Source organism: Butyrivibrio sp. LC3010 (assembly GCF_000424385.1).
Taxonomy (GTDB): Bacteria; Bacillota; Clostridia; order Lachnospirales; family Lachnospiraceae; genus Butyrivibrio.
On sequence record NZ_AUJU01000026.1, the window covers coordinates 1 to 89,168 of the forward strand.

Below are 89,168 nucleotides of genomic sequence, written 5' to 3' on the forward strand. Positions count from 1 at the left end.
CATCTGAATACATCGTATTTCAGATGGTGGACGGCTTTCCTGTCTTTTGACGTTAGCGAAGTTTCTTAGAATTGAAGTCTATGTTTTGCTTTTCTAAAGCAAAGATAACTCGTATAAGTTTCTTTGCAACATGGGTTATAGCTACCCGATGAGGTTTTCCTTCATGACGCTTTTTGGCATAGTAAGTTGCAAAAGTCATATCGAAGCGAATTAAAGGAAGACAGCAGTTTAGCAAGACATATCGCAATGGAGATGATCCGTGCCTTACCATCTTTCCACCATGAGATTCAGTACCTGAATCATTTACACTTGGTTCAATTCCAGCAAAAGCAAGCATCTGTGCTGGAGATGAAAAGTTGGAAATATCTCCGTATTCTGCGTAGATTACTGCAGCAGAAATAGGACCAATTCCTGGAATGGTCATGAAGTGAGGATGGACTTCGTTTATGAGCCTGATAATCTCACCCTCAAGTGTATTGATTTCTTTGGCCAAGGATTTGTAAAGGGACAGTAAACTTTCAAGTTCGACATCAAATATAGAATTATTGATGCCAACAGTATCAGTAGCTAAACGTTTCAATTCAAGGAACTGTTGAGGAGAAAACTTACCATGAGATATGCGACGTATTTCATTATAGTCAGTTTCGTTCATGGCAGACATGTTCTCAGCAGAGCCGTAGTTTTCTAACAGATATAGAGCTGTTTTAGAAAAACGTTCATTAAAGAATGGCTTGAACTCCGGAAATGTATGATCAAGAACATTTGTGAGTTTAACAAGATATAAGGATCTTTGACGAACAAGCCTGTCACGGAGACGAGTTAATGACTTTAAGGAATAAGCGTGATAAAATCCTTTTGAATGGGGTTTGTACTCAACAGTCATTAACCATCGAGCAATGGATTCACAGTCAACAGAATCGGTTTTTGTACGCCTTAGAGTGGTCGATTTTTTATATTCCGATATCAAGACTGGATTTACTTCCATGAACGTTAGCGAGGCGTTTTCAAGGAAAAGCTCAAGATTCAGGGCATAATGAGATGTTGATTCAAACCCTATTCTTATGTCCTCAGGTGAGGATAAAGAGTTAATAGTTGTGAGTAGTTGATCAAATCCTTCTTTATTGTTTTTAAAAGTGAATTTAGCAACTACAGATTGATCGGCTGCAGCTATAATGCAGCAATCATGTTTGTACTTGGAAATATCAATTCCAGCAAAGTACATAGACATTAGATAAAACCTCCTGATTATTATAGTTGGCACTGTTGTCTACCACAGAGAGATCGACTGTGTAATCACGTAAATCTAAACGTCAAGCGTTAACAAACTAATTACCAGTATTAGACGAAAAGCTGTGGTCTGAGTCACCTCGTACCAGTCAAAGCTGTAATAATATAGAAACAGATCCACAGTGCCTAGATAAATATATCAGAAAAGGATTAGAAGTAGCCCAGAGAACCTGGGAGAAAGGAAGAATCCAATCACTTTTCTAACATGATTGGATTATACGTGACAATATGATTAATATAAACCATTTATCTCAGGAGGTAATTATCAATGAATAAAAAATCTGCTTTTGAAGTATACCTGTCTGCGGTTTTTAAATGGGGTATTACTGCACTGGTATCGGCCTGTATGTTTGCTACAGCAATGTTCATAGTAGAAAAGACAATTGGCTTTTATCAGGTTATCCCTTGGATCGCAGTAATAATTTTCGGTATCATGGATGTGTGTTTCTTTATTACAGGAATGCTGATTCTTAAGTCTTCATTTGATGAAGATGGATATTTAAAAGATGGAAAACTTCAAATAGGAAAGAGTTTCTGCTCAGTTGTTCTTATCCTTCAGTGGAACTACATTATTTACATGGTTCCGACCAGAACATTCTGGGGATTTTTATGTTTCTTCCTGATACTTATCGGATTCTTTATGGATATTAAGCTACTGTCCGTTACCGGCAGTATTTGTATTGTTTCTATGTTTATTGCATGGTTTGTCAGAGGCACAGCTCTTTTGCCAGTAAAAGACGAACTCTTTATTACAGATGTAATCATGTGTGTTGTAGGCCTTGTGCTTTCGTTGGCCGGCCTTGTAATGTTCTTATTCTTTGTTTCACACTTTTTGATTACTGCCAAAAAGGATGAGCTTGAAGAGAACAACAGGCGTGTTACAGGTGTTATGGATGCTGTTCGTTCAATATCTTCCAAGATGGTAACTGCAGGAACAACTCTTTTGGATATCTCATCAAGTGAGAGCGCTTCAGCAGAAGAGCTATCAGCAACAAGTGATGAGCTTGTTAAAAACAGTAATATTCTTGGTAATAAAGCAGATGAGAGTATGGCAAACTTGTCAGAGCTTAATGATTGCGCAAGCATTGTAGAAGAAAATGTTGAGACTGTTGAGAAGACATCTGACAACCTTCTTAAGAAGTCAAAAGAAAATGAGAAATCATTAAATGATCTTCAGGGAATAAATTCTGAAGTTTCTGATTCTATGGCAGTTACAACAGATATTGCAGACAGACTTCTAAAGGCAGTAGAAGAAATTGGAACAACGCTTGAACTTATTCAGGGAATTTCGTCATCAACAAGCCTTCTTGCTCTTAATGCTTCAATTGAGGCCGCAAGAGCGGGTGATGCTGGAAAGGGATTTGCTGTTGTAGCAACTGAAGTTGGTAAGCTTGCAGAAAACACGCAGAGCTCACTTAAGGACGTTGGTGCAATAATTGAAAGAGTTCAGAAGAACGTAGAAGAGATTACAGGACAGGTTGAGATAAATGCCAATAAGCTTGCTGAACAGAATGAACAGTTTAAGACAGTATTTGGCGACATAAGTGAAATGACTACAATGCTGAATGATTCGGTTAACGCAATTGAAGAGATGAATGAGGCACATAAACGCCAGTCAGAAATCATCAAAAAAACTGTTGAGATTAACCAGAATATCGCAGAGAGTATCAGAAGTGAGAACGAGCAGTTTGTGGCTATCAGTACCATGGCTGGAAATAATGCTACAAATACTGAGCATGTTGCACAGCAGGCTAGTGCAATCAATGACATGGTTGATGAGATTAATCGTCTTCTAAATAATTAAAAAGATGTGAGTGTCAAAAGACTGTGCCTTCTAAAAAAGAGGGCACAGTCTTTTTTAATTTAATACGAGGAAATTGCGCCTTGTCGGCGCAACCTTGAATTAAAGGCCGGACAAGACCGGGCCATGCAAAGCGGAGGTATGCAGAGTATTATTATCAGTCTACCTCATCAAAGAATTCATCATCTTCGTGCATAAAGTAAGAAATTTTTCACTGACATTTTTAAAATTCATCCCGTATAATTTAGGATGAGTTATTTAACTTATACTTAGTAAATTCGCCGGAGGAACGAGATTCATGAAATTTGCTATGTTACTGTGGAGTTTTGGATTTTTTGAATAACTGACATATCTTTTAAATAACAGAATCAATGTAGCAAAGGAGATTATAGATATGGAATTTAATAAAGTTATTCAGAAGAGAGAGTCTGTTCGTAAGTACAGCGATACAAAGCCAACAGAAGATCAAGTGAAATATATTCTAGAAGCGGGGCGCTTAGCACCAACAGCTTTTAATAAACAACCACAACGAGTGTATATAATAAAAAGTGGAGAAGCTCTTCAGAGGATGGACAGTGTTCATCCATGCCGTTATGGAGCACCGATGGTAATTCTAGTATGTTCCGATAAAAATGCTGCAAGTAATTTTCAGGGTGGAAATAGCTATTTGACAGATGGTGTTATTGCAGCAACACATATGATGCTGGCAGCAACAGATATAGGATTGGATACATGTTGGGCTGGAGTGAATGATGTTCTTAAAACACAGAAGGTTTTTGACCTGCCAGAAAACATCTATCCTATTTGTTTCCTGGATTTGGGATTTCGCGCTAGCGATTTCAAAGGTGTATCTAGCGATAAAAAAAGGAATCCAATTGATTCAATGGTAACTATTTTATAAAAAATTGCGGCGTAGCCTTAGGGTGATTGTAAAGCAGGAGTCATAACCTGCCGCCGTATTTACTCCTGAAGAGGAGTATAGCGGAAAATTCCGCGTTAATTAATGCAGCGCTGTGCCGGAAAAGTCACTGCATGTTTTTACAAATCCGTCCTGACATGGTAATATATATTCGCTGTGTCAGGTCTATTTTTATGTCATAATAGATAAATGGTGCCCGGCGTGGTACTCGGTATAACAGGCTGAGATAACAAATGGCTTAAATAAAGCATTTTTAGAAGGAGATATATAAAAGATGAAACTAGGAATCGTGGGACTTCCGAACGTCGGAAAAAGTACCCTTTTTAATTCACTTACAAATGCAGGAGCACTTGCTGCAAATTATCCTTTCGCAACAATTGATCCTAATGTGGGAATCGTTGCAGTTCCGGACAAGAGACTTCAGCTTCTTGGGGACTTGTATCATTCCAAGAAGGTAACGCCTGCTACAATTGAGTTCGTAGATATTGCCGGACTCGTTAAGGGTGCTTCAAAAGGTGAAGGCCTTGGAAACCAGTTCCTTGCCAACATTCGTGAGACAGATGCAATTGTGCATGTAGTCAGATGTTTCGATGATCCCAATGTTGTTCACGTGGATGGATCAGTTGATCCGGCCAGAGATATAGAGACAATTAATCTTGAACTTGTTTTTGCTGATCTTGAAGTCCTTGAGAGAAGAATTGCCAAGACCACCAAGGCTGCAAGAATGGACAAGACAGCAGCTAAGGAACTTGAGCTTCTCAATAAGATTAAGGCAGTTCTTGAAAATGGCAAGATGGCAAGAGAACTTGAGCTTGAGGACGATGATGAGAAGGCACTTATGAATACTTATGACCTTCTTACCTGGAAGCCTGTTATTTATGCAGCTAACGTTTTAGAAGATGATCTCGCCGACGATGGAGCTTCTAATAAATATGTTGCAGCTGTTCGCGAGCTTGCTTCAAAATCCGGAAGTGAAGTATTTGTGATCAGTGCTCAGATTGAAGCTGAGATTTCTGAGCTTGAGGCAGATGAGAAGGCAGAGTTCCTTGAGAGCCTTGGCCTTACAGAGTCAGGTCTTGATAAGCTCATTGCAGCCAGCTACAGAACTCTTGGACTTATGAGTTTTCTTACATCAGGTGAGGATGAGACCAGAGCCTGGACTATAAAAATTGGCACAAAGGCACCTCAGGCAGCAGGAAAGATTCATACAGACTTTGAGAGAGGATTCATCAAAGCTGAGGTTATTAATTACGAAGATCTTCTCCGCGAGGGTTCACTTGCCGCAGCAAGAGAAAAAGGACTTGTCCGCATGGAAGGCAAAGAATATGTTGTCCAGGACGGAGATGTTATTTTATTCAGATTCAACGTGTGATACTGCAAAGCATCGCAGCAAAATAAAAAAGGACACCAATGCAAGCTTGCTTGCTAATTGGTGTCCTTTTTTATTTTGGTATGAGGCGCGCAGCGCCTCAGCGAGGAATCGCTTGCGATTACGAGCCTGCGATGCTTTGCAGTATCACAGAAAACTATATTAAAAACAACAGCGCAGCGCCTCAGCGAGGAATCGCTTGCGATTACGAGCCTGCGATGCTTTGCAGTATCATTTTTTATTTTGCCAAATTAGCAGTTTACTTTTGAAATACATATGATATCATTATGATATCAAATAGATAATGTTAATTAAGCGATGGCTCTTACAGGCGCAATGTTAATACTACCTTACTGGGCTTTCACAAAATTAACACCCAAAGAAAGAGGTATGTTATGAACGAGACTAAGTACACAGACACAAATTTAAGTAAATACCTTAGATGGGTATTTATTATAGCCTGGGTTATGCAGGTTGCGATTTGGATGCTTTACCAGAACGGAGGAGTAGCTCCGGGGCAGCTCCTTATGATAACCATGATGTGGGTTCCTTTTCTTGCAGTTTTGCTTTCAGGAGAAAAGCTTCGTGGCATGGGCTGGAAACCAAAGTTTAAAGGCAACATTTTAGCGCTTCTGTTTTCCTGGTTTGGGCCTGCAATTCTGACACTTATAGGAGCAGCTGTTTATTTTGCAATTTTCCGTGATCAGCTTGATTTTGGCGGCGAATCTTTAATGGCTGCTGCGGGAGAAAACGGAGCGGCAGCACTTGAATCCTTGAAGGCTCAGGGCCTTAGCTATTCGCAGTACATTTTGATTTCTACTGCAAGTGCTATTATTTATGCTCCGCTTCTTAATATGTTTGCTGCGATTGGCGAGGAAGTCGGATGGCGAGGCTATTTATATCCGGTGCTCAAGGAAAAATATGGAAGGGGCAAAGGCCTTTTAATAGGTGGAATAATCTGGGGTATATGGCACTGGCCTCTGATCGGATTTATTGGATATGAGTATGGTTCAGACTACATAGGATTTCCGATTACAGGTATGCTTGTGTTCTGCATATTTACTATAGCATTAGGAATCTTTTGTGATGTTGTTTATGAAAAGAGTGGATGCATTTGGTTCCCGGCGATTTTACATGGTTCCATAAATGCAGCAGCCACAATTCCAATTGCGATATGTAAACCGGATGTAGGATCATTCAGACTTCTTGGTCCTGTTCCAAACGGACTGATTGCAGGACTTCCGTTTATTATAGTGGCTATATTGTTTTTAATAAAGAAGAGTAATGTTGAAAAGTGAAGGAGACATGTATTATGAGCGAAAATGTACAGGAAAAAATCATTAGAGGTAACAAAAATGGAATGGCAATGATGTGTATCATCTTGCTGGCTTATGCAGCTGCAATAGCACTGCTTGTGATCACTGCAATAGGCCTTGATGGAGAAGCAGTTCTTATCGCAGGAGCAACATCGGCAGGATTTAATCTGTTTCTGTTTGTATTAAGTTGTGTATATGTTGCAATTGGCTGGTTTCCCTTCCTTGGACTTAAGGTGCTTAAGCCCGGAGAAGCTTTGGTGCTTACGTTGTTTGGAAAATATATCGGAACATTAAAGGAAGACGGTTTTTATTATGTCAATCCTTTCTGCACAGCATTTAATCCTGCTGCTGATACCAAGCTTGGTCAGAGTGGAGATATTGCAGATAATAAGAAAATTGCGGGGATAACACTTTCTGGCACAGATATGCAGTTTACCGGAAGCAACACATCCAAGAAAATTTCCCTTAAGGTTATGACTCTTAGTAATTCCAAGCAGAAGGTAAATGATTTCCTTGGAAATCCTGTTGAAATTGCTGTAGCAGTTATGTGGAAGGTTACAGATACAGCAAAAGCAGTTTTTGCAGTTGATAACTACAAGGAGTATCTGTCACTTCAGAGTGATACTGCTGTAAGAAATGTAGTAAAGCTTTATCCTTATGATATTACTGAGAATGTGGATACTACAGGTGATGGAAAAGCTGATGACGGAAGTCTTCGTGGTTCCACAGAACTTGTTGCCAAGCGTATTAAGGATGAGATTCAGGAGAAGGTCGCAGATGCAGGCATAGAGATAGTAGATGCCAGAATTACATATCTTGCATATGCCCCTGAAATTGCAGCAGCTATGCTTCAGAGACAGCAGGCTGCAGCTGTTGTAGATGCCCGTAAGCTTATTGTTGACGGCGCAGTTGGTATGGTTGAACTTGCTTTGGAGAGACTTAACGAAAAGGAACTTGTTGATCTTGATGAAGAGAGGAAGGCAGCCATGGTATCCAATCTTCTTGTTGTGCTTTGCGGCAATCACGATCCGCAGCCTGTGGTTAACTCAGGTAGTCTTTACTAATGGCTGAGAAAAAACAGGTTCCGCTTCGACTGAGTGCAAAGCTATATGATGCCATAGCTGCCTGGGCTGAAGATGACTTTCGCTCAGTGAACGGGCAGATTGAATATCTGCTGACTGAATGTGTAAAGCAGAGAAAAAAGGACGGGAAATACGTATCCGAGCATTTGGATGAATCACCGGAATTTGATATTAAATAATGAAAATTACCCACACTGAGTGTGAATTCTCGGTGTGGGTTTTGCTATTAATCTTAAAAGAACGAAATCTTAGCTAAATTTAACACTTTTATTATTTATATTTCATTTTTACATAATATAAAAATATGCTTTTTTTCGGTAAAATATAATTGTAATTGGGAGAATATGATTAGCTGTATGTTCATTTTTAACGCTTTATAACTGCCTGAACTGCTTATTATATTTGGGAATTTTTATGGTAGTGTCAAATCAATTATGAAAAATTGGACTGACCTAAGGAATCCGCCGCAAGCGATACCCCTTAGGTCGAAGGATGAGGATAAAAAATGGGAATCAAGAAAAAGCCATTAAGCAGAAGTATTACAATAGGGTGTTCTTTATTCATAGTACTTTTGTGTGTAGTTCTTGGTATCATGAATTATTTAGGCTACAAAGAAGCTTTATATAACAGATATGAAGCTTATATAACAAATATCCTGAATTATACTGAAAGCTTTATTGATAACGATGACCTTAAAAATTGCGTTGATACTGGTGAAGAGAGTGAAAAGTTTTATGAACTTAGAGATGCAATGGACAGAGAGATGGAGAAATTTGACATTCACTATCTTTATGCCGTTAAACCGCTAAATACTGATCCTACCAAAAATGTCATGAGTGTTATTTCTGCTGAAAATTATAAAGACAGAAATAGTGGGGATGATGATTTATTATGGCTTGGATGGATATCGGATGATGAATTTGATGTAAGGACTGTAGAGAAGTTCTTTGAAATAATGAATAGTGAAGGCATAACGTTTTTTGAAGAAAAAACGGAGTGGGGGATTGATTATACGGGAGCCACAGCGCTTCGCACATCATCAGGAGAACCTTATGCTGTGCTTGCTGTTGATGTGGATATAAATGAAATAAATAAGGTAATCATTTCTCATGTTATTAAGAATTCTGTTGTAATCCTTGTTATCGGCGTTCTTTTTATGGTGGGGTTCCTGGTTTGGGCCCAGACAAATGTTACGGAGCCTATTACCAAGCTTGAAAACAGCGTTGTCAAATTTGCAAGTAACAGCCACGGACAAAGAGATATAAACGCCCTTAATTTCGTGGATCCGGATATCCATACCCACAATGAAGTCGAAACGTTGTCCAATGCTGTCCGCAGCATGACTGAGGATATGAAGGATTATGTAAAGGGCATTGCAACGGCTGAGGAAATAGCTGCGGATATGCAGATTCAGGCAAATTATATGAATGAGCTGGCAAATAAGGATATCCTTACGGGAATCAGAAATAAGAATGCATACGAGCAGGAAATAGCAGGACTCAATGAGCTTGTAGAAAGCGGCAAGGCCAGATTCGGAATAGCGATGATAGATCTGAATTTCCTTAAAACAATCAACGATAATTATGGACATGAAAAAGGAGATAATGCGATAAAGAGGCTTTCCGCAATTGTATGTGATGTATTTTCACATTCACCTGTATTCAGAATAGGCGGAGACGAATTTGCGATTATTTTGATGGGAAATGATTATGAAAATATAGAGATGCTTATGGACCTCTTCAAAGAGAAGATGATAATGATTGAAAATGATGATGACCTTAATGAATGGGACAAAATATCCGCCGCAATAGGATATGCTATATATGACAAAAATATTGATGAGAATGTAAATTCTGTTTTCAGGCGCGCAGATGAAAATATGTATAAAAATAAGAAGATGATGAAAGCAGTAAGGGAGTAATGGTTACTGTTCAGACAGCTCTGCGCACATGCTGCGCTGAGCGTGAGAATGTTCTACGTCTTGAATATAGGATTTGCCCCTTTGCCGAAGGCAACTGGAATGGGCAAATCCAGTTGCTGTGAGCACCGTAAGGTGTGAACAGTAACGAGTAATGTCCTATGATTTCTTGTGGGCAAAAGCGGAAATAGCCAGCAAGAATCCTGCGTAAGAATTTCTAAAAAGTAATGAAAATAATTTAAATAAATTTAATTAAAATTTTATCATTCAAATAATCAAATACTTCGACAATATATTGTAATGCGTCGGATGAGTGCACTATATATTGTGTTATCAAAGCCTCCCACCGGAATGTGGGAGGCTTTTTATAGTGAAATCAATGGTTTTGAGCCTTTTTGTACGGTTGTGAAAAATAAAAAAATGGTTTATTATACATATAGGTGGTAGAAAGTGTCACAAAATGGTAAAAAAGTGGTGACAAGTGGTAGAAATCTATGGGAAAGGCGTACAAGGGCGAATACAGCCATTCAATTGATGCAAAAGGACGACTTATTATCCCGGCCAAGTTTCGTGATCTGCTGGGAGACCAGTTTGTTGTAACGAAGGGCTTTGACGGGTGTCTTTTTGTGTTCGATCAAGAGGGTTGGGATGCCTTTGAAGAGAAGCTTAGAGCTTTACCTATGGATATACCGGAAGCCAGACAGCTCGGACGATTCTTTATGGCAGGAGCCGATGATGTAGAGCTGGATAAACAGGGAAGAATACTACTGAAATCAAACTGGCTTAGCCATGCTGCTATTGATAAAGAAGCAGTTGTTGCAGGTGTTGGAAACCGCGTTGAAATCTGGAGCAAGGAGAAGTGGGAGAAAGCAACAAGCTTTGATGATATAGACAGCATTGCAGAGAAAATGAGCAACTACGGACTTAGTATTTAAATTTAAAATACATATATTTACTACCTACAACCACTTAAGAAACATAAATCTGATAATTTTAAAAAGAGGGAACAATGGAATTTAAACATTACTCAGTGCTCCTTAACGAGGTAATTGAAAATCTGAATATCGACCCCGATGGGATTTATGTTGATGGAACATTGGGTGGCGCCGGACATTCAAGTCATATAGCAGAAAAACTTTCTGATAAGGGCAGATTGTACGGAATAGATCAGGATGAGGATGCTATAAAAGCTGCATCTGAGCGCCTTAAACCTTTTGGGGACAGAGCGGTGATCATCCGTGATAATTATGAAAATGCAGTAAACAGGCTAAAAGAGCTTGGAGTGGAGAGCGCAAACGGTATTTTGCTTGACCTTGGAGTGTCATCCTTTCAGTTGGACAATGAGGAGAGAGGATTTACATACAGGTTTGATACACCACTTGATATGAGAATGGACAGAAGGCAGGAACTTACTGCCGGGATAATAGTTAATGAATTTTCCGAGATGGATATCTTCCATATAATAAAAAATTACGGAGAAGATAAATTCGCCAAGAATATTGCAAAGCATATCGTGGCCAGAAGAAAAGAAAAGCCTATAGAGACAACTTTTGAACTTAATGAAATAATCAAGGCTGCAATACCTGCGAGAATGAGGGAAAAGGGAGGACATCCTTCTAAAAGAACCTATCAGGCGCTTAGAATTGCCTGCAACAGAGAATTGGATGTTCTTGAGAATTCTCTGGACGGAATGATAGATTTTCTGGCACCGGGAGGAAGGATATGTGTAATAACGTTCCACTCCCTTGAGGATAGGATCGTCAAGAATAATTTCAGGAAAAATGAGAATCCCTGCACCTGTCCTCCTGAAATTCCAATCTGTGTATGTGGGAAGAAGTCAAAGGGAAAGGTTATTACAAGAAAGCCTATTTTACCGTCTGAAAAAGAACTTGAAGAAAACTCAAGAAGCGCAAGCGCAAAGCTTAGAGTATTTGAAAAAATATCTGAATGAAATGAAAAAAGTTTAACGTAAATCAGAAACGTTAACAGGTTTTAAATGATTACTCATATTTTGTGTGAAGCAAAGTGTGAAAATAGTGAATTGTCCTAAGGTGTTACCTTAAGACCTTTTACGGGGGAATATTATGGAAAAGAATTATGTTTACGGAAATACAGCGAGAAAATTAAATGATCCTGCAAGGCAGAGACGTGAAAATATGCCACTCCATCTGCAGCAGAGAGCACAGGCCAAAAGAAGGGCTCATAGAATGAGTTTTGGATATTTGGCATTTTTATCACTTGCAGTTTTGACTACAGGTATTATACTGACATGGTATATAACTTTACAGGCAGATATCACTGCCAGCGTTAAATCTGTTTCTACACTTGAGGCTCAGCTCAATACATTGAAGCAGGATAACGATGAAGCTTATAACAAGGCAATCAGTAACCTTGATCTGGAGGAGATAAAACGTATTGCAATAGGTGAGTATGGAATGACCTATGCAACGGAGGGGCAGATTATCACATATTCCGACGGTGGCGGAAATGATTATGTTAGACAGCTGGCTCCAATACCGGACGGAAATTAAAGCTATGAGTAGAAAAAGAAGTAAAGCACAAAAATTTACAATAGGAATGAAAAAGAAGCTGGCAGTGCTATTTATAGTGGTACTGACAGCTTTTGTTGGTTTGAGTATCAGGCTTATTCTGATAACAAGAGACAATGGAGAGGCTTATGAAAAGCAGGTTCTCTCCCAGCAAAAATACGATTCTACAACAATTCCCTACAGAAGAGGGGAGATACTTGATGCAAACGGCACGGTTCTTGCTTACAGTGAGAAGGTATATAATGTAATACTTGATGCCAAGCTCGTATTATCAGATGAGAAATTCCTTGAACCTACGGTTTCAGCCCTTGTCAGATGCTTTGGATTTGATGAAGGAGAAATCAGAAACTATATCTCAGAGCATCCCGATTCCCAGTACTACACACTTGCCAAGCAGCTTACTTATGACCAGATCAGTGAGTTTCAGGGGCTTATAACTATTGGTGGCGAGAATCAGGATGAAAATGTCCAGGGTGTATGGTTTGAAGAAAACTATGTAAGAAAATATCCAAATGGCTCAATGGCCTGTGATGTTGTGGGATTTACCACAAGTGATAACAATGGTCTTTTTGGACTTGAAGAGTATTACAATGATGTTCTTAGCGGAAGCAACGGACGAATCTATGGTTATCTTGATGAAGATTCAAATCTTGAGAGAACTACAATTCCAGCAACAGACGGCAACAGTATAGTTACTACAATTGACGGCAATCTTCAGTCAATCGTCGAGAAGTATCTTCAGGAATTTAATGATACATACAAGGATGCCTATCGTGAGGGCAACGGTGCTAACAACATTGGATGCGTTATCATGGATGTTAATAACGGCGATGTTCTTGCTATGGGCAGTTATCCTAAGTTTGACTTAAATGATACGAAGAATCCTGAGAACCTGATAGGCATGCCAAGGGTAGATGAGAGAGGTCTTAAAATTGCCGGCGAGAGCGTATATGATTCAGGTGTTTACATAAATCAGGCGATGCTTGATGGAATGTCTGATGAAGAAAAAATGTGGAATTTTAACGCATTATGGAGAAATTTTTGTATTTCAGATACGTATGAGCCCGGTTCTGTTGCAAAACCTTTTACGGTAGCAACAGGAATTGAGTCCGGAATGATTACCGGAAATGAAGTCTATGACTGTGGCGGATATCTTGAGTTTGGCGGACATAGAATATATTGCCATAACAGATATGGAGATGGTGCTGTATCAGTTGCAAGAGGTATAGAAATATCCTGTAACGTTGCCATGATGAAAATCGGTCAGGTAATAGGCCCTGATATTTTCGCCCAGTTCCAGAAAAACTTTGGATTTGGACTTAAGACAAATATAGATCTTGCAGGTGAGGCAAGAACGGCAGGCCTTACTTACAGTGCGGAGGATATGGGATCATCTGAGCTTGCCACAGGTACTTTTGGTCAGGGCTTTAACGTTGATATGATAGAGATGATCACTGCTTTCAGCTCCCTTGTAAATGGCGGAAAGTACTATGAGCCCCATGTTGTAAGAAAAATCCTTAATTCATCAGGTGCTACGGTTAAAAGTATAGAACCCAGAGTGCTTAGACAGACAATTTCTGAGTCAACATCTGATAAGATTATTGAGTATTGTAATCTGGTTGTGGCAGGTGACGAAGGAACAGGTAAAACTGCAAGACCTGCAGGATATATGATAGGTGGAAAAACCGGTACTGCAGAAACTGTACCGCGTAGAAATCGTCAATATGTGGTATCATTTATGGGATATGCTCCCGCAGATGATCCTCAGATTGCAATATATGTTGTTGTAGACAGACCGAACGCTATGGATCAGGCAGATGCCAAGTTTGCCACCAGAGTTGTCAGAAAGGTATTAACAGAGGCACTTCCTTATCTCAATATACCCATGACAGAACCTGTTACTGAAGAAGAGCAGGCAGAGCTTGATGAACTCAGAGAAAAGGAAATCATGATGGCTGCTTCCAAACAGACAGGAGTAGAATATGTGCTTGATGAAAACGGCGATCCGGTTCTTGATGAGGATGGAAACCCTATTCCTGTTGATGCAGAAAGCTCAGGAGAAGCAGCAGAAAGCGAAGAGCAGGAAGGCGAAGGAAAAGCTGCAAATCAGGGTGATGATACTGGAGCCGCTTCTGAAGGTCAGGCTGCTGAAGGTGATGCAGAGGGCGATGGTATTTGGGAAAAGATACCTGAGGATGAAAATGCAGAGCCGGTATGGAAGTCCTTTGAAATTGATGAAGCTACAGGATACTACATTGATCCCGAAAGCGGTGACCTGATAAATCCTGAAGATGGACATTCTATAGGCGGAGAAGGTCTTCCTGATTATGAACCTGATGAAGAAGGCGCCACTGAGGGCAATTAAGCTGTAATATATGCAAATGATGTAAAAATGGATTGGAAAAACCATGTAATGCCGGGAAGAGGTCATAGAGAGCATTACCATTTAAGAAATCAGACAGAAGGAAAGATATGAAAGCAGAGAATTTAATAGGAAAAAAAGTACTTGTTATAGGAACCGGAATATCCGGAATAGGTAGCGCCAGGCTGCTTGGAAAAGTCGGTGCAGAGCCGGTGATTTTTGATGAAAATACAAAGGTGACAGAAGAAGCCGTAAAAGCAAAGCTTGAAGGCTATGAAGGAAAAGAACCTATGATAATCATAGGGGAGCTTTCATCTGAAATGATAAAGGAGCTTGTACTTGTGGTGCCAAGCCCTGCAGTGCCTCTTGATTCTCCTTTGATCCTGCGACTTAAGGAAGCAGGACTTCCAATATGGAGTGAGATAGAGCTTGCCTTTAATTTTGCAAAGGGACAGATGGTTGCCATAACAGGAACCAACGGTAAGACTACCACAACAACCCTTGTTGGAGAAATAATGAAGGCGCATTTTTCATCGACCTATGTTGTTGGAAATATAGGCTATTCCTATGCGGAGAGAGCATTGGAAATGACTGATGATACAGTGTCAATTGGAGAAATCAGCAGCTTCCAGCTTGAGGCTGTTGAGAATTTTCATGCTAAGGTGTCCGCAATCCTGAATATAACACCGGATCATCTGAACAGGCACCACACAATGGAATGCTATGCTTCAATGAAGGAGAATATTACAAATAATCAGACTAAGGATGATATATGTGTCCTTAACTATGATAATGAATATACCAGGGATTTTGCAGCAAGATGCCCTGCAACAGTAGTGTTTTTCTCATCAAAGGAAAAACTTGAAGACGGCTTTTTCCTTGACGGAGAGGATATATGCCTTGCTAAATCCGGTACATCCGAAAAGGTAATGAATGTACACGAGATGAATCTTGTGGGAACCTGTAATTATGAAAATGTAATGGCTGCCATAGCTATGGGGCTTGCCATGGGTGTTCCTATGGATACTATCCTTAACGTGGTTCGTTCATTTAAGGCAGTGGAGCACCGTATCGAATTTGTAGCTACAAAGAACGGTGTTGACTATTATAATGATTCAAAGGGCACAAACCCTGATGCTGCCATTCAGGGCATCAAGGCAATGAGCAAGCCTACTTATCTGATCGGAGGCGGTTATGATAAGGGAAGCGAATATGACGAATGGATAGAAGCTTTTGATGGTAAGGTTAAAAAGCTTGTCCTTATTGGTGTTACAAAGCAGAAGATTGCTGACTGTGCTAAAAAGCATGGTTTTAATGATTATGTATTTATGGAAACCTATGAAGAAGCACTGAAATATTGCAGTGATAATGCAGTTTCGGGTGAGGCGGTTCTTCTTTCGCCTGCCTGCGCAAGCTGGGATATGTTTCCAAGTTATGAAGTAAGAGGGCAGCAGTTCAAAGATTATGTAAACAGTCTTAAATAATGAGAAACTGGTTATGAGAACTTCGAACTGTTATTAAGGGGGGATTTTATGGCAACTGCAAGAATGGCGAGAACAGCAGGCAGATCCGGAACAAGGCGGCAGGGAAGCGTTGCTACTGCTGCACGTGGACGGAATGAAATGGCTGGAGCGTACAACTTGCGAAGTACTGACAATAGGAAAATAAATCGCAAGGTTAAAAAAGAGGTGTATGTAGATTACAGTATGATCTTTGTTGTACTGTTTCTGCTTGTATTTGGCCTTGTAATGCTGTATTCGACCAGCTCATATGATGGAAGACTTAAGTATGAGGATTCGGCATATTATTTAAAGCATCAGCTTATGCCGACATGCCTTGGTGTGGGAGTTATGATGCTTGTATCAAGGATTCCCTATCATTTTTACAGTAAGCTTTCATCGCTTGCCTATGTGATGGCTATAACTTTGATTTTGCTGGTAAAAACACCTCTTGGTATGGAAATTAACAAGGCGAGACGCTGGATCAAAATATTCGGGGTCTCAGTTCAGCCGGCAGAAGCTGCAAAGCTTGCAATGATAATTGTGCTGGCGACTTTTATAAGTAAACTGGGGAAAGGGATTACGCAGCCAAAAGCATTCTGGGTGGTACTTGGAGTTCCGGTTCCCGTATCTCTTCTGGTTTGGAAAGTAACAAGTAACCTTAGCTCTGCAATCATAATTTTTGGAATTGCTTTTCTGATGCTCTTTGTATCCACTCCGGGATACAGAAAGTTTATTGCCATAACCGCGGCCGGAGTAGCTGCAGCGGCAGGAGTGGTAGCTCTGGTTGTGAGAGCGGGATACCACAGTGAGATGAACTATCGATTTGGCCGTATTCTTGCATGGCTCGATCCTGAAGCTTATGTAAATGATAAGGGATATCAGACTCTTCAGTCTCTTTATGCAATAGGCTCAGGCGGAATATTTGGAAAAGGTCTCGGAGAGAGTATGCAGAAGCTTGGCTTTATTCCTGAGGCACAAAATGATATGATTTTTTCAATCATTTGCGAAGAACTTGGAATAGTCGGTGCTATTGCTGTTATGATCATGTTTGTCATACTCATTTACAGAATGATGATAATTGCGCAGAATGCACCTGATATGTACGGGGCACTTCTGGTTATAGGAGTTATGGCACATATATCAATTCAGGTTATTCTTAATATTGCGGTTGTAACCAATACTATTCCAAATACAGGAATAACACTTCCTTTTATCAGCTATGGTGGCACGGCCGTTCTTTTCCTTCTGACAGAGATGGGAATAGTATTTAATGTGGCCAGACATATTGAAGTGTAAAGGGCTGGTATGATGGCAAATAAAAGTCGAAGAGTAAAAAGAAAGACAGAACATGCTCCCCGAAAGGGTTTTGGGGAGCTGTTTTTTCTACATAAGAGCCTGTTTTTCATCGGCGCATTTGTTTTGATATTGTTGATTGGCGTGATGTCTGCGCTATTATACATATCGAATAATTACACTATTACAAATGTTTATGTAGATGGAAACATTCACTATACGGATGAAGAAGTAATGAACATGGTTATGACGGATAAGCTCGATAAAAACTCGCTATATCTGTCACTGAAGTATAGGAATAAGGAGATAACGGGGATTCCTTTTATCGAAAAGATGGATGTGGAGATCCTGGCTCCTGATACTGTAAGAATTAATGTTTATGAAAAAGCCATAGCAGGGTATGTGAAATATCTTGACAGGTACATATATTTTGACAGAGACGGAATAGTGGTTGAGACATCCGGCGAGCCGTCAAGTGATGTTCCACTGGTGCTTGGACTTAATTTTGATTATATTGTGCTTCATGAAAAGCTGCCTGTTGAAAATGATAATGTATTTTCAGAAATTCTGGACATAACACAATTATTGAATAAATATGACCTGAATGCTGATAAAATCTTTTTTGACAGTGATTTCCATTTATATGTTTATTTTGAAAATGTAGAAGTTAGTCTAGGAACTAATGACAACATAGATGAAAAAGTGATACAATTACAATATATTTTACCTGAGCTTCAAGGCAAAAGCGGCATCCTGGAAATGTCAGAATACGACTCAAATACTCAAAACATTACGTTTGAAGAGAAAAAATGAAATTCTAGGTTGTAAATTATATAAAAAAATTATAAAATGGCTTGTAGGAGTTTTAGGTTATGAAGGAGGAGCACTATCTTGCTTGAACTTAAGTCGAATGAAGCTGAATCCGGTGCCAAGATAATAGTCGTTGGGGTAGGTGGCGCAGGAAATAATGCTGTAAATAGAATGGTAGAAGAAAGTATTTCCGGTGTTGAATTCATCGGAATTAATACGGATAAGCAGGCTCTGCAGCTCTGCAAAGCACCAAAGCTTTTGCAGATCGGTGAGAAGCTGACCAAGGGACTTGGCGCAGGAGCTAAGCCTGAGATCGGTCAGAAGGCAGCCGAGGAGAGTCAGGAAGAGATCACTAATGCACTTAAGGGTGCTGATATGGTCTTTGTCACCTGTGGTATGGGTGGCGGTACCGGTACTGGTGCTGCTCCTGTTGTTGCTAAGATAGCAAAGGATATGGGGATACTTACTGTTGGTGTTGTTACCAAGCCTTTTGCTTTCGAAGCTCGTGTTCGTATGCAGAATGCACTTCAGGGCATTAATACTATAAAGAATAATGTTGATACACTTATCGTTATTCCTAATGATAAGCTTCTTCAGATTGTTGACAGACGTACAACAATGCCTGATGCACTTAAAAAGGCAGATGAGGTACTTCAGCAGGCTGTTCAGGGAATTACAGATCTTATTAATGTTCCCGCAGTTATCAACCTCGACTTTGCTGATGTACAGACAGTCATGAAGGAAAAAGGAATCGCACATATCGGTATTGGATTTGGTAAGGGTGATGACAAGGCTGCCGATGCAGTTAAGATGGCTGTTGAGTCTCCTCTTCTTGAGACTAAGATTGATGGTGCATCAAATGTCATTATCAATGTATCCGGTGACATTACACTTATGGATGCTTCAGTTGCATCAGATTATATTAGAAATCTTGCCGGCGATGATGTTAATATCATCTTTGGTGCTATGTATGATGAGAGTATGGCTGATACCTGCAATATTACTGTTATTGCTACAGGTATCGATGATAAGAACAACGTTTTACCGGCAGCGAAGCCTGTCGCAAAACCTGTTCAGCAGCCCACTGCACCTCAGGTTACACCTACAGTAACTCCTCAGGTACAGGTTCAGTCTAATCAGATAATGCCGGAGCCTACAATTGATACACTCACAGCGCGTAGTGCACAGCCGGTTCAACCCGCAAGACCGATAACTCCTCAGCCGACACCCAGACCGCAAGCAGGTCTTAATCGTGCTCCGGAGGTTAGAAGCTCCGTAGAAGCTAAGAGTCTTAAGATTCCGGATTTCTTGCAGAAAAAATAATTATATATGACTATTGTAAAGAGCAATCATTTTGTGGTTGCTCTTTATTTATGTTTGTAATGCTGCATTTTCCTTTGAGATGTCACTTTTTTGTTCGTATTATCGCTTTTTTATGCGCATTATTGCTTTTTTGTGTGGAAAATTACGTTTAGTAATGTTACAATAATTTGTGTGGGTTAATAATTCATACACCAAATATTGATTTTCTATGTGCAAGGTGCACAGAAAGGTTAATGCTATGAAGTGTCCTTTTTGCGGTAAAGACAACACTCGTGTAATTGATTCAAGACCTGCTGATGATAATACGTCAATAAGACGCAGACGTGTATGCGACTCCTGTGGCAAGAGGTTTACAACCTATGAGAAGGTAGAGACTATCCCGCTGATTGTTATCAAGAAGGATAATAATCGTGAGCCTTATAACCGCGCTAAGATTGAGGCTGGTGTACTTAGAGCCTGCCATAAGAGACCTGTTAGTGCTCAGCAGATTACAAGCATTGTTGATGCTGTTGAGACTGAGGTATTTAATCTTGAGCAAAAGGAGATACCAAGCCGTATTATCGGTGAGCTCTGCATGGAGAAAATGAAGAATCTTGATCCGGTTGCATATGTGAGATTTGCTTCTGTTTATCGTGAATTCAAGGACGTTAATACATTTATGGATGAATTAAAGATTGTTCTTGAGAAGGAAGAGGAGGGCGTTATAACCGATTCAACAGATAAGAGCACTCCGCTTTTGAAAAAAGAATAACTTTTTTAATCCGATTCTTGGGTTTTGAAGAGATTCAATATTCTTTAACTTTATATTGACATCCCGTTCTTCTTTACGTATAGTTGATTAGGTTAAAAAACTTAATACGGAAGGAAGGATTGTAACATGATGAAGAAAAGTATTGGAAGGAGAAGCCTTTCCACTCTTTTGGTTGTGTTAACGACACTGACTCTTACATTGAGCGGATGCTCAAGTAAAAAGGCAGAGGAATCTACGGCAGATGCAACAGAAGCTACCGAGACCACCAGTTCAACGAACAGTGAAACGGAGGAAGCTGAGAGCACTGCGACAGAAGATGATCTTTCAAAGATTACCATTGGTATTCCCCAGGATATCGACAGTTTGGACCCGCACATGGCTACTTCGGCGGGATCTAGAGAGATACTGTTCAATATCTATGAAGGACTTGTTAAGCCAGATCAGGACGGTAATCTTAAGCCTGCTATAGCCAGTGACTACACAATTTCTGATGATGGAAAGGTTTACACATTCACACTGAGAGATGGAGTTAAGTTCCACGACGGTCAGACGGTTACGGCAGAGGATGTTAAATATTCTATAGAGCGTAACGCCGGTACCGATGGAACAGATCCGTTGATATCGGCTTTTTCTAATATTGAAAGTGTCGAGGTTCAGGATGACTCAACTATAGTGATGACACTGAAGGAAGCAAATACAGAGTTTTTGGCATATATGACAGTTGCCATTATACCTGCTGCTAATGAAGATCCTGAAGCTAATCCTATAGGAACAGGCCCCTACAAATTTGTTTCACGCTCTCCACAGGAGAATGTAGTTCTTACAAAGTTTGATGAATATTGGGGCGAGCCCGCATATATTCAGGATGTAGTGCTTAAGATTGAGGCAAACAGCGATGCTATTGTTATGGATCTTGAAGGCGGTTCAATAGATTTATTTGCCCGCGTAACATCAGCTCAGGTTTCACAGCTCTCAGATAAGTTTGATATATATGAGGGAACAATGAACCTTGTGCAGGCATTATATCTTAACAATGCAAAAGCTCCATTTGATAACGAGAAGGTTCGTCAGGCACTTTGCTATGCTATCGATCCTCAGACAATAATGGATTTTGTATCAGATGGTAAGGGAACAGAGCTTGGAAGTAGTATGTATCCTTCATTTGCAAAGTACTTTGATGCAAGTCTTAATGACACATACAACCAGGACATCGATAAGGCAAAGGAACTTCTTGCTGAGGCAGGATATGCTGATGGCTTTGATTTCACAATCACAGTTCCTTCAAACTACACACAGCATGTAGATACAGCACAGGTAATTGTTGAGGAGCTTAAGGAAATCGGTGTAAACGCAACAATACAGGAAGTTGAATGGAATTCATGGCTTGAGGATGTTTACACAAATCGTAATTTTGAATCAACAGTCGTAGGTGTTGATGCTTCAACTCTTACAGCTTATGCAATGCTTAGCAGATTTGAATCTGATGCCCACAATAATTTCATTAACTACAGTAATGCAGATTATGATAAGGCGTTGGAAGCAGCAATTGCAGCAGTTGATGATAATGAAAAAACTAAGTACTACAAGGAATGTGAGAAGATTCTTTCTGAGACAGCAGCAAATGTATATATACAGGATCTTCCGGAATTTGTAGCAGTTAATAAGAAGTTTACAGGATATACATTCTATCCGTTATATGCGCAGGATTTTTCTAAGATCAAACCTGCACAGTAATTTTTTAAAAATTATAATTTGAAATACGAGGAACACGCATATGAGATATATATTGAAAAAAGCTTTGAGCATGGCGCTTACTTTGATCGTTGTATCTTTCTGCGTGTTCCTTGCTTTTAGTTTAATACCCGGAGACCCCGTTACAAGAATGTTCGGAACGGAAGCCACTCCGGAACTTTTAGCACAATACAGAGAAAAAATGGGGCTGAATGCTCCGCTTATTGTCAGATATTTTCGTTGGGCCAGCGCCTTTGTACAAGGAGATCTTGGTACATCATACAATTATAAGATCCCGGTTGCGGGAATGATTGCAGAAAAAATACCGATAACACTTACTTTGGCTATCATGTCTTTTGTTATTATGGTAGTCGTTTCGATTCCTCTTGGAATTTATACAGCAAAATATGAAAACGGATTGATTGATCATATTGTTTCATCTCTTAATCAGATTATTATGGCTATACCGCCATTTTTCTCAGGAATATTATTGACCTTCTTTTTTGGAGTAGTAATAAAAATCTTTACTCCGGGAGGTTTTGTATCATATACGAAGGATGTAAGTGAATTTTTAAAATATCTAATTTTACCAGCTTTTGCTATAGCGCTTCCAAAGGCAGCTATGGCTACGAAACTTCTTCGAGGCTCGGTTATCGAGGAAGCAGGAAAGGATTATACTAGAACCGCTTATAGCAGAGGAAATACCACTAATGCAGTTTTATATCTGCATGTTCTTAAAAATGCAATGATCCCGGTAGTTACTTTTATGGGAATGGCTCTTGCAGACATGGTTGCAGGAAGCATTGTAATAGAGCAGGTTTTTGGAATACCCGGTATAAGCAGAATACTACTGACATCGATAAATAATCGTGACTATCCTGTTGTGGAAGCAATAATTATGGGGATAGCGATTATGGTTCTGGTAGTAAATTTCTTAGTGGATATTATATATAGAATCATTGATCCAAGAATTGAGGCAGGAAAGTAATGAAGAGATTTTTAGCTCTTTTTAAAAAGAATACAGCCACCGGTAGAAGAAATACCTATCTTATTCTTGGTATGGCAATTACCGGTGTTGTGCTTTTGATGGTAATAATTGGCATTTTTTATACACCATACAGTCCCACTAAGATGGACTCATCTGCAAAGCTTCAGGGGATGTCGTTAAAACATCTCATGGGTACGGATAATATGGGGAGGGATGTGTTTAGCAGGGTGCTTTATGGAAGCAGGATAACTCTTGCTATTGCCACATTTACAATACTTCTCGGAGCGGGCGTTGGAACAGTGATTGGAGCGCTTACAGGTTATTTTGGAGGTATCGCTGATGAAATAACGATGCGTATCGTGGATGCGATGCTTGCGTTTCCCAGCATTTTGCTTTCACTTGTATTTGTAAGCCTTTTTGGAACAGGTACATATCAGGTAGCTGTTGCACTTGGAATTTCCTTCGTTCCCAGTTTTGCAAGAATAGTACGAAGTGAGTTTCTAAGGTGCAAAAATATGGATTATGTGGAAGTTGCAAAGCTTCAGGGAGTATCTTCGCTAAGAATTATTTTTGTGCACATTCTTCCAAATACCGTTGAGGTATTACTTTCTTCAGTGATGATAGGTTTTAATAATGCTGTTCTGGCTGAGGCAGGACTTAGCTTTTTGGGAATTGGCGCTCAGCCGCCATATGCCAGCCTTGGAAATATGTTGTCTGACGCTCAGGGCTATCTTTTTAATAAACCCAGCTATGTAATCAGCATAGGTGTGGTGATAGTGCTTATGGTTCTTGGATTCTCATTCCTCGGTGAAGGAATAAAGAGAATTTCATCATGAAAGAATAGTGTTATTGTTGGAGTTATATGAGCTATTTTATGTTTCTGATGTAATTTTTTTATGAAACAAAATTTTGGAGACTCCGGAACTGTAACAAGCGACATTTATATTACATATCAAATGGGAAATACAATGAATAATAACGTGATTCTTGATGTAACAGATCTTCATATAGAATTTCATGATCATGATAAGCCTGAAACAGTAGTAGAGGATTTTGATCTTATGCTTGAAGCCGGAGAAATCGTCGGTATTGTCGGAGAGTCAGGCTCCGGGAAAAGCATGAGCGCTCTGGCGATTGCAGGACTCCTGAAAAGACATGCACTTACCAAAAAAGGTAAGATAATGTTTGATGGAACAGATCTTCTTACCTGTGACAGAAAAACATTGAGGTCATATCAGGGTGATGAGATTTCTATGATTTTCCAGGAGCCTATGACTTCGCTTAATCCGGTTAAGAAGATTGGCTGGCAGGTTGAGGAGTCGCTTAGAATCCATCACAAAGAAATGGATAAAGCTGAGAGAAAACGCCGGGCGTTAAAGATGCTTGAAGCGGTGGGATTAAATGACCTTGAAAGACCTTATGATAAATATCCGCATCAGCTTTCCGGTGGACAGAGACAGCGTGTGATGATAGCAGCAGCAATGATTGCTGAGCCAAGGATACTTATTGCAGATGAACCTACAACGGCATTGGATGTTACTATTCAGGCACAGATAGTTGAGTTGCTTCGTAAGATGAACAGAGAAAAGGGAACAGCAATAATCTTTATCTCTCATGATTTATCACTGATAAGACAGATCTGCAGCAGAGTTATTGTTATGCAGAACGGAAACATAGTTGAGACTGGAAATGTTGAGGAAATTTTCAAGCGACCTTCAATGAATTATACAAGGAAATTGATCGCTGCAATTCCACAAATAGACCTGGATTAATTGGGAATTAATATGGAACAGGAAAAGGTTATTCAGATTAAAGATCTGAAGGTTTACTATAAAAAGAATAACTCATATCTTAGAGGAAAAAACAGACACATGGTAATAAAGGGGATTTCTCTTGATGTGTATGAAGGTGAGATTCTTGGCATTGCCGGTGAATCAGGATGTGGGAAATCTACACTTGCAAAGGCAATTGTAGGTATGAATAAAGAAATAGATGGAGAAATCATTCAGAAGTACTCTGATGCACAGATGGTTTTTCAAGATCCCTATTCTTCACTTAATCCGAAGAAAAAGATTGGGTGGTTATTGAAGGAACCATTAAAGGTAGATCGTTATAAAAAGTGGACTTCAGAAGAGATGGAACAAAGAGCTAAGGAAATAATGCAGGCGATAGGGCTTCCCCTGGAACTGCTTGACAGATATCCTTCACAGCTCTCAGGAGGTCAAAGGCAGCGTGTAAGTATAGGTGTTGCGCTGATGAGATCACCTAAGGTACTCATTGCAGATGAGCCGGTATCTGCTTTGGACGTTACAATTCAGGCTCAGATCCTGGAGCTTTTACGAACGCTTCATAAGGAAATGGGAATAACCATTCTTTTCATATCCCATGACCTGAGGGTTATATACCAGCTGTGCGATCATGTTGCCGTAATGAACGGGGGTATTATCAAGGAATATGGTGTTCCGAAGGAAATATACAGACGTCCAAAGAGTGAATACACTATGGAACTTCTAAAGGCTGCAGGAATTAGGTAATCAGATAAAAAATTCAATATGGACTAAAGTTATTGAAAAAATATGCCGAATAATTATGCAGAGTGAGTTGATAAGACATAATTATACTAATGTGACTGTATGTTTGCTATGTTTTGAGCTGTTTTATACTATACCGAATTCCTTCAGATATGCGGTATACGAAATTGATAAGGCTCCTTTGAGGATAATAAACTAAAAAACGTGCAAATAGTCATGAATTAGCAAGCACAATGCAAAAAATGAAACTTTGTTGATTTAACCCATTTTTTCATGTATTATTAAATATGTGTGAAGAAAGGAGGGGGCATATGAGAATCGATGGCTATGATGATTCATATTTGAAGAAAATCTATCCTGATAATGTCTCTGTGCCTGACAAAACTGGTGGAGAAAAAAAGCATGAAGTTGCTTCTTTGGAAGGACAGGTTTCTGACAGCTCTGAAGTGGCATCTTCAAAGGATACGCTTGTAAAGACTCCAAGAAAGAATACTACAGTTGGGGATGTGAAGATCTCATTGGGAAATCGGGATAATTCACTTGTAGGACTTTCCAATCTTGGGCTTGCGCAGTCTAGTCTTATGCGTAAGGCTGTATCCGACATGCAGAAGGATTCAATACTTCATGAATATCAGTATTTTGTTGGTAACGGAGTAGATAAAACTGATACTTTAGGTGATTCATCTAAAGTGATACTTAATGATGAAGACGGAATTGTAATTCAAAAATAAGATTGCTTCTTTTTGGCAGAACTCTTAAGGGTTCTGTCTTTTTTTGAGAGGAATACCTAGTGTAGCTGTTTCATATTAACTCGACTATATATTTGCTAAAATCTGAATTTACTGCGTTGTCATCAGTCGCCGATGGTTAGTGAGGAATTTCCGGTCAGGAACTCATATATTTAATAGGTATGATTCGATTTCCGGGTTTCCTGAGGGAATTAAAAAAACATCGTGTTAAACTGTATTGATATGTGTTATAGTTTTCTCTATGAGACATTTACTTTATCCGAGCGAGACCTCGGAATCAACTTATTTAATTCCATTTGATAAATTTTATGATGAAGGCTACAGAGGTGTTATCTTTGACATAGATAATACTCTTGTTCCGCATGGTGATCCGGCTGATGATAGGGCAGTAGAGCTTTTTGAAAGGCTTCATGAGCTTGGCTACAAGACGATGCTTCTTTCTAATAATAAAGAGCCAAGAGTCAGTCCGTTTGCTAAGGCTGTTGAATCAGAGTATATATATAAAGCTGATAAGCCTCTTTTGAAAGGATATCTAAAGGCAATGGAACGTATGGGGACAAGGCCTGAAAATACTCTTTTTGTAGGAGATCAGATTTTTACTGATGTCTGGGGAGCAAACAGAGCAGGAATCCATACAATTCTTGTTGATCAGATTGACAGCAGGGAAGAGATACAGATTATCCTTAAAAGAAGACTTGAAGCTATTGTCCTTTTCTTCTATAGAAGACATCTTAAAAAGAATAATGATCGGTAATGGGCAAATCCCGTTGTTGTGAGCAATGTAATGTGTGAGCAGTAACAATATGTGATTTACGTGATTGCTTTACTGGTATAAGGTTACTAAAGCATATCGGAGGATTTCTATGAAAAAAGATATAAAGGGAACGACCAGGGTTTGTGGACTTATTGGGAATCCTGTTCATCATACTCTTTCACCGGCAATCCACAATACTTTAAATGAGATAAAGAATATAGATATGGTCTATGTTCCGTTTGAAGTACAGGATGCTGATGTGGAAGCTGCCATAAAAGGAGCGCTTGCGCTGGATATTCTCGGACTTAACGTGACGGTTCCTCATAAAAGTGCTGTGATACCATATCTAAATGAGATTGATGAGGTTGCCGGCAGAATTGGCGCCGTAAATACTCTTGTAAGAACTGAGGACAAAAGAGGCTTCAAGGGATATAACACAGATTATTTAGGAATACTTCGGTCTCTTAAGGAAAAGAATGTAAATCTTAATGATGAGAGAGTGATAATTCTGGGAGCCGGAGGAGCGGCAAGGCCTGCAGCCTTTCTTGCAGTAAAAGAGGGTGCGTCTGATATATATATTCTTAACAGAACCTATGAGAAAGCATTAAAGCTCTGTGAGGAAGTCAATTCTTTTGCAGGTAAGGAGATTGCCAAAGCATTAGCAATCAGTGATTATAAAAAAGTACCGGGAGACAGGAAATGCATCTGTTTTCAGATGACCAGGGTTGGGCTTTATCCGGAGGTATCCTGTGCGCCAATTGAGGATGAGGATTTTTATAAGCTGATCAAAATCGGATTTGATGCAGTATACAAACCTTTTAAGACGAAATTTATAAGGCTGTGCGAAAATGCCGGAGCACTTTGTATTTCAGGCCTTAAGATGCTTTTATATCAGGGTATAGAAGCGTATGAGCTCTGGAATAACGTCAGTGTAAGTGACGCGGAATGCAAGGTAATATATGGCAGGCTTTTACGCGAGCTTTTGCAAAATAAAAATATTGTGCTTACCGGATTTATGGGAAGTGGAAAAAGTTCAGTTGCAAAGTGCATCTGTAAGCTTCTTGACTACGAGTTTATTGATACCGATGAACTCATAGTGAAAAAGCAAAAGAAATCCATTAACGATATTTTTGCAGAACAGGGAGAAGCTGCTTTCCGCGATATGGAGACAGATTATTTAAATAATCTGTGCAAGAGTAAAAAGCATGGAATTGTGCTTTCCGTTGGAGGCGGTCTTCCGATAAGGGAAGAGAACAGAGAAAATATGAAAAAAATCGGGACTGTCTTTTTCCTTAGCGCCAGTCCTGAAACTGTTTATAAGAGAGTAAAATATGATAATTCAAGGCCGCTCCTTAAATCAGATAATGTCCTTCAGAAGATAAAAGAGCTTCAGGATGAGCGAAGGGATATTTATAATATGGCCTGTGACCTTGAAATTGCGACTGATGAGTTTTCTGTTGAACAGGTGGCAAATACAATAGTGGAAGCTATGTTGTGAGGATATATATTATGAAGATACTTGTTATAAATGGTCCAAATCTTAATTTCCTCGGGATTAGAGAGAAAAATATTTATGGTAATGAAGACTATGATTACCTTTTGAAAATCATTGATGAAAAGGCAAAGGAATCCGGCTCTGATATCACAGTATTTCAGTCAAATCATGAAGGGGCTATCATTGACAGGCTTCAGGAAGCCTACAGTGACGGGACTGAAGGCATCGTCATAAATCCCGGAGCATACACCCATTACAGTTATGCAATCCATGATGCATTAAAAAGTCTGGAGAATATCATAAAGGTGGAGGTTCACATATCCAATATTAAGGAACGTGAGAGCTTCAGGGCTAATTCCGTTACAGCACCGGCATGTCATGAGCAGATTTACGGACATGGACTTCAGGGTTATATTGAAGCTATTGACTATTGTATTGCTAAAAGAAAATAAACGATTTAAAATGGGTATTGAAAAAAAGTAAACATTAGTATAATATAATCTAGTTGTTTGATTTGTATATATTAGGAGGATTTTTATGATTTCTGCAAGTGATTTCAGAAACGGTATGACCATCGAAATTGATGGTAATGTATGTCAGATAATAGAATTCCAGCATGTTAAACCCGGTAAGGGCGCAGCATTTGTAAGAACAAAGCTCAAGGATATCATCAATGGTGGTGTTAAGGAAACAACTTTCCGTCCTACTGAGAAATTCCCTGCAGCACGTATTGATCGTAAAGATATGCAGTATCTCTATGCTGATGGTGATCTTTACAACTTCATGGATAACGAATCTTATGAGCAGATCTCTCTTACAAAGGAGCAGGTTGGCGATTCTATGAAGTATGTTAAGGAGAATGAGACAGTTCAGGTTAACTCATACAATGGCAATGTATTTGCTATTGAGCCTCCGCTTTTTGTAGAGCTCGCTATTTCTGAGACAGAGCCTGGCTTCAAGGGTGATACAGCTACTGGTGCTACAAAGCCTGCTACTGTTGAGACAGGTGCTGTTGTACAGGTTCCGCTTTTCGTTAACGAAGGCGATGTTATCAAGATTGACACAAGATCAGGAGAATACCTCTCCAGAGTTTAATTAATTACCGTTTTTTCTGAAAATTGTATTTATAGACTTGTAAGACAATGAAAGTTATTTGAGCTTTCATTGTCTTTTTTTATTCAATAGGAAATTCCTTCGGATTTCCTATTGAATAAAAAGCGCTCCGCTATGGATGCGACTGGTGCGCAGATGAATTTTGCAAGCTAAAGCTTGCGCGCACCAGCGCGCAAAGAGTCGCGAGCGACTCTTTGTTCTCATAAAGGAAAATCCGTTGGATTTCCTCTACGACAAAAAACGCTCCGCGGGGATGCGCACTCGCGCGAGAGGAATATAGTTGCTAAAGCAACCGCGCTTAGCGCAAAAGGAATATAGTTGCAAAGCAACCGTGCTTGTCGCGAGAATTTCGCAAGCGAAATTCTTATAGCTTAAAATCGGAAAATGAAGCAAATAAAGCCTATACAGGTCTATGCGAATAACAGAAAAAAGGAGAAAATTATTGGAAAAGGAATTATTTTATAATGAAATAAAGAACAGAGTGGAAGATTTTTATGGAGACAGAGCGAAGGTAACAACGCATGTTGTTACTAAGAATAATGGTCTTTTAAAGAGAGCATTGTGTGTTAAAATTAATGAAAGCAATTGCAGTCCCACGATTTATATGGATGATTTTTATCATGATTATAAGGATGGGAAAAAGAGCGTTAATGACGTATCAGAAGAAGTAATTGGGACTTTTGAAAAGTATATTATTACCGATAATGTTGATATGTCATTTTTTGAAAATTATGACTCCATATCACATGAAATATGTTTTAAAATAATTAATAGGGATAAAAATAGAGACAGACTGGAAAACATGCCCCACAGAGTCATTGAAGATCTGGCAGTGACATATTTTGTATCGCTTAATACCAGGGGACTTGATGGCTCAATTCAGATAAAGGATGATTACCTGAAGGTCTGGGGTGTCTGTGAGGAAGATTTATTTGAGGCTGCAATAGAGAATACGCCAAGACTTTTTCCTTCCGATATAATATCCATGAAAGAGTTTCTGCTAAGGAAATCCGAAGATACATTTCTGGCAAATCTGTTGCCGGAGAATGGTATGTTTGTAGTAAGTAATGTCAGGTATACCAATGGAGCATCCGTTATGCTTTACCCGGGAATTCTTAAGAAGATGGGAGAGGTATTTGGCTCAAATTATTATATAATACCATCTTCTGTGCACGAGCTGATTTTTGTTAAGGAGCTTAGTGTGGATAAAGATGCCGGAGAGCTTCTGAAAATGGTAAAATGTGTAAATTCTACTTGCGTAAAGTCTGAAGATATATTGGCGGATAGTTTGTATTATTATGACAGAACTATTGAAAATAGTGTGAAAAAGGTTGAATAGGTCAAAGATACTATGTTATGATAGTCGGGTACGTAATAAATCTGTAACAATTTGCACCCGTAGTCTAATGGATAGAACGGAGGCCTCCGACGCCTTTAATGCAGGTTCGATTCCTGTCGGGTGCATCTTTTGTCACAGAAAGGAAACAAAACGATGAATTTTAAGGGAATGAATTTTAATAAGAAGGACAAGACACCGGAGAATCCGTTCGCTGTACAGGATAGAAGGAATTTCTGGGAGTTTATTACTGATAATAAAAAACTTGTTATGCCTATTATCCTGGTAGTCGCAGTAGGAATTACCATAGTAATCGCACTTAATGCTAATAATAGAACTACACCGACAATAACAGAAGATGCTCAGGTTACTATTGATGAAAACGGAAGCTATATAGTTCCTGAGGTCGATCTTGAAAAAAATGCTTACGAAGATGTCAATGCTCTTATGAGCACATATTATACAGCTTATTCAGCAGGAGACATGGATACTATCAAGTCAATTTATACAGGACTTGAATCTACAGAGGAACTCAGACTTAAAGAAGTATCAAAGTATATAGTTGATGTACCTACAGTTGATGTTTATACCAAGCCTGGTCCGATTGATGGAAGTTATGTTGCTTACGTATATACAGAAGTCCTTTTTGAAGGATATGATACACCTCTTCCGGGAATGCAGACTATGTATGTTTGTACAGATGAAAATGGCAAATTATACATAAATGGTGATGTTGTTGATGAAAAAGTGACTGAATATATCAGTAATATTTCACTTCAGGCAGATGTTGTTGATCTGAATAACCAGGTTGCTGCGAATTATAATGACATCATTGCTGCCAATGAGGAACTTGCCAAGTTCCTTTCTGACATGAGCGCAAGTATACAGGTTTCTGTCGGAGAAGCTCTTGCTGCAATTGAATCAGGAGAACCGGCCGTGCCGGAAGCTACAGCTGAAAACGGAGAAGCTGTTGATAACGGCGAGAATGCTGAAGGCGCACCTGAGGGTGAAGCTAGCACAGAGACAGGTGAAGCTACAGAGAACCCTGAGGGTGAAAATGCAGAAGCTCAGGAACAGCCTGCTGAGGAGCCTCAGCCTGTAGTTGCAACCAAGATTAAGGCTACAGATGTCATAAACATCAGAAGTTCTGATTCTGAGAATGCTGATATTCTTGGTAAAACTGAAAAAGATCAGGTATTTGAGAGAATTGAATCCCGTGAAAATGGATGGAGTAAGATCAAGTACAATGATGGAGAGGCCTTTGTAAAGACTGAGTACTTCACAGAAATCAATGAAGATCAGGCTGATGCAGGGGATGCTGCTGCAGAAGAGACTACGACGGAAGAGACTACGACGGAAGAGAGTACAACAGAAGAGACTGTTACTGAAGAGAATACTACAACAGAAACTACCGAAGAGAAGCCGGAAGAAACTACAGATGATAATTCCTCTAAGGTTAGTGTTTATGCTAAGGGCAAAATGAAGGTTTCTGAGGCAGTACGACTTCGTAAGGGACAGAGTACTGATTCTGAAATAGTTGGCAACATTTACAAAGGTGATATTGTTGAAGTTATAGAACAGTATGCTAGTGGATGGGCAAAAGTTAAATTTAACGGAGATACAGGATATATCAAATCTGAGTTTCTTACTAATGAGGATTGATGATTTATGCGCGCAGCAGGGGAACCGCTGCGCGTAAATTGTTTGTGCAGAAAACTTGGCGAGGATGCCGGAAATTGTAAAGAGGTTGGAATGGTTTAGGCCGATAGGTCAGGATTACTAAGTAATCGTGCCAATACTAATTTAGAAAGGACTTGTTATGTTTGAAAAGAAAAAAGTAGGTATTATGGGAACCGGTGACATTGCTCGTATGATGGCTAAAACTCTTTCAGGAATGAAGGGGGTAGTATGTCATGCGGTTGCATCAAGAACCATTGAGAAGGCAGAGAGCTTTGCAGGGGAATTTAAAATAAAAAATTACTATGGTTCATATGAGGAACTTTGCAAGGATCCAAAGATTGAGCTTATTTATGTCGCAACTCCTCATTCTGCCCACTATGATAACGTTAAACTTGCGCTTGAAAATGGGAAGAATGTACTTTGCGAGAAAGCATTTACCCTGAACGAACAGCAGGCAAAAGAATTGTTTGAGATTGCTGCTAAAAATAATGTGCTTCTCACAGAAGCAATGTGGACAAGATTTTTACCTCTTGCTTCAAAGCTTAAGGAAGTAGTAGCAGGAAACATAATAGGTGATATATCTATGGTTACTGCTGATCTTAGCTTTAATATTGCATGGAAACAAAGGATTCAGGATCCTGCTCTTGGTGGTGGCGCACTCCTTGATATAGGTGTCTATGGATTAACCTTTGCGTCTCTTGTTCTTGGAGATGATATTACTGATATTCAGTCGCAGGCTGTTCTTAATGACCGGGGGATGGATACTCAGGACATAATAAGCTTAAAATACAGGAATGGACAGATGGCAGTTGTGACCTGTTTCGCTACATCCTTTGGCCCTTGCAAGGGAATTATTTATGGTGCAAATGGACATATTGAGGTGCAGGATATCAATAACTTTGCGGATATAACAGTGTATAACAATGCAGGAGAGAAGATATCTTATTATAAGAGGGAAAGACAGATAACCGGATATGAATATGAGGTATCAGCAGCCTTCAAGGCACTTGATGAGGGATGGAAGGAGTGCCCTGAGATGACTCACGCACAGACTCTTAAGATCATGAATATCATGGACTTTGTGAGAGGGCAGACCGGAGTTAAATTCCCACAGGAAGTTGCAGCTGAGGAAGATAAAAAGGAAGAATAAAAATAAAAGATTTTTTCAGTTTAACGTAATAAAGTGCTTGACGTTTTAGAACCATTGTGAAATAATACTTTTCGGACAGTGGTGTCTGCGCAATGGAGCGTAAAGACCTATGAAGCTTTACGCTCTTTTTTTGTACACTTTTTCAGAGCAGGGCCAGAGGTTTGATACGCTAGATTTTTTAATCATAGGAGGATATTAAAAATGTCATACGTTGATGAAGTCTACAATTATGTTGTTGAGAAGAATCCAGCACAGCCGGAATTCCATCAGGCTGTAAAGGAAGTACTTGATTCCTTAAGAGTTGTTATTGATGCAAATGAGGAAGAGTACAGAAAGGATGCACTCCTTGAGAGACTTTGCACTCCTGAAAGACAGATTCTTTTCAGAGTTCCGTGGGTAGATGATAAAGGACAGGTTCAGGTAAACAATGGTTTCCGTATTCAGTTCAATTCAGCAATCGGACCTTATAAGGGAGGACTTCGTTTCCATCCTTCAGTAAATCTTGGTATCATCAAGTTCCTTGGTTTTGAGCAGATTTTCAAGAACTCTCTTACAGGACTTCCTATCGGTGGTGGCAAGGGTGGTTCTGACTTTGATCCTAAGGGTAAGTCAGACAGAGAAATTATGGCATTCTGCCAGAGCTTTATGACAGAGCTTTTCAGACATATCGGTGCTGATACTGATGTTCCTGCAGGTGATATCGGTGTAGGCGGACGTGAGATTGGTTACATGTACGGTCAGTACAAGAGAATCCGTGACACATATGAAGGTGTTCTTACAGGTAAGGGACTTACATATGGTGGATCACTTGCACGTACACAGGCTACAGGTTATGGTCTTCTTTATCTTACTGAAGAATTACTTAAGTGCAATGGTTCTGACATCTCTGGTAAGACAGTAGTTGTTTCAGGTGCAGGTAACGTTGCTATCTATGCTATTGAGAAGGCTCAGCAGCTTGGTGCCAAGGTTGTTACATGTTCTGATTCTACAGGCTGGATTTATGATTCTGAAGGAATTGATGTTGAGCTTCTTAAGGAAGTTAAGGAAGTTAAGAGAGCACGCCTTACAGAGTACGCTGCTGCAAGAAAGTCAGCTGAGTATCATGAGGGCAGAGGCGTATGGAGCATCAAGTGTGATGTGGCTCTTCCTTGCGCTACACAGAATGAACTTCAGCTTGAGGATGCTAAGCAGCTCGTTGCTAATGGTGTTCAGGCAGTATGTGAAGGTGCTAACATGCCTACAACAATCGAAGCTACAGAATACTTACAGCAGAACAAGGTTATGTTCGTAGGCGGTAAGGCTGCAAACGCAGGTGGTGTTGCTACATCAGCTCTTGAGATGAGCCAGAACTCTGAGAGACTTCACTGGACATTTGAGGAAGTTGATGCAAAGCTTAAGCAGATCATGGTTAATATTTATCATAATATCGATGATGCTGCTAAGAAGTACGGCATGGAAGGCAACTACGTTGCAGGAGCTAACATTGCAGGTTTCCTTAAGGTTGCAGAGGCTATGAAGGCTCAGGGTATTGTTTAATACCTTATATCAGATATTTTTAAACGATGATTAGATGATTCTCTTCATATAAAATTTAATCTTCAGGATATAATAAGTTAAAAAAAGCCTTCTTCCAAATGGGAGAAGGCTTTATAATATAAGTAATAAGGAGGAGAGCGTATGTTTGTAGATAGTTTTTGGGCACTGGTTCCGACAATCATTGCAATTGTTTTAGCGTTGATTACCAAAGAGGTTTATTCTTCTCTTTTCATAGGGATTATCGTGGGTGGTCTTCTCTACACAAATTTTAATTTAGCAGCCACTATGCATCACATTTTTGTCGACGGTATGCTGGGGCAATTATCAGACAGCTGGAATGTGGGAATATTAGTTTTCCTTGTCTTTCTTGGAACTATGGTAATGATTATGAACAGGGCAGGTGGTTCCGCAGCGTTTGGAAAATGGACAATTAAGCATGTAAAGACTAAGATTGGTGCGCAGCTTGCCACGATAGCTCTTGGATGTCTTATTTTTATAGACGATTATTTCAACTGCCTTACAGTAGGTTCAGTTATGAAGCCTGTTACAGATAAGCATAAAATTTCAAGAGAAAAACTCGCATATCTTATCGATGCAACTGCTGCACCGGTCTGCATTATAGCTCCTATTTCATCCTGGGCTGCTGCTGTAACCGGATTTGTTGATGGAGCAAATGGTCTTTCACTTTTTATCAGGGCTATCCCTTACAATTTTTATGCCATTTTGACACTGATTATGTTATTGACTCTGTCTATTACAGGATTTGATTATGGCCCGATGAAGAGAGCAGAAGAAAATCATTTAGCTAATGATTCTGCTGGTAATGAGCATACAGTTCCAAGTATTACCGGAGCTGAAGATCAGCCTGAACCGCCTGTTTCAACAAAGGGTAGAGTTATTCATCTGGTTGTGCCAATAGTAGCACTTATTTTCTTTAGTGTTATCGGCATGATTGCCACAGGTGGATTCTTTGAAGGTGCAAACATTGTTGATGCTTTTGCCAATTCAGATGCTTCTGTAGGACTTGTTTATGGCTCTGCCACAGCTTTTATTTTCACTGTAATATTTATGAGAGTTACAAAGGTATTGTCATTTACTGAATGTATGAATGCGATTCCTGAAGGCTTTAAGAGCATGGTTCCTGCAGTGCTTATTCTTACACTGGCATGGACACTTAAGTCAATGACGGATTCACTTGGAGCAGCAAATTATATCTCCGGAATAGTTGAAACAATAGCAGACAAGGATGCGTTAATGAGTATTCTTCCGGCTATAGTATTTATAATCGGTGCACTTATGGCATTTGCAACCGGAACATCATGGGGAACTTTTGGTATTCTGATTCCTATTGTTGCACACGTATTTGGTTCTGATATAAGTAATGAGCTGCTTATCATCTCTATTTCAGCATGTATGGCAGGTGCTGTTTGCGGTGATCACTGCTCACCTATTTCCGATACGACTATAATGGCAAGTGCAGGTGCAAACTGTAAGCACATAAGGCACGTAAATACCCAGCTTCCATATGCGATTACAGCAGCGATAGTATCTTGTCTGACATTCCTTATTTCAGGATTTATTCGCAAGTGGTTCATATGCATGCCTATAGGTATCGTACTGATGATTGTTACAATTCTTGGGATTAAATCATATAATGAAAATAGAGCAAAATAATTTTCGTGATTTTTCACAAAGGTTGTAATTAAATTTTAAGAATTTCTTAAGCTTTTGTTTCTTGTAACAATACACGCTATGCTTTATCATAAACCTTGCATCTGAAAATATTGATGTCTTGATCTGGGGGGAGAAGGACGTGAGTAGGATTCAGAATCTGATGGTGGGGGCCTTCAGATTAGCAAGGAGAGCAGAGTATGGAATGGAAAAAAGCGTTTGATCGTATCATGGATCAGTTGTACAATCACCCAGAAGAAATGAGATGCAGATTGCTTGGGAAGTATGACAACACAACAGGAACAGTTGCTACGGAGGATCGTAGAACCGCAATTGAAATGTTGCAGAGCATGCAGAATGCATGATTAGAATATTTTAAACACCGCACAATCGTGCGGTGTTTTTTATTTTTGTGGCAATATTTGATTTTATCGGTATAATTATATATGGGGGTTCTTATTTTTTTCCATGGTTAACAATAATTTGACAGATACTTAAGTCGTAAAAGAAATTGATATTCCTGCATTTCTTATCCAGGGATAATTGTAATATGAATGTTGCAGCTTATTGAGAGGGAGTCAATCAGTGAAAACTATTAGAGGGGTAAAGACTTTTGTTGTTGCAATGGCATGTTCAGGGTTGTGTGCCTGTGGGTTTAGCGGAAATACTGATATTTCCGGTGATAATACTGGCATAAGGATTTCAGCTAACTCAGAACCAATATATTTTGAAACTCCTATACTTGGAAAGCCAGGATTGGAGATGAATGAAGCTTTAGAGGGCGATGAAGTTATAGAGGGCGATGAAGCTTCAGTTGAAATGATAACTTCGGAAAGTGATAAATCTGAACCGGAAATGGCTAAAGGCAGCGGAGCTGATGAAATAAAGTCGTCAGGAACCAATGAGGATATCTCTGAAGCTCAGGAGACAAATGAAGTTACCAATGAGCAGAATCTTGCAAGTGATCTTCCGGCTGCCTCTGGGGCTTCATCCGGGAATATAGATTTGTCCTGCGATCTGCAGACACTTGAAAACATGCATTATTCGGATGAGCAGATGCAGCAAATTATTGCTTTTTATGAGAATACGGTATTTGCCGGGGATTCAGTGTTATTGGGATTTAGGAATTACTCAGCAAAAAGCACGGATCCCATGTTAAAACAGCTTCAGTTTTTAGCTGCAGGTTCACTGTCTTTGCATAATTCATTCTGGCCAGTCAGTGAAAAAAGTGTGCATCCTTTATATCAGGGAGCACAACATCCTATATGGGAATCAATTCAGATGATGGGGGCGAAAAGAGCATTTCTTTTCTTTGGAATTAATGATGTCAGTTCAAATATGGATGAATCGGTTTCACTTTATCCGCAACTGATTGAAAAAATCAAAGAGCTTTCGCCTGATATAGAAATAAACATCATAAGCGCGACCTATACTCTTAAAGATAAGGGCAAGGGTAAGCTTAATAATGAAAATCTTGCTACATTTAACAGCAGAGTCCGTGAGCTTGCCTCAGAATATGGATGGGGATACATAGACATGGCAAATGTGCTCTCAGACGGTGCAGGGAATCTTGCTGAGCAATATTGTAGTGATGGTTTTTTGCATGAGTCCTATAAGGCGTATGATGTGTGGAAAATGATGCTTATAAGATTTGCTGCCAACCGCCTGGGACTTGAGGAAAAGCAGGGATAACCTACAGTAACCACTACACTAAATAGTAGGGGAGCTGGCTACCGTTAGCGTACTTATTTTGGCGCGTATGGTAAGCGTATCCGACAGGACTTGGTAAGAAATAAAAAACATTTATGGAGGAGGGGCTGATTTCGGATATCGAAGTTAGATACAAGTATGAAAAAGAGAGTTGTAATTACATTAGGACTGGTTTTGGCTACAATGATGATAGGAGCTTCAGGATGTGGAGGCTCGTCAGGTCAGGGCGGGAATGCGCAAACCGCGGAAAATGCGTCTGCAGAGTCTTCTGCTGATAATGCCGGGGTACAAAAGACTGCGCTTAAGCCCGGTGAAATCTATGAAAAGATAAAGGCGACATATACACTTCCGGAGATGTATGAAGCTGATGCAGACTGGCTGATGAATTATTATGGCATAGATGCCGGGATGCTTTCAGATTACGTATTTGCTGAGGCAGATGAAGTGCATGCAGACAGAGTGATCATATTAAATGTGGCAGATTCCGGAAACGTAGCAGAAGTAAAAGAAAAACTTGAAGCTGTTTTGGGACAACTCTCATCTCAGGAAATGCTTGATTATTTGCCGGATCAGGCTGACATCATTACTTCTGCCAGAATTAAGCAAGAGGGGAATACCTTGTATCTTGTTATTTCGCCTGATGCAGAGGGAATAGAAGAAATAATTAAGAGTGGTCTTTTGGGGGAATAAAGAGTAGTGGTATTTAGTAGTCTTGCGTTTTTGTTCTTTTTTTTACCGGCATTTTTGATTCTATATTATGTATTTCCCGGCAGGGCGAAAAATTTCGTCCTGCTTGCATTTAGTCTTATATTTTATGCCTGGGGTGAGCCTATATACATTCTGCTCATGCTGTTATCATCATTTGTGGATTATGTAGACGGACTGCTTCAGGAAAAATTCCAATCATCTGTTACAAAGAAGAGACTGTCTCTCTCTTTGGCTCTGATCATCAATTTTTCACTTCTTGGATATTTTAAATATGCAGACTTTTCTGTAAGTATCTGGAACAGTCTGACCGGCCTTGATGTTAAGCTGCCGGGAGTCGCACTTCCGGTGGGAATCAGTTTTTATACCTTTCAGACAGTCAGCTATTCGATTGATGTGTACAAAGGAAGGATAAAAGCGGAGCATAATTATCTGGATTATCTGACTTATGTGTCGATGTTTCCACAATTGATAGCTGGACCAATCGTGAGATTTGTGTCAGTACAGAAGGAACTTCATAAAAGAGAGATTAATGAGAGAAACTTCGTATCCGGCATTAAAAGATTTATTCTGGGACTTCTTCGTAAAGTCCTTATTGCCAATCAGATTGGTGCACTTTGGGATACGATTCGTGTAGATGATGATATTTCAGTTGTTACGGCATGGCTTGGACTACTGTGCTTTACTCTGCAGCTTTATTATGACTTTAGTGCCTACAGCGATATGGCAATCGGACTTGGAAAAATGCTTGGATTCCATTTTCCGGAAAACTTTATGTATCCCCTTAGCGCTGTATCAATAACAGATTTTTGGCGTCGCTGGCATATATCACTCTCAACATGGTTCAGAGACTATGTGTATATCCCTCTGGGCGGAAACAGAGTGGGAAAACTGAAGCATTTGAGGAATATATTCGTTGTATGGTTTCTGACCGGTTTATGGCATGGAGCATCCTGGAATTTTGTTTTGTGGGGACTATATCACGGAGTGCTGCTTACCCTGGAAAAATATATTTGGGGAAAAGGTCTTAAAAAGCTACCTGAGCTATTACAGCACGTGTATACAGTAATAATTGTAGTATTTGGCTTTGGAATATTTACTTTTGATGATCTTGGCGAGATGGGGCACTATTTTATAAAGCTTGTAGGAATACCTCATAATCCCCTTTATAGTAGTGAATTTTTATGGTATTCGGGCAATTATATGATTGTGCTGGTGATAGCAATTATACTGGCATTCCCTGTATACCCCCGGCTCTTGGAAAAGCTATCAGGCAAAAAGACCCTTACAGTAAGCATTGCGAAGGCTACTTTTGCAGTAGTAATAATCGCGTTGTTTATACTGGCAGTTTCAAGCCTGGTAAGAGATACTTATAATCCTTTTTTGTACTTTAGGTTTTGATGTAACTATAAGGAGCAAATTTATAACTGATCATGACTAAAAGAGACTTTGAAGAGAAAAATTCAGATGCATATAAAAACGAAAAAGTAACATGGCAGGATAGAGTATTGTCATATATCATCTGTGCCATAATGCTTTGTTTTATAATCTGCTTTTTCTGTTTTGAAAAAAGAGATTTTTCAGTAAATGAAAACCGACCCCTTTCCAAGTTTCCTGTTTTGAAATTCGAGAATGTAAAGAGTGGACAGTTTACTGAAGGACTGGAAAAATATGCCGCAGATCATTTTCCTTTTCGTGATACACTCATGGCTTTAATGGCTGAAACACAGAGAATTAGCGGAAGGAAGGAGATTAACGGAGTATATCTGGCAAATGATGGATCATTAATTGAGAAATATGATGAACCACGCAATACCGGAAAACAGATTGAGCAGTTTTCAAAGCTTGCAGAGAATGTGGAGAATGCTGATGTTATGCTCATGCTTGTGCCAACTGCCATAGAAGTGTGTTCCGATAAGCTTCCGGCAAACGTTCCTCAAAATCAGAAAGATGCGCAGCAGCAGGTTATTGGCAGGATTTATGATGCAGTTCCGGAAAAACTGCAGACAATTGATGCATTGGCAACATTAAAAAATGCCTATGAAAAAACTGTTAAGGGAACCGGGGATATATTATCGGCTATACCCCAAAAAGCAAATGAGGAGTCATTTAGTGGCACTGATGGTAATCAGGGACTATTTTACCGGACTGACCACCACTGGACCGTCTATGGGGCGTATGCGGGATATAAAGCCTATTGCTCTGCGAAAGGAATAGCAGAAGTACCTATTGATGAATATGATCTTAAAATCGTGTCAGACAGCTTTAAAGGAACCATATTCTCAAAGCTAAACGACAACTATTTTGGAAACGATATTATTACTTCTGTTAATCATCCTGCATGGAAATTGAAGGTGGAATATTCTGATACAGGCGAAGTGACTGACACAATATACAATGAAGAATACCTTAAGGAGAAGGATCAGTATTCGTACTTTTTGAACAATATTCATCCCATGGTGACAATAACTAATGATGCGGTAGAAAGCGGTGCACTGGCCCTTGTTAAGGACAGCTATGCTAACAGTATGGTGCCTTATCTTTTGGCTCACTATCACAAAATATTCATTTTTGATACGCGATACTACAAAGGCGGGCCATCAAAATTTATCAATGAGCATGATGATATTACAGACGTTTTGATTCTCTATAACATGAATACAATAGACAATGACACCGGAATTGGTGGAATTTATTAAAAATAAATCCCTCACGCCGCAACATTACGTGCAGCGTGAGGGATTATTAGATTAAGATCTTTGTTTGCAAAGGGCAGAAATCGTAAGACGAATTTATTCTTTTGCAGCTGCTTTAAGAGCGGCTACAATCTCAGATTCTGTGGCCATTCCCATTACCTTCTCAGCGAGGGCATCAGCTTCTGCTTTTGACCACTTGGAAATAATGCAGCGTGCTGTAAGAACAAGAACAGGATTTACGCTGTACTCATCAAGTCCAAAGGACATAAGAAGCGGAATCATTAGCGGATCTGCAGCAGCTTCTCCGCACATTCCAACAGGGATACCTGCCTTTTTACCACACTCAATAATATTCTTGATGGAGCGCAGTACTGATGGCTGGAATGAGGAATACAGATAAGCAACCTTGGGATTACCTCTGTCAACGCTCATGGTGTATTGTGTAAGATCGTTTGTTCCGATTGAGAAGAAGTCAGCTTCTTTAGCAAGAAGATCAGCAATGAGAGAGGCGGAGGCAGTTTCTATCATGCATCCTACTTCAATATTCTTATCAAAATCTATACCTTCTGAAGATAGGTCATTTTTGATTTCTTCTACAAGCGTTTTAACACTTCTGACTTCATCAACAGTTGTTACAAGCGGAACCATGATCTTTACTTTTCCGAAAGCACTTGCTCTGACTATGGCACGAAGCTGTGTCTTGTACATATCAGTGTTTGCAAGGCAGTAGCGCACGGCTCTGTATCCGAGGAAAGGATTTTCCTCTTTTTCAAGTCCAAGGTATGGAATATCCTTGTCGCCACCGATATCAAGTGTACGAATAATAACGCAGCGACCATCCATAGTCTGGACAGCTTCCTTATATGCTTCAAATTGTTCTTCTTCTGTAGGAAGATGAGTGTTGTCCATGAAAAGGAATTCGGAACGGAAAAGGCCAACGCCTTCGCCATCACATTCCATGGCTTTTTTTGCATCCTTAGGAGTTCCGATGTTGCAGAAGAGTTCAAGCTTTGTGCCGTCGGCATTGACGGTTTCTTTTCCTATGAAAGTTTTAAGCTCTGCCTGTTTACGTATGAATTCTTCACGCTTAAGCATGTATTTTGAAAGAACATCGCCGTCTGCATTGATATAGACGTCACCCTCGGTTCCGTCAATAATAGCGGTATCTTTGTCTTTTACCTCATCAACAATTCCGGGAACGGAGAGGACAGCAGGAATTTCAAGGGCTCTTGCAAGGATAGCAGAGTGGGAGGTTTTTCCTCCAATCTCTGTGATAATACCTGTGACATTCTCTTTTACAATCTGAGATGTCATGGAAGGTGTGAGATCCTTGCAGACAAGTACTGTGCCAGGTGCTACCTTGCTGATATCAACATCCTTGATTCCAAGAAGCTTTTTAAGGACACTTACCTTTACATCTGCGATATCAGAAGCTCTCTGACGCATCATGTCATCATCCATTTTGGAAAACATTCCAATGAACATGTCGCATACAGCTGTGAGAGCAGCCTCGGCACACTGTCCTGAATCTATCATTTTGTCCATTTCACCTGACATGGCAGGGTCAGAGATCATAACTGCATGTCCCTGAAGAATTTCAGCTTCCTTGGGACCTATACGTTTACGTACATCCTCTGCCATAGCATTTGTCTCGTCCACGAAATCAGAGATGGCTTTGTGAAAACGCTCTTTTTCAGCAGCGGGATCAGTGATCTTTTTTGCTTCAAAAGAAAGATCCTGTTCAACTATGCGACAAATACTTCCAATTCCGATTCCTCTTGATGCAGCTATTCCTTTGTACATTAAAATTAGCCTCCTTTGTCGTGGTATCCTGACTGCAAATAAATGTGAGCATATGAAAAAGCTACCAATTGCAGACGGAATAATAGAAAACAGCTCCCCGACACAGTAGTGCCGGAGAGCATTTATTCAAGCAATAATAATTAGTCACCCATACCGGACTCGATGAACTCAGAAAGCTCAGCAAGAGCTTTTTCTTCATCAGGACCTTCACACTGAAGCACAATATCAGAACCGCATTTAATGCAAGCGCTCATAAGGAACATAACGCTTTTGCAGTCATAGCTGTTTCCGTTGAACAGAATTTTTACATCACTGTCAAAAGGAGTAGCCTTCTGTGACAGGAGACTGGCCGGACGCATGTGCATGCCCTGTTCGTTCTTTACTGTAATATTTTTTGATACCATTTAATTACCTCAACTTTCTAGTACATATCATCCGGTGCCTTCCCTTTGATAGGGAAGGGGGATGAGTGGTTATTATTTTCTATATTATTACTCGTTTACATTCTTTTTAAGAATTCCGAGCATTATAGCACCGATAACGGATCCAATAAGAAGTGATACAAGATACATAGCTACGTTTCCAACTACAGGGAATACGAAGATTCCGCCGTGAGGAGCCATGAGTGTGCACTTAAATGCCATTGAAAGAGCACCAGCTACGCCTGAACCTACCATAAGGGAAGGAATAACGTGAAGCGGATCAGCTGCTGCAAACGGGATAGCACCCTCTGTGATGAAGCAAAGACCCATGATGAAGTTAACAGGACCTGACTTTCTCTCGCCTTCTGTGAACTTATTCTTGAAGAAGATAGTTGCAAGTGCGATAGCAATAGGAGGAACCATACCACCAACCATAACTGCTGCCATGATCATGTAACCTGTTTCGTTCTGGTTTGCAAGTGCTGCTGTACCGAATACGTAAGCTGCCTTGTTGAGCGGGCCACCCATATCTGTAGCCATCATAGCGCCGAGAAGTATTCCGAGTACTACGATTGAACCACTGCTCATGCCTGTAAGGACATTTGAAATCCATGTATTAAGGGCACCAACAATAGGATTGATAGCGCACATAACAAGACCGATGACAAGGATACCACACAGAGGATAGATTAGTACGGGCTTAATTCCTTCAAGTGCTGCCGGAAGACCATCTGTAAGCTTTCTAATGCAAAGTACAATGTAACCTGAAGCAAAACCTGCAACAAGAGCACCAAGGAAAGCAGAGGGGATGTCACCACCGGGATTAGCAAATGTAGCGCCGGATGCTGCAAGGGCACCGCCTACGAAACCAACTGCAAGACCGGGTCTGTCAGCAATACTCTGAGCAATGAATCCTGCAAGTATAGGAAGCATGAATCCAAATGCTGTACCACCGATTGACTTAAACCATGCAGCAACAGGAGTATTGGAACCGAAGTTGCTGGGATCGATTGAGTAGTCATCAAGCAGGAATGCAATTGCTATAAGAATACCACCGCCGATAACGAATGGAAGCATGTGGGAAACACCGTTCATAAGGTGCTTGTATGCTTTTCTTCCTGCGCTTTCATTATCCATGGAAGAGCTGCTCTTTGAGATTGTGCCTGAATGCTGGTATACAGGAACATCTCCTGAAACCGCTCTGTCAATAAGGTCTTTTGAGTGATGAATTGCATCAGCTGTAGAAGCTTTGATAACCTTCTTGCCGTTAAAGCGGGACATCTCTACATTTTTATCTGCTGCGATGATGATGACATCAGCTGCAGCTATTTCGGAGTCTGTAAGAACGTTCTTGGCTCCGCCTGAACCATCAGTCTCTACCTTGATTGAGTGACCCTGGTCCTTTGCACACTGCTCAAGAGCTTCAGCTGCCATATATGTATGTGCAATACCTGTAGGGCATGCTGTTACACCGAGAAGCTTAAGACCTGTCTTTGAGGGAGCAGGAGATACGGATGCATCAGCATTGTTTTTCTTATCGCGTGCATCTTCCTGTTTGTCGATGAGGTCGATGAACTCTTCGGGAGTCTTAGCCTCAATAAGTGACTTTGTAAATGTCTGATCCATCAGCATTGTCATAAGCTTTGACAATACTTCAAGATGTGTATCAGCAGCACCGTCTGGAGCTGCGATCATGAATAAAAGTTTGCTGGGCTGATTATCAAGTGATTTGTAATCAACACCTGAAGGAACAGTGATGGCAACGAGACCTGCCTTCTTAACAGCTGCTGTTTTTGCGTGCGGAACAGCAATCCCCATACCTACAGCTGTTGAGCCTTTTGCTTCTCTTGCCTCAATTGCAGCTTTAAAATCTGCCTTGTTATTAAGGTTTCCCACCTTGTCATGGAGCGCTACCATTAAATCAATTGCTGCACCCTGATCTGCTGCGGTCTGATTTAAGCTAACCCCATCTTTGCTTAAAAGATCTTTGATTTTCATTTTTCTCCCTTTCTATGCTTAAAGCATGATACTGGGGTAAACCCCAATACATTTGTCCTTATATTGACGAAACATTTTTTATGATATTTATAATGTTTCGTAAATACTGTTTATAAGCTCGCCTGTTGCGAGATCATCTGAAAAAGCAGTAGCACTTCCTGCAGCAGTACCCATATTTAATGCTACCTGATAATCTTTTGTTTTCATGTAGCCTGCAACGAAGCCTGCAACCATTGAATCACCGGCGCCTACGGAATTCTTGACCGTACCCTTGGGAACTCCCACACGGAAGCGCTTGCCATCCTCCGTTATAAGCATTGCACCGTCTCCTGCCATGGAGATAAGAACGTTTCTTGCACCCATTTCCTGAAGCTTTTTCGCATGAGCCTCGATTTCATCATCTGTCTTAAGAACAGTGTTGAACATCTCACCCAGTTCATGATTATTGGGCTTTATAAGGAAAGGATGATATTTAAGAACATTCATCAAAAGGTCCTTGGTGGCATCAACCACAAAGATAACACCTTTATCCTTTAATCTGTCCAAAATGATTTCATATACATTACTTGGAAGAGTGCTGGGAATACTTCCTGCAAGTATCAGCATATCTCCGTCCTTTAAGGTGTCGAGCTTCTGAAGAAGCTGCTCATATGCTGCATCGCTGATCTTCGGTCCCTGAGCATTAATTTCTGTTTCCTGTTCAGACTTGATTTTTACATTGATTCTTGAAATACCTTCATCAAGCATTATGAAGTCAGCCAGAATACCCTTCCTTTTTACATCTCTGACAATCGCTTCGCCTGTAAAACCTGCTGCGAAGCCTAAAGCGGTATTTTCAATACCGAGGTTTTTCAGGATGGTTGAGACGTTGATCCCTTTTCCTCCGAAAAAGCAGTCCTCTGAAACTGAGCGGTTGGTCATGCCTGTATCAAGAGGCTTATCCATGCGGACTATGTAGTCGATTGCAGGATTAAAAGTAACAGTGTATATCATAATATTCTCCCTTCAATAATGAAGTTATAAGGTTCATCTTGTAGAAAAGAACGTCCGGCAAAGCTTTATAGAACGAAGATTATCTACAATACGTAAATGCACATTATGTAAAAAAATCATTGTGCATCGGGATTTCCTAAAACAGCCTTTATTATTGTCTGGTCATTATATTTTTTTGCAGGTTCTTCATCGGTGATTATGCAGCAGCTCCTGAGTTCTGAAAAAGTAACTGAGCTGACAACACCAAATTTCGTATGATCTGCAAGGATATAGGAAAGGTAGGTGTGTTTTATGGCTTCCGCCTTGACCAGTGCTTCATCTACATCAGGGGTGGTAAAACCTGCCTGAACAGATACGCCGTTGGTTCCCATGAAGGCCTTGGTAAAATGAAACTTACTTAATGCCTCGACACAATCAGGACCGATCACTGCTTCCGTTACGGGCTTGATACGGCCTCCGATGATCATTGTAGATAATCCACGCTCCAAAAGTCTTTTTGCATGTACGATACCGTTGGTTATGTACTTTGCATTCTGATTGGTTATGTGATCAATAAGATGGAGGGTGGTAGTTCCTGAATCAATGTAAACAAAATCATTGTCCTGGATAAGTGAAGCGGCATATTCGGAAATTATGTCTTTTTCTTCAGTATTGCGCTGCGCTTTCTCAGCAACTGAGGGTTCAATGGTATTGACATCTCTGGAACTTAAAGAGGTTGCACCTCCGAACACCTTGAGTATTCTGTGCTCGGCATGTAAGGCATTTAAATCTCTTCGTATAGTTGCTGCAGAGGAATCCAATGCATCAACAAGTTCCTGAACCGTAACAACTTTATGTTCTTCAATATAAGAAACGATAGCTGACCGTCTTTCTTCAGTTAACATACGAATTCTCCCCAAAAGTCTTGATGGCGCATAAACAGACATCTTTCGTCGCCTTCTGAAAAAAGGATAACATCACAAATAATCAAAGTCAATCACAGATAATCATTTTAAGAAAAGATTAATAAACAAAAATAATCACAAATAATTGTAAAAAATCACAATTTGTATATTAATTTAATCAAGGAAGTTTAATATCATTATGTAAGTAGTTTAAAAGCAGTGAATTGTAATAAGTAATTTGTTATTTGGAGAGCGGAAACATATGGAAGTAAAAGCAGTTTTATTTGATCTTGATGGAACTCTGATAGACACCGAGAAATACTATCAGATAGTCTGGCCAAAGGCCGTTGAGCACTTTGGGTTTTCCATGACAAGAGAGCAGGCCCTGCAGCTAAGAAGCCTGGGGAGACCATTTGCTCCATTGCGTTTTAAGGAGTGGTATGGAGAAAGCTTTGATTATAATGAGGTAAGAAATTACAGGAAAAAGCTTTTTGAAGAAATTGTGGCAAAGGAAGGGATTGGCATAAAGAAGGGCGCCAAAGAAATCCTCCAGTGGCTTAAAGACAGAGGAATACTGATATCAACCGCTACAGCTACCGATGAAGAGAGAACGACAAGATATCTGGAAAAAGTGGGACTTCTTCAATATTTTGACAAGATATGCTGTGCAACTATGGTCAGGGAAGGAAAACCGCAGCCGGATATTTATTTGTATGCTGCTGAGCAGATTGGCGTTCCAAAGGAGAACTGCATTGCGGTAGAGGATGCACCAAATGGAGTAAAATCTGCTTCTATGGCAGGAATTAAGACGATTTTCATTCCTGATCAGAATGATGATGAAGAAGAGGTAAAGGGACTATACTATAAAAAAATAAATTCATTATTAGAACTCAGAAATATTATAGAAAATTAAGAAATCCCAAATACAATCTTTCTTTACACCTCAGAGCTAATGGCATAAAATAGTAGTATATACGTGATGTCTAGCGATATATATTACTGATTATACAAGGAGCGAGGGGTTCTTATGGATCAGGTACTTACAAACGAACAGATTGACATTTTAGGAGAAATTGCCAACATCAGCATGGGTAATTCCGCAACAACACTCAGTATGATGGTTAACAGGAAGGTTGATATAACCACTCCCAATGTGAATGTCATCAAGAGGAGCGAATCACTAGATGACTATGAGAATACCTGTATATTTGTTCAGATACATTATGTAAAAGGACTTACAGGTAACAACGTGCTAATTCTCAAGGAGAATGATGTAAAGGTCATGACAGATCTTATGATGGGCGGGGATGGAACCAATACCAATTGTGAGATTTCAGATCTTCATTTATCTGCTGCTTCAGAGGCTATGAACCAGATGATGGGAGCAGCTGCTACATCTCTTTCCATGATGCTTGGGGTTCCTACAGATATTAGTACACCTGTTGTCAACAGGATTGATGTCGATAGTATCAAGATTTTTGAGAAGAGTTTTGAAACGGATTATGATAATTTCGTTAAGATTGCTTTCAAGATGACTATTTCAGGTCTTATAGATTCAGTAATGGTCCAGCTCTATCCTGTTCAGTTTGCTCGCGAGATGTGCGATAAATTTATGGCAAAGGAATAAAGATAAGCTAAATGAATAAAGCAGAAGTATTAGAAATAAGGAAACAGTTTACACCCGACAGATGTACGATAGATCACATCTGCGGGTGTTATGTTGATGGGGAAAAGAACAAGAAACTTGTTTTTAAAAAGGCCTTTGGCAGTATTCCTGAGGAAGAAATGTTCAAATATCTGGACATCTTCAAACACACTCTTTCAGGAGTTTTCGGTAAAAGTCTTATTAATTTGGAATTTCCACTTGATCAGGAAGGTGAGGGAGGAACACAGGAGTTTTTGCTGCGCCTTCGTGATTCCCATTTAGAGGATGATGCTCTGATAGATGAATTCTATGACAAAATAATAGCTAATTATTTTGCTGAAGAGAATTATTTCATTATCCTTGTTCATGCGATCTATGATATTCCGGGAATGACACGTGATGGAATAGAGATGGAGGACGCTTCAGAGAATATCTATGATTATATGCTATGCAGTATCTGCCCCGTTAAGCTTTCCAAGGCAGGTCTTGGATATAATGAGAAGACAAATGATATAGAGGACAGATACCGTGACTGGGTTGTGGACGGACCGGCAAAGGGATTTTTATTCCCTGCATTCATAGAACGAAATGCGGATATCCATAATATGCTGTATTTCACAAAAAAGCCTGATGACCTGCAGCCTGAGTTTGTAGAGGCGCTTTTTGGTGGAAGAGCACCCATGTCAGCACCGGATCAGAAGACTCTATTCCAGGCCCTTGTGGAGAACACCATAGGAGAGGAAGCTGACTATGATGTTATGAGGAATATTCATGAGAATCTGAATACAATGCTGGAGGATCATGAAGAGGATGAAGTTACCTTTGAGTTATCAAAGGAGGATGTAAAACATCTATTATCTGACAGCGGTGTTCCTGAGGAGAGAATGAATTATTTTGATCATAATTATCAGGAAATAGTAGGTGAGGTTGAGCAGCCTCTCCTTGCGATGAATATTGCAAATACAAGGAAGTTTGATATTGAAGCACCCAATGTGGTGATTAAGGTTAAGCCTGACAGGGCAGATCTTGTTGAGTCAAGAATCATTGATGGTCGTCAGTGTCTTGTGATTGAAGTGGATGATCATATCGAAGTAAATGGAGTTAATGTTCGTACTTTTATTAAAGAATAATTGATTCATACTTAACAAATTGAACACAATTTATATATATAATATAGGTACAGATAATTAACAAATTGAACACAATTTTTATATATAATATAGGTACAGATAACAGAACCGAATATCGGTTCTGTTTTTCGGTAAAAAAATAAGGAAGGTGAGTAAATGGTTAAGAAAATTCTTGGGGAGTTACATGAATTCAAGCTTCCAAGTATTCTTACTCCCGTGTGTATGATCGGAGAGGTTATCGCTGAGATGATCATCCCGATACTGATGGGACGTATAGTTGATCTTGGTATAAGCGGCGCAGACATGAATTACATAATCCGGACAGGTCTTATGATGATTGTTGTTGCGCTTTTTGGTTTGGCAGCGGGAGTAGGAGGTGCTGTTTTTGGTTCGAAAGCATCTACCGGTCTTGCAAGAAATCTTCGTAAGCGTATGTTTGATAATATTCAGACATTTTCATTTTCTAATATCGATAAGTTCTCTTCAGCAGGACTTGTAACGAGACTTACAACAGACGTTACAAATATCCAGAACTCATATCAGATGATTCTTCGAATGGCTATGAGAGCACCGGCTTCCATGATAATAGCCATGGTTATGTCATTTATTATAAGTCCCAGGCTGGCATCCATCTATCTTATCGCGGTTTTATGCCTCGCTGTTATTATTGTCATAATGTTGAATAAGGCTACCAGATATTTCAAGGAAGTATTTGAAAAATACGATAAGCTCAATGAGAGCGTACAGGAAAATGTCTCAGCCATCAGAGTTGTTAAAGCATATGTCCGTGAGGAATATGAAAAGAGCAAATTCAGAACAGCAGCACTGAATATCTATGAAATGTTTGTAAGAGCAGAAAAAATAGTTACTCTTAACGGACCTGTTATGACTGGTACTGTTTATATCTGTATTATTCTCATAAGCTGGATTGGAGCACATATGATCGTATCAGGAGAGCTTACAACAGGAGCGATGATGAGTCTTCTGACCTATTGTATGAATATTCTGATGAGTCTTATGATGCTTTCAATGATATTTGTTATGATCACCATGTCTCAGGCAAGTGCCAAACGTATCATAGAAGTAATCGATGAAAAGACAAGCATAGATAATCCTGAAAAGCCAATAACAGAGGTAAAGGATGGAAGTATTGCCTTCGAGCATGTCAATTTTTCCTATAATGTGGAAAGCGAGGAGCCTGTTCTTAAGGATGTAAATCTTGAGATTAAGTCCGGAGAGACCATCGGTATAATAGGTGGAACCGGTTCTTCCAAATCAACACTGGTCAATCTTATCAGCAGACTTTATGACGTGAACGAAGGAAGAGTCCTCGTCGGAGGTGTTGATGTTAAAAAGTATGACATGGAAACTCTGAGAAATCAGGTATCTGTTGTACTTCAGAAGAATGTTCTTTTCAGTGGAACAATTTATGAAAACATTCGTTGGGGTGATAAAAATGCAACGGACGAGGAGGTAAGAAAAGCCTGCTGTCTGGCCTGTGCCGATGAATTTATTGAAAAAATGCCAAATGGTTACGATACCTTTATCGAACAGGGCGGAGCTAATGTATCAGGCGGCCAGAGACAGAGATTATGTATAGCCAGAGCACTTCTTAAAAAGCCCAAGGTTTTAATTCTTGACGATTCAACAAGTGCTGTAGATACTGCAACCGATGCCAAAATAAGAAAAGCTTTTGCAGAAGAGATACCTAATACTACAAAGCTTATCATTGCACAGAGAATATCAAGTATTCAGGGATGTGACCGTATTATTGTTATGGATGACGGGCGCATTGATGGTTTTGATACTCACGAGAATCTGCTTGAAAACAATACCATTTACCGTGAGGTTTATGATTCTCAGGTTGGCAGTAGTGGCGATGCGGATTTTGATGAGAAGGTATAACGGAGGGAAGACAGATGGCAGAAGAAAAAATTAAAGAAGTACGCGGTCCGGGACAACGTCCCGGCAGAGGCGCGCCAAGACCTGATATAGAAAATCCCGGTGCCTTGTTTAAGCGGATTATGGGATATGTTTTGAAGGATTATACGCTTCATCTGGTGATTGTGATAGCCTGTATTATACTTACCGTAGTAGCAAGCGTTCAGGGTACTCTTTTTACAAAGACACTTATAGACAGCTATATTACACCGCTTATAGGTCAGGCTAATCCTGATTATGGCCCTTTGGCCAATGCTATAGGACGAGTTGTAATGTTTTATGCGCTGGGTGTTGTTGCGTCCTTCATTCAGGCAAGGCTTATGATTTTTGTAGGCCAGGGAACTCTGAGAAATCTTCGAATAGAGCTGTTTGAGCATATGGAATCATTACCTATTAAGTATTTTGATACTCATGCTCATGGTGATATCATGTCAATTTACACGAATGATATCGATACCTTAAGACAGATGATTTCAATGAGTTTACCCCAGCTTTTAAACAGTGCGATCACTATTGTAAGCGTTTTTGTATCAATGCTGGTACTGAGCATTCCTCTTACAATTGTGACGATTGCAATGGTCGGTGTAACTCTTTTTGTTACAGCTAAAACCACAAAGGTTTCCGGTAAGAACTTCGTTGATCAGCAGAGAAATATAGGAACACTTAACGGTTATATAGAAGAAATAATGACCGGACAAAAAGTTGTTAAGGTGTTCTGTCATGAAGATGAAGTTATAAATAAGTTTGATGAGCTGAACGAAGAACTCTACCAGAGTGCATATAAGGCTAACGCTTTTGCCAACATTCTTATGCCGATTGTTGCTCAGATTGGTAACCTAAGCTATGTTATCTGCGCTATTATCGGTGGTGCTATAGCACTGAACCAGTATTTAGGATTTACCGTTGGCGGACTTGCAAGTTTCCTGACATTTAATAAGAGCTTCTCTATGCCAATCAACCAGGTATCAATGCAGTTTAACAGTATTATCATGGCTCTTGCCGGAGCGGAGAGAATATTTAAGCTCATTGATGAGAAGCCTGAAACTGATGATGGCTATGTAATGCTTGTAAATGCAAAGGAAGAAAATGGACAGATAGTTGAGTCAGAAGAATTCACAGGACATTGGGCATGGAAGCATTATCATAAAGCTGAGGGAACAACTACCTATCAGCCCATGGAAGGTGATGTTACTTTCAATGATGTTGACTTTGGATATACTGATGAAAAGATGGTTCTTCACAATATTCTTCTTCATGCAAAACCGGGACAGAAGGTTGCTCTTGTTGGTTCAACCGGTGCAGGTAAGACCACGATTACCAATCTGATCAATCGTTTCTACGATATTCAGGATGGTAAGATCAGATACGATAATATCAATATCAATAAGATTAAGAAGGCTGATCTTAGAAAATCACTGGGAATGGTTCTGCAGGATACACATCTGTTTACCGGAACAGTAGCTGATAATATCCGTTATGGCAAACTGGATGCAACGGATGAAGAGGTCAAGGCAGCAGCCAAGCTTGCCAATGCCCATGGCTTCATCAAGCGTCTTCCTGAGGGATATAACACGATGCTTACAGGTGATGGAGCTAATCTTTCCCAGGGTCAGAGACAGCTTCTTGCAATTGCAAGAGCAGCTATTGCAAATCCGCCGGTTCTTATTCTGGATGAGGCTACAAGCTCCATTGACACCAGAACAGAGAAGATTGTTCAGGATGGTATGGATAAGCTGATGCATGGACGTACAACCTTTGTAATTGCCCACAGACTTTCAACAGTTAAGAACTCTGACTGTATTGTGGTTCTTGAACAGGGCAGAATCGTTGAAATGGGAACACACGAAGAATTACTTGAACTGAAGCAAAGATACTATCAGCTCTATACAGGTAATAAACCTGATATGGTATCTGCGTAAATAGAAACTTAATTAAAAAACCTTGCTGTTTTATTTGCAGCGAGGTTTTATTTTTTGTATAATAATTTACGCAAAATTAAAATTTTATGGAGGGAAAAATGAAAAAAAGTTTTGTTAAAGCAAAAGCCTTGTTTGCTTTTGCGGTCATGTTTACCATGATGGTTGTTTTGGGGAGTTTCAAGTTGTCAGTATCTGCAGGCAGTAATGAGAAGTTTTTTAATCTGGCGACAAATAATCAGTTTGTGGAAGGTAAATTTACATCTACAAATTCAGCGCAATATCATTATTATACTATTACACTTCCTTCAGATGGATACCTATCTGTTATATGTAAGAACAAAGACATAAATGGACACTGGGGAAGATACATTGAGGTTGAACTTTTTAATAAGGATGCGACCGGCGACTATTTCTTTAGAATGGATCCCGAGAGGGGGAATTCCGCAGAAGAAAGATCAGTAGCGCTTGTCAAGGGACAGTATACATTAAAAATCACTGATGAAGAAGGAAAGGATGGCTCATACATAGTAAAGGCAAAATTCAATGCTGCAGGCAATAATGAGAAAGAGCCTAATAACATTTTTGATCAAGCAATGCAGTTACCGGAAAATACTGAGATTACAGGTTTTTTATGTGCGAATGATGATAAGGATTATTACAAAATAAATCTTACTACAGAAAGAACTATCAGATTATATTTTTCCGGCACCGACAATCAGCATTATTATATCAATGATAACAATTATCTGGAGAAATGGTCTTACAGCTGGGCAAGTGGAGAACATTATACAGATCAGACTCTTCCTGCAGGAACTAATTATATTGTTGTAAAAAGAGCATCTGATACTACATATAAGCTTAAATGGGGGGCAGCACCCATATTCGCAACAGATGTATCTATAGCAGGATCTGAGGAAGTTGCTGTTGGAGGCACAACCGGTCTTAGTGCTGTTATCACTCCTTCTAATGCAACAGACAAGAGAGTGGAGTGGACATCCTATGATACAAGAGTTGCAACTGTAGATGCCAATGGTATTGTAAGAGGTGTGAGCGTTGGTACTACAAGAATCTCAGCAAAAACACTTGATGAAAGTAATAAATATGCAGAATTCGATATCGTAGTTAAGCCCGGTGCAATAGAAAAAGTTAAGGCTAAGGCTAAAAAGAATAAAAACGTTAAGTTATCCTGGAAGAGCCAGAATAATGTTAGTGTTTATCAGTATCAGTATTGTAAGAATAAGAACTTTAACAAAAAGGTTAAGAGTAAGAAAATAAATGGCTACAATCTGAGAACATCAACTGTCAGATTTGCCAAGAAGGGTACATTCTATGTACGTATGAGAGGCCTCTATGATGCTAATGGTAAGACATATTACGGCGATTGGAGCCAGCCTGTAAAAGTAAAAGTGAAATAAAGTATGAAAAAAGCGCAGACAACACAAAATGTGGTGCCTGCGCTTATTTTTTTGAGCACTTACTTTCTCATCAGTTCTTTTGCGAAATCCATGTAATCCAGGCAGGTATTGCATTTAGGAGCATAATCTATAAGCAGTTTTTTTGCCTCCTGGGCTTCTTTTGTCTTAACACATTCTCTTATGATTGTCTTAAAGAGCTTTGTGCCCATCTGCTTTGCAATCTTCTCGATATTGTCTCTGGTTTCGCGCTCTAAGTTAGAGCGACCTGAATATCTGACAAGCAGAAGCCCTGCAATGGAGAGTTCACGATTTTGTCTCTTTTTGACTGACATGATGGTATCATAGAGCTGCTGAATACCCTGCATTGCGTATGAATCTGCAGTTACGGGGATTATTACCCTGTCAGCTGCGATAAGGCAATTGTAAAGGATGACATTCAGAGAAGGAGCAGTATCAATAACTATGTAGTCATATCCCTCAAGCTCATCCAGAGCATCCTTAAGTCTGTAGAATCCCTCAAGATCTCCGTCAAGCATCTTTTCGGCTTTTACAAGAAGAGGGTCGGATGCAACTATATCGCCGTTTTCTGTGTGCTGAATTGCTTCAGAAATTGGAAGCTTATCAGAATCGATGATAACATCATAAAGAGTTGCAACATCCTCTATCTTAGCGTCGTAGGTGCTGCTACTGTTTCCCTGCGGATCAGCGTCAATAAGAAGAGTCTTTTTCTTTTTCCCCAGAATTCCGGCAAGATTGGTTGCCGTAGTACTTTTTCCAATACCGCCCTTTTGATTGGCGACTACAAATATTGTTGCCATAATATGCCTCCCCCTTAGAAGTCAATGCTTCCGTTTATATCATCATTTACCACGTAGAAAACCTTATGATCTTCAGGCTTGATGTAAACATCAACCTTGACTATATCAGATTCATTCACACCTTTGCCTAGAACATCCTCTCTGATTCCGGAAAGGATATCATCTGTTCTGTGATCTGCATTCTCATACTGAACTACAATGTTCTTATGAGCGGTAGAGAAACCACCGGTTGCTTTAACTGCACGTTCTACGCTACTTTTTCTTGCCATCTTTCATAACCTCCCTCGAAATAATACGATTATTGTTTTTTTTGATGGAAAACAACAATCCATTGCTATTGTACCAAATTGTAGGAATAAAAACTATTGGAATTGACTACTCAATTGTATCATTTGTAGCATCATGATATGATAATTTATATAATTTACGAAAAATAATATTTCTATAGTCTTTATTTTATGAATAGAGACACTTGTATTGGCAGGATTTTATGACGTCGTAGATTTATTCAGATTCAAACAATTTGGTAATTATGAATTTAACAGTACACTAATTACATAATGCTTATGGGGGATAAATAAGAACATTATGAAGCTTTCAATAATAGTGCCTGCTTACAATTGCAGTGATTATCTGGAGGAGTGTCTTGATTCAATCCTTGATCAGTTACGGATGATGGCGAGCTGATAATTGTTGATGACGGATCAGATGATGATACTGTACAGATGATTATGAGATATAAAAATGATTCCAGAGTGAAGATTCTGCTTCGGAGTCATGAGGGAGTTTCCGGTGCCAGAAATGCAGGCATAGATGTAGCTGAGGGCGATTATATAGGCTTTGTCGATTGTGACGATTATTTGGAGAAAGATTTCCTTAAAAAAGCTAAAGAACTTATGAATAAAGAGCCGGATTTAATAATATTCGGATTTGAGCGTTGTTTTTTGAATGGAGATTCGCGTTTATCGACAGTTGAGGATCATTTTTATCCTGATATTTCATCCTTTGCGGATGAGTATATAAGGAAAAGAATTATGCTTATATATTCTGCCTGCAATAAATTTTACAATAAAAAAATAATCGATAAGTATCATTTACGATTTGAGACCGGTTTGAAATTCGGTGAGGATCGTATCTTTAACTATGCTTATCTGATGCGGGCACAGACAATTGTCACCTCAAAGCTTATCATGTTCAAATATATGCAAAGAGCATCAGGGTCCATGTCTACATGGTACGTTCCTGATTATTTCAAGCTGGCATACCATTTGCATGAGGAGAAAATGAAATGCTTCCTGACTCTGTCAAAGGGGACAAATCGGACCGAACGCGAGGACTTTGTAAACTACAATTTGCGCAATGTAATAATATATGTGATCAATAGATTTGAAGATAACCCTGAAGAAATGAAGGAAAACCTTCCGCTGATACTGGAAATGGTTTATGGAAAGTCCATCTTGCAGGAAGTACCACCGGAATCATCCTGGGTACATAAGCCCTGTGATAATGAGATAGTATCAAAACTGCTATAGTAAGCGTAAGAATAATTTGCCACTGATTTACGGAATTTTAATATAAATATCACCTCTTTGAAATATGAATTAATATTATAATTTTTATAAGAGACTATGCATAATGGTGCTTGCTCTAAGAAGGAGTTTTATAATGCTTCGATTTTTCATTCCTGAAAATGCTACTGCTATAAATGAAATGATTGATGCTATAAACGGTCAGATAGAAGACTTTTTGAAAATGGAGCCCTTGCAGGATTTACTTGGAATTCTGGAGGTGGACATAGATACTATAGGACAGGTTTGCAACGGAAGACTTAAAGCAAATGGAAAAGTGGTAGAGACGCAGGAACTGGCTTTACCCAAAAAACTGGAAGGTAAGAGAGAGGTTTTATATCCGGTTATTCGGGAACTGGGTTTTTTTGATATCAATAAACCGTTAAGAAAGAAAAACAATCGCATTATTATCCTTGGAGGAAGCCTCACGGCATGCAAAGAGAGGACGGAATATGCGAAAAAATGGATAGATGATTCTACATGTTTTATTGATGGGCTTGCCTGTTATAGACCCATAAATCCTGTAGAGCGAAGTCCTTTGGCAGATTTTAAATGTGACACGGAATTTGGAGCTATGTCTGAGAGCTTTATCCATGTATTCAATCTTGATAAAGCCGAAGTAACAGAAGAATTCAAAGGTGACAGGAATCTCAATAGTATCTCGTGCATAAAAAAATACAGTAAAGATGGAGATTCTTTGGCCTACAGGATTTTTGCCGCGCCATCTACTGAGCCACAGATTAGAAGAGCTGACACTGGAGATACAATTAAGTTCTATATCAGGAACAGTGATAAGAGAAATGCTGAAGATTCATTTTTGTTTGTGACTAATAACAGATATTGTAATCGCCAGTTTATGCAGATTGCTTATTCGATGAAAGAAGAAAAGTATCCAATACATTTTGATGTAATAGGGTGCACTCCTGATGAACGTATAATCCCTGTGGAAAGATATGATCCTTTTCAATTCATACAGGATCTTATAGGCGTAATCGATTGGGCTTATCGTTTCAGAGAAAAAAACTTGAGGGGCGAAAATAATGAAGAATATTCTGGCGAAGTTACAAAGATTTGGAGGCGATGAAGCTAATTCTGAGGTAGAGAAGAAATATCCATTGGACGAAATGTTTACTTTTGCAAAACTCCTGGAATATTTACCTCCACTTATTGTTACAAATATATCTACGCTGCTGCTTGTGACTGTAGACGGAATTGTTGCGGGTAATTTCGTAGGAGACGATGCGCTTTCTGCTATAAGTATTTTTGCCCCGATTGAAACACTTATCGGAGCAATAACTGTAGTCCTTTCAACCGGGGCTTCGGCTGTTCTTAGCAATAGAATCGGTGAAGTTGATGCGGATAGAATTATGCAGGCAAAAAAGACAGTTAAATATCTGTCAGTTCTTTTTGCACTGTTTCTTTCAATAATTCAAATTCCGATAGTGTTTTTCCTGATTGCATCATATCATCTGACAGATGATATGTATGAACTGACAAGAGCCTATGCAACAGGAATCATGATTTCAACTCCGTTTGGCCTTATCTCAACGATTGCTGTCTATCAAATGCAGATCATGGGCAAGATGAAAGCACTTATGAAGCTGGCTTTGATGGAGGGAATTCTTAATCTTATTTTGGATATATTTTTTACAGGCGTGCTTCACCTGGGTGTTGCCGGAACAGGTTATGGAACAGCATTGGCATGTGCAATCAGGTGCATTGTGACAATGGCTTATCTCTACATAGGAACTGATATTTTTAAAACAGGAAATGCCAGGATAAGTCTTGAAGACGCATGGGAGATTATTACAAAGGGATTACCTGATGCTTCATCCATGCTGGTTACCGTTTTGCAGAATTATATTATGGTCAGGATACTGCTAAGCAGCTTTGGTCCGGATGGAGGTGTGATCAAAGGAGTATGCAGCTTCTGCTATACTTTGACCAATGTACTGATGAGTTCTGTTCAGGGTGCGGTTAGACCCATAATAGGTCTTTTTAACGGTGCTGAAAACAGAAAGGGTGTACGTGGACTTATGAGGTGGGCATAATTCTGGTGGTGATTTTATCAGGCACTATGATCGTCTTTTTTGAGATATTCCCCGCAGTTATATTTAATCTTCATGGTGTGGATGAAATTCCGGATGGAGGCTTAACATCTTTACGCATGTATGCATTATGCATTGGAGTATTGGGAGTAAATGCACTTTTCAGATTATACTTTTCGACAAGGGGATTGCAGCATTTTTCAACAGTGCTGACTCTTGCAGGAAACTCCACGATGCCTGTATTTGCTTATATATATAGTATTCTTTTCCCGGCACCCTATATATGGCTGTCATATTTTTCTGCGGCAGTTATTATTCTTATTGTAAATGTTGTTAGATCCATTATCCTTATGAAAATTGATAAAGAAAATGAAAAGGCAGATCAGAAAAGAATTTATCTGTCTGTGGATTCTTCTGATGCTATAAATGCATCCAAGATGGTACAAAATTTTGCCATTACCAACGGATATTCTCTTATGATGGCAAACAGAGCAAGGCTTTGCATGGAAGAGATGGTGGCTTATTCTGTAAACTCATCTAAAAGAAATAATGTCAGAAACCAGATAATGTTTTCTTTTTCGGATGAGGAAGTTCTTTTTACCATGCTGGATGATGGCGCCTGCATCGTGTTTGATGAGGATAAGGAAAAGCAGACGATGATCACGAATAATTATGCATTATTGAAAGCAATAGCAAAATCGATGCAATATCAATATGTGCTTGGACTAAATCATACAGTGCTGAAATTCCGGGAAGAAAGTGCATAAAAAGGTAATTAGCAAAAAGGAAACGATTGGAAGAATCAGTATGAGAAAATCAATCACTTTATTGTCTGTTTGTTTTATGACTGCCATGTCCCTCGCGGGATGTGGCAGTACAAATGCTCCTACGGATGCAGCAACACAGGAAAATGGCGAGGAGAAATCCGACAAAACAAGCGAAGAGAAAACTGTAGAGAAGCCTGCTTCAGAGGCAGCGGAAGAAGTATCTGAAGCAGGTAGTTCCGAAAGCGAAACAGATACTGCCAAGGATGCTGAGGATGAAGAGAATCCTTATGACGGAGGCCCTGACTGGGTAACACTGGCTGATGAGTTTGTTCTTCCCACAAGCCAGATGTGCATAGAGGATGCGGTGTCAAAGTATGCCATTACACTTTTTGACGGTGGTCAGTATCACGATTATGAAGGGGATATCGGGGAGATAATCCCGCAGTACAAGGACAAGGACCTTGACGGCGATCATAAGCCGGATGTGATTAAGCGCGAAGGACAGCACTATGTCTTTGAGCTTACACGTAAAGGAACCTTTAAGACGGATGATTATTCATCAAGCCCCAATGAGGGTGAAGTTATCCAGTTTGCTGATCTTGCCTACAGAAATTTTGATGAGATAGAGATAGTTCACTACACATTCGGAACAGGCGGTTCCAGTGTCTGGGATACAGCAATTTATTCCTGGCAGGACGAAGAGTGGAGAAAATTCCCTATCATTGATAAAGATGGCGTCATCGATTCACATCAGCTTCAGAGGCTTATTGCCAAGGAGACGGGAAAATCTTATGAACCCGGATGCGTAAGAGTTGCAGATATACACATGCAATACATGCTTCTTGATCTGGGAAGCAAAGACGGCGCCGAGCAGACGTATGATTATAGAACGACATACCTGTATATGAATTTCTTTCCGGAATATCTTAGGACTAGCGATTATGAATGTTCCGGGTTAAACGTTGACATGGGACTTATCAACTCATGGCCGTATGAGCTTTCTGGTGATCCGGTAGATCTTACAGGGGATCTTGGTCGCAAGCTAAATATCTATTTGTCCAATTTTTCGGAACAAGGCTATGAAGATAAAGAATGGCCATACACTTATGCTCATTTTGTACTTGAGTGGTGCAGGATAAATGATCCTTCAAGTGTTAAGTTTTCTAATGACAGATATGGTGTTGACAGGGAAAAAATGTTTGAGATTCTCAACAGGTTCTTTGGGACCAATTTTGAAGAGGGAGATTATTACGACCTTACTGTCAATAATCCTTATAACGGAACAGTTGAATATGACGGTAATACTGACTGGTATTATGAGCCGGCTGCGGACGGAGAGATGTTTAGGAATAACGCATTTTCTGTAGTGTCGGATGCTCAGGAGATCAAGGGACAGTATAACCAAAAATTCCTGCGTCTGCCCTTTAAAGTATACAGAATTCCGGCGGAAGAGTATGAACTGCAAGGTATCGATAAGAAGTATTATTCGCTAAGTGCGGACGAAGCAGAAAAACTTGACAGGGAAGGTACACTGTACTATGCAGCAAATGGACTTGCCTTTCTTGAGGAAGTAGAGGATGGATATTGGCTTATCAGCTATAGTGTTTTTGAATAAAAAATTGTATTGATGGGGGCATATGATGAGAAGAAAACTAATATCTCTAATACTAATGTCTACAATTACCTGCTGTCTTTTTTCTGGCTGTGGCAAAACCGATAATGGTGGAGCGCAAACTGAGCAAAAGGAGAGCAGTGTATCTGAAGCTGCGCCTGAAACTTCTACCCCCAAAGACAATTCTGATGAAAAAGAACTGACTGAAAACGAGCCTGCTAAGACTAGCGAGGGGGCACCGGCTCTTTTGCTAAATAGGGCTAGCAGAATTGAATGGAATGATGAGAACAAGCCAATAATTTATCATTATTACAGTTATCTTACCCTTGAAAAAGAATATGCTGCTTCTCACAGTCTGCTTGCAGATAATCTTGATAAGGCAAGAGCTGATATTGAAGCCCGCGAGTACGACAACTATATGATTTCCCTTGAAGAGGCAAAGGAATTTGAGGGCTCTGCATTTGAGTGCAGCTGGTATACGTACCTTCGAAGGTGCGACGACCGATATATAAGCTTTGTAAATGAGTGCCGCAACAGTGGAACTTTTGATTTTGATGCCATTTCTTATTTGGCTCGCACATATAGTGTTGACAGCGGAAAAGAGATAGAGCTTTCCGACATCGTATCTGATGAAGATGCCTTCTTTGACCTCCTTGCAGCAAAGTTAAAAGAAAAGGTTGACGAGGACATGAATGATTACATGGGAGAGCCCTCAAACCTTGATCTTGATGGATTTAAAGACAGAATCAAAAAGAGCCTGGATTTCGAAGATGGCTCATGGACGCTTGATCCCCAGGGAATATCTTTCTGGTTTGACTCAAATGTCTTTTCACTGTTTTCAGCCTCGGCTACTGTATTCTTCTCGGAAGATAAGGATGGGAAAATTTTTAAAGAAGAGCTTGTAAAAGACATTCCGGATGAATGGATAATGCAGATGCCGGATGCAGATATAACCTATTTCGACGAGGACGACGATGGTGGCGTGAATGAAGTAATGGCATTTGAGACAAATGATTTTGATGCGGATGGCGAACACTTTTATATTAGCGGATTTGGGATCAACTATGAAGACGAATCGCCCAGGTATAAGCAGGAAGAAGTAGGCACCTATGACTTTTTCCTTATGCACAAAGATCACAAGAATCTCATTTTAGAAAGCCATTATGAGTATGAAGACGGACTCATAAGCACATATCTGCTTGAAAATGGAAAAGTAAAAGACGGCGAGAAGATATGGGCAGCACTTGAATACAGCTGGGATGAGGCAGGAGCAGCGCAGGAGTATGCTCCATGCTATCTCCCTACAAATATGGATAATATCAGAGTGCTCATCGATGAAGGAACTGAGGCTCATGATATGACATCTGATATCCTCAGTGTTTCCATTGATGGAAAAATGAAACTTGCCAGTGGCAGAACTGATGCCCTTGGGACGGGCGGAGATTCAAGCGCTTCGGCAAATACCCCTGATCCATTAAAGGGCCTGGTATCAGATGACATCCTTAATGCTTTTCGTGCTTCGAACAATGTAAAATCCATATCAATCTATGAAGAAGGCAAAAACCTTGGAAGCTGGATTCAAAAGACCATTGGGAGAGACGTCGGTGAAGATATTCAAAATGAAGGTGATAATATTGGACGCAGTTATGAGTTCTGGTTTGGAACAGATGTAGGCAACAATTTTGAAAGCAACTTCCCAATAATCTATGGAACTTACTATTCTCTGAAGGATTACTACGAGTCTAACGGAATGAGAAGCGTAGAATTCTATGAGGGGATTCAAGAAGAAAACGAGTTTCTTGGCAGTGGTAACCCGGATAATATCACTAATATGTTTTACGATCTGAGGAACTTCGTTACAGACTGTAATAACGTCGTTCGTGATAAAGAAGGAATTGAAGATGTAGGAGCAGATATAGACTATGAAGTAAGCTATGCACCTGTCCTTAACGAGGTGCATAAGGTTGTTACTTCCGGCTATGATTATGATAAGAAATACAAATACATATCTGACGGCCTGATGGAAAAATGCATGTATCCCGGAGATGGTGATCTGTCCGAGGCAGTGGGATATGTACTTGATGATATAAGCGGCGACGGTATCCCAGAGCTTATTATTGGATGCGATGAAGAATATGGCGATTTTCCAAAGCAAAGCTATATTTATAGCGTTTTCTCACTACAGAATGATAAGCCCATCAAGGTATTTGATGGCTGGGCAAGAAGCAGCTATCGCTGGATAGGAGATGACCATTTCTATTATTGCGGCTCAGGCGGAGCAGCGATCACTCTCTTTGGCGAAAACCATCTGAGCAAAGACGGCTTGGAAATCGTCTGGGATGACTTTTATTTCTCGGATGAAAAGGTCGGCGGAGATATTGGACTATATCACAACACTACCGGTATCTTTGATGCAAATGAGTCAGAAGAACTTAATATTTCAGACGGCAAGTTCTGGGCCATGATGGATGATTATGAAAAACAATGCAAACTCCTTTCATGGACTCCTATCGGGAAATATGTTAGTAAGGCAAGCAGTGCAAGTGCCGAGATAACCGCATATGCGAAATTCCTTTCAACTTACATGGAGCATCCTGCAATGTCAAAAACTCTGTCGGAAGAATTTGGAGAAGAGGATAAACCTGAGAGTTTAGACGGAGTGTCTTTTACACTAATTTATGTGGATGATGATGAGATTCCGGAGCTTGCGGTAGCTAATGGAGATGCACCATGGAATCCTGTTCATGTTTTTTCTTATAAGGATGGTGAAGTCAAAGAAAACGGTGAATACTCCATGTATGGGAAGATGTATTATTCTCCGAAAAAAAGATACATTCTTCCTATGTACTACATTCCTGCAGAAAATGCTGAAATAGAAATTTATGGAAGTGATAAAACAATCCCCTTTAATCTTGACAGGGATTCCAAGAACTTCATTTCTCCAAGTGATTACAACAGCATGTTCCTTTCAGATGCAAAAGACATGGAAGATGAGCTCACACGGATGAAAGAGGCTGCGCCACTTGGTCTTACTGCCCTTGGAGCACCAATAATAGATGATTCTTATCTGACAGAGGGTGATATTTTTTTTGAAGGCAAGCACGCTGAGCAGATTCCTGGTATCTGGTATCTAAATACCGAAGATGCTGATGCGCCCACCTGGATAGAGTTTGATACAAATGGAACATTTACAACCCATTATGATGAGCTGGCAGGCGCCACAGTTGGTTATATTGAATATGAGAAGAAGTCACCTCTTCTTGAGGATGGCGGGATTTATTATCTGTATTACTCTGACGGTACAGAATATGATGCGTTTGAAATTGGCCCCGATAAGGAACATGGTTATATAATGAACTTCTTTGGCAGAGTCTATTATAAAAATCAGGAGTGAAAAAATGAAAAGAAAGACGATTTCATCGGCTATGTGTTTGACTGTGGCAGCAGCAATGGCGCTTAATATGTCGGCATGTGGACAGAGCGCTGAGTCAGCAGGTTGCAGTGAAACTGTGACAGAAGAGGCACCATCTGAAAAGCAGAGCGACAAGGATGAAAAAAATAAGGAAGAGGCCAAAGAAGCAAAAGAACCAGTAGCTGAAAAAGCAGATGATGCTCAAAGCGCAGAAGATTTTGACCTATACAGTGCACTGGCAGGAGAGGATTTTGAACTCTCTTCTGTAAATACTTATGATAGCAATTACCGCACATGGATAAAATTTAAGGAGGATGGCTCTTTTAGCGGATCCTTTATCAAAGATTATTATGTGGAATCAGCAGATGGGCAGGCAGACGGGCAGGCCGATGGAAGCTTTACCGGAAAACTAGGAAAGTGCACACAGGTTGATCAGTATACCTGGAAAGCTGATATAGAAGAGCTTACCTATGACGTATCTGCGGATGTCCCGAAGGAGTATTCAAGTGCAAGCGGCCTTGAAGGCTATGATAACGGCTCTACCGAAATGACTTTTCATCTTCCGGGAAAAGATGTAGAGGCGCTTCCGGGGGATGTAAGCTCATGGCTTTTTGGCAATGACTTTGGAGCATATGTGGGCTATGACATGGACTGGGTATTAGATACGCCTTTAGATCTCCCGTTTTATGTTGTATCCACAAAGGATGGCTGCTTCTCGGGAAGAAATGTGTCCGGGAAGAACGAACTGTGCATCATAAACAAGGCTAAACTCCCTGGATTTATAAATCAGGAGCTTACAATAAATCCGGATGGTACCTATACCTGCATTGATGCAGATGAGAATGGAAACATCAAATTCACAAATACCTGCTTCGAATATAACGGATTTGATGTTGACGTAGAGGAGTGCATTAAAAAGATATATGGCAACATAGATTATGAATATATCTCCATATATGGCAATGGCGGCGAAAACGACGAAGATGAGTGGATATACAAGCCTGACTGGAAGTGGCTCAATGGCATGAAGTCCAAGTATGCATTCTGGAGTGTTGGGGAAAATGATAACTATGTCTTCTATCAGGGCAGATTTGTAAGTCCCTATATAGATGATGGCAGGTATGTATTTGCTTACATATTGGAATATCATGGCGCCGGAAAGGCTGTAGATGCGGAGACTGCATCTATGGCATTGGGGTCTCTGTCTTTTTCCGGAAGGAAGGATGAGCTTTCATGTGCCGGAGTAACAGCGGGACAGCCTTACACTGAACTTCTGATAGAATGCATAAAGGGACAGGGACGGAGCATCCTTGGCGACGAAGTAGAGTTTGTACACGAGGGTGAGACTGAAAAGATAGAAAAGTATGGTCTTGACCCTAACGCGTTTTATGATGATTACCAGATTGGCGGCTATGATGGAAAGTTCGAAGAATTCGAACTTGCAAATCAGTGTCCTATCTATACTCAGTATGCACCTGACGGTCTGCACAGGCTTCTTACCCTTGAGGAATTCAATTCTTATGTGCCTGCAAATGATCAGGATGGTAGCAGGCTTATGAATATAGTTCTTGATAAGGATGGAAAAGTAATACTGATCAGTGAACCGTATACGCCATAAAGAGGCAGATAAGCATCCGGAGCTTGAGAAAGTGTATCCAGGCTATGCTGTTGTAAGAGTTGAAGGATCGGCATATAAGCTTGAGCATATTGACATAAAAGGGGAAATAAAATGAATATTTATAAGGAAAGAGAAGGAAGTATATTAAAGGTAAAAATAAAAGGGAGCGTGGATGCAGTTACAGCGCCGGAGCTTGATAAAGCTATTGAAAATGAAATTCCTGATATAACAGATGTTTTAATGGATTGTAAAGATATGGATTATATCTCTTCTGCAGGATTAAGAGTGATTTTGAAAACATATCAGTCTCTTTTGGGCAAAGGGGGTAAAGTAGTAATTGAGCATGTAAAGAGCGAGCTTATGTATATTTTTGAGGATACCGGTTTCATTAAGTTTATTGAGATAAGATGAAGGTATAAACAGGATGAAAAGAATAGTTACAGAAGGTGGACTTAGTAAAAAAATACTGAAGCTAAGTGTTTTTTTAGTATCAACTGTTCTTGTTGCTTGTACAGTGGGAGCGATAAAGAACCAGGAATATATGGATGATAGTTTTATTATGAATGCCAAAGATGTACTGTTTGTTTATACCGATGGACTTAATGAAGCCAAAAACACCAATGACGAGATGCTGGGACAGGATAGAATGCTTAAGGCACTTAATTTGGCAGATGATGATCCGCAGGAACTTATTGTCTCCATGAAAAAGGCGGTAAACGATTTTGCAAATGGAGCACAACAATTTGATGACCTTACAATGCTGGCCATTAGATATAATGGGATTTGAACAGAGCATTTTGTGATGTTCTTTACAAGCTAATTATTTATGGCGGAAAGAAGCGCCCCCTTGTTCAGAAGACTTCATAACTGGAAGGGTCTCATCAAAATTGGCTTTTTCATCATGTGTCACAACGCACCATTCTGTTATTTTAAAAGAAAGGCTGTCAGTCGAGTCTGCTCCTGAAGCCTTAAAACTCACATCAAGAGTCTGGAAGTCGCTTAGAGGGATGCTTTTTTTTAGCTCTGTATCTTTATCCATGGAATAAAAAGAAGGATCATTTTCTGCTATAAAACCATTTGCTTCATGGCAGGCTTCAAAATAGGAGATAGACCTTTCAAACATCTTTTTGCTAAGGATATAATCCGCCCTTGAATTGACCAGCGCCAAAGCTGCAAAGGATATCAGACTAAGCACCAGAAAAATGAGCAGAATCGATGCCGCTCCGATATGGGTACTGTAGATAGGTCTACGCTTCATCTGTGCTATCCTCCATTGTTCCTATATAGAAATCAACGTATCTGTCAGAAATAACCCGTGAATCATTGTCTTTTGGAATCTGATCAATGATCGTGGAATCCTCCATTTTTAATATGGCAATTTCTCCAAGCAGTGCATTCCCTTTCATGCGGGAGGTATCTGCGGAAGTGTCAGAATAAACCTCTGACGAGGGCAACTCCGAGATACATAAAAGGAGTTCGTATTTTGCATTATCCAAAGCTCCATTACCTGCGGGATAGCTTATAAGCTCAAAATCTTCATCAAAAAACATTACCAGAGTACCTACTTCCGGATTGTTTTCGTAGGAAACAAGTACGATGGAACTGTCCAGGAAGAAGTCGGATATTTCCTTCAGGCTCCCATATTTTCCGTAAAAAACTTCAGAGATGTTTTGCGTCCAAAGTATTGAATTGTTCATCTCGACTGAAGCTTCTGACAGGCTGTGTGACTGCACAAAAAGCTGGACACAGATTGCCCCTGAAATCGAAAAGAACAGGATGGCTATGATGAGCTCCATAAGGAATAGGCTCGTTTTGCTGTGCATTTCTTTATTCATTAATCTTCTTGTGCTCCTGATCTTCTGGTGGTTATAAAGGTAAGCTCCTCACCATCTGTTAGTATTATTGTTATGAGAAGTATGTTTTCACCCTTAGGAGTAAGGACCATATCATCTATATCCATGATCTTCTGGCCGGATTCCGGTGGAAGATCTCCCGCATCGGCCCTGGCGAACAGTTCCATAAGCGCACCCTCATATTCATAGAGGTAAGTGACATAGTTCTCTGAGTCTATGGTGGTGTCTATTCGAAGGGCGCCGGATTTATTGAATGTGGAAGAACTGATATTGCCCGCTCTGTCACATTGTCTTAGCTTTTCTGTGATGTAGGCATAAGCCGTACGTCTGTCATAGTTTTTGGAAAGGGTATCAACACCTCTTTTATATATGCTCGATCCAAGGGCAATAAGCATCAGGGCTCCCATCGCAAACAGGAACAGGAGAGCTATAACAAAGAGCATATCTATGGTATGTCTGCTTTCGAATTTCTTCTTCATCGATCTATACCTAATCCCTGTTTTCCAACGTATAAAATGGTCACGTCGGGATAAATGTTAGCTGCAATCGGACGGTAATCTACGAAAAACATGTTTTTGTCATAGACAAGTCCGTAGTGAACCTCCAGATAGTTAAGGCTTGGCGGATAGATGCCTTCAATGGAGTAGCACTGTACTATATCGCGCTCAATAGCCATGTGAAGGGCATTTTCCTGCTTTTCAATGGTGCTGGTGCTTATCTGCTTTACGCCAAAGTAGAAAATAACAATTAGTAAAATAATTGTGGCAGTAGGTAACACAAATCCTAAAAGTCCAAGTATGAAATTATTCTTTTTCTTTAAAGAAATTTCTTCCATGTTTTTATCCTATTGATGACATTATTCCCATTAGCGGCAGTATAACTGACAAAAGAATCAGTCCTACTATAAGAGAGAGAATGATAACAAGCGTGGGTTCAAGGATCGAAATAAAGTTATACATTTTTCTCTGGGTCTCGTCTGAATATTTCCTTGCAATCTGCTGCATTACTGTTTCCATTGAACCTGACTGAAATCCTATGGCAACCATACGGGAATAAAATCTGTTTAAAATGCCTGCTTTCAAAAGAGCTTCGGGAAAGTTGTCGCCATCTGCAATAAGTGCTCTGCAGGTATCGATTTTGGCTGACATTTCATCATATTCAACGAGCTTGCTGACAAGGCGAAGACCCTCATAGGTATCCATTCCGCTTGAAAGAGTCAGAACCATGCCGTTGGCAAATCTGGCAGTGGATATTTCGCTGAAAATCTTTCTGATGGGAGGTATGTGCATGCCAATGGAGCGAAAGGCGGCACGACCTCCTTTTGTTTTTACAAAAAATATGCAGACCCCGGCAAATATCACCATTAGAATTACAAAGACTATGGAATAGTTGTTTAAAACGCTTCCGATTGTCATAAGGGATCTTGAAAATGCATTCATACTGGTTCCAAGCTGTGCAAATACCTGGCTGAAGATCGGCAATACCTGGGTTATAAGGACAAGTATTACGACTATCATCATGCCAATCATGATAAGAGGGTAGGATATGGCGCTGCTGATATTATTTCTGATGGTGTCCTCCTGCTCGTAGTAATCTGCCAGAGATTCCATTACCAGATCCAGATTTCCTGATTCTTCGCCAATGGTGACCATATGAATTACATAGCCCGGGAAAACACCTGTCATCTGAAGTGCAATATGGAATTTCTCACCTGAACTCAGAATCTGGGAGATAGTCATTAGTGTGGAATCATCCCCATCAAGCTTAAAGTCCTGCAGCATTATTTCTATTCCCTCAAGCGGGGCTATTCCTGCTTTTATCAAAAGGGCCATCTGTCTGCAAAAAACTGAAATTTCATAATCGGATAGAGCTTTGGCTGTCCGCTTTTCCATTTTGTTTTCTCCTTAATACACTAAGCTTTTTAGTAAATGTATTTCGTTTTATAGTTCTCACCATCACCAATGAAATTTGCCAGTTTTTCCTTTTCGGTGGTTGATGCAAAAGTCGGATCCATTAACGACCATTCTTTTCCGTCGAATCTTATCATTCCGTTGATCCAGCCAATATCAGTTATATAAGTGCTTATCCAGGCGTGGTAAGCAGTTCCCGCGTATCCAACCTCCATTCTGGTAGGAATTTTCTGGGATCGGAGCATGGCGGTCATGAGAACGGCGTAGTCAAGGCATATACCTTTTCCTGTTGTAATTACTTCATCAATATCAGGTATATATCCGCTTTGTACGCTTTCAGCTTCTTCATAATCATAGCTGAGGCTGCTGATAATGGCGTTATAGACGGAAGATACAACGTCAAGATCATGGTTTGCAGTGTATGATAGATATTCACTGTAAGCTATGGCCTGATTGCCCTCATCAAAATTTACATACTGATTCGGATATAGGAAGGGCAGGAATTCGTCGTTTATGTTCACGTCAATTTTTTGAGAAAAAGCTGTGACATATTGGGTTGCAACCAGGTTTTCATATACGCATACAAGATATGTTCCGTTACCTGCCTGAAGAGGAAATACCTCATTCTTACCTCCGCCTGTTGCGAGATTGTAGGTGTATACAATTTCGTCAGGACCTGTGATGCGAAGCTTGACCTTGTTTGAATCTCCTGTGTAGCGAATGACCAGGTATCCATCTGAAGCATTTGTGGCATCTACGATGGCAAGATCATTTTTATAAACAACTTTACCGCCTGCCAGGGGGTGCAGGCACACCGGAGTATTGTCACGCAGCCCTTTTGTGAGTGTTGTTACGTCATAGGAAGCCCTGTTTGCCATTGCCTTAGCTGCGCGTTCCTTATCAGGATCAATCACGGGACCGCTTGGAAGCGCAAACAAAAAGACAGGGAAAAATATGACGATCACCAGCAGTGCTATTGAAATGAGAATGCTTACCGTGTAGTGATCAGGCCTTCTTTTTGCGCAGAGCATCTTGCCGGCATTTTCATCTGAAAGAAAGCAAGCACCCTTTCCTGCAGAGTGAAGCACGTCAAAAAGGATTGAAGTGGCATCAGTGTCCGCTATATGAAATTTATTCTTCCTGCTTTTGATAAAATTCATATCTTAAATTCTCTGTAGTGTTCGCAGTTTTGTCATGTGTTCTCTGGCAGAAGTCAGTATTTCAAGTACAAATTTATTTCTGATATGCAAAGCATTTGCGATTTCTTTTTCTGAAAGTCCTACAAAATCATGAAGGAAAAAAATTTCCCGCTCTAAAAATGATAGAGATAATAGTTCCTCCGGGTGCAGGAGAGAATACAGATCCATTCTGGCGTCCTCGATAGCTTTCTCGTAACAAACATCAAAGGCTATGCGTCTTAACCACGCAATAAATAAAGAAGGGTCCTTAAGCTTTATGATGTTTTTTAGCGCAACGGAGTATATCTCGGTCACAGCCTGCCTGCTCTTTTTATCATCACTAAGAATAAGCCTGCAAAAGTTGTAGGTATCATCTACGGTTAGCTGATATAGCTTTACAAAACATTCCGAATCATCATTCCATAGACCAACAACAAGTTTTTGAATTGTATTTGTGTCAGCTTTATTAAACATAGGCCTTACTCCGGATACGATAAAATCTTTACATTAGACTGAAATTCCATGTAGGCGCTGGTAATAAGCGTATAAAAATGGTCTGCTTTAATGTCACTTTCCAAAACGGCAGAGTAGGAAAGCTCTATAGGAAGCTCCGGAGTGATGATGTTGTGATTATGGATGCGTCTGCCAAGTTCATCCAGAAAATATGAGAGTGCAGTATCATCACAGTTTTCTATTACAACCAGAAACTCGTTCCCACTGTTTCTTCCTATCAGCCCATACTGGGTGCCAACAGATTCCAAAAGTGCACAAAAATCGGAAATAACCCTGTCACCACCGGTGCGTCCGCTCTTTTCATTTATCTGTTTTATGTTGTTAAGAACAAGAAGAATCAGTCCCAGGCCTTCGATTTTCTCGGGAGAGTCGTATTTTTGCGAAATCCTGTCTATGCTATATCTGTTCGGAAGACCGGTAAGCTTATCGAGATACGACAAATCATTTAATTCCCTGACCACTTCTGAATTCTTCTTTAGTAAGATCAGATCAAATAAAATAGAAAGTAAGCTAATGATCAGGCATAGCCAGGTCACTACGAACGAAATAGTAAAGAATATGTTTTTTAAAATCTGACTGCGGAAATCCTGATCAATAATAAGAATGAAAAGGTAAACAAAAACAAGTACCACGAGAATAGCCAAAAATATGGACTTTGTTTTGCGAATTTTCCTTACAAGCTTTGGTCTGTAGGTCATCAAAATCCCCCTTTGATGGCATAAAATGCACATTTTCTTGAATTAATTATAAGGATAGGTTCTTTAAAAAAAATGCATTAACCATAAACTAAGAATAAAGTTAGGGTAAAATCTTAGGAAATTAAAACAAGGACAAAATGTGATTTAGTATAATGAAAAAGAGGTGAAAGAAATGCTGATCTTGACTTTTATAATTCTGGTGATAGTGATTTTAATAACACTCGTGGCATATCTGTATATAAATGATTGCATGAGGCTTCAAAGACGCCTTTTAAAGCTGGGAGTCTCTAAAAGTGAGCTTTTGTCTTTTAGAGACCGTTTTTCTGTCATCCATCTAAAGGAACTTTTATACGAAAAAGAGACCGAACTTGCTGAGGAGTGCTTTTTGACGGTCGAGAAGGATATTTAGATTCCTGAATCTCCCTGGAAATTCAGGAATTTAAAGCTTTATGTATTTTGGATCCCTTTGACTAAAGGTGGTGTAGTACTTAAAACCGCAGGATTTTACGAGTTCTACTGCTGTGTCAAATCCCAGGGCCACATGCTCGGGCTTATGGGCATCGGAGCCAAAAGTCAGTATTTCACCGCCCAGCTCATGGAAACGGAGCAGAACATCCCTGGAGGGATTTGTATCACCTAAAGATGGCTCAGAATAAAGGGACTTGGAGTTTACATCAAGTCCTTTTCCTTTGTCTATCAGTGTCTTTAGAATCTCATCGATTAGATCGCTATAGGTTTTGTAATTGTAATTGCGATTCAGAGAAGGAGCGTAACGGACAATATAATCCAGATGTCCTAACACATCGAAATCGTCAAATAGCTGAATGTTCTCCAGTGTTGATTCAAAAAACTCAGTAAAAGCCTCTTTTTCACTGCGATTTTCATAATAATCGGAATAGTAAGGATCCTTGCCGTGACAAAGGTGGTTTGATCCTATCACAAAATCAAAAGGATACTTTTTTACATATTGTTCATTTTGAAAAACAATTTGAGGCTGTAAGCCAAGCTCAACGCCAAAACCAATATTGATGAGTCCTGCATATTTGTCCTGAAATACTCTGATTTCTGACATGTAGCTTTCCGTATCAAGGTCGTATGTGCCCTCGGGAATATCCTCGGTTACAGGATAATCCATGTCCATATGCTCTGTTATACATATGGAAGAGAGGCTTTTTTGCAGGGCTTTTTCTATCATCATCTCCATGGGAGCATCAGAATCACCTGAGTGATGGGTGTGCATATGAAAATCTGCTGGTAAAGTTTTTGACATAATTATCTCCGGCTGAACGCTTTTTCTTTTTGGGCGCTCGTAAATTGTGTGATTAAAATAACGGTAACTTCAAATTTTTGAATTATTTTATCACAAAAATATGTATTTGTTGGACTTTTGTTGGACAGGGATTTATATAATAAAAAAGAATTTAAAACCTCCCATTTAAAACCTTTTTTCTTCATTCAAAAGCGGCAGGACCCGGATAATCCGGATTCTGCCGCACCTTTTTTATCCTAAAGGAAATGCCGTTGGATTTCTATGAAATAAAAAATATGCAGCATTTTTTCTGATATTGCAGAGAGGGCACTCCAAATTCAGAGGACTCCGAGAGAGTAATTATTTTTTCCCCTTTGCAGATGTATCCTGAGGAAGTTCAACCCTGAAGTATTTAACATTGGTGGTGAGTTCTTCAGCAATCTTCTGAAGGTCTTTTGCCTGATTCACAACGGATTCCATGTTGTTATCAAGCTGCATCAGTGAAGCACTGGTTTCCTGAGTGGAAGCAGCATTTTCTTCTGAGATGCTTGATAGTGATTCAACAGAATTAAGAATGTTTTCCTTATCTGAGTTCATTGTTTCAACAAGCTCAACTATCTGTTTATTTCCTTCTTCAGTTTCGCGTAAGAGACTAAGCATCTGATCGAAGGATTCACTCATTTCTTCTAGAGCGATTGCTTCATTACTTATAGCTGCCTGGATGCTTTCTGTCAGTTCCCTGTTCGTATTTGAGTATCCAGTGATTGTTGATAGCATATTGGTAATCTCTCCTGCAAGGCTGTTGGTATTACCGGCCAGGTCTTTGATGTTGTCAGCAACAACTGCAAAGCCCTTTCCTGCTTCACCGGCTCTGGCAGCTTCAATAGAGGCATTGAGAGCAAGGAGGTTTGTCTGGCTGGCTATGGAAATAATGGATTCAGCAGCAGTCGAAATCTGTGCGACAACATTTGCTGTTTCATTAACAGAATTAGCAACCTGCGTTGCCATCTCATCATTTTTCTGATCCTGAAGCTTGATTTGCTCAAGCTGTTCCTTGACCTTTGTCGATTCCTCATAAACTTTGTTTCCTCTGTCAAGATTGGCAGATGCAGATTCAAGGACATTATCAACGGAAGAACCTATATTAATAGTGATGGTTGATGTGCTCTGTACGTCTTCAGCCATGGCAGTTGCGCCGGTTGCAAGATCATTAACTGCAGAACTGATATCGTTAGTGGTCTTCTGTGAATTGGTAATTGAGTCTTTTGCAATCTCAGCCTTGGTATTCACGGAATCAGCATGATTTATAACTCTGACAAGAGCATTTCTTAAGTCGTGACGCATTGATTCAAGACTGGATGTTATATCGTTGAATTCCTTAATAAAACTATCCGGTTTCATATGGGTTACAAAGTCACCACTGGAGATATTTGTAACATCCGCAGATATTTTTCTGACACTTTTCAGCATATTAATAATTGTATAAATTGTAAGGAGCATAAGAATAACAGCAATCACGCCAAAAATAATGGATGAAATAAGGATCTTTTTATTAATATCAGAAGTGTTGCTGGCTTCTTCCTGGACAGCCCATACTTCCACGAGGTCAGTCATTTTGCTCAGGTAATCTCTGGAACTGTTAAAATGGACAGCCCATTGTTCAATGTCGCCCTGACCACTTGCTGCATCATAGTCTGATTTCCACGCATTAAAGTCCTGATAGAAAAGATCATGATACTCAGAGAATGTCTTACCGGAATCATCCTTCAATATGGACCATAGATAAGTGTTACTCCTGGCTATGGCTGCTGCGGAATCAACTCTTTCTTGTACCTGGGAGGTATTGTCTTTGATGTCACTTATATATGAAGCTATCTGATCTTCACTTACATAGGTAGAGAAAGCAAGAACATTAGTGCCTGCCAGCATCGCCTGATAAAAATCTCTGTCTGCATTTATCAGTGTTGTACTGATGGTGTAGAGATTGTCATAATACATATCCTTGTCTGTTTCAGCAACACTGTGCATTTGAAGCCCGTAATAAATAACGGAAGCAACAAGAGCTATGATCAGTGGAAGAGTGACAATTAATAATACAGCAACAACGCTTAAATTCACTTTTTTGTCTTTCATTGTACATTACCTCCTTTAGTGTAATTATATAGCGTGAATTTAGATGGTACTTGATAATTCACTAAATTTCATATTAATTTAATTTTTATATAAAATATCATATGATGATTTTATTTCTTTGGCCTGATTTTTTTATCTGCCTTTTATATGGAAGAGGATTTTGTTTTTTGAATATTTTATGTTTTTGACTAAAGATTACTTGAAAAAATCCAAGAAGTTAGATAAAATGTATTTGCTGTCAAATTTTTGACAATCACTTTGTAAAGAATTAGTAACAGCAAATATAATATTTTTAATCATTTTAGGAGGACTTAAAATGGCAGTAAAGGTAGCAATTAATGGTTTTGGCCGTATCGGTCGTCTTGCATTCAGACAGATGTTTGAGCACGAAGGAACAGAGATCGTAGCAATCAACGATCTTACAGATCCTAAGATGCTTGCACACCTTCTTAAGTATGACTCTTCACAGGGTAAGTACAAGTATGCAGATTCAGTTTCTTACGGTGATGATTCAATCACAGTTAACGGTAAGAAGATCACAATCTACAAGGAAGCAGATGCTAAGAATCTTCCTTGGGGTGAGATCGGCGTAGACGTTGTACTTGAGTGCACAGGTTTCTATACATCAAAGGCTAAGGCACAGGCTCATATCGATGCCGGCGCTAAGAAGGTTGTTATTTCTGCACCTGCTGGAAATGATCTTCCTACAATCGTATATAACGTTAACCACGAGACACTTACAGCTGATGATAACATCATCTCTGCAGCTTCTTGCACAACAAACTGCCTTGCACCTATGGCTAAGGCTCTTAACGATTTCGCACCTATCCAGTCTGGTATCATGGCAACAATCCATGCTTACACAGGTGATCAGATGATCCTTGACGGACCTCAGAGAAAGGGTGACCTTAGAAGAGCTCGTGCAGGCGCTGTTAACATCGTTCCTAACAGCACAGGTGCTGCAAAGGCTATCGGCCTTGTTATTCCTGAACTCAATGGCAAGCTCATCGGCGCTGCTCAGAGAGTACCGGTTCCGACAGGTTCTACAACACTTCTTTTTGCTGTAGTTAAGAGCAGCACAGAAGTTACTAAGGAAGCTATCAATGAGGCTATGAAGAAGGCTTCTGATCCTGAGACATTTGGTTACAACGAAGATGAGATCGTATCTTCTGATATCGTTGGTATGACATTTGGTTCACTCTTCGATGCAACTCAGACAATGGTTAACAAGATTGGTGACGACCTCTATGAAGTTCAGGTTGTTTCATGGTATGACAACGAGAACTCTTACACATCTCAGATGGTTCGTACAATCAAGTACTTCGAGAAGTTCGTTAAATAATTATTCTGCGAGTTTTTCGAGAGCACATAGTGCTCAGATGGTTGATTGAACGCATAATGCGTAAGATGAACTTTCTTAATAATAACCAGAGTATGTATATTTAAGAGGGTCCGGTCCGTTTGGACCTGGCCCTCATTTTTTTAGTAAATTCGCAAGCGAAATTCTTATTTTATTTAAGGAGGAATAATATAATGGCACTTAATAAGAAATCTGTAGATGATTTCAATGCAAAGGGCAGAAGAGTACTTGTTCGTTGCGATTTCAACGTACCTCTTAAGAACGGTGAGATCACAGACGAGACTCGTATCAATGCTGCACTTCCTACAATCAAAAAGCTTATTGCTGATGGCGGCAAGGTAATTCTTTGCTCACATCTTGGTAAAGTTAAGAATGGCCCCAATGAGGGTGAATCTCTTGCTCCTGTAGCAAAGAGCCTTTCTGAGAAGCTTGGTAAGAATGTTAAGTTTGTAGCTGACTACAATGTAACAGGTGCTGATGCAACTGCTGCTGTAGAGGCTATGGGTGAGGGTGATGTAGTTCTCCTTCAGAATACACGTTTCCGTGGCAAAGAAGAGACAAAGCCTTCAGATGCAGGCGAAGCTTTCGCTAAGGAACTCGCAGATCTTTGCGATGATTATGTATGTGATGCTTTTGGTTCAGCTCACAGAGCACATGCTTCTGTAGCAGTTGTTACAAAGTATGTTCGTGAGAAGGGTGGCAACTGTGCAGTTGGTTACCTTATGCAGAAGGAAATCGACTTCCTTGGAAACGCAGTTGAGAATCCGGTACGTCCTTTCGTAGCTATTCTTGGTGGCGCTAAGGTTGCTGATAAGCTTAATGTTATCAATAACCTTCTTGAGAAGTGCGATACACTTATCATCGGTGGTGGTATGGCTTACACATTCCTTAAGGCTAAGGGATATGAAGTTGGTCTTTCACTGGTAGATAATGAAAAGATTGATTATTGTAAGGAAATGATGGAAAAGGCTGAGAAGAATGGCAAGAAGCTTCTTCTTCCTATCGATACAGTTGTATCTGCAGGTTTCCCGGATCCTATCGACAATCCTGACATCGAGACAGCAATCGTTGAGTCAAGCTCAATTCCTGCTGATAAGGAAGGTCTTGATATCGGTGTTAAGACACGTGAGCTCTTCGCAGACGCTGTAAAGAGTGCTAAGACCGTTGTTTGGAACGGACCTATGGGTGTATTTGAGAACCCTGTACTTGCAGAAGGTACAAAGGCTGTTGCTAAGGCTCTTGCTGAGACAGATGCTACAACAATCATCGGTGGTGGTGATAGTGCTGCTGCAGTTAACCAGCTTGGTTTTGCTGACAAGATGAGCCACATCTCTACAGGTGGCGGTGCTTCTCTTGAATTCCTTGAAGGTAAGGAACTTCCCGGAGTTGTTGCAGCAGATGATAAGTAATTACCTGGCGAGGTATTTCGCGCCTGGTGTACTACTTAGTTCTCTCTAGCGCTAGCGAGAGCAGAACTTAAACAATATATTTAGGAGGCATATAATGTCAAGAAGACGTATTATTGCCGGCAACTGGAAGATGAACATGACACCTTCTGAAGCTGTAAAGCTTGTTGCTGAGCTTAAGGATTTAGTTAAAAATGATGATGTGGATGTAGTTTATTGCGTACCTGCAATCGACATCGTTCCTGTAGTAGAGGCTGTTAAGGGATCAAATGTTAACGTTGGTGCTGAGAACTTCTACATTGAAGATAAGGGAGCATTTACAGGTGAGATTTCTGCACCTATGCTCGTTGATGCAGGTGTTAAGTATGTTATCATGGGACATTCTGAGAGAAGAGATATCTTCGGTGAGAATGACATCCTTATCAATGCAAAGGTTAAAAAGGCATTTGCTGCAGGTCTTACACCTATCCTTTGCTGTGGAGAGTCTCTTGCACTTCGTAAGGCTGGTACTTACAAGGAGTGGATTGAGAGACAGATCACATGGGATCTGTCAGGCGTAACAGCTGACCAGGTTAAGAAGCTTGTTATCGCTTACGAGCCTATCTGGGCTATCGGAACAGGCGAGACAGCAACAGCTGATCAGGCTGAAGAAGTTTGTGCTTTCATCCGTGAGCTTATTGCTAAGCTTTATGATCAGGCTACAGCTGATGAAGTACGTATTCAGTATGGCGGATCAATGAATGCAGGCAATGCAGCTGAGCTTCTTTCAAAGCCCAACATTGATGGTGGACTTATCGGTGGAGCATCACTTAAGCCTGATTTTGGTAAGATCGTTAATGCTTAATTGAGAATCTAAGCATATTTTGAAGAGCCAGTGTCTGGATAAACGGACATTGGCTTTTCTGATTTAAGCAGAGCACTTAGCGAGATTTTTGGCTTCGTGTGAGCTTGATGTTATTAAGAGGAGTATGAAAATGTCTAGAAAAAGAATTGTTGCAGGCAACTGGAAGATGAATATGACGCCTGCAGAAACAGTTGGTTTTATAAGTAAGTTAAAGCCTCTTGTTGAAGATGCGGAAGCAGATGTTGTTGTTTGCGTCCCGGCAATAGATATCGTGACTGCAATCACCGCTACCAGAGGCACAAATATCATGATCGGCGCCCAAAATATGCATTTTGAAGAAAGCGGTGCCTACACCGGAGAAATCTCTCCTGCAATGCTTGAAAGTGCAGGGGTTAAGTTTGTAATACTTGGTCATTCTGAGAGGCGTGAATATAATAATGAGACAGATGCAGAGATTAATAAGAAAGTTATTAAGGCATTTGAGCATGGTATAACACCAATTCTTTGCTGCGGAGAGACACTTAAGCAAAGAGAACTTGATCTGACAGAAGACTTTATCAGAATGCAGATAAAATCAGCACTTGCAGGTGTATCTAAAATAGATGTACAAAATATGATCATTGCATATGAGCCAATCTGGGCAATCGGAACAGGAGAGACTGCTTCATCTGAGCAGGCTGAGGAAGTATGTAAGACAATTCGTAAGTGCATAGAGGAAATGTATGATGAGAATACTTCTGATGCAGTACGTATTTTGTATGGCGGATCCGTTAATGCCTCCAATGCAGCAGAGCTTTTTTCACAGCCCGATATAGATGGCGGACTTGTGGGAGGCGCATCACTTAAACCTGATTTCGGTAAAATCGTTAATGCTTAGATTTCTGTTTTTCATCAGGAAAACGGGAATCGTATTGGATCAGGTTCTTGCAAAGCAAGGATTCCTTATGAATTGTTTAAAGGATTGATTCATAGATGCTTTTCCTTTTTTGGGTGAAATTAATACTTACTTTTAAGAGAGGCTTTTCCACCTCTCTTTTTTGTGATATATTTTGTATGGCTTGTGCAAAAACCAAAAGTACAAGTATATGTTTATATTTTGGAGGAACAAAAACATGTTGGAAAAAGTTTTTAGGATCACCAAACATAATTCCACGGTGAGAACGGAAATTATTGCAGGTATTACAACATTTATGACAATGGCGTATATCCTTGCTGTTAATCCGGCAATCCTGTCAGATTCAGGAATGGAATTTGGCAAGGTATTTGCTGCTACTGCAATAGCATCAGCAATAGCATCCTTTGTTATGGGATTTACGGCAAATCTTCCGTTTGCTCTTTCTGCAGGAATGGGACTTAATGCCGTGTTTTCCTATACCGTATGTATTGGCATGGGATATTCATATCAGTGGGCATTGTCAGCAGTATTCTGCGAAGGTCTTGTGTTTATAATCCTTACTGTTACAAATATCAGAGAAGCAATCGTTACCAGTATTCCTGATAACCTGAAAAAAGCTATAGGTTCCGGTGTCGGTCTTTTTATTGCATACATCGGTTTGAAAAACTCAGGTATTATTATTGCGGATCCCAGCAATCTTACAGCACTCAATCCTGAGTGGTATAAGGGCGCTCCGGTAGTTGCTATTATCGGTATCATTATCACAGGATTCCTTCTTGCAATCAATGTAAGAGGAGCACTTCTCATTGGTATGCTGATTACTACTTTAATCGGTATTCCTTTTGGTGTGACAACTTATGCAGGTGGAAGCTTTACTCCTCCGGCACCTTACTTCTGTGAGTTTGCTTTTGCTGAAATTTTCTCAAACCAGAAGACACTACTCGATTTTATAACAGTAGTATTTACATTCCTTTACTTTGATATGTTTGATACAGTTGGTACACTTATTGCATGTGCAGGTAAATCAAACATCATAAGAGAGGATGGATCAATTCCTAACGCAAAGAAAGCACTTTTGGCTGATGCTATAGGCACAACTGTTGGATCAATACTTGGAACATCTACCGTTACAACATTCGTAGAGAGTTCAGCAGGTGTTGCAGAAGGCGGACGTACAGGACTTACTGCAGTAGTTACAGGAATTATGTTCGTTATTTCACTGTTTCTTGCACCCTTGTTTGGATCAATCCCTAGTGCAGCTACAGCTCCTGCTCTTATCATAGTAGGTGTTATGATGATATCTCCTATAAAGAGCATTGATTTTGATGATTTAACAGAGGCTATTCCGGCATTTATCACCATCATTTTCATGATATGTGCTTCAAGTATTTCTGACGGAATCATGTTTGGTGTACTGTTCTATGTAATCATCAAGATGCTTTCAGGAAAGTTCAGAGAGCTTCACTTCACAACATATATTGTTGCAGCTCTGTTTATCCTTAAACTGGTAGTTGATGTTATAGCATGACTTTTTGTGGGCAAAAGCGGAAATCGCCCACAAAAATCCTGCCTTCGGCAGGACACGCCCCTCGCTTCGCGAGGACCTGGTCCAATACGATTCCCGTTTTTCTGAGGAAAAACAGGAATCTATAACTTATTGAATTTTGCCTCCGGTAATTCGAAGATCACTTTGCAAGGTATTGTTAGTGAAGCTTCGAATTACCGGAGGCTTTTTATTTTGTAATTGACATAAACTGTCTGAAACACTAAAATAATAACGCATGATACGAAAAAGCATTTAAACGGAGGTTAAGTATATGTCCAGAAAAGCCACTATTACACAGGAAGAAATTGTAAATGCGGCATTTAAGATAACAAAAAAGGAAGGCTTTGATCAGATTACTTCAAGAAGACTTGCGGCTGCTGCAGGCTGCTCTACACAGCCTATTTTCAGAATCTATGATAATATGGATCAGCTGAAAAAAGATGTAATTACCAAAGCGGTCGGAACATTTGAAGAGTATTGCAGAAAAATTGAGAAGACTCATGATACCCCTTTTGTTGATCTTGGACTTGGGTATATTACTTTTGCTCAGAAGAATCCTAACCTGTTTAAACTGCTGTTTATTTCAACTGATGCCAATGAAGGCGTTAGTATGTATGACATAGTTAACGGAACGGACGAGAATGTGGTCCGTGAGGTTTCAAGAGCCAGGGATCAGGGGGTGCCTGATGCTGAGCAGCTCTTTATGAAGATGTGGATATTTATTCACGGCGCTGGTTGTATGGCTGTAACAGGTGACTACGACCTGGAAGAAGCAGATTCAGTTGCCATGCTCGAATCAGCTTATGAAGCCTTCAGACTTTCTTGAGGGAGATTTTTTTAATGAAGCAGATTGCTGTAATTGGCTGCGGAGCAGCCGGTATGATGGCGGCTATTTCCGCGAGCCTTAGCGGAGCAGCCGTCACTATTTTTGAAAAAAATGAAAAGCCCGGGAAAAAAATATATATTACAGGTAAGGGCAGATGCAACGTGACCAATGCCTGCGATATATCAGAATATTTTGATAAGATACCCCATGGCTCTAAATTTCTTTACAGTGCATTATACGGGTTTGATAATACGCAGGTTATGAGCCTGTTTGAAGAAAATGGATGCAAATTAAAGACTGAGCGTGGAGACAGAGTATTTCCGGTTTCCGATCATTCATCGGATATTATAAGTACGCTGGTAAGGCTTCTTAAGAAGAATAAAGTTGAGATAAGATATCAGGATGAAGTCAGATGGATTCAGGTGTCTGAGGATGGACGAATAAAGGGCGTGGTTACTGAAGACTCCGGAATCTGTGAATTTGATTCTGTAATAGTTTGTACCGGAGGATTATCATATCCTTCCACCGGATCAACCGGAGACGGTCTTAGATTTGCAAAAGAATTAGGACATAAGGTTACCAGGACAACACCGTCCCTTGTTCCTTTTGAGGTCAAAGAAGACTGGTGTAAACTTCTGCAGGGGCTTTCACTAAAAAATGTAAATGTGAAGCTTGAGCAGATACCGGCAGATGGTCAGGGTAAGAAAAAGAAGTATGTATATGACGGCTTTGGAGAAATGCTGTTTACGCATTTTGGAGTGAGTGGACCACTTATACTTACTTCAAGTTGCTACTATGAAGAAGCAGATAAAAAGGGAAATAAATATTCCTATGTTATACATCTTGATCTAAAACCGGCACTTACGGAAGAACAGCTTGATAAGAGATTACAAAGAGAGTTTGAGAATGGGAAGAACAGGCAGTTTAAAAACTGTCTTAATTCACTGTTCCCATCCAAAATGATACCTGTTATGGTAGAATTATCCGGAATTGATCCGGATAAGCAGGTAAATGCAGTTACTAAAAAGGAAAGACTTGAATTTGTTTCTCTTATAAAGAATTTAAAGTTAAATGTGGCAGGCCTTAGAGGTTTTCCTGAGGCCATTATCACAAGAGGTGGTGTTTCCACAAGTGATATCAATCCTTCCACGATGGAGTCCAAAAAGATAAAGGGGCTTTATTTTGCAGGCGAAGTGATAGATGTTGATGCTCAGACCGGAGGATTTAATCTGCAGATTGCCTGGTCAACAGGTCATCTTGCAGGAGAGCACGCTGCGTTGGATGAATAAGCATATATACTTTGTTTATCAAACGCAGGATATGCCTTTTACCATGCGGTGGCATGGTGCAATAGACGAATTTTTGAAGAAATTCAATAATATTTAGGAGTTAATTATGGGAAACAGTATAGCTATAGACGGACCTGCAGGAGCAGGCAAAAGCACAATAGCAAAAATAGTATCTGCAAAGCTTGGTTTTATTTATATTGATACCGGGGCAATGTATCGCGCCATGGCTGTTCATATGATAAGAAATGGAGTGTCTGGTGATGATAATGCTGCCATAGAGAAAAATATTGATACGGCAGATATAACAATCGGTTACGAGAATGGTGAGCAGGTTGTATACTTAAATGGTGAAAACGTTAATTCACAGCTTAGAACGGAGCAGGTTAGCGCTATGGCTTCCATAACCAGCGCCAATGCTAAGGTCAGGGAAAAACTCGTAGAGCTTCAGAGAAAGCAGGCCAAAACAACCAATGTTGTTATGGATGGCAGAGATATCGGTACTGTGGTACTTCCTGATTCTGAGCTTAAAATATATCTGACAGCAGGTACAAGAGTTCGTGCTGAGAGAAGATATAAAGAGCTTGTTGAAAAGGGCGTAAGCTGCAATCTTGATGAGATAGAAGAGGATATTAAAGACAGGGATCACAGAGATATGACAAGAGAGAATTCTCCTCTTAAAAAGGCTGATGATGCCGTGGAAATAGATTCTTCATATATGACTATCGAAGAAGTTGCTGATAAAATTATTTCACTATATAAAGAAAAGTAAAGAAACTGTCGAAATATAGAAAGGACTATGCAATATGGATGTAATACTTGCAGAGCATGCCGGTTTTTGTTTTGGCGTAACCAGGGCAGTAGATGAGGTTTACGATCAGATCAGGAAAAATAATGGAAAGAAAATCTATACATACGGTCCGATAATACACAATGAGACAGTTGTAGCAGATCTTGAAAAACAGGGAGTAAGCGTAATTGAAGGACCGGATGAACTTGATAAGCTTACTGATGGTATAATTGTAATAAGATCACACGGTATTCGGAAAGAAATCTATGATATGATAGAACAGCGCGGTCTTGAAGTTATAGATGCAACTTGTCCTTTTGTAAAGAGAATTCACAAGATTGTTGCAAAGGAAAGTTCCGAAGGAAAGACAATTGTGGTTGTCGGAAGTGCAAAACATCCGGAAGTTGATGGAATTGTGAGTTATGCAAAAGGGCCTTATTTTGTGGTTGAGAGCCCTGAAGAAGCTCAAAATCTTGATATTCCGGAGGGAACTAATCTGTGTATAGTTTCCCAAACAACATTTAACACAAATAAATTTCAAGAAACCGTTGATAAATTTTCTAATTCGCGCTACAATGTTACTGTTGTGAACACTATTTGTAGTGCAACAGAAGAAAGACAGGCTGAAGCAGAGAAAATTGCCGGTCAGGTTGACGCTATGATAGTGATTGGCGGAGCGCACAGTTCTAATTCAAGGAAACTGTATGAGATATGCAGTAAGAAATGTGCAAATACATATTTTATTCAAACACTGGATGACTTGCATTTGGATCTTCCTAAAGCGGTTAGACTAGTGGGAATAACCGCCGGGGCGTCCACCCCAAAGAACATTATCGAGGAGGTTCAGAATCATGTCAGAACAATCTTTTGAACAAATGCTCAATGAGTCGTTCAAAACAATTCATACGGGGGAGGTCGTTGAAGGCACTGTTATATCTGTGAAGCCTGATGAGATTATTCTTAACATTGGCTATAAATCAGATGGCGTACTTACAAAGAGCGAGTACAGCAATGATAACAGTATCGATCTGACTCAGGTAGTTAAGGAAGGTGACACAATGGATGTCAAAGTCCTTAAGACCAATGACGCAGACGGTCAGGTTATCCTGTCATATAAGCGCCTTGCCCTCGACAGAGGTAATAAGCGCATTGAAGAAGCTTATAACAATCAGGAAGTACTTACAGCTAAGGTTGTACAGGTACTTGATGGTGGTCTTACAGTAGTTGTAGATGAGGTTCGCATCTTTATCCCTGCAAGCCTTGTTTCAGACACCTACGAGAAGGATCTTTCTAAGTACGAAGGTCAGGAGATCCAGTTCGTTGTAACAGAATATAATCCGAAGCGTAGAAGATACATCGGTAATCGCAAGATGCTCATCACAGCTGAGAAGGCTGAGCAGGCTAAGAAGCTGTTTGAGACAATCGGTGTTGGCGACGTTGTAGAAGGCGTTGTAAAGAATGTGACAGACTTTGGTGCATTCATTGATCTTGGTGGAGCAGACGGACTTCTTCACATCTCTGAGATGTCATGGGGCCGTGTAGAGAATCCTAAGAAGACTTTCAAGGTTGGCGATAAAGTTAAAGTTCAGATCAAGGCTATTGATGGCAGTAAGATCGCTCTTTCAAGAAAATTTGATGATGAGAATCCTTGGAAGGATGCTGACTCAAAATATGCTGTTGGCAATGAAGTTACCGGTAAGGTTGCAAGAATGACCGACTTTGGTGCATTCATCGAGCTTGAGCCCGGAATTGATGCTCTTCTTCATGTATCACAGATCGCAAGAGAGCATATTGAGAAGCCTTCAGATGTACTTAGCATCGGCCAGGAAGTAACAGCTAAGATTGTTGACTTCAACGAAGCAGATCGTAAGATCAGCCTTAGCATCAAGGCTCTTACTGCTCCTGAGAAGGAAGTTGAAGAGGATGGCGATGTTGTTTCTGTAGACATCGATAAAGCTATTGCTGAGCAGGAATAATTTAATAACTATAAAGCAGTCGTACTTTATGTGCGGCTGCTTTTTTTATTTAATAGGAAATTTCGCCTTGGCGGCGAAACCTTGAATTAAAAGGCCCGGCAAGACCGGGCCACGCAAAGCGGAGGTATGTTGGTTTTGAATTACCAATCTACCTCATCAAAGAATTCATCATCTTCATGCATAAAGTAATCCATGTCGAGAAGGTCTTCATCATCCATCTCGCGGATTTCATTCGCCGACATGCCTTCCGGCGGGTTTTGGATGTATTTCTCTCTAAGCTTTGCTATTAGTTCTTTACTGGCCATGGCTGTTCCTCCTAGCATGATTTTATCATGCGCAGGAATACGAGGGAACACTACTGATTTTTGAGGATGGAGCTCTGCTTTTGGGACGGCATTTTCCCATTGCCTTTTCATATAAGTCTTCGAGAGAAACACGTTTGTGGTTAAAGCGCAATTCGAGAAATTTCATGGTGCTGCTGCACTTTGGACAACTCAATGGGTCATATCCGAATGCTGTCAGGATGCCTGAACGCCATTGAAGGAATGATTTAAAGAATGGTTTTTTGGAAGGGTGAATCAGCCG

Annotated in this window: 82 protein-coding genes and 1 tRNA gene; 64 read left to right on the forward strand and 19 right to left on the reverse strand. The window is 40.0% G+C overall.

What is annotated here, in order from left to right:
* Positions 1-52: 52 nt before the first annotated feature.
* Positions 53-1,228 carry an IS110 family transposase gene (locus G622_RS0115605; RefSeq protein WP_026511476.1) on the reverse strand — a complete coding sequence of 392 codons (1,176 nt, stop codon included), beginning with the start codon at positions 1,226-1,228 and terminating at the stop codon, positions 53-55.
* Positions 1,229-1,555: 327 nt separating this feature from the next.
* Between G622_RS0115605 and G622_RS0115610 the strand changes: the two genes are divergently transcribed.
* The 37 genes from G622_RS0115610 (at position 1,556) to G622_RS0115800 (ending at position 42,130) form a co-directional block, all read left to right on the forward strand.
* On the forward strand, positions 1,556-3,091 hold the full coding sequence (locus G622_RS0115610) for a methyl-accepting chemotaxis protein (RefSeq protein ID WP_026511477.1): 1,536 nt from the start codon (positions 1,556-1,558) through the stop codon (positions 3,089-3,091).
* A gap of 391 nt (positions 3,092-3,482) precedes the next feature.
* Entirely contained in the window at positions 3,483-3,989 is a 507-nt protein-coding gene (locus tag G622_RS0115615) for a nitroreductase family protein (RefSeq protein ID WP_026511478.1), read from the forward strand.
* A gap of 292 nt (positions 3,990-4,281) precedes the next feature.
* Positions 4,282-5,379 (forward strand): redox-regulated ATPase YchF, encoded by a 1,098-nt coding sequence (gene ychF / locus G622_RS0115620; RefSeq protein ID WP_026511479.1) that lies wholly within the window; start codon positions 4,282-4,284, stop codon positions 5,377-5,379.
* Positions 5,380-5,771: 392 nt separating this feature from the next.
* Positions 5,772-6,674: a CPBP family intramembrane glutamic endopeptidase gene (locus G622_RS23190; RefSeq protein ID WP_044957867.1), complete on the forward strand. Its 903-nt coding sequence runs from the start codon at positions 5,772-5,774 to the stop codon at positions 6,672-6,674.
* Positions 6,675-6,688: 14 nt separating this feature from the next.
* On the forward strand, positions 6,689-7,756 hold the full coding sequence (locus G622_RS0115635; protein WP_044957869.1) for an SPFH domain-containing protein: 1,068 nt from the start codon (positions 6,689-6,691) through the stop codon (positions 7,754-7,756).
* Positions 7,756-7,953 carry a PTS ascorbate transporter subunit IIC gene (locus G622_RS0115640; RefSeq protein ID WP_026511482.1) on the forward strand — a complete coding sequence of 66 codons (198 nt, stop codon included), beginning with the start codon at positions 7,756-7,758 and terminating at the stop codon, positions 7,951-7,953. The genes G622_RS0115635 and G622_RS0115640 overlap by 1 nt, the downstream gene beginning before the upstream one ends.
* A 326-nt stretch (positions 7,954-8,279) precedes the next feature.
* The gene (locus tag G622_RS24795; RefSeq protein ID WP_026511483.1) at positions 8,280-9,695 is read left to right on the forward strand and encodes a GGDEF domain-containing protein; all 1,416 of its coding nucleotides are present in this window, start codon (positions 8,280-8,282) and stop codon (positions 9,693-9,695) included.
* 491 nt (positions 9,696-10,186) lie between these two features.
* Positions 10,187-10,627 carry a division/cell wall cluster transcriptional repressor MraZ gene (gene mraZ, locus G622_RS0115650; RefSeq protein ID WP_026511484.1) on the forward strand — a complete coding sequence of 147 codons (441 nt, stop codon included), beginning with the start codon at positions 10,187-10,189 and terminating at the stop codon, positions 10,625-10,627.
* A 74-nt stretch (positions 10,628-10,701) separates the two neighbouring features.
* Positions 10,702-11,643: a 16S rRNA (cytosine(1402)-N(4))-methyltransferase RsmH gene (gene rsmH, locus G622_RS0115655; protein ID WP_026511485.1), complete on the forward strand. Its 942-nt coding sequence runs from the start codon at positions 10,702-10,704 to the stop codon at positions 11,641-11,643.
* Positions 11,644-11,776: 133 nt separating this feature from the next.
* Positions 11,777-12,223 (forward strand): hypothetical protein, encoded by a 447-nt coding sequence (locus tag G622_RS0115660; RefSeq protein WP_026511486.1) that lies wholly within the window; start codon positions 11,777-11,779, stop codon positions 12,221-12,223.
* Positions 12,224-12,227: 4 nt separating this feature from the next.
* The gene (locus G622_RS0115665; RefSeq protein ID WP_026511487.1) at positions 12,228-14,606 is read left to right on the forward strand and encodes a peptidoglycan D,D-transpeptidase FtsI family protein; all 2,379 of its coding nucleotides are present in this window, start codon (positions 12,228-12,230) and stop codon (positions 14,604-14,606) included.
* A gap of 107 nt (positions 14,607-14,713) precedes the next feature.
* Positions 14,714-16,087, forward strand: coding sequence for a UDP-N-acetylmuramoyl-L-alanine--D-glutamate ligase (gene murD, locus G622_RS0115670; protein WP_026511488.1), 1,374 nt, complete (start codon positions 14,714-14,716; stop codon positions 16,085-16,087).
* A 48-nt stretch (positions 16,088-16,135) separates the two neighbouring features.
* Positions 16,136-17,401, forward strand: coding sequence for an FtsW/RodA/SpoVE family cell cycle protein (locus G622_RS0115675; RefSeq protein ID WP_242833015.1), 1,266 nt, complete (start codon positions 16,136-16,138; stop codon positions 17,399-17,401).
* Positions 17,402-17,410: 9 nt separating this feature from the next.
* Positions 17,411-18,211, forward strand: coding sequence for a cell division protein FtsQ/DivIB (locus tag G622_RS0115680; RefSeq protein ID WP_049945900.1), 801 nt, complete (start codon positions 17,411-17,413; stop codon positions 18,209-18,211).
* A gap of 78 nt (positions 18,212-18,289) precedes the next feature.
* The gene (ftsZ, locus tag G622_RS0115685) at positions 18,290-19,531 is read left to right on the forward strand and encodes a cell division protein FtsZ (protein WP_026511491.1); all 1,242 of its coding nucleotides are present in this window, start codon (positions 18,290-18,292) and stop codon (positions 19,529-19,531) included.
* Positions 19,532-19,769: 238 nt separating this feature from the next.
* The gene (gene nrdR, locus G622_RS23200; RefSeq protein ID WP_044913389.1) at positions 19,770-20,282 is read left to right on the forward strand and encodes a transcriptional regulator NrdR; all 513 of its coding nucleotides are present in this window, start codon (positions 19,770-19,772) and stop codon (positions 20,280-20,282) included.
* Between the two features lie 126 nt (positions 20,283-20,408).
* Positions 20,409-22,016: an ABC transporter substrate-binding protein gene (locus tag G622_RS0115695; protein ID WP_196814228.1), complete on the forward strand. Its 1,608-nt coding sequence runs from the start codon at positions 20,409-20,411 to the stop codon at positions 22,014-22,016.
* A gap of 40 nt (positions 22,017-22,056) precedes the next feature.
* A complete protein-coding gene (locus G622_RS0115700) occupies positions 22,057-23,001 on the forward strand; it encodes an ABC transporter permease (RefSeq protein ID WP_026511493.1) in 945 nt (314 codons plus the stop codon).
* Positions 23,001-23,837, forward strand: coding sequence for an ABC transporter permease (locus G622_RS0115705; RefSeq protein WP_026511494.1), 837 nt, complete (start codon positions 23,001-23,003; stop codon positions 23,835-23,837). The genes G622_RS0115700 and G622_RS0115705 overlap by 1 nt, the downstream gene beginning before the upstream one ends.
* A 132-nt stretch (positions 23,838-23,969) precedes the next feature.
* On the forward strand, positions 23,970-24,773 hold the full coding sequence (locus tag G622_RS23205; protein WP_155831522.1) for an ABC transporter ATP-binding protein: 804 nt from the start codon (positions 23,970-23,972) through the stop codon (positions 24,771-24,773).
* Positions 24,774-24,785: 12 nt separating this feature from the next.
* Positions 24,786-25,535, forward strand: a complete 750-nt coding sequence (locus G622_RS0115715; RefSeq protein WP_026511495.1) for an ABC transporter ATP-binding protein — start codon at positions 24,786-24,788, stop codon at positions 25,533-25,535.
* A gap of 308 nt (positions 25,536-25,843) precedes the next feature.
* On the forward strand, positions 25,844-26,263 hold the full coding sequence (locus tag G622_RS0115720; RefSeq protein WP_026511496.1) for a hypothetical protein: 420 nt from the start codon (positions 25,844-25,846) through the stop codon (positions 26,261-26,263).
* Positions 26,264-26,522: 259 nt separating this feature from the next.
* Positions 26,523-27,035, forward strand: coding sequence for a YqeG family HAD IIIA-type phosphatase (locus tag G622_RS0115725; protein ID WP_026511497.1), 513 nt, complete (start codon positions 26,523-26,525; stop codon positions 27,033-27,035).
* 109 nt (positions 27,036-27,144) lie between these two features.
* Positions 27,145-28,533 (forward strand): shikimate dehydrogenase, encoded by a 1,389-nt coding sequence (gene aroE, locus G622_RS26215; RefSeq protein ID WP_196814229.1) that lies wholly within the window; start codon positions 27,145-27,147, stop codon positions 28,531-28,533.
* 11 nt (positions 28,534-28,544) lie between these two features.
* The gene (locus G622_RS0115735; protein WP_026511499.1) at positions 28,545-28,982 is read left to right on the forward strand and encodes a type II 3-dehydroquinate dehydratase; all 438 of its coding nucleotides are present in this window, start codon (positions 28,545-28,547) and stop codon (positions 28,980-28,982) included.
* Between the two features lie 85 nt (positions 28,983-29,067).
* Positions 29,068-29,625, forward strand: coding sequence for an elongation factor P (gene efp / locus G622_RS0115740; protein ID WP_026511500.1), 558 nt, complete (start codon positions 29,068-29,070; stop codon positions 29,623-29,625).
* 460 nt (positions 29,626-30,085) lie between these two features.
* Positions 30,086-30,982 (forward strand): DUF5688 family protein, encoded by an 897-nt coding sequence (locus G622_RS0115745; RefSeq protein WP_026511501.1) that lies wholly within the window; start codon positions 30,086-30,088, stop codon positions 30,980-30,982.
* A gap of 53 nt (positions 30,983-31,035) precedes the next feature.
* A tRNA-Arg gene (locus G622_RS0115750) sits at positions 31,036-31,107 on the forward strand.
* Between the two features lie 28 nt (positions 31,108-31,135).
* Positions 31,136-32,641, forward strand: coding sequence for an SH3 domain-containing protein (locus G622_RS0115755; protein WP_026511502.1), 1,506 nt, complete (start codon positions 31,136-31,138; stop codon positions 32,639-32,641).
* 157 nt (positions 32,642-32,798) lie between these two features.
* Positions 32,799-33,809: a Gfo/Idh/MocA family protein gene (locus G622_RS23210; protein ID WP_044957872.1), complete on the forward strand. Its 1,011-nt coding sequence runs from the start codon at positions 32,799-32,801 to the stop codon at positions 33,807-33,809.
* 201 nt (positions 33,810-34,010) lie between these two features.
* Positions 34,011-35,345: an NADP-specific glutamate dehydrogenase gene (gene gdhA, locus G622_RS0115770; RefSeq protein WP_026511503.1), complete on the forward strand. Its 1,335-nt coding sequence runs from the start codon at positions 34,011-34,013 to the stop codon at positions 35,343-35,345.
* Positions 35,346-35,486: 141 nt separating this feature from the next.
* Complete coding sequence (locus G622_RS23215; RefSeq protein ID WP_044913397.1) at positions 35,487-37,019, forward strand: Na+/H+ antiporter NhaC family protein; 1,533 nt, start codon at positions 35,487-35,489, stop codon at positions 37,017-37,019.
* A gap of 197 nt (positions 37,020-37,216) precedes the next feature.
* Positions 37,217-37,381, forward strand: coding sequence for a hypothetical protein (locus G622_RS25895; RefSeq protein ID WP_155831523.1), 165 nt, complete (start codon positions 37,217-37,219; stop codon positions 37,379-37,381).
* Between the two features lie 220 nt (positions 37,382-37,601).
* A complete protein-coding gene (locus tag G622_RS24805) occupies positions 37,602-38,708 on the forward strand; it encodes a GDSL-type esterase/lipase family protein (protein WP_049945902.1) in 1,107 nt (368 codons plus the stop codon).
* A gap of 156 nt (positions 38,709-38,864) precedes the next feature.
* On the forward strand, positions 38,865-39,416 hold the full coding sequence (locus tag G622_RS0115790; RefSeq protein WP_026511504.1) for a DUF4358 domain-containing protein: 552 nt from the start codon (positions 38,865-38,867) through the stop codon (positions 39,414-39,416).
* A gap of 6 nt (positions 39,417-39,422) precedes the next feature.
* Positions 39,423-40,832 carry an MBOAT family O-acyltransferase gene (locus tag G622_RS0115795; protein ID WP_026511505.1) on the forward strand — a complete coding sequence of 470 codons (1,410 nt, stop codon included), beginning with the start codon at positions 39,423-39,425 and terminating at the stop codon, positions 40,830-40,832.
* Positions 40,833-40,864: 32 nt separating this feature from the next.
* Positions 40,865-42,130 (forward strand): DHHW family protein, encoded by a 1,266-nt coding sequence (locus G622_RS0115800; RefSeq protein ID WP_049945903.1) that lies wholly within the window; start codon positions 40,865-40,867, stop codon positions 42,128-42,130.
* 93 nt (positions 42,131-42,223) lie between these two features.
* Here G622_RS0115800 and ptsP read toward each other — a convergent pair whose 3' ends face one another.
* From ptsP to G622_RS0115825, 5 genes are all read right to left on the reverse strand, one after another.
* Entirely contained in the window at positions 42,224-43,930 is a 1,707-nt protein-coding gene (gene ptsP, locus G622_RS0115805) for a phosphoenolpyruvate--protein phosphotransferase (protein WP_026511507.1), read from the reverse strand.
* A gap of 140 nt (positions 43,931-44,070) precedes the next feature.
* The gene (locus G622_RS0115810; RefSeq protein WP_026511508.1) at positions 44,071-44,334 is read right to left on the reverse strand and encodes an HPr family phosphocarrier protein; all 264 of its coding nucleotides are present in this window, start codon (positions 44,332-44,334) and stop codon (positions 44,071-44,073) included.
* An 87-nt stretch (positions 44,335-44,421) separates the two neighbouring features.
* A complete protein-coding gene (locus G622_RS0115815; protein ID WP_026511509.1) occupies positions 44,422-46,350 on the reverse strand; it encodes a PTS fructose transporter subunit IIABC in 1,929 nt (642 codons plus the stop codon).
* 87 nt (positions 46,351-46,437) lie between these two features.
* The gene (gene pfkB / locus G622_RS0115820; RefSeq protein ID WP_026511510.1) at positions 46,438-47,343 is read right to left on the reverse strand and encodes a 1-phosphofructokinase; all 906 of its coding nucleotides are present in this window, start codon (positions 47,341-47,343) and stop codon (positions 46,438-46,440) included.
* Between the two features lie 116 nt (positions 47,344-47,459).
* On the reverse strand, positions 47,460-48,227 hold the full coding sequence (locus tag G622_RS0115825) for a DeoR/GlpR family DNA-binding transcription regulator (RefSeq protein ID WP_026511511.1): 768 nt from the start codon (positions 48,225-48,227) through the stop codon (positions 47,460-47,462).
* Between the two features lie 262 nt (positions 48,228-48,489).
* Here G622_RS0115825 and G622_RS0115830 point away from each other — a divergent pair, with 262 nt between their 5' ends.
* The 6 genes from G622_RS0115830 (at position 48,490) to G622_RS24810 (ending at position 56,277) form a co-directional block, all read left to right on the forward strand.
* The gene (locus tag G622_RS0115830; protein ID WP_044957875.1) at positions 48,490-49,140 is read left to right on the forward strand and encodes an HAD family hydrolase; all 651 of its coding nucleotides are present in this window, start codon (positions 48,490-48,492) and stop codon (positions 49,138-49,140) included.
* 114 nt (positions 49,141-49,254) lie between these two features.
* A complete protein-coding gene (gene fliY / locus G622_RS0115835; RefSeq protein WP_026511513.1) occupies positions 49,255-49,854 on the forward strand; it encodes a flagellar motor switch phosphatase FliY in 600 nt (199 codons plus the stop codon).
* A gap of 11 nt (positions 49,855-49,865) precedes the next feature.
* Positions 49,866-51,002 carry a DUF4317 domain-containing protein gene (locus G622_RS0115840; protein WP_026511514.1) on the forward strand — a complete coding sequence of 379 codons (1,137 nt, stop codon included), beginning with the start codon at positions 49,866-49,868 and terminating at the stop codon, positions 51,000-51,002.
* A 156-nt stretch (positions 51,003-51,158) separates the two neighbouring features.
* Positions 51,159-52,907, forward strand: coding sequence for an ABC transporter ATP-binding protein (locus G622_RS0115845; RefSeq protein WP_026511515.1), 1,749 nt, complete (start codon positions 51,159-51,161; stop codon positions 52,905-52,907).
* Between the two features lie 14 nt (positions 52,908-52,921).
* Positions 52,922-54,862, forward strand: a complete 1,941-nt coding sequence (locus G622_RS0115850; RefSeq protein ID WP_026511516.1) for an ABC transporter ATP-binding protein — start codon at positions 52,922-52,924, stop codon at positions 54,860-54,862.
* 98 nt (positions 54,863-54,960) lie between these two features.
* Entirely contained in the window at positions 54,961-56,277 is a 1,317-nt protein-coding gene (locus G622_RS24810) for an Ig-like domain-containing protein (RefSeq protein WP_026511517.1), read from the forward strand.
* A gap of 59 nt (positions 56,278-56,336) precedes the next feature.
* On the opposite strand, the gene G622_RS0115860 is transcribed toward G622_RS24810, so the two are convergent.
* A complete protein-coding gene (locus G622_RS0115860; RefSeq protein WP_026511518.1) occupies positions 56,337-57,095 on the reverse strand; it encodes a ParA family protein in 759 nt (252 codons plus the stop codon).
* A 14-nt stretch (positions 57,096-57,109) separates the two neighbouring features.
* The gene (locus tag G622_RS0115865; RefSeq protein WP_026511519.1) at positions 57,110-57,364 is read right to left on the reverse strand and encodes a DUF6465 family protein; all 255 of its coding nucleotides are present in this window, start codon (positions 57,362-57,364) and stop codon (positions 57,110-57,112) included.
* A 319-nt stretch (positions 57,365-57,683) separates the two neighbouring features.
* Between G622_RS0115865 and G622_RS26715 the strand changes: the two genes are divergently transcribed.
* From G622_RS26715 to G622_RS0115920, 10 genes are all read left to right on the forward strand, one after another.
* On the forward strand, positions 57,684-57,782 hold the full coding sequence (locus G622_RS26715) for a glycosyltransferase (RefSeq protein WP_155831524.1): 99 nt from the start codon (positions 57,684-57,686) through the stop codon (positions 57,780-57,782).
* A gap of 44 nt (positions 57,783-57,826) precedes the next feature.
* Positions 57,827-58,627 carry a glycosyltransferase family 2 protein gene (locus G622_RS24815; protein ID WP_256374526.1) on the forward strand — a complete coding sequence of 267 codons (801 nt, stop codon included), beginning with the start codon at positions 57,827-57,829 and terminating at the stop codon, positions 58,625-58,627.
* Positions 58,628-58,760: 133 nt separating this feature from the next.
* A complete protein-coding gene (locus tag G622_RS0115880; RefSeq protein WP_026511521.1) occupies positions 58,761-59,747 on the forward strand; it encodes a hypothetical protein in 987 nt (328 codons plus the stop codon).
* Positions 59,704-60,714 carry an MATE family efflux transporter gene (locus G622_RS0115885; protein ID WP_026511522.1) on the forward strand — a complete coding sequence of 337 codons (1,011 nt, stop codon included), beginning with the start codon at positions 59,704-59,706 and terminating at the stop codon, positions 60,712-60,714. Before G622_RS0115880 ends, G622_RS0115885 begins: the two co-directional genes overlap by 44 nt.
* 5 nt (positions 60,715-60,719) lie before the next feature.
* A complete protein-coding gene (locus G622_RS0115890; RefSeq protein ID WP_155831525.1) occupies positions 60,720-61,478 on the forward strand; it encodes a hypothetical protein in 759 nt (252 codons plus the stop codon).
* A gap of 40 nt (positions 61,479-61,518) precedes the next feature.
* Positions 61,519-63,093, forward strand: a complete 1,575-nt coding sequence (locus G622_RS0115895) for a hypothetical protein (protein WP_026511524.1) — start codon at positions 61,519-61,521, stop codon at positions 63,091-63,093.
* 22 nt (positions 63,094-63,115) lie between these two features.
* Positions 63,116-66,484 carry a hypothetical protein gene (locus G622_RS0115900; protein ID WP_155831526.1) on the forward strand — a complete coding sequence of 1,123 codons (3,369 nt, stop codon included), beginning with the start codon at positions 63,116-63,118 and terminating at the stop codon, positions 66,482-66,484.
* A 4-nt stretch (positions 66,485-66,488) separates the two neighbouring features.
* A complete protein-coding gene (locus G622_RS0115905) occupies positions 66,489-68,120 on the forward strand; it encodes a hypothetical protein (protein ID WP_026511526.1) in 1,632 nt (543 codons plus the stop codon).
* Positions 68,121-68,231: 111 nt separating this feature from the next.
* On the forward strand, positions 68,232-68,531 hold the full coding sequence (locus tag G622_RS0115915) for an STAS domain-containing protein (RefSeq protein WP_026511527.1): 300 nt from the start codon (positions 68,232-68,234) through the stop codon (positions 68,529-68,531).
* Between the two features lie 13 nt (positions 68,532-68,544).
* Entirely contained in the window at positions 68,545-68,907 is a 363-nt protein-coding gene (locus G622_RS0115920) for a PP2C family protein-serine/threonine phosphatase (protein ID WP_026511528.1), read from the forward strand.
* Between the two features lie 33 nt (positions 68,908-68,940).
* Here G622_RS0115920 and G622_RS24820 read toward each other — a convergent pair whose 3' ends face one another.
* Genes G622_RS24820 through G622_RS0115960 form a run of 8 tightly spaced genes read right to left on the reverse strand, consistent with a single transcriptional unit; the run spans position 68,941 to position 74,272 of the window.
* Entirely contained in the window at positions 68,941-69,378 is a 438-nt protein-coding gene (locus tag G622_RS24820) for a hypothetical protein (RefSeq protein ID WP_026511529.1), read from the reverse strand.
* Positions 69,368-69,955 (reverse strand): hypothetical protein, encoded by a 588-nt coding sequence (locus G622_RS24825; RefSeq protein WP_049945904.1) that lies wholly within the window; start codon positions 69,953-69,955, stop codon positions 69,368-69,370. Before G622_RS24825 ends, G622_RS24820 begins: the two co-directional genes overlap by 11 nt.
* Positions 69,955-70,452, reverse strand: coding sequence for a DUF4860 domain-containing protein (locus G622_RS0115935; protein ID WP_026511530.1), 498 nt, complete (start codon positions 70,450-70,452; stop codon positions 69,955-69,957). Before G622_RS0115935 ends, G622_RS24825 begins: the two co-directional genes overlap by 1 nt.
* The gene (locus G622_RS0115940) at positions 70,449-70,808 is read right to left on the reverse strand and encodes a hypothetical protein (protein ID WP_026511531.1); all 360 of its coding nucleotides are present in this window, start codon (positions 70,806-70,808) and stop codon (positions 70,449-70,451) included. Before G622_RS0115940 ends, G622_RS0115935 begins: the two co-directional genes overlap by 4 nt.
* A 4-nt stretch (positions 70,809-70,812) precedes the next feature.
* Positions 70,813-71,865 (reverse strand): type II secretion system F family protein, encoded by a 1,053-nt coding sequence (locus G622_RS0115945; RefSeq protein WP_026511532.1) that lies wholly within the window; start codon positions 71,863-71,865, stop codon positions 70,813-70,815.
* A 29-nt stretch (positions 71,866-71,894) separates the two neighbouring features.
* Entirely contained in the window at positions 71,895-73,043 is a 1,149-nt protein-coding gene (locus tag G622_RS23245; RefSeq protein WP_049945905.1) for a transglutaminase-like domain-containing protein, read from the reverse strand.
* Positions 73,044-73,046: 3 nt separating this feature from the next.
* Positions 73,047-73,535: an RNA polymerase sigma factor gene (locus G622_RS24830; RefSeq protein ID WP_026511533.1), complete on the reverse strand. Its 489-nt coding sequence runs from the start codon at positions 73,533-73,535 to the stop codon at positions 73,047-73,049.
* 5 nt (positions 73,536-73,540) lie between these two features.
* Positions 73,541-74,272, reverse strand: coding sequence for a GGDEF domain-containing protein (locus G622_RS0115960; protein ID WP_026511534.1), 732 nt, complete (start codon positions 74,270-74,272; stop codon positions 73,541-73,543).
* A 172-nt stretch (positions 74,273-74,444) separates the two neighbouring features.
* Between G622_RS0115960 and G622_RS0115965 the strand changes: the two genes are divergently transcribed.
* Positions 74,445-74,681: a hypothetical protein gene (locus G622_RS0115965; protein ID WP_026511535.1), complete on the forward strand. Its 237-nt coding sequence runs from the start codon at positions 74,445-74,447 to the stop codon at positions 74,679-74,681.
* Positions 74,682-74,711: 30 nt separating this feature from the next.
* Here the strand turns inward: G622_RS0115965 and G622_RS0115970 are convergent, their stop codons facing one another.
* Positions 74,712-75,542 carry a histidinol-phosphatase HisJ family protein gene (locus tag G622_RS0115970; protein ID WP_026511536.1) on the reverse strand — a complete coding sequence of 277 codons (831 nt, stop codon included), beginning with the start codon at positions 75,540-75,542 and terminating at the stop codon, positions 74,712-74,714.
* 339 nt (positions 75,543-75,881) lie between these two features.
* Entirely contained in the window at positions 75,882-77,654 is a 1,773-nt protein-coding gene (locus G622_RS0115975) for a methyl-accepting chemotaxis protein (protein WP_026511537.1), read from the reverse strand.
* A 316-nt stretch (positions 77,655-77,970) separates the two neighbouring features.
* On the opposite strand from G622_RS0115975, the gene gap reads away from it, so the two are divergent.
* From gap to rpsA, 10 genes are all read left to right on the forward strand, one after another.
* Positions 77,971-78,996: a type I glyceraldehyde-3-phosphate dehydrogenase gene (gene gap, locus G622_RS0115980; RefSeq protein ID WP_026511538.1), complete on the forward strand. Its 1,026-nt coding sequence runs from the start codon at positions 77,971-77,973 to the stop codon at positions 78,994-78,996.
* Positions 78,997-79,187: 191 nt separating this feature from the next.
* Positions 79,188-80,423, forward strand: a complete 1,236-nt coding sequence (locus tag G622_RS0115985) for a phosphoglycerate kinase (protein WP_026511539.1) — start codon at positions 79,188-79,190, stop codon at positions 80,421-80,423.
* Positions 80,424-80,517: 94 nt separating this feature from the next.
* Entirely contained in the window at positions 80,518-81,264 is a 747-nt protein-coding gene (gene tpiA, locus G622_RS0115990) for a triose-phosphate isomerase (protein WP_026511540.1), read from the forward strand.
* Between the two features lie 130 nt (positions 81,265-81,394).
* The gene (tpiA, locus tag G622_RS0115995) at positions 81,395-82,141 is read left to right on the forward strand and encodes a triose-phosphate isomerase (RefSeq protein ID WP_026511541.1); all 747 of its coding nucleotides are present in this window, start codon (positions 81,395-81,397) and stop codon (positions 82,139-82,141) included.
* Positions 82,142-82,376: 235 nt separating this feature from the next.
* Entirely contained in the window at positions 82,377-83,687 is a 1,311-nt protein-coding gene (locus G622_RS0116000; RefSeq protein ID WP_330363626.1) for an NCS2 family permease, read from the forward strand.
* A 289-nt stretch (positions 83,688-83,976) separates the two neighbouring features.
* Positions 83,977-84,531 carry a TetR/AcrR family transcriptional regulator gene (locus G622_RS0116005; RefSeq protein WP_026511543.1) on the forward strand — a complete coding sequence of 185 codons (555 nt, stop codon included), beginning with the start codon at positions 83,977-83,979 and terminating at the stop codon, positions 84,529-84,531.
* Positions 84,532-84,545: 14 nt separating this feature from the next.
* Positions 84,546-85,820 carry an NAD(P)/FAD-dependent oxidoreductase gene (locus G622_RS0116010; protein ID WP_026511544.1) on the forward strand — a complete coding sequence of 425 codons (1,275 nt, stop codon included), beginning with the start codon at positions 84,546-84,548 and terminating at the stop codon, positions 85,818-85,820.
* Between the two features lie 106 nt (positions 85,821-85,926).
* Positions 85,927-86,589 (forward strand): (d)CMP kinase, encoded by a 663-nt coding sequence (gene cmk, locus G622_RS0116020; RefSeq protein WP_026511545.1) that lies wholly within the window; start codon positions 85,927-85,929, stop codon positions 86,587-86,589.
* Between the two features lie 34 nt (positions 86,590-86,623).
* Positions 86,624-87,478 (forward strand): 4-hydroxy-3-methylbut-2-enyl diphosphate reductase, encoded by an 855-nt coding sequence (ispH, locus tag G622_RS0116025; protein WP_026511546.1) that lies wholly within the window; start codon positions 86,624-86,626, stop codon positions 87,476-87,478.
* Entirely contained in the window at positions 87,459-88,583 is a 1,125-nt protein-coding gene (rpsA, locus tag G622_RS0116030) for a 30S ribosomal protein S1 (RefSeq protein ID WP_026511547.1), read from the forward strand. The genes ispH and rpsA overlap by 20 nt, the downstream gene beginning before the upstream one ends.
* A 140-nt stretch (positions 88,584-88,723) precedes the next feature.
* Here rpsA and G622_RS26220 read toward each other — a convergent pair whose 3' ends face one another.
* Positions 88,724-88,888, reverse strand: coding sequence for a hypothetical protein (locus G622_RS26220; RefSeq protein ID WP_170832732.1), 165 nt, complete (start codon positions 88,886-88,888; stop codon positions 88,724-88,726).
* Positions 88,889-89,168: the final 280 nt, after the last annotated feature.

Bases quoted from the DNA above. Each gene is read 5' to 3' on its own strand.
- G622_RS0115605 (WP_026511476.1), bottom strand. From the start codon at position 1,228: ATGTCTATGTACTTTGCTGGAATTGATATTTCCAAGTACAAACATGAT.
- G622_RS0115610 (WP_026511477.1), top strand. From the start codon at position 1,556: ATGAATAAAAAATCTGCTTTTGAAGTATACCTGTCTGCGGTTTTTAAA.
- G622_RS0115615 (WP_026511478.1), top strand. From the start codon at position 3,483: ATGGAATTTAATAAAGTTATTCAGAAGAGAGAGTCTGTTCGTAAGTAC.
- ychF (WP_026511479.1), top strand. From the start codon at position 4,282: ATGAAACTAGGAATCGTGGGACTTCCGAACGTCGGAAAAAGTACCCTT.
- G622_RS23190 (WP_044957867.1), top strand. From the start codon at position 5,772: ATGAACGAGACTAAGTACACAGACACAAATTTAAGTAAATACCTTAGA.
- G622_RS0115635 (WP_044957869.1), top strand. From the start codon at position 6,689: ATGAGCGAAAATGTACAGGAAAAAATCATTAGAGGTAACAAAAATGGA.
- G622_RS0115640 (WP_026511482.1), top strand. From the start codon at position 7,756: ATGGCTGAGAAAAAACAGGTTCCGCTTCGACTGAGTGCAAAGCTATAT.
- G622_RS24795 (WP_026511483.1), top strand. From the start codon at position 8,280: ATGGGAATCAAGAAAAAGCCATTAAGCAGAAGTATTACAATAGGGTGT.
- mraZ (WP_026511484.1), top strand. From the start codon at position 10,187: ATGGGAAAGGCGTACAAGGGCGAATACAGCCATTCAATTGATGCAAAA.
- rsmH (WP_026511485.1), top strand. From the start codon at position 10,702: ATGGAATTTAAACATTACTCAGTGCTCCTTAACGAGGTAATTGAAAAT.
- G622_RS0115660 (WP_026511486.1), top strand. From the start codon at position 11,777: ATGGAAAAGAATTATGTTTACGGAAATACAGCGAGAAAATTAAATGAT.
- G622_RS0115665 (WP_026511487.1), top strand. From the start codon at position 12,228: ATGAGTAGAAAAAGAAGTAAAGCACAAAAATTTACAATAGGAATGAAA.
- murD (WP_026511488.1), top strand. From the start codon at position 14,714: ATGAAAGCAGAGAATTTAATAGGAAAAAAAGTACTTGTTATAGGAACC.
- G622_RS0115675 (WP_242833015.1), top strand. From the start codon at position 16,136: ATGGCAACTGCAAGAATGGCGAGAACAGCAGGCAGATCCGGAACAAGG.
- G622_RS0115680 (WP_049945900.1), top strand. From the start codon at position 17,411: ATGATGGCAAATAAAAGTCGAAGAGTAAAAAGAAAGACAGAACATGCT.
- nrdR (WP_044913389.1), top strand. From the start codon at position 19,770: ATGAAGTGTCCTTTTTGCGGTAAAGACAACACTCGTGTAATTGATTCA.
- G622_RS0115695 (WP_196814228.1), top strand. From the start codon at position 20,409: ATGATGAAGAAAAGTATTGGAAGGAGAAGCCTTTCCACTCTTTTGGTT.
- G622_RS0115700 (WP_026511493.1), top strand. From the start codon at position 22,057: ATGAGATATATATTGAAAAAAGCTTTGAGCATGGCGCTTACTTTGATC.
- G622_RS0115705 (WP_026511494.1), top strand. From the start codon at position 23,001: ATGAAGAGATTTTTAGCTCTTTTTAAAAAGAATACAGCCACCGGTAGA.
- G622_RS23205 (WP_155831522.1), top strand. From the start codon at position 23,970: ATGAATAATAACGTGATTCTTGATGTAACAGATCTTCATATAGAATTT.
- G622_RS0115715 (WP_026511495.1), top strand. From the start codon at position 24,786: ATGGAACAGGAAAAGGTTATTCAGATTAAAGATCTGAAGGTTTACTAT.
- G622_RS0115720 (WP_026511496.1), top strand. From the start codon at position 25,844: ATGAGAATCGATGGCTATGATGATTCATATTTGAAGAAAATCTATCCT.
- G622_RS0115725 (WP_026511497.1), top strand. From the start codon at position 26,523: ATGAGACATTTACTTTATCCGAGCGAGACCTCGGAATCAACTTATTTA.
- aroE (WP_196814229.1), top strand. From the start codon at position 27,145: ATGAAAAAAGATATAAAGGGAACGACCAGGGTTTGTGGACTTATTGGG.
- G622_RS0115735 (WP_026511499.1), top strand. From the start codon at position 28,545: ATGAAGATACTTGTTATAAATGGTCCAAATCTTAATTTCCTCGGGATT.
- efp (WP_026511500.1), top strand. From the start codon at position 29,068: ATGATTTCTGCAAGTGATTTCAGAAACGGTATGACCATCGAAATTGAT.
- G622_RS0115755 (WP_026511502.1), top strand. From the start codon at position 31,136: ATGAATTTTAAGGGAATGAATTTTAATAAGAAGGACAAGACACCGGAG.
- G622_RS23210 (WP_044957872.1), top strand. From the start codon at position 32,799: ATGTTTGAAAAGAAAAAAGTAGGTATTATGGGAACCGGTGACATTGCT.
- gdhA (WP_026511503.1), top strand. From the start codon at position 34,011: ATGTCATACGTTGATGAAGTCTACAATTATGTTGTTGAGAAGAATCCA.
- G622_RS23215 (WP_044913397.1), top strand. From the start codon at position 35,487: ATGTTTGTAGATAGTTTTTGGGCACTGGTTCCGACAATCATTGCAATT.
- G622_RS25895 (WP_155831523.1), top strand. From the start codon at position 37,217: ATGGAATGGAAAAAAGCGTTTGATCGTATCATGGATCAGTTGTACAAT.
- G622_RS0115790 (WP_026511504.1), top strand. From the start codon at position 38,865: ATGAAAAAGAGAGTTGTAATTACATTAGGACTGGTTTTGGCTACAATG.
- G622_RS0115800 (WP_049945903.1), top strand. From the start codon at position 40,865: ATGACTAAAAGAGACTTTGAAGAGAAAAATTCAGATGCATATAAAAAC.
- ptsP (WP_026511507.1), bottom strand. From the start codon at position 43,930: ATGTACAAAGGAATAGCTGCATCAAGAGGAATCGGAATTGGAAGTATT.
- G622_RS0115810 (WP_026511508.1), bottom strand. From the start codon at position 44,334: ATGGTATCAAAAAATATTACAGTAAAGAACGAACAGGGCATGCACATG.
- G622_RS0115815 (WP_026511509.1), bottom strand. From the start codon at position 46,350: ATGAAAATCAAAGATCTTTTAAGCAAAGATGGGGTTAGCTTAAATCAG.
- pfkB (WP_026511510.1), bottom strand. From the start codon at position 47,343: ATGATATACACTGTTACTTTTAATCCTGCAATCGACTACATAGTCCGC.
- G622_RS0115825 (WP_026511511.1), bottom strand. From the start codon at position 48,227: ATGTTAACTGAAGAAAGACGGTCAGCTATCGTTTCTTATATTGAAGAA.
- G622_RS0115830 (WP_044957875.1), top strand. From the start codon at position 48,490: ATGGAAGTAAAAGCAGTTTTATTTGATCTTGATGGAACTCTGATAGAC.
- fliY (WP_026511513.1), top strand. From the start codon at position 49,255: ATGGATCAGGTACTTACAAACGAACAGATTGACATTTTAGGAGAAATT.
- G622_RS0115840 (WP_026511514.1), top strand. From the start codon at position 49,866: ATGAATAAAGCAGAAGTATTAGAAATAAGGAAACAGTTTACACCCGAC.
- G622_RS0115845 (WP_026511515.1), top strand. From the start codon at position 51,159: ATGGTTAAGAAAATTCTTGGGGAGTTACATGAATTCAAGCTTCCAAGT.
- G622_RS0115850 (WP_026511516.1), top strand. From the start codon at position 52,922: ATGGCAGAAGAAAAAATTAAAGAAGTACGCGGTCCGGGACAACGTCCC.
- G622_RS24810 (WP_026511517.1), top strand. From the start codon at position 54,961: ATGAAAAAAAGTTTTGTTAAAGCAAAAGCCTTGTTTGCTTTTGCGGTC.
- G622_RS0115860 (WP_026511518.1), bottom strand. From the start codon at position 57,095: ATGGCAACAATATTTGTAGTCGCCAATCAAAAGGGCGGTATTGGAAAA.
- G622_RS0115865 (WP_026511519.1), bottom strand. From the start codon at position 57,364: ATGGCAAGAAAAAGTAGCGTAGAACGTGCAGTTAAAGCAACCGGTGGT.
- G622_RS26715 (WP_155831524.1), top strand. From the start codon at position 57,684: ATGAAGCTTTCAATAATAGTGCCTGCTTACAATTGCAGTGATTATCTG.
- G622_RS24815 (WP_256374526.1), top strand. From the start codon at position 57,827: ATGAGATATAAAAATGATTCCAGAGTGAAGATTCTGCTTCGGAGTCAT.
- G622_RS0115880 (WP_026511521.1), top strand. From the start codon at position 58,761: ATGCTTCGATTTTTCATTCCTGAAAATGCTACTGCTATAAATGAAATG.
- G622_RS0115885 (WP_026511522.1), top strand. From the start codon at position 59,704: ATGAAGAATATTCTGGCGAAGTTACAAAGATTTGGAGGCGATGAAGCT.
- G622_RS0115895 (WP_026511524.1), top strand. From the start codon at position 61,519: ATGAGAAAATCAATCACTTTATTGTCTGTTTGTTTTATGACTGCCATG.
- G622_RS0115900 (WP_155831526.1), top strand. From the start codon at position 63,116: ATGATGAGAAGAAAACTAATATCTCTAATACTAATGTCTACAATTACC.
- G622_RS0115905 (WP_026511526.1), top strand. From the start codon at position 66,489: ATGAAAAGAAAGACGATTTCATCGGCTATGTGTTTGACTGTGGCAGCA.
- G622_RS0115915 (WP_026511527.1), top strand. From the start codon at position 68,232: ATGAATATTTATAAGGAAAGAGAAGGAAGTATATTAAAGGTAAAAATA.
- G622_RS0115920 (WP_026511528.1), top strand. From the start codon at position 68,545: ATGAAAAGAATAGTTACAGAAGGTGGACTTAGTAAAAAAATACTGAAG.
- G622_RS24820 (WP_026511529.1), bottom strand. From the start codon at position 69,378: ATGAAGCGTAGACCTATCTACAGTACCCATATCGGAGCGGCATCGATT.
- G622_RS24825 (WP_049945904.1), bottom strand. From the start codon at position 69,955: ATGAATAAAGAAATGCACAGCAAAACGAGCCTATTCCTTATGGAGCTC.
- G622_RS0115935 (WP_026511530.1), bottom strand. From the start codon at position 70,452: ATGAAGAAGAAATTCGAAAGCAGACATACCATAGATATGCTCTTTGTT.
- G622_RS0115940 (WP_026511531.1), bottom strand. From the start codon at position 70,808: ATGGAAGAAATTTCTTTAAAGAAAAAGAATAATTTCATACTTGGACTT.
- G622_RS0115945 (WP_026511532.1), bottom strand. From the start codon at position 71,865: ATGGAAAAGCGGACAGCCAAAGCTCTATCCGATTATGAAATTTCAGTT.
- G622_RS23245 (WP_049945905.1), bottom strand. From the start codon at position 73,043: ATGAATTTTATCAAAAGCAGGAAGAATAAATTTCATATAGCGGACACT.
- G622_RS24830 (WP_026511533.1), bottom strand. From the start codon at position 73,535: ATGTTTAATAAAGCTGACACAAATACAATTCAAAAACTTGTTGTTGGT.
- G622_RS0115960 (WP_026511534.1), bottom strand. From the start codon at position 74,272: ATGACCTACAGACCAAAGCTTGTAAGGAAAATTCGCAAAACAAAGTCC.
- G622_RS0115965 (WP_026511535.1), top strand. From the start codon at position 74,445: ATGCTGATCTTGACTTTTATAATTCTGGTGATAGTGATTTTAATAACA.
- G622_RS0115970 (WP_026511536.1), bottom strand. From the start codon at position 75,542: ATGTCAAAAACTTTACCAGCAGATTTTCATATGCACACCCATCACTCA.
- G622_RS0115975 (WP_026511537.1), bottom strand. From the start codon at position 77,654: ATGAAAGACAAAAAAGTGAATTTAAGCGTTGTTGCTGTATTATTAATT.
- gap (WP_026511538.1), top strand. From the start codon at position 77,971: ATGGCAGTAAAGGTAGCAATTAATGGTTTTGGCCGTATCGGTCGTCTT.
- G622_RS0115985 (WP_026511539.1), top strand. From the start codon at position 79,188: ATGGCACTTAATAAGAAATCTGTAGATGATTTCAATGCAAAGGGCAGA.
- tpiA (WP_026511540.1), top strand. From the start codon at position 80,518: ATGTCAAGAAGACGTATTATTGCCGGCAACTGGAAGATGAACATGACA.
- tpiA (WP_026511541.1), top strand. From the start codon at position 81,395: ATGTCTAGAAAAAGAATTGTTGCAGGCAACTGGAAGATGAATATGACG.
- G622_RS0116000 (WP_330363626.1), top strand. From the start codon at position 82,377: ATGTTGGAAAAAGTTTTTAGGATCACCAAACATAATTCCACGGTGAGA.
- G622_RS0116005 (WP_026511543.1), top strand. From the start codon at position 83,977: ATGTCCAGAAAAGCCACTATTACACAGGAAGAAATTGTAAATGCGGCA.
- G622_RS0116010 (WP_026511544.1), top strand. From the start codon at position 84,546: ATGAAGCAGATTGCTGTAATTGGCTGCGGAGCAGCCGGTATGATGGCG.
- cmk (WP_026511545.1), top strand. From the start codon at position 85,927: ATGGGAAACAGTATAGCTATAGACGGACCTGCAGGAGCAGGCAAAAGC.
- ispH (WP_026511546.1), top strand. From the start codon at position 86,624: ATGGATGTAATACTTGCAGAGCATGCCGGTTTTTGTTTTGGCGTAACC.
- rpsA (WP_026511547.1), top strand. From the start codon at position 87,459: ATGTCAGAACAATCTTTTGAACAAATGCTCAATGAGTCGTTCAAAACA.
- G622_RS26220 (WP_170832732.1), bottom strand. From the start codon at position 88,888: ATGGCCAGTAAAGAACTAATAGCAAAGCTTAGAGAGAAATACATCCAA.